The 101075-nt window shown below is 67.3% G+C and carries 90 protein-coding genes and 1 pseudogene (1 of these 91 only partly in view); 51 read left to right on the top strand and 40 right to left on the bottom strand.

The window, feature by feature from the left end; translation table 11 throughout:
* Positions 1–144: 144 nt before the first annotated feature.
* Together ABIB38_RS14665 and ABIB38_RS14660 are read left to right on the top strand one after the other, a co-directional pair.
* A pseudogene (locus ABIB38_RS14665) lies at positions 145–1104 on the top strand (PLP-dependent transferase); the annotation flags it as partial.
* A gap of 1 nt (position 1105) precedes the next feature.
* Positions 1106–1930: an alpha/beta fold hydrolase gene (locus ABIB38_RS14660; RefSeq protein WP_429204914.1), complete on the top strand. Its 825-nt coding sequence runs from the start codon at positions 1106–1108 to the stop codon at positions 1928–1930.
* 55 nt (positions 1931–1985) lie between these two features.
* Here the strand turns inward: ABIB38_RS14660 and ABIB38_RS14655 are convergent, their stop codons facing one another.
* Entirely contained in the window at positions 1986–3383 is a 1398-nt protein-coding gene (locus ABIB38_RS14655) for a YihY family inner membrane protein (RefSeq protein WP_429204913.1), read from the bottom strand.
* A gap of 71 nt (positions 3384–3454) precedes the next feature.
* Between ABIB38_RS14655 and wrbA the strand changes: the two genes are divergently transcribed.
* From wrbA to ABIB38_RS14595, 12 genes are all read left to right on the top strand, one after another.
* Entirely contained in the window at positions 3455–4066 is a 612-nt protein-coding gene (gene wrbA, locus ABIB38_RS14650) for an NAD(P)H:quinone oxidoreductase (RefSeq protein ID WP_429204912.1), read from the top strand.
* On the top strand, positions 4066–4467 hold the full coding sequence (locus ABIB38_RS14645; RefSeq protein WP_429204911.1) for a DUF2069 domain-containing protein: 402 nt from the start codon (positions 4066–4068) through the stop codon (positions 4465–4467). The genes wrbA and ABIB38_RS14645 overlap by 1 nt, the downstream gene beginning before the upstream one ends.
* Complete coding sequence (locus tag ABIB38_RS14640; protein WP_429204910.1) at positions 4460–5881, top strand: FAD-binding oxidoreductase; 1422 nt, start codon at positions 4460–4462, stop codon at positions 5879–5881. Before ABIB38_RS14645 ends, ABIB38_RS14640 begins: the two co-directional genes overlap by 8 nt.
* A 13-nt stretch (positions 5882–5894) precedes the next feature.
* A complete protein-coding gene (locus ABIB38_RS14635) occupies positions 5895–6323 on the top strand; it encodes a DUF4124 domain-containing protein (RefSeq protein WP_429204909.1) in 429 nt (142 codons plus the stop codon).
* Positions 6311–8860 carry an FtsX-like permease family protein gene (locus ABIB38_RS14630; protein ID WP_429204907.1) on the top strand — a complete coding sequence of 850 codons (2550 nt, stop codon included), beginning with the start codon at positions 6311–6313 and terminating at the stop codon, positions 8858–8860. The genes ABIB38_RS14635 and ABIB38_RS14630 overlap by 13 nt, the downstream gene beginning before the upstream one ends.
* Positions 8860–9948 (top strand): lipocalin-like domain-containing protein, encoded by a 1089-nt coding sequence (locus ABIB38_RS14625; RefSeq protein ID WP_429204906.1) that lies wholly within the window; start codon positions 8860–8862, stop codon positions 9946–9948. Before ABIB38_RS14630 ends, ABIB38_RS14625 begins: the two co-directional genes overlap by 1 nt.
* A gap of 55 nt (positions 9949–10003) precedes the next feature.
* The gene (locus ABIB38_RS14620; protein ID WP_429204904.1) at positions 10004–11881 is read left to right on the top strand and encodes an ABC transporter transmembrane domain-containing protein; all 1878 of its coding nucleotides are present in this window, start codon (positions 10004–10006) and stop codon (positions 11879–11881) included.
* Positions 11882–12038: 157 nt separating this feature from the next.
* Positions 12039–14060, top strand: a complete 2022-nt coding sequence (locus tag ABIB38_RS14615) for a methyl-accepting chemotaxis protein (RefSeq protein ID WP_429204902.1) — start codon at positions 12039–12041, stop codon at positions 14058–14060.
* Between the two features lie 85 nt (positions 14061–14145).
* On the top strand, positions 14146–15261 hold the full coding sequence (locus ABIB38_RS14610) for a threonine aldolase family protein (RefSeq protein WP_429204900.1): 1116 nt from the start codon (positions 14146–14148) through the stop codon (positions 15259–15261).
* A gap of 29 nt (positions 15262–15290) precedes the next feature.
* Entirely contained in the window at positions 15291–16085 is a 795-nt protein-coding gene (locus ABIB38_RS14605; RefSeq protein ID WP_429204899.1) for a thymidylate synthase, read from the top strand.
* Positions 16082–16582 (top strand): dihydrofolate reductase, encoded by a 501-nt coding sequence (locus ABIB38_RS14600; RefSeq protein ID WP_429204898.1) that lies wholly within the window; start codon positions 16082–16084, stop codon positions 16580–16582. The genes ABIB38_RS14605 and ABIB38_RS14600 overlap by 4 nt, the downstream gene beginning before the upstream one ends.
* Before the next feature lie 238 nt (positions 16583–16820).
* Positions 16821–19079: an Orn/Lys/Arg decarboxylase N-terminal domain-containing protein gene (locus ABIB38_RS14595; RefSeq protein ID WP_429204896.1), complete on the top strand. Its 2259-nt coding sequence runs from the start codon at positions 16821–16823 to the stop codon at positions 19077–19079.
* A 151-nt stretch (positions 19080–19230) separates the two neighbouring features.
* Here the strand turns inward: ABIB38_RS14595 and dcd are convergent, their stop codons facing one another.
* A complete protein-coding gene (dcd, locus tag ABIB38_RS14590) occupies positions 19231–19797 on the bottom strand; it encodes a dCTP deaminase (protein WP_429204894.1) in 567 nt (188 codons plus the stop codon).
* Positions 19798–19943: 146 nt separating this feature from the next.
* Between dcd and ABIB38_RS14585 the strand changes: the two genes are divergently transcribed.
* Positions 19944–20198, top strand: a complete 255-nt coding sequence (locus ABIB38_RS14585) for a hypothetical protein (protein ID WP_429204893.1) — start codon at positions 19944–19946, stop codon at positions 20196–20198.
* A gap of 174 nt (positions 20199–20372) precedes the next feature.
* Here ABIB38_RS14585 and ABIB38_RS14580 read toward each other — a convergent pair whose 3' ends face one another.
* Positions 20373–21179 (bottom strand): alpha/beta fold hydrolase, encoded by an 807-nt coding sequence (locus tag ABIB38_RS14580; protein WP_429204891.1) that lies wholly within the window; start codon positions 21177–21179, stop codon positions 20373–20375.
* A gap of 66 nt (positions 21180–21245) precedes the next feature.
* Positions 21246–21410 (bottom strand): hypothetical protein, encoded by a 165-nt coding sequence (locus ABIB38_RS14575; RefSeq protein WP_429204890.1) that lies wholly within the window; start codon positions 21408–21410, stop codon positions 21246–21248.
* A gap of 81 nt (positions 21411–21491) precedes the next feature.
* On the opposite strand from ABIB38_RS14575, the gene ABIB38_RS14570 reads away from it, so the two are divergent.
* The gene (locus tag ABIB38_RS14570) at positions 21492–22178 is read left to right on the top strand and encodes a response regulator (RefSeq protein ID WP_429204889.1); all 687 of its coding nucleotides are present in this window, start codon (positions 21492–21494) and stop codon (positions 22176–22178) included.
* A 1-nt stretch (position 22179) separates the two neighbouring features.
* Positions 22180–23577: an ATP-binding protein gene (locus ABIB38_RS14565; protein ID WP_429204888.1), complete on the top strand. Its 1398-nt coding sequence runs from the start codon at positions 22180–22182 to the stop codon at positions 23575–23577.
* Positions 23578–23589: 12 nt separating this feature from the next.
* On the opposite strand, the gene ABIB38_RS14560 is transcribed toward ABIB38_RS14565, so the two are convergent.
* The 9 genes from ABIB38_RS14560 to ABIB38_RS14520 form a co-directional block, all read right to left on the bottom strand.
* Positions 23590–25941 carry a DNA internalization-related competence protein ComEC/Rec2 gene (locus ABIB38_RS14560; protein WP_429204887.1) on the bottom strand — a complete coding sequence of 784 codons (2352 nt, stop codon included), beginning with the start codon at positions 25939–25941 and terminating at the stop codon, positions 23590–23592.
* Positions 25942–25954: 13 nt separating this feature from the next.
* On the bottom strand, positions 25955–27085 hold the full coding sequence (locus ABIB38_RS14555) for a T6SS immunity protein Tli4 family protein (RefSeq protein WP_429204885.1): 1131 nt from the start codon (positions 27083–27085) through the stop codon (positions 25955–25957).
* 160 nt (positions 27086–27245) lie between these two features.
* The gene (locus ABIB38_RS14550) at positions 27246–28874 is read right to left on the bottom strand and encodes a T6SS immunity protein Tli4 family protein (RefSeq protein WP_429204884.1); all 1629 of its coding nucleotides are present in this window, start codon (positions 28872–28874) and stop codon (positions 27246–27248) included.
* Between the two features lie 92 nt (positions 28875–28966).
* Positions 28967–30670, bottom strand: a complete 1704-nt coding sequence (locus ABIB38_RS14545) for a lipase/acyltransferase domain-containing protein (RefSeq protein ID WP_429204883.1) — start codon at positions 30668–30670, stop codon at positions 28967–28969.
* Complete coding sequence (locus ABIB38_RS14540) at positions 30667–33495, bottom strand: type VI secretion system Vgr family protein (RefSeq protein ID WP_429204881.1); 2829 nt, start codon at positions 33493–33495, stop codon at positions 30667–30669. The genes ABIB38_RS14545 and ABIB38_RS14540 overlap by 4 nt, the downstream gene beginning before the upstream one ends.
* Before the next feature lie 128 nt (positions 33496–33623).
* Complete coding sequence (locus ABIB38_RS14535; RefSeq protein WP_429204879.1) at positions 33624–34430, bottom strand: TatD family hydrolase; 807 nt, start codon at positions 34428–34430, stop codon at positions 33624–33626.
* Between the two features lie 3 nt (positions 34431–34433).
* Positions 34434–35135, bottom strand: a complete 702-nt coding sequence (lolD, locus tag ABIB38_RS14530; protein ID WP_429204877.1) for a lipoprotein-releasing ABC transporter ATP-binding protein LolD — start codon at positions 35133–35135, stop codon at positions 34434–34436.
* On the bottom strand, positions 35128–36405 hold the full coding sequence (locus tag ABIB38_RS14525; RefSeq protein ID WP_429204876.1) for a lipoprotein-releasing ABC transporter permease subunit: 1278 nt from the start codon (positions 36403–36405) through the stop codon (positions 35128–35130). The genes lolD and ABIB38_RS14525 overlap by 8 nt, the downstream gene beginning before the upstream one ends.
* Before the next feature lie 38 nt (positions 36406–36443).
* Entirely contained in the window at positions 36444–37727 is a 1284-nt protein-coding gene (locus ABIB38_RS14520) for a lipoprotein-releasing ABC transporter permease subunit (protein ID WP_429204874.1), read from the bottom strand.
* A gap of 159 nt (positions 37728–37886) precedes the next feature.
* On the opposite strand from ABIB38_RS14520, the gene ABIB38_RS14515 reads away from it, so the two are divergent.
* Together ABIB38_RS14515 and recJ are read left to right on the top strand one after the other, a co-directional pair.
* Positions 37887–38909 (top strand): hypothetical protein, encoded by a 1023-nt coding sequence (locus ABIB38_RS14515; RefSeq protein WP_429204872.1) that lies wholly within the window; start codon positions 37887–37889, stop codon positions 38907–38909.
* A 19-nt stretch (positions 38910–38928) separates the two neighbouring features.
* Positions 38929–40632: a single-stranded-DNA-specific exonuclease RecJ gene (gene recJ, locus ABIB38_RS14510; protein WP_429204871.1), complete on the top strand. Its 1704-nt coding sequence runs from the start codon at positions 38929–38931 to the stop codon at positions 40630–40632.
* Here the strand turns inward: recJ and ABIB38_RS14505 are convergent.
* Entirely contained in the window at positions 40629–41396 is a 768-nt protein-coding gene (locus ABIB38_RS14505; RefSeq protein ID WP_429204869.1) for a YdcF family protein, read from the bottom strand. The genes recJ and ABIB38_RS14505 overlap by 4 nt on opposite strands.
* Before the next feature lie 143 nt (positions 41397–41539).
* On the opposite strand from ABIB38_RS14505, the gene ABIB38_RS14500 reads away from it, so the two are divergent.
* Positions 41540–42652 (top strand): metallophosphoesterase, encoded by a 1113-nt coding sequence (locus tag ABIB38_RS14500; RefSeq protein WP_429204867.1) that lies wholly within the window; start codon positions 41540–41542, stop codon positions 42650–42652.
* Positions 42653–42655: 3 nt separating this feature from the next.
* On the opposite strand, the gene ABIB38_RS14495 is transcribed toward ABIB38_RS14500, so the two are convergent.
* Positions 42656–43744, bottom strand: coding sequence for an MBL fold metallo-hydrolase (locus tag ABIB38_RS14495; RefSeq protein WP_429204866.1), 1089 nt, complete (start codon positions 43742–43744; stop codon positions 42656–42658).
* Between the two features lie 329 nt (positions 43745–44073).
* Between ABIB38_RS14495 and ABIB38_RS14490 the strand changes: the two genes are divergently transcribed.
* The 3 genes from ABIB38_RS14490 to ABIB38_RS14480 are packed head-to-tail and all read left to right on the top strand — an operon-like array spanning position 44074 to position 46770.
* On the top strand, positions 44074–45237 hold the full coding sequence (locus ABIB38_RS14490; RefSeq protein ID WP_429204865.1) for a sialidase family protein: 1164 nt from the start codon (positions 44074–44076) through the stop codon (positions 45235–45237).
* Positions 45237–45944, top strand: a complete 708-nt coding sequence (locus tag ABIB38_RS14485) for a hypothetical protein (RefSeq protein ID WP_429204864.1) — start codon at positions 45237–45239, stop codon at positions 45942–45944. Before ABIB38_RS14490 ends, ABIB38_RS14485 begins: the two co-directional genes overlap by 1 nt.
* A gap of 4 nt (positions 45945–45948) precedes the next feature.
* Positions 45949–46770, top strand: coding sequence for a hypothetical protein (locus ABIB38_RS14480; RefSeq protein WP_429204862.1), 822 nt, complete (start codon positions 45949–45951; stop codon positions 46768–46770).
* A 111-nt stretch (positions 46771–46881) separates the two neighbouring features.
* Here the strand turns inward: ABIB38_RS14480 and ABIB38_RS14475 are convergent, their stop codons facing one another.
* A complete protein-coding gene (locus tag ABIB38_RS14475; RefSeq protein WP_429204860.1) occupies positions 46882–47325 on the bottom strand; it encodes a YybH family protein in 444 nt (147 codons plus the stop codon).
* 126 nt (positions 47326–47451) lie between these two features.
* Between ABIB38_RS14475 and ABIB38_RS14470 the strand changes: the two genes are divergently transcribed.
* Genes ABIB38_RS14470 through ABIB38_RS14460 form a run of 3 tightly spaced genes read left to right on the top strand, consistent with a single transcriptional unit; the run spans position 47452 to position 48911 of the window.
* A complete protein-coding gene (locus ABIB38_RS14470; RefSeq protein ID WP_429204858.1) occupies positions 47452–47889 on the top strand; it encodes an antitoxin Xre-like helix-turn-helix domain-containing protein in 438 nt (145 codons plus the stop codon).
* 3 nt (positions 47890–47892) lie between these two features.
* Positions 47893–48579 carry an RES family NAD+ phosphorylase gene (locus ABIB38_RS14465; protein ID WP_429204857.1) on the top strand — a complete coding sequence of 229 codons (687 nt, stop codon included), beginning with the start codon at positions 47893–47895 and terminating at the stop codon, positions 48577–48579.
* An 11-nt stretch (positions 48580–48590) separates the two neighbouring features.
* Positions 48591–48911, top strand: coding sequence for a DUF2288 domain-containing protein (locus ABIB38_RS14460; protein ID WP_429204856.1), 321 nt, complete (start codon positions 48591–48593; stop codon positions 48909–48911).
* 141 nt (positions 48912–49052) lie between these two features.
* On the opposite strand, the gene ABIB38_RS14455 is transcribed toward ABIB38_RS14460, so the two are convergent.
* Positions 49053–51035: a bifunctional 2',3'-cyclic-nucleotide 2'-phosphodiesterase/3'-nucleotidase gene (locus ABIB38_RS14455; RefSeq protein WP_429204920.1), complete on the bottom strand. Its 1983-nt coding sequence runs from the start codon at positions 51033–51035 to the stop codon at positions 49053–49055.
* A gap of 81 nt (positions 51036–51116) precedes the next feature.
* On the opposite strand from ABIB38_RS14455, the gene ABIB38_RS14450 reads away from it, so the two are divergent.
* The 4 genes from ABIB38_RS14450 (at position 51117) to lysS (ending at position 54575) form a co-directional block, all read left to right on the top strand.
* Complete coding sequence (locus ABIB38_RS14450) at positions 51117–51308, top strand: hypothetical protein (protein ID WP_429204922.1); 192 nt, start codon at positions 51117–51119, stop codon at positions 51306–51308.
* Positions 51225–52329, top strand: a protein-coding gene (gene prfB, locus ABIB38_RS14445) for a peptide chain release factor 2 (RefSeq protein ID WP_429204854.1) whose coding sequence is annotated in 2 segments (ribosomal slippage) — positions 51225–51305 and positions 51307–52329 — 1104 coding nt in all. Because the reading frame shifts where the segments join, the coding sequence is not laid out codon by codon here. The genes ABIB38_RS14450 and prfB overlap by 84 nt, the downstream gene beginning before the upstream one ends.
* Before the next feature lie 14 nt (positions 52330–52343).
* Positions 52344–53009: an HAD family hydrolase gene (locus tag ABIB38_RS14440; RefSeq protein WP_429204852.1), complete on the top strand. Its 666-nt coding sequence runs from the start codon at positions 52344–52346 to the stop codon at positions 53007–53009.
* Between the two features lie 27 nt (positions 53010–53036).
* A complete protein-coding gene (gene lysS / locus ABIB38_RS14435) occupies positions 53037–54575 on the top strand; it encodes a lysine--tRNA ligase (protein ID WP_429204850.1) in 1539 nt (512 codons plus the stop codon).
* A 102-nt stretch (positions 54576–54677) separates the two neighbouring features.
* On the opposite strand, the gene ppnN is transcribed toward lysS, so the two are convergent.
* Complete coding sequence (gene ppnN / locus ABIB38_RS14430; protein WP_429204848.1) at positions 54678–56084, bottom strand: nucleotide 5'-monophosphate nucleosidase PpnN; 1407 nt, start codon at positions 56082–56084, stop codon at positions 54678–54680.
* Between the two features lie 264 nt (positions 56085–56348).
* Here ppnN and ABIB38_RS14425 point away from each other — a divergent pair, with 264 nt between their 5' ends.
* Complete coding sequence (locus ABIB38_RS14425; RefSeq protein WP_429204847.1) at positions 56349–57854, top strand: peptide MFS transporter; 1506 nt, start codon at positions 56349–56351, stop codon at positions 57852–57854.
* An 87-nt stretch (positions 57855–57941) separates the two neighbouring features.
* Here the strand turns inward: ABIB38_RS14425 and ABIB38_RS14420 are convergent, their stop codons facing one another.
* A complete protein-coding gene (locus ABIB38_RS14420) occupies positions 57942–58835 on the bottom strand; it encodes a LysR substrate-binding domain-containing protein (RefSeq protein ID WP_429204845.1) in 894 nt (297 codons plus the stop codon).
* A gap of 105 nt (positions 58836–58940) precedes the next feature.
* Between ABIB38_RS14420 and ABIB38_RS14415 the strand changes: the two genes are divergently transcribed.
* Entirely contained in the window at positions 58941–59852 is a 912-nt protein-coding gene (locus tag ABIB38_RS14415; RefSeq protein ID WP_429204843.1) for an NAD-dependent epimerase/dehydratase family protein, read from the top strand.
* A 64-nt stretch (positions 59853–59916) separates the two neighbouring features.
* Here ABIB38_RS14415 and ABIB38_RS14410 read toward each other — a convergent pair whose 3' ends face one another.
* Complete coding sequence (locus ABIB38_RS14410) at positions 59917–62187, bottom strand: OPT family oligopeptide transporter (RefSeq protein ID WP_429204842.1); 2271 nt, start codon at positions 62185–62187, stop codon at positions 59917–59919.
* A 209-nt stretch (positions 62188–62396) separates the two neighbouring features.
* Between ABIB38_RS14410 and ABIB38_RS14405 the strand changes: the two genes are divergently transcribed.
* The 14 genes from ABIB38_RS14405 to ABIB38_RS14340 all read left to right on the top strand — a co-directional run bounded on the left by ABIB38_RS14405 (position 62397) and on the right by ABIB38_RS14340 (position 78699).
* Positions 62397–64820, top strand: a complete 2424-nt coding sequence (locus ABIB38_RS14405) for a penicillin-binding protein 1A (protein ID WP_429204918.1) — start codon at positions 62397–62399, stop codon at positions 64818–64820.
* 261 nt (positions 64821–65081) lie between these two features.
* The gene (locus ABIB38_RS14400; protein WP_429204841.1) at positions 65082–65441 is read left to right on the top strand and encodes a DUF1428 domain-containing protein; all 360 of its coding nucleotides are present in this window, start codon (positions 65082–65084) and stop codon (positions 65439–65441) included.
* A gap of 133 nt (positions 65442–65574) precedes the next feature.
* Positions 65575–65967 carry a phosphonate transporter gene (locus ABIB38_RS14395; RefSeq protein ID WP_429204840.1) on the top strand — a complete coding sequence of 131 codons (393 nt, stop codon included), beginning with the start codon at positions 65575–65577 and terminating at the stop codon, positions 65965–65967.
* Between the two features lie 7 nt (positions 65968–65974).
* Entirely contained in the window at positions 65975–66793 is an 819-nt protein-coding gene (locus tag ABIB38_RS14390; RefSeq protein WP_429204839.1) for a PAS domain S-box protein, read from the top strand.
* Positions 66783–68546, top strand: a complete 1764-nt coding sequence (locus ABIB38_RS14385) for a putative bifunctional diguanylate cyclase/phosphodiesterase (protein ID WP_429204837.1) — start codon at positions 66783–66785, stop codon at positions 68544–68546. The genes ABIB38_RS14390 and ABIB38_RS14385 overlap by 11 nt, the downstream gene beginning before the upstream one ends.
* A 111-nt stretch (positions 68547–68657) precedes the next feature.
* Positions 68658–68918, top strand: a complete 261-nt coding sequence (locus ABIB38_RS14380; RefSeq protein WP_429204836.1) for a hypothetical protein — start codon at positions 68658–68660, stop codon at positions 68916–68918.
* Positions 68919–69120: 202 nt separating this feature from the next.
* Positions 69121–69387, top strand: a complete 267-nt coding sequence (locus tag ABIB38_RS14375; protein ID WP_429204834.1) for a hypothetical protein — start codon at positions 69121–69123, stop codon at positions 69385–69387.
* Between the two features lie 115 nt (positions 69388–69502).
* Positions 69503–70546 carry an HDOD domain-containing protein gene (locus ABIB38_RS14370; RefSeq protein WP_429204833.1) on the top strand — a complete coding sequence of 348 codons (1044 nt, stop codon included), beginning with the start codon at positions 69503–69505 and terminating at the stop codon, positions 70544–70546.
* Positions 70547–71533, top strand: coding sequence for a 5'-nucleotidase (locus tag ABIB38_RS14365; RefSeq protein WP_429204831.1), 987 nt, complete (start codon positions 70547–70549; stop codon positions 71531–71533).
* 94 nt (positions 71534–71627) lie between these two features.
* Positions 71628–75074, top strand: a complete 3447-nt coding sequence (gene mfd, locus ABIB38_RS14360; protein ID WP_429204829.1) for a transcription-repair coupling factor — start codon at positions 71628–71630, stop codon at positions 75072–75074.
* Between the two features lie 14 nt (positions 75075–75088).
* Positions 75089–75937: a phosphoserine phosphatase SerB gene (gene serB / locus ABIB38_RS14355; RefSeq protein WP_429204828.1), complete on the top strand. Its 849-nt coding sequence runs from the start codon at positions 75089–75091 to the stop codon at positions 75935–75937.
* A gap of 269 nt (positions 75938–76206) precedes the next feature.
* The gene (locus ABIB38_RS14350) at positions 76207–77526 is read left to right on the top strand and encodes an SGNH/GDSL hydrolase family protein (RefSeq protein WP_429204827.1); all 1320 of its coding nucleotides are present in this window, start codon (positions 76207–76209) and stop codon (positions 77524–77526) included.
* Positions 77527–77629: 103 nt separating this feature from the next.
* A complete protein-coding gene (locus ABIB38_RS14345) occupies positions 77630–78094 on the top strand; it encodes a hypothetical protein (protein ID WP_429204825.1) in 465 nt (154 codons plus the stop codon).
* Positions 78095–78462: 368 nt separating this feature from the next.
* Entirely contained in the window at positions 78463–78699 is a 237-nt protein-coding gene (locus tag ABIB38_RS14340) for a hypothetical protein (RefSeq protein ID WP_429204823.1), read from the top strand.
* Between the two features lie 169 nt (positions 78700–78868).
* Here ABIB38_RS14340 and ABIB38_RS14335 read toward each other — a convergent pair whose 3' ends face one another.
* The 4 genes from ABIB38_RS14335 to ABIB38_RS14320 form a co-directional block, all read right to left on the bottom strand.
* Entirely contained in the window at positions 78869–79255 is a 387-nt protein-coding gene (locus ABIB38_RS14335) for a cupin domain-containing protein (RefSeq protein ID WP_429204822.1), read from the bottom strand.
* A gap of 150 nt (positions 79256–79405) precedes the next feature.
* Entirely contained in the window at positions 79406–79795 is a 390-nt protein-coding gene (locus ABIB38_RS14330) for a hypothetical protein (protein WP_429204820.1), read from the bottom strand.
* Positions 79796–79861: 66 nt separating this feature from the next.
* A complete protein-coding gene (locus tag ABIB38_RS14325; RefSeq protein ID WP_429204818.1) occupies positions 79862–80680 on the bottom strand; it encodes a Mut7-C RNAse domain-containing protein in 819 nt (272 codons plus the stop codon).
* 41 nt (positions 80681–80721) lie between these two features.
* Positions 80722–81459, bottom strand: a complete 738-nt coding sequence (locus ABIB38_RS14320; RefSeq protein ID WP_429204816.1) for a DUF72 domain-containing protein — start codon at positions 81457–81459, stop codon at positions 80722–80724.
* Positions 81460–81591: 132 nt separating this feature from the next.
* On the opposite strand from ABIB38_RS14320, the gene trxC reads away from it, so the two are divergent.
* On the top strand, positions 81592–82029 hold the full coding sequence (gene trxC, locus ABIB38_RS14315; protein WP_429204815.1) for a thioredoxin TrxC: 438 nt from the start codon (positions 81592–81594) through the stop codon (positions 82027–82029).
* 99 nt (positions 82030–82128) lie between these two features.
* Complete coding sequence (locus ABIB38_RS14310) at positions 82129–82491, top strand: DUF4870 family protein (RefSeq protein WP_429204813.1); 363 nt, start codon at positions 82129–82131, stop codon at positions 82489–82491.
* 31 nt (positions 82492–82522) lie between these two features.
* Here ABIB38_RS14310 and ABIB38_RS14305 read toward each other — a convergent pair whose 3' ends face one another.
* From ABIB38_RS14305 to ABIB38_RS14280, 6 genes are all read right to left on the bottom strand, one after another.
* A complete protein-coding gene (locus tag ABIB38_RS14305) occupies positions 82523–83686 on the bottom strand; it encodes a cystathionine beta-lyase (RefSeq protein ID WP_429204812.1) in 1164 nt (387 codons plus the stop codon).
* A gap of 34 nt (positions 83687–83720) precedes the next feature.
* On the bottom strand, positions 83721–85109 hold the full coding sequence (rimO, locus tag ABIB38_RS14300) for a 30S ribosomal protein S12 methylthiotransferase RimO (protein ID WP_429204917.1): 1389 nt from the start codon (positions 85107–85109) through the stop codon (positions 83721–83723).
* A gap of 209 nt (positions 85110–85318) precedes the next feature.
* Complete coding sequence (gene phaR / locus ABIB38_RS14295) at positions 85319–85882, bottom strand: polyhydroxyalkanoate synthesis repressor PhaR (protein ID WP_429204810.1); 564 nt, start codon at positions 85880–85882, stop codon at positions 85319–85321.
* Positions 85883–86082: 200 nt separating this feature from the next.
* The gene (gene phaC, locus ABIB38_RS14290) at positions 86083–87849 is read right to left on the bottom strand and encodes a class I poly(R)-hydroxyalkanoic acid synthase (protein ID WP_429204808.1); all 1767 of its coding nucleotides are present in this window, start codon (positions 87847–87849) and stop codon (positions 86083–86085) included.
* A 329-nt stretch (positions 87850–88178) separates the two neighbouring features.
* Complete coding sequence (gene pgeF / locus ABIB38_RS14285; RefSeq protein WP_429204806.1) at positions 88179–88985, bottom strand: peptidoglycan editing factor PgeF; 807 nt, start codon at positions 88983–88985, stop codon at positions 88179–88181.
* A complete protein-coding gene (locus ABIB38_RS14280; RefSeq protein ID WP_429204804.1) occupies positions 88982–90076 on the bottom strand; it encodes an RluA family pseudouridine synthase in 1095 nt (364 codons plus the stop codon). Before ABIB38_RS14280 ends, pgeF begins: the two co-directional genes overlap by 4 nt.
* A gap of 64 nt (positions 90077–90140) precedes the next feature.
* Between ABIB38_RS14280 and ABIB38_RS14275 the strand changes: the two genes are divergently transcribed.
* Entirely contained in the window at positions 90141–90980 is an 840-nt protein-coding gene (locus ABIB38_RS14275; protein WP_429204803.1) for an outer membrane protein assembly factor BamD, read from the top strand.
* Between the two features lie 41 nt (positions 90981–91021).
* On the opposite strand, the gene yaaA is transcribed toward ABIB38_RS14275, so the two are convergent.
* A complete protein-coding gene (gene yaaA / locus ABIB38_RS14270; RefSeq protein ID WP_429204801.1) occupies positions 91022–91792 on the bottom strand; it encodes a peroxide stress protein YaaA in 771 nt (256 codons plus the stop codon).
* Positions 91793–91828: 36 nt separating this feature from the next.
* On the opposite strand from yaaA, the gene ABIB38_RS14265 reads away from it, so the two are divergent.
* Together ABIB38_RS14265 and ABIB38_RS14260 are read left to right on the top strand one after the other, a co-directional pair.
* On the top strand, positions 91829–92299 hold the full coding sequence (locus ABIB38_RS14265) for a putative toxin-antitoxin system toxin component, PIN family (RefSeq protein WP_429204799.1): 471 nt from the start codon (positions 91829–91831) through the stop codon (positions 92297–92299).
* A gap of 31 nt (positions 92300–92330) precedes the next feature.
* Positions 92331–93488 (top strand): pyridoxal phosphate-dependent aminotransferase, encoded by a 1158-nt coding sequence (locus ABIB38_RS14260; RefSeq protein ID WP_429204797.1) that lies wholly within the window; start codon positions 92331–92333, stop codon positions 93486–93488.
* A gap of 3 nt (positions 93489–93491) precedes the next feature.
* Here ABIB38_RS14260 and ABIB38_RS14255 read toward each other — a convergent pair whose 3' ends face one another.
* From ABIB38_RS14255 to mshL, 9 genes are all read right to left on the bottom strand, one after another.
* Positions 93492–93968 (bottom strand): hypothetical protein, encoded by a 477-nt coding sequence (locus ABIB38_RS14255; RefSeq protein ID WP_429204795.1) that lies wholly within the window; start codon positions 93966–93968, stop codon positions 93492–93494.
* Positions 93969–94099: 131 nt separating this feature from the next.
* Entirely contained in the window at positions 94100–95431 is a 1332-nt protein-coding gene (locus ABIB38_RS14250; protein ID WP_429204793.1) for a hemolysin family protein, read from the bottom strand.
* A 176-nt stretch (positions 95432–95607) separates the two neighbouring features.
* Complete coding sequence (locus tag ABIB38_RS14245; RefSeq protein ID WP_429204792.1) at positions 95608–95964, bottom strand: translation initiation factor Sui1; 357 nt, start codon at positions 95962–95964, stop codon at positions 95608–95610.
* Positions 95954–96151 carry a hypothetical protein gene (locus ABIB38_RS14240; RefSeq protein WP_429204790.1) on the bottom strand — a complete coding sequence of 66 codons (198 nt, stop codon included), beginning with the start codon at positions 96149–96151 and terminating at the stop codon, positions 95954–95956. The genes ABIB38_RS14245 and ABIB38_RS14240 overlap by 11 nt, the downstream gene beginning before the upstream one ends.
* A 12-nt stretch (positions 96152–96163) precedes the next feature.
* Entirely contained in the window at positions 96164–96418 is a 255-nt protein-coding gene (locus tag ABIB38_RS14235) for a hypothetical protein (RefSeq protein ID WP_429204788.1), read from the bottom strand.
* 57 nt (positions 96419–96475) lie between these two features.
* Positions 96476–97864, bottom strand: a complete 1389-nt coding sequence (locus ABIB38_RS14230) for a TonB C-terminal domain-containing protein (RefSeq protein ID WP_429204786.1) — start codon at positions 97862–97864, stop codon at positions 96476–96478.
* 127 nt (positions 97865–97991) lie between these two features.
* Positions 97992–99023 carry a tetratricopeptide repeat protein gene (locus ABIB38_RS14225; RefSeq protein ID WP_429204785.1) on the bottom strand — a complete coding sequence of 344 codons (1032 nt, stop codon included), beginning with the start codon at positions 99021–99023 and terminating at the stop codon, positions 97992–97994.
* Positions 99020–99910 (bottom strand): ExeA family protein, encoded by an 891-nt coding sequence (locus ABIB38_RS14220; RefSeq protein WP_429204783.1) that lies wholly within the window; start codon positions 99908–99910, stop codon positions 99020–99022. Before ABIB38_RS14220 ends, ABIB38_RS14225 begins: the two co-directional genes overlap by 4 nt.
* Positions 99910–101075, bottom strand: the 3' portion of a protein-coding gene (mshL, locus tag ABIB38_RS14215; protein ID WP_429204782.1) for a pilus (MSHA type) biogenesis protein MshL. It continues 637 nt past the right edge of the window; 1166 of the gene's 1803 nt are visible here — the last part of the coding sequence; its start codon lies off the right edge, out of view; its stop codon occupies positions 99910–99912. The genes ABIB38_RS14220 and mshL overlap by 1 nt, the downstream gene beginning before the upstream one ends.

Here is a 101075-nt window from a genome sequence, read left to right as displayed (position 1 = left end):
GGGGGGGGGGGGGGGGGGGGGGGGGGGGGGGGGGGGGGGGGGGGGGGGGGGGGGGGGGGGGGGGGGGGGGGGGGGGGGGGGGCGGGGGGGGGGGCCCGGCCCGCGCCCCCCCCCCCCCCCCCCCCCCGCCCCCCCCCCCCCCGCGACCTGCTGGCCCATACCCTGCGCAGGTTCGGCGTCGAGACCACCTTCGTCGATCCGCGCGATCTCGCTGCCTGGCGCGCCGCGATCAGGCCTTCGACCCGGCTGCTGTTCGGCGCAGCGCTGGGCGGCCCCGGCATCGACGTGCTCGACATCCCGGCGATCGCCGAACTCGGTCACACGCACGACCTGCCGCTGATGATCGACGCGACCTTCGCCACACCCTACCTGCAGCGCCCCTTCGACCTTGGCGCCGACCTGCTGTTCCACTCGGCCACCGAATTCCTGTGCGGCCACGGCACCGCCATCGGCGGCCTGCTGGTCGATGGCGGCACCTTCGACTGGCAGGCGGCGCATGAACGCAGCAGCCGCTTCGCCACCCTGTGCGAGCCGGTTGAACGCCTGCATGGCATGGTGTTCAGCGAAGCGTCGACCGTCGGCGCCTTCGCGCTGCGCGCGCGGCGCGAAGGCCTGCGCGACTTCGGCGCCGCAATGAGCCCGCACAACGCCTTCGCGATCCTGCAGGGCATCGAGACGCTCGGCCTGCGCATGGAGCGCCACGTCGCCAACGCGCGCCGTGTGGCCGCCTTCCTGGCCGCGCAGCCGATGGTGGCGTCGGTCTCCTACCCGGAACTGGAATCGCACCCCGACCATGCGCTGGCGCGGCGCCTGCTGCCGAAAGGCTGCGGCGCCGTCCTCGCCTTCGAACTGAAGGGCGACCGCGCGGCGGGCCGCCGCTTCGCCGACGGCCTGCAGGTGTTCTCGCACCTGGCGCACGTGGGCGACGCCAGGTCGCTCGTCCTTCATCCGGCCTCGACCACCCATGCCCGCGTGCCGGCCGCGCAGCTGGCGGCGGGCGGCGTCACCGAAGGCCTGCTGCGCCTGTCGGTTGGGCTGGAAGACCCGGACGACCTGATCGACGACCTCAAGCGCGGCCTGAAGCTGGCCGCCAAGGGGGCCTGAGATGCTGCTCGACGTCCACGGCCTGCAGGCCTACTGCCACACCGGCGGCAAGGCATTCGACCCCAGCCTGCCGGCCGTCGTGCTGATCCACGGCGCGCAGAACGATCACTCCGTCTGGGCCTGGCAGAGCCGCGCCCTGGCCCATCGCGGCTACGCGGTGCTGGCGCCGGACCTGCCGGGACACGGCCGCAGCAGCGGCCCACCCTTGCCCACGGTCGAGACCATGACCGCCTGGGTGCTCGCCCTGCTCGACGCGGCCGGCGCCGGCCGCGCGCTGCTGGCCGGGCACAGCATGGGCGCGCTCATCGCGCTGGAGGCGGCCCACCGCGCGCCGCAGCGCGTGGGCGGCCTGGCGCTGCTGGGCGCCGCCTTTCCGATGCGGGTGTCGGACGCGCTGCTCGAAGCCGCGCGCACCGGGCAGGACGCGGCGATCGACATGGTCGCCGCCTGGTCGCATGCGGCCTGGCTGCCCGGCCCTTCCCGCGCCGGTCCGGGCGTTTCGGTGCACAACACCGCGCGGCGCCTGATGCAGCGCATGGCGGCGCGCGGCGCGCCGCAGCTGTTGCATACGGATTTCGCCGCCTGCAACGCCTACGCCAATGGCGAGGCGGCGGCCTCGGTGGCCTGCCCGACGCTGTTCGTGCAGGGCAGGAAAGACGTGATGACGCCGCCGCGCGCGGCGCAGTCGCTGACCGGCGCGGTCAAGCACGCCCGGGTCGTCGGGGTGGACGCCGGCCACGCGATGATGAGCGAAGCGCCGGACGCGGTCCTCGACGCCCTGCTGCGCTTGGCCGCAGATGCTCACCCGGTTCAGGCGACAGGCTGACGCTGCTGTTGCCACGGCAGGCGCAGGCCACGGCCGCGCATGCCGGCCGGCAGGCTCAGTGGCCGGCGCGCGCCTCGATGTCCGCCACCACGGCCACTTCGGGGTCGCCGAAGTGCGCCGCCAGCGTCCGTTCCAGCCCCGCCTCGACCGCGTCCTCGACCCGGCGCGCCAGGTCGCCGACGTCGAGCGCCAGCGCCGTGTCCGGTTCGCCGTCTTCGCGCTGCGCGCTTTCCGCCGCCGCCCAATCGAACACGAACAACCGGTAGACGTCGGCCAGGCGCAGGCTGGCCGGATCGGCCAGCAGCACCCAGTTCTCCTGGTTGCCGCGACGGTTGAAACGCCAGCCGGCCCGCGTCCGGGCGTCGTCCTGCACCCGGCCGACCCAGCCCGCGCCCACCATGCGGTCCAGCAGGCGACCCAGTTCGTCGTAGCCGATCCGGGTGTGATCGCGGATCGTGCTGCTGGCCACCAGCGCATTGCCGCTCAGCTTCGCGCTGCCGTACAACACCTTGAGCACCGACATCGCGTCGACGAAAGCGCCGCCCGGCGCCGGCTGATACCACCAGCGCTCGTGCTTGACCACCGGCAGCGCCGCCGTCAATACCGCGCCGACCAGCGTGATCATCCAGGTCACGTAGATCCACACCAGGAACAAGGGCAGCGCCGCCAGCGCGCCGTAGATGATGGCGTAGGTCGGGAACTGGCGGATGAACAGGCCGAAGCCGCGCTTGGCGATCTCGAAGGCGAGCGCCGCGGCCAGCGCGCCCCAGAAGGCGTCGCGCCACGCCACTTTGCAGTTCGGCACCATGACGTACAGCAGGGTATAGCCGGCGGTGGTCACCGCCACCGAGGCCACGGTGAAGAACAGGGTGCCGAGTACGGAGGCGTCCTGCTCCAGGCCGCCGGTCACGTCCACCAGTTGCGACGTAAAGCTGATCGACAGGCCGAACAACGCCGGCCCCAGCGTCAGCAATGCCCAGTAGACCAGCAGGCGCTGGGCCAGCGGACGCGGCAGGCGCACGCTCCAGATCTGGTTGAACACGCGCTCGATCAGGCTCATCGTGGCAGCCGTGGTGAACAGCAGCGCCACCCCGCCGAGCGCCGACAGGCCCTTGGCCTGGTCGGCGAAATGGGTCAGGTTGCCGCTGATGGTGCTGGCGATCGCCTTGGGCATCAGGTTCTGCACGAACCAGGCGTCGATCATCCCGCGCACCTGGCCGAAGGCCGGGAACATCGTAAAAATGGCCAGCACGATGGTGAGCAGAGGCACCAGGGCCAGCGTCGTGGTGAACGTCAGGCTGCCCGCCACTTGCGGCAGGCGCTCTTCGCGCAGGCGACGCGCGGCGAAGCGCACCAGGTCGCGCGCTTCAGGCCAGGTCAGGCCGCGCCCGGCGCCGCTCCCCGCGAACTCGGCGCCGGCATGCGGCGCCCGGTCAACCGTCTTGTTCAGCATGGTGTTGGATTCACCGTATTCGTCATCGTCGCCAGCATGTCATTTCAACAAAGCGCACTATAATACCAAGGATGAACATGACCCCACTGAGCATCCTCGTCCTCTATTATTCGCGCCATGGCGCCACGCGCAGGCTGGCCGAGCTGATCGCCCAGGGCGTCGACAGCGTGCCGGGGGCCGAGGCCCGGCTGCGCACCGTGCCGCCGGTGTCGTCGGTGGCCGAAGCGACCGCACCCGGGATTCCCGACCAGGGCTCGCCCTACGTCGACCATGACGACCTGCGCGAATGCGCCGGCCTGGCGCTGGGCTCGCCTACGCGCTTCGGCAATATGGCGGCGAGCATGAAATACTTCCTCGATGGCACCGCCACCGAATGGGTCAATGGTACGCTGTCCGGCAAGCCGGCGGCGGTCTTCGCGTCCACCGGCAGCCTGCACGGCGGCCAGGAGGCGACCCTGCTGTCGATGATGATCCCCTTGCTGCACCACGGGATGATGGTGCTGGGCCTGCCGTATACCCATCCCGAATTGATGAACACCGCCAGCGGCGGCAGCCCCTACGGCGCGACCCATTGGGCCGGCGTCGATGGCAAGCGCCCCGTCACCGAAGAAGAGCGTACGCTGGCGATTGCGCTCGGTCGCCGCCTGGCAGAGGCGGCCCTGAAACTGCAGGGAAGCCGCTGATGGGAACAGGGAAAAAAGTCTTTCACGTAGGGGCGATCGCCAGCCTGATCTGGCTGATCGGCTGGCTGGTCGCCTGGGAAGTCTTCGTGGCGCCGCTGCAGCCAGGCAGCTGGCTGCTGGCGCTGAAGGCCTTGCCCCTGTTGTTGCCGCTGCGCGGCGTCATCAAGCGCGACCTGTACACGCTGCAATGGTCGTCGATGCTGGTCCTGATCTATTTTGCCGAAGGCGTCGTGCGCGCCTGGGCCGACCAGAGTGCGACCTCGCGCCACATGGCCATCGGCGAGATCGTGCTGGTCGTGGTGTACTACTTCTGCGCCCTGCTCTACCTGCGTCCCTACAAGAAAGAGGCGCAGCGCCTGGCCAAGGAATTGCTGGACAAGGTCAAAGTACCGCATGGCTGAACCGCGAGTCGATGCGCTGCTGGCGCGCTGCCGCGCGATCGTCGGCGACGCTTACGTCGTGACCGACGCCGTGGCGATGGCGCCCTTCATGGCGGACTGGCGCGGCCGCTACAGCGGAAGCGGCCGGGCGGTGGTCCTGCCCTCTGACACCGCGCAAGTGGCCGCCATCGTCGCCGCCTGCGCCGCGGCGCGCGTGCCCCTGGTCCCGCAAGGCGGCCGCACCGGCCTCGTCATGGGGAGCGTTCCGGACACCTCGGGCCACGCCATCGTCCTGTCGCTGCGGCGCCTGAACCGCATCCGCGCCATCGATCCCCTGAACCGCACCATGACAGCCGAGGCCGGCTGCATCCTGGCCGACGTGCAGGCGGCGGCCAGCGCCGCCGGGATGCTGTTTCCGCTGTCGTTGGCGGCCGAAGGCAGCTGCACGATCGGCGGCAACCTGTCGACCAATGCCGGCGGCACCGCCGTCCTGCGCTACGGCAACGCCCGCGCGCTGTGCCTGGGCCTGGAAGTCGTCAACGCCCAGGGCGAGGTCTGGGATGGCTTGCGCGGCCTGCGCAAGGACAACACCGGCTACGCGCTGCGCGATCTCTTCATCGGCGCCGAGGGCACGCTGGGCGTGATCACGGCGGCGGTGCTGACGCTGTATCCGGCGCCGCGCGCCGCGCTCACGGCCCTGGTCGCCCTCGACTCGCCGCGCCAGGCCGTAGAGCTGCTCGGCCTGCTGCAGGCGCGCTGCGGGGCGTCGCTCACCGGCTTCGAGCTGATGTCCGCCTTTTGCCTGGGCCTGGTGGCGGCGCAATTTCCCGCGCTGCCGCGGCCGTTCGCGCAGCAGCATCCACAATATGCCCTGGTCGAACTATCGAGCAATGAATCCGACGCCCACGCCCAGGCGCTACTGGAGTCGAGCATCGGCGAGGCGCTCGAGTCCGGCGCGGCGCGCGACGCCGTGGTCGCGACCTCGCACCAGCAGGCAATGGATCTGTGGCGGCTGCGCGAACACATCCCGCCGGCGCAGGCGGCGGCCGGCAAGAACATCAAGCACGACATCTCGCTGGCGGTGTCGCGCATCCCCGACTTCATCGCGCGCGCCGACGCCGCGCTGCAACAGGCCTTTCCCGGCTGCCGGCCGGTCACCTTCGGCCACCTGGGCGACGGCAACCTGCACTACAACGTGGCCGCGCCAGCCGGGGAGGCGATTGACGCCTTCCTGGCGCACCAGGAAGCCGTCAACCGCATCGTGCACGACCTGGTTGCGCAGGTCGGCGGCTCGATCTCGGCCGAGCACGGCATCGGCATGCTCAAGCGCGAAGAACTGGTGCGCTACAAGTCGCCGGTCGAACTCGGCATGATGCGTGCCATCAAAGCCGCGCTCGACCCGCTCGGCATCATGAATCCCGGGAAGATTCTATGACCGGGAGCCGCGCATGTTACGCTTGCTTATCGTCGCCACGGCCTGCATCCTGTGCCCGGCGCACGCCGCCGGCGCCATCTACAAGTGTCTTGAGGGCGGCCGCGTGACCTACGCCGACCGCCCCTGCCCGCGCGCCGGCGCCGAGTTGCCGGTGCGCGCCGCGCAGCCGCCCGATCCCGAGACGCTGGCGCGCCTGGATCGTGCGCGCGACATGGCCCTCGAGATAGACAAGCAGCGCGCCGAGCGGGCGCTACTCGACGAGCGCGACGCCGAACGCGCCCGGCGCGCGGCGCTGGCCCTGCGCAAGCGCTGCGACAAGCTGCGCCTGCAGCGCCGGTGGCTGGAGGAAGACCTGGCGCGAACCGACGCGGCCGCCCGCGAGGCGGCGCGGATCAAGGCGCGGCGCCAGGCCGAGACGCTGGCGGTGGAATGCCCGGCCTGAACCGGCTGTCCCGCTGGCTGTTGCTCGGCGAGTGGCGCGCGCATCCGGTGCGGGCGCTGGTCGCCATCGCGGCGATCGCCGTTGGCGTGGCGATGGGCTTCGCCATCCACCTGATCAACGCCGCCGCCTTCAACGAATTCTCGGCCGCGGTCAAGAGCTTGTCGGGCCAGGCCGACATCCAGGTGCAAGGCCGCGAGCCGCTGTTCGACGAATCCGTCTATCCCTTCCTGGCCGAACATCCCGAGGTGGCGCTGGCCTCGCCCATCCTCGAGGTCCAGGCCGGCGTGCCGGGAGCCGAAGGGCCACTGCGCGTCATCGGCATCGATCCTTTCCGCGCCGGCGCGATCTCTCCCGACCTGCTCGGGGTGACGGGCGCCGGGCGCCGGCTCGACATCCTGGCCGACGACGCGCTGTTCCTGTCGCCGGCGGCCGAGGCCTGGCTGAACAAGCAGCGCGGCGACGCCCTGCTACTGCGCACCGGCACCGGGGTAGTGACCCTGCGCGTAGCCGGGCCGGTCCAGCGCGCGCGCGCCGGCCAGCGCCTGGCGGTGATGGACATCGGCGCCGCCCAGTGGCGGCTCAACCGGCTGGGCCAGCTGTCGCGGGTCGACCTCAAGTTGCGCGACGGCGTCGACCGCGCCGCCTTCCAGCGCGGCCTCGCCGCAGAACTCGAGCGCCGCTGGCCAGGCCGCTTCACGGTCGGCCAGCCGAACGACGCCGAACAGGAAAGCCGCACCGCCAACATGAGCCGCGCCTACCGCGTCAACCTCACCGTGCTGGCGCTGGTGGCACTGTTTACCGGCGCCTTCCTCGTGTTTTCGACCCAGGCGCTGTCGGTGATGCGGCGGCGCAGCCAGTTCGCGCTGCTGCGGGTGCTGGGCCTCGAACGCGGCCAGTTGCTGCGCCAGGTGCTGCTCGAAGGCGGCAGCCTGGGCGTGCTCGGCGCGCTGCTCGGCATCGGCGCCGGCTATGCGCTGGCCGCCGCCGCGCTGCATTTCTTCGGCGGCGACCTGGGCGCCGGCTACTTCCCCGGCATCCGCCCGCAGGTTGCGTTCACGCCCGGCGCCGCCTTTGTATTCTTCGGGCTGGGCCTGGGCGTGGCCCTGCTCGGCTGCCTGGCGCCGGCCTGGGAGGCGGCGCGCGCACGCCCGGCGGTGGCCATCAAGTCCGGCGCCGACGAGGCGCCGCTCACGCGCCTGGCGCGGGTCTGGCCCTCGCTCGCGTGCCTGGGGCTGGCCGCGCTGTTCGCCTTCGCGCCGCCGGTGTTCGAGCTGCCGCTGTTCGGCTACCTGGCGATCGCCCTGCTGCTGGTCGGCGGCATCGGCCTGATGCCGCGCTTCGCGGCGCTCACCTTCCGCGCGCTCGACGCCGCGCTCGCGCGGCGCAAGCGCAGCCCGGCGGTGCTGGCGCTGTCGCTCGCGCGCCTGGCCAACGCCCCGGGCCAGGCCTCGATTGCCCTGGGCGGCATCCTGGCCAGCTTCAGCCTGATGGTGGCGATGGGGATCATGGTGTCGAGCTTCCGGGTGTCGGTCGACGAGTGGATGGGCCACATCCTGCCGGCCGACCTGTACGTGCGCACGGTCGATGCCGGCGGCACCGGCTTCCTGAGCGGCGAGCAGCAGCAGGCCCTGGCGAACCTGCCCGGGGTCGAGAAAGTCCAGTTCCTGCGCACCCGGCGCGTGTCACTCTCGCCCGAACGGCCGCCGGTCGTCGTCATCGCCCGCGACATCGACGCCAGCGATCCCGCGCGCCTGCTGTACCTGGTCGGCGCCACCGCGGCGATCCCGGCAGGCGCCCGTCCGGCCTGGGTGTCGGAAGCGATGCTCGACCTGTACGGCGCCCGCGTCGGCCAGCGCCTGGCCCTGCCCCTGGGCGGCGCACAGGCCGAGTTCTTCGTCGCCGGCGTCTGGCGCGACTACGCCAACCAGGCCGGCTCGGTGGTGATCCAGCTGCACGACTACCGGCGCCTGACGGGCGAGCGCGACGTCACCGACGCCGCCCTGTGGGCCGCGCGCGGCGTGGACCCGGCGACGCTGGAGGGCAGCTTGCGCGCGCTGCCGTTCGGAGCATCCCTGAACCCGATGCGGCCCGGCGAGATCCGCGCCACGAGCCTCAGGATCTTCGACCGCAGCTTTGCCGTCACTTACCTGCTCGAAGCGATCGCGATCGCGATCGGCCTGTCGGGCATCGCGGCCAGTTTTTCGGCCCAGACTTTGGCAAGGGCGCGAGAATTCGGTATGCTGCGCCACGTCGGCGTCACCCGGCGCCAGATATTGCAGCTGCTCGCCTTCGAGGGTGGACTGCTGACAAGCCTCGGCGTCGTCGCCGGTTTCGCGCTCGGGCTGGTAATCAGCCTGATCCTGGTGTACGTGATCAACCCGCAGTCCTTTCACTGGACCATGGGTTTGCACCTGCCCTGGCCCCTGCTCGGCAGCGTGGCCGCGGTGCTGGTCGCGGCGTCATGTGCCACCGCGCTGGTCTCGGGACGCCAGGCATTGTCCGGCGGTCCGGTGCGCGCGGTCAGAGAGGATTGGTAATGCATCTTGTATCGAGTTTGTTGTTGCTGTTGTCGCTGTTGTCGCTGTCGGCCCATGCGCAGGGGCCGACCCAGTTGCCCGCTTATGCGCCGGTCACGCCCGGCGCCGGTCTGACGTTCCCGCGCGACTACGGGGCCCATCCGGAATTTCGCACCGAATGGTGGTACGTCACCGGCTGGGTCGAGACGCCCGACAAGCGTCCGCTTGGCTTTCAGGTCACGTTCTTTCGCACCCGCACCGGCGTTGATAACGCCAACCCGAGCCACTTCGCGCCGCGCCAGCTGGTGATCGGCCACGCGGCGCTGTCCGATCCCCAGGTCGGCCGCCTGGTGCACGACGAGCGCAGCGCGCGCGAGGGTTTCAGCATGGCCTGGGCCCGGCCCGGCAACACCGACCTGAAACTGGACGACTGGCGCATGGTCCGCGACGCAAGCGGCGTCTACCGCGTCACCATCCGCTCCAACCAGCTCACGCTCGAACTGCGCCTGCGCCCGACCCAGCCGGTGCTGGTGCAGGGCCAGGGCGGCTATTCGCGCAAGGGACCCAGCGCCCAACACGCGAGCTATTACTACAGCGAACCGCACCTGGAGGTGTCCGGCACGGTCGGGCGCGCGGGCATGGCAGCGACGCAAGTGACCGGCAGCGCATGGCTCGATCACGAATGGTCGAGCGAGGCGCTGCAGCCCGACGCCGTGGGCTGGGATTGGGTCGGCGCCAACCTCGACGACGGCGGGGCCCTGATGGCTTTCCAGATCCGTGACCGTCAAGGTGGTAAACTATGGGCGCACGCCACCCGGCGCGACAAGGCCGGCAAGGTGGTGCACTACGCGCCCGAGCAGATCACCTTCACGCCGCAAACGCACTGGAAGTCGCCGCGCACCGGCGCCACGTATCCGATCGCGACCACGATCACCACGGGCGGCCAGAGCTGGCAGGTGGTGCCGCTGCAGCAAGACCAGGAACTCGACTCGCGCCGCTCGACCGGCGCCGTGTACTGGGAGGGCGCGGTCACGATCCAGCAGAACGGCCGCCGGGTGGGCCGCGGCTACCTCGAGATGACCGGCTATGTGCAGCCCATGAAGCTTTGACCAGACATCGGCAACAAGAACAACCGACACAAAATGACCGACACGCCAGAACACGATGACCGTCCGTAACACCGGCAAGACCGACCCAGAGCCATCCAGCAAGAGCAGCCTGGCCACCCTCAGGGGCCTCGGCCCCTTCCTGCGTCCCTACCGCCGCCAGTTCCTGCTGGCCGGCGTCGCGCTGCTGTTCGCCGCCGGCGCCACCCTGGCGATCCCCGCGGCCTTCAAGCAAATGATCGACATGGGCTTCGGCGCGGCCGGCGCCGCATCTGGCACCAGCGCGGCCACCAGCGCGGCCGGCGCCGCGATCGAAGGCGGCAGCCTGGAACACATCAACGCCACCTTCCTGGCCCTGTTCGGCGTGGCCGCGGTGCTCGCGGTGGCCACCGCGGCGCGCTTCTACATGGTCTCCTGGCTGGGCGAGCGCGTCACCGCCGACATCAGGAGCAGCGTCTACGGCCACGTGGTGCGCCAGAGCCCCGAATTCTTCGAGACCACCCGCACCGGCGAAGTGCTGTCGCGCCTGACCACCGACACCACGCTGATCCAGACCGTGGTCGGCACCAGCATCTCGCTGGCGCTGCGCAACACCCTGCTGTTCTTTGGCGGCCTGGTGATGCTGTTCGTGACCAGCCCGCGCCTTTCCTCCATCATCCTGGGCCTCCTGGTGCTGGTGGTGCTGCCGATCGTGCTGTTCGGACGCCGCGTGCGCAAGCTCTCGCGCGATTCGCAGGACCGCATCGCCGACGCCTCGGCGGTGGCCGGCGAGATCCTGAACGCGATGCCGACCGTGCAGGCGTTTACCCGCGAAGCCCACGAATCGGGCCGCTTCTCGAGGGAAGTCGAAGGCGCCTTCGCCACCGCGATGCGGCGCATCCGCGCGCGCGCCACGCTGACCATGCTGGCCATTGTGCTGGTGTTCGGCGCCATCGTGTTCGTGCTCTGGCTCGGCGCCCACGCCGTGCTCGAAGGAACCATGACCGGCGGCGACCTGGGCCAGTTCATCCTGTACGCCGGCATCGTGGCCGGCTCGGTCGGCGCCCTGTCGGAAGTGATGGGCGACGCCCAGCGCGCCGCCGGCGCCACCGAACGCCTGCTCGAGCTGCTCGGCGCGCGCTCCGAGATCCAGGATCCGCTGCAGCCCAGGGCGCTGCCTGCACGTACCGAAGGCACGGACGGCGGCGCGCGCGTGACGCTCGACGACGTGACCTTCGCCTATCCGTCGCGCCTGGACGAAGCCGCCCTGTCGCACCTGACGCTCGACATCCGCCCCGGCGAGACGGTGGCCGTGGTCGGCCCTTCCGGCGCCGGCAAGACCACCCTGTTCCAGCTGCTGCTGCGCTTCTACGATCCGCAGGCGGGCAGCATCCGCCTCGATAGCGTCGACGTGCGCGACCTGGCGCTGCAGACGCTGCGCGGCGCGGTCGGCATCGTGCCGCAGGACACCGTGATCTTCTCGCTCGACGCCATGGAAAACATCCGCTATGGCCGCCCGGACGCCAGCGACGACGAGGTGATCGCGGCGGCGCGGATGGCCGCGGCCCACGATTTCATCGAGCGCCTGCCGCAGGGCTATGCGTCGTTCCTGGGCGAGCGCGGGGTGCGCCTGTCGGGCGGGCAGCGCCAGCGCATTGCGATCGCGCGCGCCCTGCTCAAGAACCCGCCGCTGCTGCTGCTGGACGAAGCCACCAGCGCGCTCGACGCCGAATCCGAACGCCTGGTGCAGCGCGCGCTCGAAGCCGCGATGGTCGGCCGCACCACCATCATCATCGCCCACCGCCTGGCGACGGTGCAACGGGCCGACCGCATCATCGTGCTGGACGAAGGGCGAATCGTCGAATCCGGCACCCACGCCGAGCTGATCGCGCTGCATGGCGTGTATGCCAACCTGGCCGCGCTGCAATTCCAGACCCACGCGCCGGTGGCCGCATGACACCCGCATAAGGCAATCCGTAGCAATACGTAGCAAGCCGACAAGCTGTTGTTACAGGGACACCCAAAGTCATTCCATAACTCACTAATTGTTGCGGTGCGAAAACTTAGCGGGGTATTATCGCGTCTAATATCTCTCTACTTTTTCCGCACATTCAATGAGCAACCGCAAATTTAGAACTGCCACCTGGAATGTTGGGACGCGCATCAGCGTCGTCACCTTTTTGCTTGCCGGCGCCATCATTGCCGCCCTGATCGCGACCATCACCGTCCTGACCTCCGGCATGCTCGAGCGGCGCGCCGTCGACAGCGTGAGGAACGAACTGCACGGGGTCGCCAGCACCGTCGACCTGTTCAACCGGACCGTCAGCAGCCAGGCGGTCAGCTTCGGTCGCATCTTCCACGCCGGCCTGCCGGGCGACTTCGCGCTGGACGAAGCGACCACCGTCGACATCGGCGGACGCCAGGTGCCGACCCTGAGCGTGGCCGGCAAACCGCTCAATCTCGACTTCAGCGCACCGGACGCGTTCACAGAACGCACCGGCGGCAACGCCACCATCTTCGCCGTCACCGGCGAGGACTTCGTGCGCGTGACGACGTCGGTCAAGAAGGAGAACGGCGAGCGCGCGGTGGGCACTGCCCTAGACAAGGCCTCGCCGGCCTATCAAGCGCTGCGCGCCGGGCGCAACTACGTGGGCCTGACCACGCTGTTCGGCAAGCAGTTCATTACCCAGTACGAGCCGGTGCGCGACGCGGCCGGCAAGGTCGTCGGCGCGCTCTACGTCGGGGTCGACATCACCCCCGACGTGGCCGCACTCAAGGAGCGCATCAGCGCCGTCAAGGTCGGCGAGACCGGCTACTTCTACGTGCTGTCGTCGGCGCCGAAGACCTATGGCGACCTGATCGTCCACCCGAGCAAGGAAGGCGAGAACATCCTCGACAGCCAGTCGGCCGACGGCCATCCCTTCATCAAGGAAATCCTCGAGAAGAAGGAAGGCACGATCAACTACGACTGGAAGAATCCGGGCGAGAACAGCGCGCGCGAAAAGTTCGCGGCCTATTCGGAGATGAAGGACTGGAACTGGGTCATCGCCGGCGGCACCTACCGCGACGAGATCACCGCCGCCGCCACCGAACTGCGCAACCGCTACATCCTGTTCGGCCTGCTGGCGCTGGCCGTGCTGGCCAGCGTGCTGTACTTCCTGGTGCGCGCCACCGTCACCCGTCCGCTGGCCGAGGTGCAGGCGGTCGCCACCCGCATCGCCGACGGCGACCTGACCGCCCAGGTCAAGGCGCGCCGCGACGACGAGATCGGCCGCCTTACCGGCGCCATCAACGAGATCGGCGCACGCCTGTCGAGCGTGGTCGGCCAGGTGCGCGACGGCGCCGAGCACATCGCCACCGCCTCGCAACAGATTTCGAGCGGCAACCTGGACCTGTGCAGCCGCACCGAGGAACAGGCGGCGAGCCTGGCCACCACCGCCTCGTCGATGGACCAGCTGACCACGACCGTGCGCCAGAACGCCGACAATGCGCGCCAGGCCGACCAGCTGGCCCGCAGCGCCTCCGAGGTCGCCCAGAAAGGCGGCAGCACGGTGTCGCAGGTGGTGGCGCGCATGGATTCGATTTCCCAGGCGTCGCGCAAGATCTCCGACATCACCAGCGTGATCGACGGCATCGCGTTCCAGACCAATATCCTGGCGCTGAACGCGGCCGTGGAAGCGGCCCGCGCCGGTGAACAGGGCCGCGGCTTCGCGGTCGTCGCCAGCGAAGTGCGCAACCTGGCCCAGCGCTCGGCGGCCGCCGCCAAGGAAATCAAGAGCTTGATCGAGGCGTCCAACAGCGAAGTCGATGCCGGCAGCCAGCTGGTCGGCCAGGCCGGCGTCACGATGCAGGAAGTGCTGGACAGCGTGCAGCGCGTGACCGACATCATGTCCGAGATCAGCAGCGCCAGCCAGGAGCAGACCCAAGGCATCGAGGAAATCAACCGCTCAGTGGTCGAGATGGACACCGTGACCCAGCAGAACGCGGCCCTGGTCGAAGAGGCCAGCGCCGCGGCCCAGGCCATGCACGAGCAGGCCGAAGCGCTGGCGCAGTCGGTGCGGCGCTTCCACCTGGCCGACGAGCGCGAGACCACCGCGCTGGCCGCGCCCGGTCGCCGCGCGCTGATCGAGAACTGATGTTCTTCTGAAAATCCGCCAGCCGGTCCTTGGAACCGCGCCGGCGGCGGTGTACAGTAACGGGCTCGCCTTCCAGGAGCCCGTCGTGCCCGACACCGACCTGCAGCGCCGCTGCCACACGATCTTTCCCGGCCATCGGCCGCAACGCCCGGCCGAGCTGTTCGCCGCCATGGCGGCCTGGTGCGACAAGCACGACGTCGCGCACGACGTCTACGGCAACGGCGAACTGCTCCAGGACTTCGAACGCAAGGTGGCTGCCCTGCTGGGCTTCGAGGCGGCCGTGTTCTGCATCAGCGGCACCATGGCCCAGGTCACGGCGCTGCGCCTCGGGGCGCACGAGTTCGCCGCCAATGGGGGCAGCCGCCTGGTGGCCCTGCATCCGACCTCGCACATCCTCGTGCACGAACGTTCCAACTACCAGTTGCTGGACCATTTCCAGGCGCTGTCCGTTGGCGAGCGTCATCGTCCCTGGCTTCATGCCGACCTGGCCGCGGTGCCGGACCGCCTCGGCGCCGTCGGCCTCGAAATACCGATGCGCGAGATCGGCGGCCAGCTGACTGACTGGGACGAGCTCGAGGCGATCAAGCGCCACTGCCGCACCCGCGGCATCCACCTGCACATGGACGGCGCGCGCCTGTGGGAGGCGGCGGCCGGTTATGGCCGCGGCGTGGCCACGATCGCGGCCGGCTTCGATTCCGTGTACGTGTCGCTGTACAAGGGCATCGGCGGGCTCGGCGGGGCCATGCTGCTCGGCAGCCGCTCCTTCGTGGACTGCTGCGCCGAGTGGTTGCGGCGCCAGGGTGGCAACGTCATCCACCGCTCGCCCTATGTCGTGGCGGCGGCCATGCAGTTCGACGCGCGGCTGGCGGCGATGCCCGCGTATTTCGAGCGCACCCGCTTCCTGTACCAGGCCTTGCGCGCGCATCCCGCACTGCGCGTCAACCCCGCCGCGCCGCAGGCGAACATGCTGCATATCCACCTGCCGGTGGAGCGCGAACGCGCGCTGGCGGTGCGCGACGCGCTGGCGCGCGAACACGGCATCTGGATGTTCAACCGCGCCGTGCACGGCGCGCTGCCGGCGTCCTCTGTCATCGAGATCTACGTCGGCGACAACCTGCTGTCGATGCCCGACGCCGCGGTGCATGACGCGCTGCGGCGGTTCGCCGCGGCACTGGCGGACAGCGCTCCCGCCGAATGCTAGAATGACGGATTGTCCAGTCCCATAATGCAATGCGCCAATATCTCGAATTCATGCGCCATGTGAAAGAGCATGGCGCCATCAAGACCGACCGCACCGGTACCGGCACCCGCTCGGTGTTCGGCTACCAGATGCGCTTCGACCTGCAGCAAGGCTTCCCGCTCCTGACCACCAAGAAGGTGCACCTGAAGTCGATCATCCATGAACTGATCTGGTTCCTGCAGGGCTCGACCAATATCGGCTACCTGAAGGACAACGGCGTGACCATCTGGGACGAATGGGCCGATGCCGAGGGCAACCTCGGTCCGGTCTATGGCTATCAGTGGCGCAGCTGGCCGACGCCGTCCGGCGCGCACATCGACCAGATCACGCAGGTGCTCGACCAGATCCGCACCACGCCCGACTCGCGCCGGATGATCGTCTCGGCCTGGAACGTGGCCGACGTGCCGGCCATGAAACTCCCGCCCTGCCACGCCCTGTTCCAGTTCTACGTGGCCGACGGCAAGCTGTCCTGCCAGCTGTACCAGCGCAGCGCCGACATCTTCCTGGGCGTGCCCTTCAACATCGCCTCGTATGCGATCCTGACCCACATGATGGCCCAGCAGGCGGGCCTGGAAGTGGGCGACTTCGTCTGGACCGGCGGCGACTGCCACCTGTATTCGAACCACATGGAACAGGTCGAGCTGCAGCTGTCGCGCGAGACCCGCGCGCTGCCGCGCCTCGAGATCAAGCGCCGGCCGGACTCGCTGTTCGACTATCGCTTCGAGGACTTCGAGATCACGGGCTACGATCCGCATCCCGCGATCAAGGCGCCGGTGGCCGTATGAACAGCGCACCCCACCTGACCCTCGTGGTCGCGGTCGACGCCAACAACGGCATCGGCCTGGACAACCAGCTGCCCTGGCACCTGCCGGCCGACCTGGCGCACTTCAAGCGCGTCACCCTGGGCAAACCGATCATCATGGGCCGCAAGACCTTCGACTCGATCGGGCGCCCGCTGCCCAAGCGCCGCAACATCGTGGTCACCCGCAATGCCGGCTGGTCGCACGAAGGCGTCGACAGCGCGGCCTCGCTCGACGCCGCCATCGCGCTGCTGGACGGCGAGCCGGCCAGCATCATCGGCGGGGCCCAGGTATTCATTGAGGCGATGGAGGTCGCCGACGCCATGATCGTCACCCACATCGACCACGCCTTCCGCTGCGATACCTTCTTCCCGCCGATCGACCCGGACGTGTGGGTCGAGACCGCGCGCGAAACCCACCGCGCCGACGAGCAGGGTTTCGACTATGCCTTCGTGACCTACGAACGCAAGGGCGCCCGGTGAGCGCAGCGGCGACGCTGCTCACCAAGGGCATCCGGCGCGCCGGACGCCGGCTCGGCTAGAGTGCGCCACCCTTGCGGGACAGTGGCTAACCTAGCAAAAAAAACTTGCACCGGGAGCCGTGTTTTCTGCGAAAATCCGCTTCTCATTTTTCTACGGTGCCGTGCGCGGCGGCCAGCTCCTGTCGGAACCATCCGCCGAGGACCTGCCGCTTCCACGGCGCTTCGTTTTGGAGCTGTCCATGAAATTTCGTTTCCCTATCGTCATCATCGATGAGGACTTCCGCTCGGAGAACACCTCCGGTCTCGGCATTCGCGCCCTGGCGGCCGCAATGGAACAGGAAGGCATGGAGGTGGTCGGCGTGACCAGCTACGGCGACCTGTCCCAGTTCGCCCAGCAGCAATCGCGCGCATCGGCCTTCGTCCTGTCGATCGACGACGAGGAATTCGGCGGCGGCTCGCTCGAAGAGACCGATTTCGCGCTGACGGGCCTGCGCGCCTTCGTGAAGGAAATCCGTCACAAGAACGCCAACATCCCGATCTATATCTATGGCGAGACGCGCACCAGCCGCCACATTCCGAACGACGTCCTGAAGGAGCTGCACGGCTTCATCCACATGTTCGAGGACACCCCGGAATTCGTGGCGCGCCACATCATCCGCGAGGCCAAGGCCTACCTGGACAGCCTGGCGCCGCCGTTCTTCCGGGCGCTGGTCAACTACGCCTACGACGGCTCCTATTCGTGGCACTGCCCGGGCCACTCGGGCGGCGTGGCGTTCCTGAAGTCGCCGATCGGCCAGATGTTCCACCAGTTCTTCGGCGAGAACATGCTGCGCGCCGACGTCTGCAACGCGGTCGAGGAACTGGGCCAGCTGCTCGACCATACCGGCCCGGTGGCCAAGTCCGAGCGCAACGCCGCGCGCATCTACAGCGCCGACCACTGCTACTTCGTGACCAATGGCACCTCCACCTCGAACAAGATGGTGTGGCACTCGACCGTGGCGCCAGGCGACATCGTCGTCGTGGACCGCAACTGCCACAAGTCGATCCTGCACTCGATCATCATGTGCGGCGCGATCCCGGTGTTCCTGATGCCGACCCGGAACCACCTGGGCATCATCGGCCCGATCCCGCTCGAAGAGTTCACGCCCGAATCGATCGCCCGCAAGATCGAGGCGAATCCGTTCGCGCGCGACGCCGTCAACAAGAAACCGCGCATCCTCACCATCACCCAGTCGACCTACGACGGCGTGGTGTACAACGTCGAGACCCTGCGCGAAATGCTGGACGGGAAGATCGACACCCTCCACTTCGACGAAGCCTGGCTGCCGCACGCGACCTTCCACGACTTCTACAAGAACATGCACGCGATCGGCCAGAACCGTCCGCGCGCCAAGGAGTCGATGATCTTCTCGACCCAGTCGACGCACAAGCTGCTGGCCGGCCTGTCGCAGGCGTCGCAGGTGCTGGTGCGCGAATCCGAATCGGTCAAGCTCGATCAGGATGCCTTCAACGAGGCCTACCTGATGCACACCTCGACCTCGCCGCAGTATTCGATCATCGCTTCGTGCGACGTCGCCGCGGCCATGATGGAAGCGCCAGGCGGTACCGCCCTGGTCGAGGAATCGATCCTGGAAGCGCTGGACTTCCGCCGCGCGATGAAGAAGGTCGACGAGGACTTCGGAGACGACTGGTGGTTCCAGGTCTGGGGCCCGGATAAATTCTCGGAAGAAGGCATCGGCACCCAGGACGACTGGATGATCCGCGCCGAAGAAAACTGGCACGGTTTCGGCAACCTGGCGCCGGGCTTCAACATGCTCGACCCGATCAAGGCCACCATCGTGACCCCGGGCCTGGACCTGTCGGGCCACTTCGGCGAGACCGGCATCCCGGCCTCGATCGTCACCAAGTACCTGGCCGAGCACGGCGTCATCATCGAGAAGTGCGGCCTGTACTCGTTCTTCATCATGTTCACCATCGGCATCACCAAGGGCCGCTGGAACACGCTGGTGACGGCGCTGCAGCAGTTCAAGGACGACTACGACCGCAACCAGCCGATGTGGCGCGCGATGCCGCAGTTCGCCTCGGCCAACCCGCGCTACGAGACCCGCGGCCTGCGCGACCTGTGCACCGAGATTCACGGCTTCTACAAGTCGCGCGACGTGGCGCGCCTGACCACCGAGATGTACCTGTCGGACATGATCCCGGCCATGAAGCCGTCGGACGCCTTCGCCAACATGGCGCACCGCAAGATCGAGCGCGTGGCGATCGACGAGCTGGAAGGCCGCATCACCGCGATCCTGCTGACGCCCTACCCGCCGGGCATCCCGCTCCTGATCCCGGGCGAGCGCTTCAACAAGACCATCGTCGACTACCTGCGCTTCGCGCGCGACTTCAATGAACGCTTCCCGGGCTTCGAGACCGACGTCCACGGCCTGGTCAAGCGCGAGGTCGACGGCAAGCGCGGCTACTTCGTCGATTGCGTGATGCAGGACGCCTGACGGCGTCCGTAGCGGCGCGGGCCGCTACCCGCCGCGAAAGGCCCGGAGCGATACCGGGCCTTTTTCTTTGCGTCTCGTCGCAGCATGCACACCAGCGACGCCGACGCCGCGACACCTGGCGCGCGGCGCGCCAGGAATGCCAGAACAACGATCAGGTCTTCGGCAGGGTCACGCCGCGCTGGCCCTGGTACTTGCCGCCACGGTCCTTGTACGAGGTCTCGCAGACTTCGTCGCTTTCGAAGAACAGCACCTGGGCGCAGCCTTCGCCGGCGTAGATCTTGGCCGGCAGCGGGGTCGTGTTCGAGAACTCGAGGGTCACGTAGCCTTCCCACTCCGGCTCGAACGGCGTCACGTTGACGATGATGCCGCAGCGCGCGTAGGTCGACTTGCCGAGGCAAACGGTCAGCACGTTGCGCGGGATGCGGAAGTACTCGATGGTGCGCGCCAGCGCGAACGAGTTCGGCGGGATGATGCAGACGTCGCTCTTGACGTCGACGAAGGAGTTCGAATCGAAGTTCTTCGGGTCGACGATGGTGCTGTTGATGTTGGTGAACACCTTGAATTCGTCGGCGCAGCGGATGTCGTAGCCGTACGAGGAGGTGCCGAACGAGATGATGCGGCGGCCGTCCTGCTCCCGTACCTGCTGCGGCTCGAACGGTTCGATCATGCCGGTGCTTTCCGCCATGCGGCGGATCCATTTGTCGCTCTTGATAGTCATTGTCGGTTTCCAGCAGGGAGAAAATCCCGCGATTTTACGCGAAATGGCAACGCCGGTGATGGTCCCCGATGGCCGGCCTGTCAATATAGATTGCGGACGAGCGAAATTGTGAATACCATCAGTTACCCACTTCGATGGAGATCCCCATGCAACACCTGACCAGGGCCGTGATCGGCGTGTTTGTCCTGACCCTCGCCGCATGCACGACCGCGCCGACCACCGAACAGCCGACGCCGCCGGCCGCAGCGGCGCCCGCCATCGCGGCCAGGGTCGACGATGAATCCCTGACCGGCTCGCGCATCCCGAAAAAAGGCGGCGGCGACCGCACGGTCAAGACCGTCGGCGCGCGCGACGCGCGCGACGCGTTCGACAACCAGGCCAAGCCCCTCGACCGCCAGTAGGCTAAGTACTCAACCGGAAATAAATGTGAATTTTGGCAAACAGAACCGGAGGTGCGGCTTGCCGATGCGGTCCAAGGCGGGAACTGCGCCGCAGTGCGAGCACTGCAAGCTGGAGCCAACGCAGCAACGCGCCGGTTCTGGCAGCCAAAAACACATTTATTGACGGGTGAGTACTTAGGGCCGCGAAGGCGCGGCCAGCAGGCGCCCGATCATCGCGTGCGCCAGGCGCGCCGTCTCCTGCGGCTTCTCCAGCGGATACAGGTGGCCGCCTTCGATCATCACCAGGTTCTCGCCCACCAGCTTGCGGGTGGCGGCCATGCCGGCCTGGCGCATCTCTTCCGAGCGGGTGCCGGCGACAAAGCCGACCGGCACCGGGAACGGTTCGCGGATCACGGCGTCCATGTGATGCGGGAGCGTCTGGTAGATGGCCGACTCGACGTCGCGCCGGAAGCGCAGGGTCACCCCTTGCGGATGCGGCGCCAGGCCGTGCTCCAGGTAGTCGTCCAATGCGCCCGGGGCCCATGCCTGGAAGATCGGCTTGGCGCTGAAATGCGCGTAGGCGGCGTCGCGGCTGGGCCACAGCTCGCGGCGCTTGCGCGCGAAGCGCGCCGGCGACAGCCGTTCGCCCCAGCCGGCCAGCTTCGCCAGACGCCAGCCGAGCGCGCGCCAGCCCGCCACCACGGGCGAATCGAGCATCACCACGCAGCGCGCCAGGTCGGGGCGGCGCTTGGCCGCCAGCATGCACAGCATCCCGCCCAGCGAATGGCCGACCAGGATCGCCGGCCGGCCGTAGCCTTCCAGGTGCTCGACCAGTTCGTCGACCAGCGCGCCCCAGCCGTCGGCGACCGGATGGCGCGGATCGTGGCCGTGCATGTCAAGGGTGCGCACGTCGTAGTGCTCGCGCAGCTGCGCCAGCAGGCGGTTGTAGGTGCCGGCCGGGTAGCTGTTGCCGTGGGCGAAATGAAGGAGGGGTCTGGACATGGTGCGGGCGCGATCGAATGCAGGAGCGCCCCATTGTAATGTCCAGTGCCGCCAGGCGGTCCGCCTTTAGAAGGAAACGCCTACAAGCGGCCCGGCGGTATGGCCCTTGGCCGCATTGCCTGTTACGCTCGCCATCTGCAGCGCCGTGCCGTCGCCAAAGAACTCGCCGCTGGCGTCACCGATACGCGCCAGGTGGTGCACGCTGCCGGCGTGGTGTGGCGGGTGGTGCAAGACCGCCCCAAGGAGGTAAATCCGGGTAAAGCCGCGCCATGCGCAAGAGACCGCGGCGCGCGACTGCGCTATCCTGTCGCCATGAACCAAGTATTGCTGATCGACGACGACGTCGAACTCGTCGGCATGTTCGCCGAATACCTCGAACGGGAAGGTTTCAGGGTCGCCTGCGTCCACAACGGCGAGGATGGCGCGCGCGAAGCGCTCAGCGGCCGCCACGCCATCGCCATCCTCGACGTCATGATGCCCGGCGCCAGCGGCATCGATGCGCTGCGCCGGATCCGCGCCGAAAGCCGCATCCCGGTATTGATGCTGACCGCGCGCGGCGACGACGCCGACCGCATCCTCGGCCTCGAACTGGGCGCCGACGACTACGTGGCCAAGCCATGCACGCCGCGCGAACTGACGGCGCGGGTGCGCGCCATCCTGCGCCGCACCCAGGCGCAGCCCGAGAGCAGCCCGGGCGCTGCCCTCACGGTGGGCAAGCTGACCATGCATCCCGAGGGGCGGCGCGCCACCTGGGACGGCCAGCCACTGGACCTGACCAGCACCGAGTTCAACCTGCTGGAAGTACTGGCCCGCAATGCCGGAAAGCCGGTGAGCAAAAGCGACCTGTCGGAACAGGGCCTGGGTCGGCCGCTGGCGCGCTTCGACCGCAATATCGACGTCCACCTGAGCAGCCTGCGCCACAAGCTCGGACCGCTGGCGGACGGCCGCTCGTGCCTGCAGACCATCTACCGCCAGGGCTACCAGTTGATCCGGGACTAGCATGGGGCGGCTGTTCTGGAAGTTCTTCCTTTGCATTCTACTGGCGCAGCTGACCGCCACCATTGCCATCGGCGGCGCCTTCTGGCTGCGCGACCAGGCGCGCCAGAAGGCCAGCTCGAGCCTCGATTCCGGCCCACCGGCCGCAGTCGCCCTCGACGCGGCCGCCGCCACCCTGCGCTACGGCGGCGAAGCGGCGCTGCGCGGCCTGCTGGCCGACCTGCGGCGCCCGCAGCTGTACGTGCTGGACGCGGGGCGCCGCGACCTGCTCGGGCGCGCGGCGCCGGCCGAGCTGCTCAAGGAAGCCGAGCGCCAGCTCGGCAACGGCGAACAGCGCGGCGCGCGGCGCCTGGTCGGCCCCGACGGCGCGCAATACCTCGCGTTCGTGCCGCGCCGGTACGGGCGGCCGGAACGAGCGCGGGGCGGACCGCCCGATCCGTTGACGCCGGCGCTCGACCCCGGCGCGCGCCGCCGCATCGGGCAGACCGTCGTGATCGGCGCCGCGGTCGTGGCCAGCCTGCTGTTCGCGGCCCTGCTGGCCTGGTATTTCTCGCGCCCCATCCGCGCCCTGCGCAGCGCCTTCGAGGCCGCCGCCGCCGGTGACCTGGCGCCGCGCTTCGGGCGCGCCACCAAGGGCGGCGACGAGCTGAGCGACCTGGGACGCGATTTCGACCGCATGAGCGGCCGCCTGCGTGCCCTGATGGACGGCCAGCGCCGCCTGCTGCACGACGTTTCGCACGAGCTGCGCTCGCCGCTGGCGCGCATGCAGGCCGCGGTCGGGCTGGCGCACCAGCAGCCGGACAAGTTCGCGAGCACGCTCGAACGCATCGAGCGCGAGAGCAACCGCATGGACAAGCTGATCGGCGAGCTGTTGACGCTGTCGCGCCTGGAAGCCCTGCCCGACGCGCTGCGGCGCGAGCCGGTCGACCTGGCCGAGCTGGCGGACGGCATCGTGGCCGACGCCCGCTTCGAGGCTGCGCAGCAGGAGGCGGGCGATGGGCCGACAACCAGCATCGCCATGCGCTTCCTGGTCGAGGCCGAAAGCAGCGTCGGCGTGACCGGCGACCCCGACCTGCTGTGGAGCGCCCTGGAAAACGTGGTGCGCAACGCCGCCAAGCACGGCGCCGGCGGAGGCGCCGTGACCGTCGCGGTGAGCGCCGGCGACGGCCTGGCGCGCATCGACGTGTTCGATCGGGGGCCGGGCATCCCGCCGGCGGACCTGGGGGCGGTATTCCAGCCCTTCTTTCGCGCCGGCGCAGCGCGCGCCGGCGCCAGCACCGATGGCCACGGCCTGGGGCTCGCGATCGCCCAGCGCGTGGTGCAGGCCCATGGCGGCGCGATCGTGGCGCGCAACCGCGAGGGTGGCGGACTGCGGGTGACGATCACGTTGCCGCAGGCGTGAGCCCACAAGACGTCAGCGGCCGTGCCAATAACGCGCGTGCGTCTCGCGATGGGTCTCGACCTGCAGTGCGGCGCCGAAGCGCAGCGTGACGGCGCCGCGCTCGTCGGTGCGCAGGCGCCGTATCCCGTGCTCGGCGTAGCGCGCGTAGACCTCTTTCTTGGGATGCCGGTAGCGATTGCGATGGCCGACCTGGAAGATGCCCAGCGACGGCCCGACCGCCTGCAGGAAGGATGCGGTCGACGAGGTGCCGCTGCCGTGGTGCGGCGCCAGCAGCACGTCGGCCCGCAACTGCGGCGCGCCCAGGCGCAGCAGCGCTGCCTCTTGCGCTGCCTCGATGTCGCCCGCCAGCAGGATCGCCTTGCCGCCGGCGCTCACCCGTAACACGCAGCTGCGCGCGTTGGCCTTCAGGCGCGCATTGGCGTAGCTGGCGGCGTCGGGCGCGAGCATCTCGAAGCGCACGCCATCCCACTCCCAGCCCTGGCCGGCCAGGCAGCGCTGCCGGTGCGGCGCCAGGCGCAGCAACGGGTGCGCGGGCGGCAGCGACGACTTGACCTCCCCCACCTCCAGCGTCTGCAGCACGGCGTCGGCGCCGCCGACGTGATCGAGGTCGCTGTGCGACACCACCAGGGTGTCGAGCCGCCCGATGCCGCGCCCGCGCAGGTAAGGCAGGATGACGCGGGTGGCGCCGCTGGCGCCCGGCGCGTACTGCGGGCCGGTGTCGTACAGCAGCCGGTGGCGGTGGGTTTCGACCAGCAGCGCCATGCCCTGGCCGACGTCGAAGGCGGTGACGGTGAACGCGCCGGGCGGCGGCGCCGTCGGCAGTTGCGTCAGCAGCGGCGTCCAGGCCGCGAAGCCGGCCCAGCGCTGCGGCCAGCCGCGCGGCGCCAGCATCCATGCCGTGCCGATGAGCGCCAGCCCGAGGATCCAGGGCGCCGGCGCCGGCGCCGTCCATACAGCCAGCGCGGGCGCGGCCAGCCGCTGCAGGGGCCACGCCAGCAACTCGATGCCCAGGTGGGCCGTGCCCAGGACCAGGCCAGCCAGCGGCGACGGCAGGATGCTGCCGACCAGCGCCAGCGGCGTCACGAACTGGCTGATGACGGGGATCGCCACCGCATTTGCCAATGGGCTGACCAGGGACACCTGGCCGAACAGCAGCAGTGTCAGCGGCGCCAGGCCAATGGTGACGGCCCATTGGGTGCGCGCCGCCACCAGCAGCCCCGCGCGCCAGCCGCGCGTTCGTTCGCCGAGCCGCCCGCTGCAGGCATACAGGATGGCGGCCACCGCGCCGAAGGACAACCAGAAACCGGGCCACAGCATGGCCCAGGGATCGAGCAGCACGACGATGCCGAGCGCCAGGCACAGGACGTGCGAACTGGAAGCGATGCGGCCGCACCATACGGCGCTCGCGACCACGGCCAGCATGTAGAAAGTGCGCTGGGCCGGCACGCCGAAGCCGGCCAGCAGCACGTACATCAGCGCCACCGTCGCCCCGGCCAGAACGGCCGCCTTCTGGGCCGGCAGGATGAGCGGCAGCTGGGCGTCGGTCCAGAACGAGCGGCGCCACAGGCTGGCGACGATCCACGCCGCGAGCCCCGCCACCATCGTGATGTGCAGGCCGGAGATCGACACCAGATGGCTGATGCCTGTGCGGTTGAAGACGTCCCAGTCGTCCTGGTCGATGCCGCGCTGGTCGCCGATGACGAGGGCCACGATCACGCCCGCATACGGTTGGCCGTCGAGGACGGCCAGGATGCGCGCGCGCAGGTAGCCGCGCGCGCGTTCGATCGCGTAGCCGACGCCAGGGGACCAGTCGGCGAGACGTTGGTTCCGGCTGCCTGCGGGACGCACATAGCCGGTGGCGCGCACGCCCTGCTCCAGCAGCCAGGCTTCGTAGTCGAATCCGTGGGGGTTGGCGTTGCCGTGGGGGCGCTGCAGGCGAACCACCAGGCGCCAGCGTTCGCCGGGATGGACGAAGGCGGGATCGGCGGCGGCGGCGCCGTACCAGGACAGGACGATCCTGGGCGGGACGGTGGCGTCGCGGGTCTCGGTGCGCGCGACGTCGAACTGGAAGCGCACGCCGCCGTCGAAGCGGTGCGGCAGGCTGGCGACGATGCCGGTGACGGTGATGTCGCGGCCTTCGTCGTGGTGCGGCAAGGCGTCGTGCAGGGCCAGGTGGGCGCAGGAGGCGGCCCAGAAGAAGCCGAGCAGGAGGCCGGACGTGATTGCGCGGGGCAGGCCGCGCAGCAGAAGGCATGTGGCGATTGTCGTGATTGCGCCAGCCAGCATGATGCTCGCCGGCGGCAGCGCGGGCTGAAGTTGAAGTGCGGCGGCGCCGGTGGCGAACGCGAGGATCGCGCTTCGCATGGACTGGGCCGCGTTATGATTCGGTGCGCCGCATGCCAGGGTGGCTCTTGGCGCGTGGCTCAGGGGACAAGGGCTCTGCAGTCTCCGGACGACGCACTCTTATACTGCTCACGATGCGCTCCCACAGATCGAGCATGGCTGCCTGCGAGAGGGTCGATTGAACGGGACGGCCACCAGCGACCGGATTCACCCCGGACTCGAGCTCGATCAACAGTAGTGGAGCGTACAAATCATTCTTTTTGCCTGCCATTTCCCATTGAAATGAATATCCGGTCGTCAAGTTCGATTCGCGGATTCGCATGGCGAGCTCTTCGCCAGTCAAACCGTTGATGGTACGAGGACGCTGACGAAGATATTCGAAGCCAAGCCGCATGAGCACAGGATGGCGCGCCCTGTTTCTATCATGCCGCTCAAGCAAGCCCGGCGCAGGATCGGTCCCTGCGATGGATGACAGTACGATATTGACGTCGCGGTGACCAGGCAAGCTGGCAACGAGCACAACGCTCTCATTGCCTCTATGTTCGAATGGATCGCGTACGATCGCTCGATTGATACAAAAGCCCTCCTCTGAGGGAATTTCTCCTGAATTCAAGGCGCGAACTCGTCCAAACGTCTGCTCAAGCCGCGCCCCCACATCCAGGGGCCGATGGGTCGCACTTGCCGTTACACTCAGTCCGTCGATACGGAGAACACCTGTCACGCTGACGTCTTCGATATCCGCGAGGCGACCGTCTTCTACGGTCTGTCCTCGTCGCCTGTCATATACAGCGACCTTTCCTCGTGCGTCGCCTACGCCGAATGCCTTGGCTGTCTCGAGATGTGGTGGCTGCTCTCCGACACCGACGGCGACTATTTGCGATTCCAGCGCATTGAGCCGGGTATCGAATTCCTCTTCAGTTTCATTGGCAGAACTCTCTATATTGAACCCTCCAACGAAACCCGGGCGTACATCTATGTTCGCATCGGCAGGCAAGTCAATCAGGAAGCGGCCCACGCACACGGCATGCATGTTCTCCGTGAGCCGTAAGATCGCGCTGCGGTCCCTATCGTTCTGCAACGCCCGGTGCGTCCCGAACACCAGGACTGTCGAGAGTACCGCCATCAAGCAAATCCATCCAATCCTGCGTCGAGTGATCCATTTCATGTGCATTTCTCGCTGTGACATGGCCGCTAGCCGCTCACCTTATCCATGTCGGCACCCTTGGTGCACAGGAATTAGTTACCGGCTGCCAGGAACTGCGGTAACAAATGACTGCAGGTACGGCCATAGCAGCTCGTGAATGGCCATTCTCAGCCGCCAATCTTTACACTGTTGAGTCGCCACCTGTACCTTGTGGTTTCGACTCGTCCGGTGTGATTTCCGGGAATGGATTGGCATCGACATGACGTACCAGTTGCCAAGCACTGCGCCGATGAATCAGTTCGGAGTGCCCGCCACCCCGGCCACCGAACTGCGCGCGAAAAGTCGCGGCGGGAAGCAAGCTCCCGGCTGCAAACCAGCGGGTACCATCGAGCGCATGGCTATCTTCACATCGCCACCATCCGCTGGCTGGACAGGCGGCACCTGTCTTCACAACACTACCAATCGGCGCCTCAAAACTTCCAGTAGGGTGTCCTCCCGCCGCGAGGACGAGAAACTCTGGAGACGCCAGCGCCTGTTCGAGCCCGCTATGATGCAAGACTCGAGTACTTCGCCGCCTGTCGACCAGCGCCCACAGCGTCGAGTTCTTGCTCTCATAACTTGGTTGTACACCCCGTAACCGCTGCCACATCGTCTGCTGCGGTAGAAGCAGTGCCTGCGGCATGAACTGGCCCTGTTTGATGAATTGACGTTGGCCACCGAGGACTGTGACTCCAGTGCCGCCGTCGGCACATTGCCACCAACCAGTCTGAGGACAGACTTCTCCCGCCAGAGCACTTGCTCCCAACGCGACGCGAGGCTCCTCGGCCACGGCCCCCGTCCGCTCCACGTAAGGCCGCAAACGGATACTGTTGACGATGCTCTCCCAGAGTTCGAACATGGCCTCTTCGGACAGCGTCGACTGGAGAGGCTTTCCACCGGCAACTGGATTCACCCCGGACTCAAGCTCCAGCTTTAACGTCGGTGTGTAGACATCATCCGGCCTTCCTGTCGCCTCCCACTGGAATGAGTAGCCTGTGGTAAAACTTGGCTCACGTATGCGCATCACCAGTTCTTCTCCATCAAGCCCATTGATGGCGCGCTTATGCTCACGTAAGTTGCTGAACGCCAGTCGCATAAAAAGGGGCTCGCGCGCCGCTGCCTTTGCATTTCGTTCGAGCAGCCCTGGCGCGGGGCGCGTGCCCGCCATGGAAGAGAGAACGATGTTCACATCCGGATGGCCCGGCAACCCAGCGAACATGACCGCGCTTTCGCGATTGTTGTGCTCGTAAGGATCCAGGACAATTGCGTGTCCAACGCAGAAACCGCTCTCACGAGGAATCTCTCCTTCTCCGAGCGGTCGAATAAAGTTCAGGATGCTTGTTATTCTCGGAATATTACGGGGTGCCACCCATTCGATTTCACCAGTAATGCTCAGGTTTGGAAATCGCAGCAAGCTGAGGAGAGCGACATTTTCGCTGAAGGCGAATCCATGATCTTCCAGCACCTTCGTTCGCCGACGGTTGTATATAAAAGTTTTTCCCTGGCCGGCGTTTACTGCGATTTCCTTGCTGGATTCCAAGCTGGGGCGCCCCTCCCTATTGATAGCTTCTGCCATTTCGATTTCGGTCTGACGCAACCGGGATGCGAACTCTTCATCCGACTCGACGGTGGTACTTTCGATATCCAAGCCACCAACAGATCCGTATCTAATTTTCACCGGCGCATCAGCAGGTAGATCTATCAAAAAACGGCCGACGCAAACTGTTCTCATTTTTTCCGTCATTTTTGCCACCTTCTGCTTGTCATGCACCGTTTGCACCGAATTCGCAAGGAACGATGTCAGGGCCAGCGCGACTGCCGTGAGCCCACATACCCAACGGACACGCCGACCGCGACTCCGCTTCATTGGACGTCCTGTACGATCTTGACGATGAGATGCCGTATCAGGAGGCGCATTGTCTCGGGCTGGAGGGTATCTTGATGACGCAGTCCTGCCGGCGCGAACATCTGCCGTATATGTGCAGCGGGGCCGGCACCGGATTGCACCGGTACGGTTTCGTCTCCATATGCATCTTCGGGCCAAACCGAAAAGCGCAACTGCAAGTCCTGACCGATGTACACCTCGCGGGAGCCTTGCTCAGTGATTGACTTGAGGTTTCCCTTGCGAATACTTGATGGCGTAAGCGCTGCAGGACTCACCGAGGGTTCCCGGGCAACCCATCGAATCTGTCCATATGCCTTCAGAGACTTGTCTGCACCGTAAAAGGCATAGGTATTCGGGTGATAGTAAGGTGTCTGCGCCTTATTACCGTCCTGTGAAGTCAGTAGTTCGGTATGAAAATATTCAGCTTCTCGAATGGCATCCGATATGCCATCAACGACACTACGCTCGGAATCTTCGAAACGTCTGGCCGGATCCGCGAGATCGGGGTCGATCATGCGGTACCAGGACTTCATGTCGCGATAGAGGTCGTATGGATTGCCATCCGGGAGTGAAAGCAAATCACGCACATCGTCGCGCCGATTTACCGATCGAATCGTCTTAATGACGAGCCAAGGCTTGGGATAGAGGTGGTTTGGCAACAACTGAAGCACCCCTGGCGAGAGAGCCATCACAGGAGTCGTATCTGCTGCGCTTTCACCTGCAATGTCCGCCACGGCTCCTGCCTTGAGATTGTCCCCAAGCCCATTGGTATAGCGCCCACCTTCCGTGCCGCATGCAATGCGCCGATAGGTGACAGGAGCGCCGAGCGCGGGCATGGCTGCATGGATAATTCCCGCGATATCGGGCGCGCTACCGTCACCAGGCGAACTCAGTCGCGCACAGGCCCGCGCGACCAGCCCCCCCATGGAGTGCGTTATCAGGATCACCTTCCCGCATTCGTGTTTTCGCTCGGTCCAAAATTTCTTGATTTGATCAATACGTGTACGCAATCGGCGCGCCGATTTCTCGCATGATTCAAGCCAGTTGTAGCCGAAGGCATAAACTGGATACTGATAGGCTGCATATTTTTCGAGTTCTGCTTCGGTCACTTTCTCGATACTGCGCACACCCCAAGATCCCGCTTGGGACTGCATGACCCGAAGCCAGAAATGACGAATCTCCCGCTCGCCACGCGGAGATACCTGAAATGTCTTGTCAAGGTGCCTCTGCAGGTCGATCAGGAGGGCGCCGTAGGAGCCGGCATGCACCTCTCCCCATCCCCGCTCCCGTAGCATCCGAGGGTCGACATTGCTAGGGCCAAAGGCCAACTCGCCATCCGGATCGACTTCAAGGATGCTGGCATCGAGAATGCGCTGCCGTTCGGAAGGGGAGCGCTCCGCCCACTTTCGTGCCTCCCAAAAACCTTCAACGACGCCGTTCGGTGGTCTCCAGGCCGGCTCGCCGGGTGCGAGAATATCGTCCTTCCGGACTCTCATGTTGGCACGGGCTCGAAGATTGGATCCCATGATGCCGGGTACAAGGATCACCGGAATCACCTTGCGCGACCCAATCGTGACCCTGGCCCTCACCTTGAAGGCCGTCGGCGTCGCGACGGTATGTGCCACCAGGCTTCCATCGCGGTCGACAGTTGGCTGGGGAATTGGTCGGGTCGGCTCCTTCATGCCCGGCCCGCACCGGGTTCGCTCGGTTCGTCATCGGGCAACAGACGGATTTCGATATCGCCCATGGCGTAGCTGCTCAGGATGCTGGTGCGTCCCTCGTCGTCGGTGACGCCCTCGATGCGCGTGCCGTCTTCGTGGCGCGCGATGTAGCGCTTGCCCCGTGCCGGCAGATTGGTCTGGCGGTCGATCACGACCACCCGCTCGTCCGTTTCCAGTTCGGTCGCCGGCAGGCGCAGGCCGGCGGGCGTGCCTGTGCCCGGCGACAGATGCTCCACCGAGGCCGCCCTGACCACGTGCTTGCCGCTGCTCTGGTGGGTGATGGTGCCGCCGTCCCAGTCGGTCTGGGTGCCCTGCGACACCACCTTCACCGATGGCGCTTCCAGCTCGATGCCGGTGGCGGCGATCAGGCGGATACGGTTCGAGGACTTGATCTCGATGTCGCCACGGTGGGTCTCCACCACGATGTCGCCACGGGCGGCGATCAGCTTCATGCCCAGTTCATAGGCGAACATGCTGAGCGCGCGCGAGGCGCGCAAAAAGAGGCTGCGGCCGGTCGCCAGTTCGGCGTCGCCGGTCGAGACGATGTCGACCTTGGTCTGGGCGCCGAGGGCGATGCTGTCGTCGCTCGCGACCACCACCCCGGCCGGGGCGCTTACCGCCACCATCGGCGCGCCGCCCGCGCCCGCATCGGCGCCCGGCGCGACGTTCGAGCCGTCGTGCCAGTGGCGCAGCCGTTCGGCCAGCGCATCCAGGCGCGGCCTGGCTTCTTCGTTCTCGCCATGGTCGCCCGCCAGTCGTCCCAGCGTGTCCAGCACGCCGTGCATCGCCTCCGCGATCCCGACCAGGCTGGCGCGTTCGAGCTGGGCGCCGGCATCGTCCTGCTTGCCCCCGGCGCTGAGCAGGATGCCTTCGCCGCCGCGCAGCGCCACCGCCTTGTCGCTGCGCAGCTCGGCGCCCTCGCCGCGCGCGCCGCCCTGGCCATTCGACCTTGGCTCAGTCAACCAGCCGAGGTTCAGTTCGGAGCCCGCGTGCTCGCTGGCGATCTGCACTCCGATCTGGCCCGGCGTATCGTCGAACAGCAGCTGGCCGCCGCGCGCCCCGCCGATCTCGCGGCTGCGCATCCCCGACAGATAGCGGTTGCCCGGCAAGTCCCCCGCCCGGCTCAGCGCCGGCGGCTGCGCGCGCTGGTTGTACAGCTGCGACAGGATCACCGGCCGGTCGGGGTCGCCGCCCATGAAGGCCACCAGCACCTCGGTGCCGACGCGCGGCAGGCCGAGCGTGCCGGCCTGCTGCTGGCTGCCCGGTCCGGCGCCGGCCCAGTTGGACGCCACACGCACCCAGGCCGAATCGGCCGGCGTGTCGGATGCGCCGGCGCCGTGCGCATGGCGGTGGTCGCTGGTCCGCATGCCGGGAAAGCGGATCTTGACCCGGCCCAGCGCGTCGCAATGCACCTCTTCGCCGGGCGGGCCGGTGACGATCGCGCTTTGCAGCTGCGGATGCGGCAAGTCGACCCGCGGGTCGAAGCTGGGCACCAGCGGGATGCCGCGCCGGACCGCGTCGAAGCTCACGCGCACCCGCACCGTATCCAGCGATGGCGCGGCGTCCGGGAAGGCGTCGGCGTCGGCCCAGGCGCCCATCAGGCGCCGCACGCGCGCCGAGACGTCAGCCGGGAGGTTGTTCTCGGCCTCGACGTGCAGCGCGGTGATGGTGAAGTCGCGCTCGGCCGCCGGGTGGGTGTCGATCTCCGGGTGGCCGCTCAGGGTGAACCATTCGCCGGCGCGCAGGTCGCGCACATTGCCCTCGCCGTGGAAGCACTTGGTTTCGAATTCGTGGCGGTTCATGCGCACCTGGCCGAGGCGCCAGTGGTCTTCGACGTCGTTGCCCGCATGCGGCATCTCGACCTGGTAGTCGTCGAGGCTGGCGGCGAGCTGGTTGCCGCTGCGGCCCTGGTCGGCCATGCTGCGCGCGGTGGAGGTCATGAACTGGGTGCCGAGCGGATTGCGGTAGTCCCAGCTGTGGCGCGTGGTGCTGCCCGCCTGCAGGCGGCGCGCGGCGCTCCAGGACGCGATGGTGTCGCGCTCTTCGCTGGCCCCGCCGCGGTGGTAGCGCACGGTGCCGGCGCCGTTGCGCGGCAGCGAGTCGGCATCGGCGAACAGCACCAGCGTGTGCACCGGCGAAGTGTCGCGTTCGACCTCGAGCGTCCGGGTGCGCGCATGGCCGGGGCGGAAGGTCCAGGCCACGCCGCGCCGGCGCAACAGGCGGCGCACGAAAGCGGCGTCGGATTCGTTGTATTGCATTGTCTGTTCGCGCGGCGGGAACTGGCGCATGTCGAACAGCGGATCGAGTTCGTATTCGAAAGCGCTGGCCAGCACGCCGTTCGACTGGCGCCATTCGTCGAACAACACCCGCACGATCTCGAGTTCGTTCTGGTAGCGGAACACGCGGCTGTTGACGCGCTTTTCCATGATCGCCAGCGCGTCGCGGATCACCAGCTGGTAGACGCCCAGGCCGCCGTCGTAATCGCCGGCCCTGGCCTCGGCCACGATGCCGCAGGCGCCGCGCAGCTGGCCGCGGTCGGTGACGAACTGGATTTCGGCCGGCAGCGCGATCAGTTCCTTGAGCGGCAGGCGCGGGGTCGAGGCGACGCAGGTGACGACGTATTCGAGGCTGCCGCAGACGGATTCGCTGCCGCTCACCCGCTGCGGCAGCAGGACTTCATCGGCGAGGTGGTCGGCGTGGCCCAGGCGCAGCCGGATCGGCCGGTGCGCCGTCGTCAGCGATTTCTCGTGCTGCAGCATGCGCAGGAATTCGCTCGCGCTGTCCAAGTGTGTCTCCCGTCCGGTATTTATTCATGAGGAAGCACATCTTGTCACAGCGGGCAACTACGGGATTTGGGGCGTGTCAGCAACTGTCGAGTGAGATCGGCTGAACTTCCCGGAACGCTGACGGTCGTCTATATGACGCCACACAGCCCGGAAAGACGGGGGATTGCGGCGATCGATGCCTGAAACGCTGCCTGGCGCACCTCCTCCACCCCGATCCCTCGCAGCTCGGCCAGGGTGGCGCCGATGCCCGGAAGTTGATCGGGGCTGTTGCGTCCCGGATGAATCCAGCTCGGCGCGATGTCGGGCGAGTCGGTCTCGAGCACGATGGACGCCAGGGGCAGCTCGGCCGCCAGGCGCCGGATCTGCAGCGCGCGCGTGAAGGTCATGTTGCCGCCGAATCCCAGGTGGAACCCGAGCTCAATGAAATTCTGCGCCTGCTGGAAACTGCCGTTGAACGCATGGGCGATTCCCGATGGCGGGCGAATCTGGCGCAGGTGCTTGAGCACCTGGTCTTGCGAGCGCCGCACGTGCGTCAAGACCGGCAGGCCGAAGTCGCGCGCGATGCGCAGCTGCTCGCGGAAGAACCGCTCCTGCTTGTCGCGCATGGCCGGCGCGGTCAGCTCCGGGATGAAGAAATCCAGGCCGATCTCGCCGATGCCCACGAAGCGCGGGTCGCTCATCGCCTGCTCCACCCGGGTGCGCAGATGGGCCAGGTCGTCGTCCTGCGCCTGCGGCACGCAGATCGGGTGGATGCCGAGCGCATAGCAGGCGTTCGGGCTGGCGTGCGCCAGGCCGGCCACGGCGTCGAAGTTGCCCCGCTCGACCGCCACGATCACGATCATCGACACGCCGCTTTCCTGCGCCTTGCGCGCGACCCCCGCACCGTCGCCGCCGTATTCGCGCGCGTCCAGGTGAACGTGGGTGTCGATCCACATCGCTCAGCCCTGGGCCGGCTGCAGGCCGTGCTCGGTCATGCGCAGCACGCGGTCGCAGCGGCGCGCCAGCTCCATGTCGTGGGTGACGATCACGAAGGCGGTGCCGAGGGTGCGCGACAGTTCGAGCATCAGGTCGAAGATGATCTGCGCCGTGGTGTGATCGAGGTTGCCGGTCGGTTCGTCGGCCAGCACGCATGCGGGCTGGGTGACCAGCGCGCGCGCCAGCGCCACCCGCTGGCGCTCGCCGCCCGACAGTTCGCCCGGACGGTGCGCCACGCGCCGGCCCAGGCCCACGCGTTCCAGGATCGCCTGCGCACGCTCCATGGCCACCGGGCGCCGTTCGCGCCGGATCAAGAGCGGCATCATGACGTTGTCGAGCGCCGTAAACTCGGGCAGCAGGTGGTGGAACTGGTAGACGAAGCCCAATGCCGTGTTGCGTAGTTCGCCGCGGCGCGCCTCGGACAGGTTGGCGAAATCCTCGCCGTGCAGGGTCACCGAGCCGCTGCTCGGCGTATCCAGGCCGCCCAGCAGGTGCAGCAGCGTCGATTTGCCGGAACCGGAGGCGCCGACGATGGCGACCCGCTCGCCGCGGTGGACGGCGAAATCGATGCCGTCGATGACGCGCACGTCGGCGTCGCCCTGCCTGAAGGTTTTACCGAGGCCGCGGCAGGCGAGCACCGGCGCGCCGTTGAATGCATCACTCATAGCGAAGCGCCTCCGCCGGTTTCACACGCGATGCGGCCCAGCTCGGATAAACGGTGGCGGCAAACGCCAGCAGCACCGAGATGACGCCGATGACGGCGACGTCCGGCCCATGCAGGTCGGATGGCACGGTACTGATCAAATATATATCTTTGGACAAGAACTCCACTCCCAGCAAACGTTCGATGAACGGAACGATGACATCGATGTTCAGGCTCACCGCTACCCCCATGCCGACGCCGGCAAGCGTGCCCAGCACGCCGATCACGCCGCCCTGCACCATGAAGATCTTCATGATCGACCGCGGCGACGAGCCCAGCGTGCGCAGGATCGCGATGTCGGCCTGCTTCTCGGTCACCGTCATCACCAGGCTCGAGACCAGGTTGAAGGCGGCCACCGCGATGATCAGGGTGAGGATGATGAACATCATCTTTTTTTCGGTCTGTACGGCAGCGTACCAGTTGGCGTTGAGCTTGGGCCAGTCGCGCACCGTGAGCGTCCCCTCCTTCGCGCCGCTCATCTGGTTCCTTAACTGCTCGGCCACTTCAGGCGCCTCGCGCACGTTGGCGATGCGCAGGCGCAGGCCCGACGGCGCCGGCAGCCGCTCCAGGCGCTGGGCGTCTTCCACGTGGATGAAGGACAGCGCGGCGTCGAAATCGAAGTGGCCGGCCTCGAAGATGCCGGCGACGGTGAAGCTGCGGGTGCGCGGCACCATGCCGGCGGGCGTGACCTGGCCCTGGGCCAGCACCATGGTGACCTTGTCGCCCAGCCCGACGCCGAGCGAACGCGCCAGCGCATAGCCCAGCACGATGTTGAAACTGCCGGGCTTCAAGGCGTCGAAACTGCCGGCGCGCACCTGGCGCGCCACGGTCGAGACCTTGTCTTCCTCGCCCGGCAGCACGCCGCGCACGATCGACGGGCGCATCACGCCGTCGCGCACCAAGAGGCCCTGGGTCTCGACGAACGGCGCCGCGCCCAGCACGGCGGGGTTACGCAGCGCCTCCTGCGCCGACGCGCGCCAGTCGGGCAGGCTGCCGGAAGCGTCGAATACCTCGATATGGGCCAGCACCGACAGCATGCGGTCGGTGACCTGCTTTTGAAAGCCGTTCATCACCGACAGCACGATGATCAGGGCCGCGACGCCGAGGGCGATGCCGGCCACCGAGATCAGCGAAATGAAGGAGATGAAGCTGCTGCGCCCGCTGCGCTTGCCGGCCCGCGTGTAGCGCAGGCCGACCTGCCACTCATACGGCAGTTTGTGGATGATGCTCATGTGTTCCCATGATCGGATTGGTGATGACGGAGTCGGCGTTATTCATACCTGAGCGCCTCGGCCGGCTTGACGCGCGACGCGGCCCAGCTCGGGTAGATCGTGGCCAGGAACGCCAGCACCACGGCCACGCCCCCGATCCAGCCGACGTCGCGCCATAGCAGCTCGGACGGCATTTCGCTGATCAGGTAGACCTCTTGCGACAGGAAGTGCACGCCGAGCACGCGCTCGATGGCCGGCACGATCACGTCGACGTTCAGCGCCACCAAAACGCCAAGGCCCACGCCGAGCAGGCCGCCCAGCATGCCCACCAGCGTGCCCTGCACGATGAAGATCTTCATGATGCCGCGCGGCGAAGCGCCCAGGGTGCGCAGGATGGCGATGTCGGCCTGCTTGTCCTTGACCGTCATGACCAGGGTCGAGACCAGGTTGAAGGCGGCCACCGCCACGATCATCGTCAGGATAATGAACATCATGTTCTTTTGCGACTGCACGGCGGCGAACCACACGGTGTTCACCTTGGTCCAGTCGCGCATGATCAGGTCGCCCGCCATCGACTGCTGCAGCTCGTAGGCCACGCGCGGCGCCTGCTGCAGGTCGGCCAGGCGCAGGCGCAGGCCGAGCGGCGCCGTGGCCCCGGTCGCGGTCTCGGCGTCACGGATGTTCACCAGCGCCAGCGTGGAATCGAATTCGAAGTGACCGGCCTCGAAGATGCCCGACACGGTCAACGCGCGCGAGCGCGGCAGGGCGTTTTCGCCGGGCGCGCTGGCGCCGCCCAGTATGCCGCTGCTGGCCACCAGCAGCGAGACGCGGTCGCCCATTTCGACCCCAAGCGAGCTGGCCAGCGCGCGGCCCAGCACCACGTTATAGGACCCGGGACGCAGCGATTCGATACTGCCTTCCTTCATCTGCTGCGCGACGTCGGACACGTTGGCGTCTTGCGCCGGCTCGACGCCGCGCAACAGGGCCGGCTTCATGACCCCACCGGCCAGCAGCATCGATTGCGCATCGAGGAAAGGGGCGGCGGCGCGCACCTCGGGGTGGCCAAGCGCCGCGCTGCTGGCGGCGCGCCAGTCCGGCATCGCGCCGCGCGCATCGAAGATCTCGACATGGGCCAGCATCGACAGCATGCGGCTGGTGACTTCCTTCTGGAAGCCGTTCATCACCGACAGCACCACGATCAGGGCGGCCACGCCGAGGGCGATGCCGGCCACCGACGCCATCGAGATGAACGAGATAAAGCTGTTGCGGCCGCTGCGCTTGCCGGCGCGGGTGTAGCGCAGGCCGATCTGCCATTCGTACGGAAGTTTGTGGGTGATGCTCATACAATCCTGTCGGTTCTTGTTCTTTTGGCTGCGCCAACCCGGCAGTTTGCCAGACAAACCACTTTTGTGGCGCCAATTATCAAAAACCCATGTGCAAACACCTGGCGGCAAGCCGAGATCGAACCCGCCGACCGGCCGGTTTTGGCCTAAAATAGCGGGATGGCTCATATTACGCTTGTCCTGCCGTTCGCCCTCCCGCTCCCCGAATTCGCCCCCGACCTGGTCCGCGCCCTGCAGGCGCCGGCATTGGCCGCGCTGCTGTCGCGCACCTCGAGCGCCCGGCGCGCCCCCGGAGCCGACGCCGCCCACGCCCTGCCGCACGAAACCTGGCTGGCGCGCCAACTCGGCCTGGCCGACGATGGCCCCACCCCGTTCGCCGGCGCCGCCATGCGCGGCTTCGGGTTCGAACCCGGTCCCGGCCGCTGGCATATCGTCACGCCGGCCCACATCCAGATCGCGCGCAGCCACCTGATGATGGCCGACGCGCGCCAGGTGAGCCTGGACGACGAGGATGGCCGCGCGCTGTTCGAGGCCGCCCGGGTCTTGTGCGAAGAGACCGGCCACGCACTGCGCTATGGCGATGCCCATACCTGGTTCCTGCGCGCCGACGACTGGACCGGCTTCGACACCGCCAGCCCGGACACCGTCGCCAATATGGACCTGACCGACTTCATGCCCAAGGGCGCCCGGGCGCAAGCGTTCCGGCGCCTGCAGAACGAGGTGCAGATGGCCTGGCATGCCCACCCGGTGAACGCCGCGCGCGAGGCGCGCCGGCTGCCGGTGGTGAACGCCTTCTGGGTCTGGGGCGCGAGTGTGCAGGGGCAGCCGCCCTCGACGAAGATGACCACCTACACATACGCCGTCCCCGGCTGGCTGGCCGCCCTGGGCCAGCAGCGCCTGGCGTCGCTCGACGACCTGGACGGCGTCCTGGCGCAGGGCGGCCTGCTGGTCGCCGGCAACCTGGGCCAGGCCGCGCTGGCCGCCGACTGGAGCGACTGGCTGCAGGGCATGCAGCACCTCGAAGACGCACTGTTCGCGCCGCTGCTGGCGGCGCTCAAGGATGGCCGGGTGCGCGAACTGCGCCTGGTCCTGAGCAGCCGCGAGGCGCTCGCCGACTACACGACGAGCGCGCTGGCGCAGCGCAAGTTCTGGCGCCGCCCTACATTGGACTCACTCATCTGACCGCATGGTTGACCGCATCTTGACTACCTCGACCCGCATCTCCACCCGCCCCTGCCCGTTCCGCATTTCGGAACTGCTGCGCCAGGATGGCGTCCACCCGGTGCTGGCGCGCATCTATGCCGCGCGCGGCCTGGAGCACGTGCGCGAACTCTCGAGCGAGCTGACGGCGCTGGCGCCGCCTTCGGGCCTGAAGCACATCGACGCGGCCGCCGCGTTCCTGGCCGACGCCATCGGGGCCGGCAAGCGCATGACCATCGTCGCCGACTACGACTGCGACGGCGCCACCGCCTGCGCGGTCGCCCTGCGCGGCCTGCGCGCGATGGGCGCCCAGGTCGACTACTTCGTGCCCAACCGCGTGGTGCACGGCTATGGCCTCACGCCCGGCATCGTCGAGATCATGGCGCGCGAAAAGAACCCCGACATCATCGTCACGGTCGATAACGGCATCGCCAGCATGGAAGGCGTGCTCGAGGCCAACCGGCTCGGCATCGAGGTCGTCGTCACCGACCACCACCTGCCGGGCGACGCCCTGCCGCCGGCGCGCGTGATCGTCAACCCGAACCAGCCCGAATGCGGCTTTCCGAGCAAGCACCTGGCCGGCGTCGGCGTGGTGTTCTACGTGCTGCTGGCGCTACGCGCCGAACTGCGCCGGCGCGGCGTGTTCGACGCCCAGACCCAGCCGAAACTGGACAGCCTGCTCGACCTGGTCGCGCTGGGCACCGTCGCCGACGTGGTCAAGCTGGACGCCAACAACCGCATCCTGGTCGCGCAAGGCTTGAAGCGCATGCGCGCCGGCCGCATGCATGCGGGCGTGGCCGCCCTGTTCCGCGTGGCCGGCCGCGAAGCGCGCTGCGCCTCGCCGTTCGACCTGGGCTTTGCCGTCGGCCCGCGCCTGAACGCCGCCGGCCGGCTGGAAGACATGGCGCTCGGCATCGAGTGCCTGACCACCGACGACGAGGGTCGCGCCTGGGCCATCGCCCAGCAGCTCAACGAGATCAACCTCAAACGGCGCGAGATCGAGGCCGAGATGCAGGACACCGCCCTGCTGCACCTGGACAGCTTCGAGCCCACCAGCGCCAGCACCATCGCCGTGTTCGACGAAGGCTGGCACCAGGGCGTGATCGGCATCGTCGCTTCGCGCCTGAAGGAAAAATTCTACCGGCCGACGATCACCTTCGCCCCGGCCGGCGACGGCTGGATCAAGGGCTCGGGCCGCTCGATCCCGGGCTTTCACCTGCGCGACGCGCTCGACCTGGTGTCCAAGCGCGTGCCTGGCCTGATCGACAAGTTCGGCGGCCACGCGATGGCGGCCGGCCTGTCGATCCGCCTGGATGCTTTCGATCATTTTTGCCAGGCGTTCGAGGCGGTCGGCCAGGCCTGGCTGACCGAAGCCCAGCTCGAGCGCATCGTCGAGACCGACGGCCCGCTCGAAGACGAGTTCTATTCGACCCAGTTCATCGCGCTGATGGACGACCAGGTATGGGGCCAGGGCTTCGCGCCGCCGGTGTTCTGCGACGAGTTCCGCGTGGTCAGCCAGCGCATCCTCAAGGAGCGCCACCTGAAACTCCAGCTCGAGAAGAATGGCCGCCGATATGACGCGATCTGGTTCGGGCACGCCGACAGCCTGCCCGAGCGCGCGCGGGTCGCGTTCCGGCTCGACGCCAATGAATACAATGGGGTGACCAAGGTGCAGCTGCTGGTGGAGCACGCCGAAGCCGCTTAGGATGCCCCGCTCGATCTGAGCCAGTACCAGGCATTCCCGATCAGCTCATACGTGGCGTACCACGAGCGGCGCATGCCCTCGGCGCTCGGCACCCAGGCGAGCGCGCCGCGCGCCTGGTCGCCGAAGAACATGGTGGGCGCATCCGTCACCCGCAGCCCGGCGCGCTGGAACACGGTGCGGGCGCGTTCCATGTGCATCGCATCGGTCACCAGCAGCACCCGCTCCACTTTGTCAAGGCGCAGCAGCGCGGCGCTGAAGGCGGCATTCTCGGCCGTATTGCGCGAACGCCCCTCGACCCAGCGCACCGGCACCCCGAAATCCTCGCGCAGCGCGCTGGCCATCGCATCGGCCAGGCTCGTGCTGCCCGCGCGTGGCGCGCCGCCGCTGACCAGGATCGGCAGCCCGGTGCGCCGATGCAGGTGCGCCGCGTAGCGCAGGCGCGCCAGCGCGACATGGTCGGGGATGTCGCGGCCGTCGTATTCCGGCGCCGCCCGCAGGCGGCCGGCAGCCAGCACCACGATCGCCTGCGCCCCGGCCTTTTCCGGCTCGCGCAGCGGGGTCGCCATCGCCTCCAGCGGCCGGACCAAAAAGCCCGCGCCGGCGCTGCTCGACAGGAGGACCAGCAGCGCCAGGGAAAAACCGGCGACGATGCCCCCGGCGCGCCGCCAGCGGCGCCGCAGCAGCAGGCCGAGCGCGGTCAAGAGGAGCAGGCTGGCGGGCGGAAGAATCAGGTTGCGCGCGACCGCGTTGAACAGTTCTGTCACTGGGCGATGGGGGATGACGGGGGCGACGCAGTATACACCCCACATGACTTCAGGAAAATTCCTGGCGACATGCAAATTGCATTCCCGCTATGATTGCCCGGTTCCGGACTCCCCCTCGCCGGCCCGAACCGGCGTCAGTACACATGTTTTCACTCATCCTCAACGGCATCGGCACGCTGATGCATTTCTATGTGGCGCATCGCCTGTATGCGCTCGCTCCCGTCCGCACGCGCGTCAAGGCGCGCTGGTGGTGGCTGGGCGCGCTGGTGGTCTGGGCCGTCTACCTGCTCGGCGTGCGCCTGGGCGACGCCGCCCTCGACTGGCGCTGGTGGCCGGGCCAGTTCGCCATGACCTGGCTCGGCATCCTGTTCGTCATGACCCAATACCTGCTGCTGGCCGACCTGGCGACCGGCTTCGGACTGTGGCTGCGCAAATGGGCGCCGAAGATTTTGGCGGCCGGCGCCATCGCCGGCGTGTCGGTCAGCGCCTTCGCCGTCTTCCAGGCGCTGCGCGCACCAGGCATCGTCGAGCACGAATTGACGCTGGCCGGCCTGCCGCAGGCGCTCGACGGCACGACCCTGGTCGCGATCAGCGACACCCACCTCGGCGCCCAGCGCCGCGCCGCCTGGCTCGGCAAGCGGGTCGACCAGATCAATGCGTTGGAACCGGCCGCGGTCGTGATGCTGGGCGACCAGGTCGAGGACGAGCCGATCAACGACGACCAGCTGGCGCCGGTGCTGCGCCGCCTGCGCGCGCCGCTGGGCGTGTGGGCGGTGACGGGCAACCACGAATACTACGGCGACGCCGGCGGCACGATCGCGGAATTCGCTGCCGGCGGCGTGAGATGGCTGCGCGACGAGCGGGTCGAGATCGCGCCCGGGCTGCACCTGGCGGGCCTGGACGACATCGGCCGCGCCCTGCGCAGAGGCGGCGACATCCATGCCGGCCTGGCCACGACGATCCCGAGCCGCGCCCAGGGCGCGACGATCCTGCTGGCGCACATCCCGGCGCCCGCCCTGGTCGAGCGCGCGGCGCGCGAAGGGGTGAGCCTGATGCTGTCCGGGCACACCCACGGCGGCCAGATCTGGCCCTTCAGCTACCTGGTCAAGCGCGAATTCCCGCACCTGGTCGGACTGCACCGCGAAGGCGACATGCAGCTCTTGATCAGCCGCGGCGCCGGCGGCTGGGGCCCACGCATGCGGCTGTGGCAGCCGGGCGAGATCCTCAAGCTCACCCTGCGCGCGCCGCCAGCGTAGCGGTCAGCGCGGGGCGGACGCGCGGTAGGTTTCCCCGATCTTCATCACGAAGAATTCGTCATCGGCCACGCCCTGCGCTCGGCGCGCGGTGGCCAGGTCGATCGCGGCCTGGTCCAGCCGCTCCTGCCCCATCGGATACGTCCCCCAGTGCATGCCGACGCTGCGCCTGACGCCCAGCTCGCGGTGGATGCGCACCGCTTCTTCCGGGCTGACGTGGGAATTGCGGTACCAGATCGGCTGGTAGGCGCCGATACCGATCGCCGCCAGGTCGAAGCCGCCGAAGCGCGCCGCGATGTCCTGGATGTCCTTCGAGTACCCCAGGTCGCCCGAGAAGAAGAAGGAATGACCCGGCCGCGTCACCGCGAAGCCGCCCCACAGGGTCGCGTTGCGGTCCCACGGCGAGCGCGCCGACCAGTGGTGCACCGGCAGCAGGTGCAGTTCGAGCCCCTGGTAGAAGGTCGTGTCCCACCAGTCCAGCTTGACGATGCGCGAACGGTCGCCACCGGTGACGTTCTTCTCCAGCCACCGGTCCACGCCCAGCGGGGCGACCAGCAGCGGCGGGCCGCCGGCCTGGCGGTACAGCCGGCGCAGCGAGTCGCGCGACAGGTGGTCGTAGTGCGAGTGGCTGATCAGGATGACGTCGATGCGCGGCAAGTCGGCAAGCGCCACGCCCGGCGGCTGCTGCCGCTTGGGACCGGCAAACGACAGCGGCGAGGCGCGCTCGTCGAACACCGGATCGAACAGGAGGTTCACGCCCGTCCCGGTCTGGAACAGAAAGGTCGCATGGCCGATCCAGGTCAGCGCCGGCGTGTCCCGGTTGGCATGGATGAAAGCCAGGTCCGGCGCCACCGCCGGGATCGGCGCGCTCGGCGCCCGCGCGGATTCGTCCTCGGTCCAGTTCTTGATGCGCGCCGTCCAGCCCTCGAAGAAGCCGAGTTCCGGCCGCCGGTAGGCGGGGTTGTTCGGATAGTTATTGGCAAAGCCTTCGGGCCGGTGGTGCGGCTTGGCTGAGTCGAAATACGGATTATGGTTCGCACATCCGGCCCCGAGCAGGACAAGGGTCAGGATGAGTAGTACGGGTAAAGTACGCATGCGGCAGAGTCCGGCTGTCAAAAAGCGCAAGTGTACGCGGAGATGGGAGCGGAGATGCGGGCTTACTATCGAGAAATTGCCGATAACTTAGCAAGCTTGCCATGATCTGCTCTTGATCGGCGGCATCCAGCGTGTCCTGCCGGCTGATCGGGTCGCGATTTCGGCCGATATCGCCCCTGCCTGATGTGCTTTCGCCGGCTTTCCGGTACGATAGCGCCTTTTGCTGGTCGGTTATTTAGCGCCAGCAATCCCGCAGCGACATGTCGCATCCGGGACGATCACTGTCAGAGCCCAGGTCGCAACTGCTGGGTTCCCTCTACTGGAAGCGAATGGAGAGTCCCCAGATCCCTCAGCCGCGCCCCCGCAATCTCGTCTTGCTCGGCTGCGTGCTCCTCGTGCTGCTCATGATCGGCGCCGAGGGCCTGCGCTGGAGCCGCGGCGCCCAGGCCGCCGCCCAGCCGAGCCTGGCCGATGCCGTGCGCGGCGGCCCGGTCACGCTCACCGAACTGTCGAGCACCCATATTCCGGCGCCGCTCGGCATGCCGTCGGCCCACGCCAGCTCGATGACGCCGCTGCCGGGCAACCGCATGCTGGCCTTCTGGTGGGCCGGCAGCCGCGAGAGCGGCCCCGACGTCAAGGTATATGCCTCGACCTGGGCCAATGGCGCCTGGAGCGCGCCGTGGATGGTCGCCAGCCGCGAGTCGCTTGGCGCCGCGCTCGGTTTCGGCGTGCGCCGCATCGGCAATCCGGTCGCCTGGACCGACCGCGACGGCAAGATCCACCTGTACGTCGTCGCCACCGGCCTCGGCGGCTGGGCGGCGTCGCGCATCGCCCACATCGTCTCGAACGACCAGGGCGCCAGCTTCCGCGTACGTCGCGTGCTGCCGACCTCGCCGCTATTCAATACCAGCGCGCTGGTGCGCACCTCGCCGCTGGCGCTCAGCGACGGCGGCTGGTGGCTGCCGGTGTATTTCGAGATCGGCAACAAATATCCGATGCTGATGGCGTTCGACCCCGAGGGTAACCCGACCTCGCTGGCGCGCATCGGCACAAGCACCTCGACCCTGCAGCCGGCCATCGTGGCGGTGTCGAAGACCGAGGTGCGCGCGCTGCTGCGCGACAATAGCGAAGCGCGTCGCATGCAGCATGCGGCCAGCATCGATGGCGGCGCCAGCTGGCGCGACCTGCCGGCGCTCGACCTGCCCAATCACAATACCTCGATGGCTGCGATCCGCCTGTCCAGCGGCCAGTTCCTGATGCTGCACAACCACGCCGCCGACGACGCGACCGCGCGGAGCAGACTGCGCCTGTCGATTTCCGACGACATGCGCAGCTGGCGCACGGTGGCCGATATCGCCATGGGCAAGGCCGGCGACGAGTTTTCGTATCCGACCCTGCAGCAGGTCGGCGACGAACTGCACGTCACCTATACCTGGCAGCGCCAGGCGATCGCCCACCACCGCTACCGCATCGATGCAGAAGGGACGATTTGATGGACCTGCCGGATCTCTCGACGCAAATCCTGTACGGGCGCCTGGGCTGGGCGATCGTCCTCGCCACCCTGGTGTGTGCGCTGTGGCGCCGGTCGGCGCCGATGTCGCGCGTGGCGCTGGCCGCGGTGCTGGCGCTCGCGCTGGCGGCGATGGCCCTGCCGGGCGCGCTGTCGCCGGCGTGGTGGCTGGGCCTGGCCTTCCAGTATCCGAGCGGACTGCTGGTCGGCTGCTGCCTGCTGCGCCTGGCCGAGCGCTGGCGCGGCATCCGCCGCAGCCAGGTCATGCCGCAGGCGCTGGCCGGCGTGCTGGCCGTCGGCGGCGCGCTGCTGTATCTCGACGCCGTCGGTTTGTTGGCGCGCGGCTTCTACTATGCCGGCTTTGGCCAGGGCGCCGCGCCGCTGTTCGGCATCGTCGCCGCCATCGCCTGCGTGCTGGCCATCGTGCGCGGCCACGCGCGCGCTCCGGCGGCGAGCCTGCTGGGCGCGCTCGCCCTCTTCGCGCTGCTGCGTCTGCCGACCGGCAACCTGTGGGATGCCCTGGTCGACCCGCTGCTGTGGGCCTGGGCCGTGGCCGCCCTGCTGGCCGCCGCGCTGCGTCGCGCCGGCCGCCGCGCCGCCGACCGCCTGCCGGAATCCGAACCCGATCCGGCCCCGACGCGCGCGCTGCAGCCGCTGGCGGCCGAACATTTTTCGTCTTTGAAGGAGTAATTGAGTGGTAGATAACAAATGGTACAAGCATCCGGTCATCATCTCGGCCTCGATCATCAACGCGTTCTGCCTGCTGCTGGCCCTGATCTGGGCCAACAATCCGCATGAGCTGTCGCGCCTGCTGGTGGAAGACGGCATCGTCGAATGGATGCAGTTCCTGGCATTTTCGCTGACCTCGGGCCTCCTGGGCTATGTCGCGCTCGCGCGCTGGAAGAGCGGGGGATTCGATCTCGGCGTGCTGGCGCTGGCGGGCCTGACCGGCCTGGTGGCCCTGGCCGCGCTGGAAGAAGTCAGCTGGTTCCAGCGCATCCTGAACATCCAGTCGCCGGAATGGTTCCTGCAAAATAACCGCCAGGCCGAAACCAATCTGCACAACCTGGGCTTCGGCGAGGAAAGCCTGCACAAGGCCGTGCTGCTCAAGGTCATCGTCATCACCGGCCTGATCCACAATCTGTTCCTGCCGCTGCTCGCGCTCAAGCGTCCGGCGATCCGCGCCTTCGTCGAGCGCTTCGGCCTGTACCTGCCGCCGCTGGCCGCCTCGGTGCCTTACCTGATCCTGGTGATCCTGTCGCACCTGCTGGTCGACCATCCGCGCAAGGGCGAGCTGGGCGAGACCTTCGGCGCGGTGCACTACATGGCCACCGTGTTCGGCGCCTATTTCGTCGGCGTCGCCTACGGCAACAAGCCGCTGTTCGAGGGCATCAGCGCGCGCCGCGTGTCGGTGCTCTTCACGCTGCTGATGTTCTACCTCCTGATGATGGGCTGGATGCTCAGCGCCGGCGCCGGCGCCGATGCGGCCATCGCCACGGGCCTGGGCGCGGACTAAGACGCCGAACGCGAGCGGGGCGGCGCCGGGGTCGCCCCGCCTGCCGCCCCGCTTTTCTTCCCTCTTTTCTCTCCGCTTTTCTCCCCGCTTCTCCCCGCTACTCTCCCGTGCCTACTCGGTGCAGTCGCACCCGCGATCGAACACGACCGCCCATCTTCCCGGCGCCTCCAGCCGCCACACCGTGTTGAAGCTGCCGATACGGCGGCCCGCCGCATCGCGCACCGGCCCGGTGCTGTAGGCCATCGTGCCCGACTCGACCACTTCCACCTGCCCGGGCTCCCATGAGAACGGCGGCTGCCGGCCGTCATAGTAGCGGCGCCAGGCGTTCAGCACCGCCTCCTTGCCGCGCTGGGTGCTGCTCCCGGTCATGAACACGGCCTCACGCGCCAGATAACGGCCAAAGCCCTCGAAGTCGCGCGCCGCCATGGTGGCGGCGAACGCGCGCTCGTGCTCCACCACCTGGCGCCGCAGGTCTTCGTGGGTCACACGCGCACGGCCGGTGGCGACGGCGGCCACGAGGCAGACGACGATCAATGATAGGGAACGGAGGCGCATTTGGCGAAAGTACAAAACTTTGCTATTTGGCAATTGAATGATTCTGTCACGGGACGGCTCGCTTGACAACCGTCCCTTGCACGCTATCCTGAAACGGAGTATAAATACTCCTATATCGGAGGAATCATGAGCGTGGCCTATGCCTATCCCAAGAGCCGGTTCGAGCCGGCGACCCTGGTCGATCTCCATTCGCGGGCCGAGCGCGAACGGCTGTCGCCATCGGCGCTGAAAGGTTTTTTCCGGCTGGCGGCGGCCTGGAACCTGCGCGACGACGATGCGCGCGAACTGCTCGGCGGCCTGTCATCCTCGGCGTTCTATGACTGGAAAAAGCACCCGGACCGGGTGCTGGAAGTCGACCGCATCACCCGCATCTCCTACCTGCTCGGCATCTATAAAAGCCTGCACATCCTGTATGGCGACAAGCTGGCCGACGAATGGGTCCAGCTGCCCAACACCAATCCCATCTTCGCCGGCCGCACGCCGCTCGCCTTCATGCTCGCTGGCGGCCTGCTCGCGATGCAGGGCGTGCGCCGCCTGCTCGACGCCCGGCGCGGCGGCCTGTGATCGATGGCCAAGCTGAGTCCGCGCCTGACCCTGCTGCGCCAGAACGATACCTGCCGCCTGATCCCCTCGCGCTTCGCCGACATGGAAAACTCGGTGCTGGCGCCGCTGGCCGAGGACGACGACGTGCTGCGCGACCTGTTCGACCTCGATAACGCCACCAACGACCGCCTGCGCGGCGAGTCCGGGCTGTTGCCGGGCATCGGCATGGACGAGCTGGTGTTCGGCGTGCCGAACTTCCGCATCGTCAACGCCGCCTTTACCTATGCCCGCCCCGAGGGCAGCCGCTTCAACGACGGCGAACGCGGGGCCTGGTATTGCGGCTTCGATGCCGCGACCTCGCTGGCCGAGGTAGTCTTTCACAAGACGGTGGAATACGCCGAGATCGGCCGCTTCGACGACAGCGTCTCCTACCAGTGCCTGCTGGCCGATTTCAGCGCCACCTTCCATGACCTGCGCGGCATCGCCGCCTACGAGGATTGTCTCGATCCAGGCAGCTACGTCGCTTCGCAGGCCCTGGCGCACGACTTGCTCGACGGCGGATCGATGGGCGTCATCTACCCCAGCGTGCGGCATCCGGCCGGCACCTGCCTGGCCTGCTTCCGGCCGGCGCTGGTCGGCAATGTGCGCAAGGCGCAGACCTATCGGTTAACATGGGCGGGTTCGCCGCATCCTGCGGTCGAGATTCTTTGAACAGATTCACGATGAAAACCAAACCCGAGAAAGACACCGAACTGCACGACAAGATCAACCGCGAGACCGGCCGCGTCAAATGGAGCGAGCTGCAGCGCCACTTCGCCAGCGGGTCGGTCATCTGGGTCAGCGAAGCGCTGGACCTGATCGAGGTCGCCCTGCGCATCGCCCACGACGACCGCGACAGCGTGACGCGCTGGATGACCGACGGCAGCGTGGCCAAGGTCAGCGACGCGCAGGCGCAGGGCTGGCTGGAGGCGGATGAAATCTTGTGGGCGTCGGTGGTGAGCCCGTTCGTGCTGGTGCAGGCCGAGAAGAAGCAGCTGCATTGAACGTCGTCGCGACATTCAATACGTCGTCCCCGCGAAGGCGGGGACCCAAGTGTGCCTGCTTATCGGATCTTCAAGCGCAGTCTCAACGCTAACGACTTGGGTCCCCGCCTGCGCGGGGACGACGGTTCATGGGGTAACGAATTACTTCGACAGGTCCACCGCATACAGCGCCGTGCCCTTGCCGCTGCCATCGTCGGCCTTCAACTGGCTGACGTTGTCGATTCCCGCCTCGCGCGCCAGCCCGACCAGCTCCGGCGCCGAGCGGAACACCACCGGCCCGGCCGTTTCTACCCGGGCGAAACGCCAGCTGCGCGCCGCGCCGTGGGCCTTGCGGCCCAGTTCCTTCGCACCGCGGATGTATTCGATCAGGATGTCGCGGTTGTTGTCGGGCGAGGCCAGCACCACATTGCCGCCGTCCAGGCCCGGGAAGCCGCCGCCACCGCTGGCGCGGTAATTATTGGTCGCCACCAGGAATTGCTGCGTCGGCGCGACCGGCTTGCCCTGGTAGGTCAGCTTGCGGATGCGCTCGCCCGGCGCGCGCGTCACGTCGATCTCGTAGCGCACGTCGGGCGAGGTGATGGTGTCGAAGTTAAAGCTCGGGAAGCGGCTGTTGACCAGCTCCTGCGCCTCTGGCTTCGCAGGGTCGATGGTGTTGAAGCGCCCCGCCGCCGTTTCCAGCCACGCCTTCAGGCCCGCGCCGTCGACCTTGACCGCGTACAGCGAGTTCGGGAACAGGTACAGGTCGGCCGCGTTGTTCAGGGCGAGATCACCGGCCGGCACGTCGGTGTAGTCGGCCACGGTCGGAAAGCCGGCCTTGAACGGCGCCGTCACCGACAGCACCGGCAGGCTGGCGTATTGCGGCAGGTTGGCCTGGACGTACTTGCGGACATAGTCGGCCTGCGCGCGGTTGACCACTTCCAGCGCCGACGGATCGCCCACGTCGGCGAAATAGGTCGTCATGCGGAAAGCCGACCTGCCCACCGGCGTCCTGACGTAGGCGATGGTCGCCTCGTGCTCGGCGCGCACCAGCGCCGTCACTTCGGGATCGGGCTCGACGAAGGTTTTAGGAGCGGTCTGGGTCGAACGCGCTTCGACCACGGTCTTGTCCTTTTCCACCGTCCAGCGCTTGCCGTCCGACTTCAGATGGAGTCGAACCACGCCCAGATGCTTGCCCCACTGGCTCGGCATCACGGCCGGCACGCCGTGCACCAGGCCGCGCGCCTTGTCCACGCCCGGCAGGTTGAACTGGGGCACGCTGCTGTCCTTGTTCGGGAACAGCTGGTGCGAATGGCCCATCAGCACCACGTCCACGCCCGGCGCCTTGGCCAGGTGCCAGTTGGTGTGTTCCATCTTCGGTGAATAGGCGGCGTCATCGAGGCCCGAATGGCCCAGCACCACCACCAGTTCGGCGCCCTTCGCGCGCATTTCGGGGATGTAGCGCTCGGCGCTGGCCTTGATGTCGACCGGCTCGACGCGGCCCGCGAGCCAGCGCTTGTCCCAGGCCATGATCTCGGGCGGCGTGAAGCCGATGATGCCGACCTTGACGGTGCTCTCGACCTGTTTGCCGTCCTTGCCGGTCGCGACGATCTTCTTGTCGATGATCTTGTAGGGCGCGAACAGCGGCTGGTTCGTCTGCAGGCTGTGGATGTTGGCCAGCACGATCGGGAAGTTCGGCCCGGCGCAGGGCCTGGCCTGCGGCGCGACGTCCTTGACCTGGAAGCTGCTGCCCGTGACTTGGTTCAGGAACGGCAAGCCGTAGTTGAACTCGTGGTTGCCTACGGTAGCCCCCTCGTAGCCGAGCGCGTTCATGATCCTGTAGATGCCCAGCACCTGGTCGCAGCCCGGCGGTTTCACGAGCGCCTGGTAGTCGGCGAAGGCCGTGCCCTGGATCGTGTCGCCATTGTCGAGCAGCAGCGTGTTGGCGAATTCCTTGCGCGCCTGCCGGATCAGCGTGGCGGTGCGGTCCAGGCCGATCGAGGCGTCCGGCGCCAGCTTGTAATAGTCGTAGCCGACCACGTTCGCATGCAGGTCGGACGTCTCGAGCACGGCCAGCACGGCGGTCGAACCGCTCGGGGCCTGGGCGGCGTGGACGGGAAGGATGAGCAGCAGCGGCGCGCAGGCCATGCCAATTTGGTAACGCAGGGAGCGGTTCATGAGCAGTTCTGGATACAGGACGGGGCCGATGATACGGCAGCAGCCACGGCCGTGGCAATCCATACGGCGTCGTCGGCGCAGTGGTCAGCGCAGGCATTGGCGCCGTCGTCGGGTATAATCCCCGGTTCGATTCAACCAACCAATGAGACTGCCGAGACCATGGAAGCCGAACGCATCAACGCCATTTCCGCCCTGCTGAACGACCTGACCGGTCGCGAGGCCGAACTTCGGAGGTATCTTTGACTTCGATAAGAAGTCGGAGAAACTAGAACAGGTCAACCAGGAGATGGAAGACCCCTCCATCTGGAACGACCCGAAGAAAGCCCAGGAAATGGGCAAAGAGAAGAAGGCGCTGGAAGGCGTCGTCCTCGTGCTCGAGAAGGCCAAGGCCGACCTGGCCGACGCCAGGGACCTGTTCGACATGGCGCGCGAGGAAGGCGACGACGACACCATGGAAGCGGTGTCCGGCGACCTGGACGAAGTGCAGAAGATCATCGAGGCGATGGAGTTCCGCCGCATGTTCAGCAATCCGATGGACCATGCGAACTGCTTCATCGACATCCAGGCCGGCGCCGGCGGCACCGAAGCCCAGGACTGGGCCTCGATGCTGCTGCGTCAATACCTGCGCTACTGCGAACGCAAGGGCTTCAAGGCCGAGATCCTCGAACAGTCCGACGGCGAGGTCGCGGGCATCAAGACCGCCACCATCAAGGTCGACGGCGAGTATGCCTATGGCCACCTGCGCACCGAGACCGGCGTGCACCGCCTGGTGCGCAAGTCGCCGTTCGACTCGGCCAACGGCCGCCATACCTCGTTTACCTCGCTGTTCGTGTATCCGGAAGTGGACGACTCGATCGAGATCGAGATCAACCCGGCCGACGTGCGCATCGACACCTACCGCGCATCGGGCGCGGGCGGCCAGCACATCAACAAGACCGATTCCGCGGTGCGCCTGACGCACGGCCCATCGGGCATTGTGGTCCAGTGCCAGAACGACCGTTCGCAGCACCGCAACAAGGCCGAGGCCTGGGACATGCTGCGGGCGAAGCTGTACGAACTCGAACTGCGCAACCGCATGAGCGAGCAGCAGAAGCTCGAAGACTCCAAGACCGACGTCGGCTGGGGCCACCAGATCCGCTCCTATGTGCTCGACCAGTCGCGCATCAAGGACTTGCGCACCGGCTTCGAAACGGGCAACACCAAGAACGTGCTCGACGGCGACCTGGACGACTTCATCTCCGCATCCCTCAAGCAGAACGTCTGACGAGGCAGAACCCGATGACCGCACCCGAGCGCGCGCTGATCTTCGACATGGATGGCACCATCGTCGACAACATGGACTTCCACACCCAGGCGTGGATCACCTTCTTCGCGCGGCGCGGGCAGGTCATCGAGCCGGACGCTTTTTTTCGCGACACGGCCGGGCGCCAGGGCAAGGAAATCCTGCGCCATTACATCCGCGACGATCTCGCCGACGACGAACTGGCAACGCTCAACCACGAGAAGGAAGCGCTGTACCGCGAGCTGTACGGCCCGCACCGCCGCACGATTGCCGGATTCGACGCCTTCATCGAGGCCGGCCGCGCGCGCGGCTGGAAACTGGCGGTGGCCACGTCGGCGTCGCCCGGCAGTGCGCGCTTCATCCTGGACGAGATGGACTTGAGGCCCCGCTTCGACGCGGTGGTGGTCGGCACGGTCGACGTCCCGCGCGGCAAGCCGCATCCTGACGTCTTCCTCAAGGCGGCCGACCGCTGCGAGACGATGCCGGCCGGGTGCATCGTGTTCGAGGACGCGCCGCTGGGCGTGGAAGCGGCGCGCCGCGCCGGCATGCGCGCGGTGGTGCTCACCACCACCCTGCCGCCTGATGCCTTCGCCGAGTTCGACAACGTCATCGCCGTCGTCAACGATTTCACGCAGCTGGACGTTGAGACCCTGCTGGCCTGAACCAACCAACACCAGAATCACACAATAATGAATATCGAAAACCAAGAACAGGCTCCGCTTCCGGCGCTTGACGAAAACAAGATCATGGCCGAGCGCCGCGCCAAGCTGGGTGCGATCCGCGAGAAAGGCGTCGCCTTCCCGAACGACTTCGTCCCGCAGCACAAGGCCGCCGACCTCGTGGAAACCTACGGCGGCAGGACCCGCGAAGAGCTGGAAGCCGAACCGGTTCCGGTGGTGCTGGCCGGCCGCATGATGCTGCGCCGCGAAGCAGGCAAGAAGGCCGCCTTCGCCACCCTGCAGGACAGTTCCGGCCCGGCCGCGGCGGGCCGCATCCAGGTCTACATCGCCCTCGACAACGCCGGCGAGGAAGCCATGGAAGCGCTGCGCAGCTACGACCTGGGCGACATCCTGGGCGTCGAGGGTGTGCTCTTCAAGACCAAGACCGACGAGCTGACCGTCAAGGTGACCACGCTGCGCCTGATCACCAAGGCGATCCGCCCGCTGCCGGACAAGTTCCACGGCCTGGCCGACCAGGAGACCAAGTACCGCCAGCGCTACGTCGACCTGATCATGAACGAAGAGACGCGCCGCACCTTCAAGGCGCGCACCGCCGCGATGTCGTCGATGCGCCGCTTCATGGAAAAGAACGGCTTCATGGAAGTCGAGACCCCGATGCTGCACCCGATCCCGGGCGGCGCCGCGGCCAAGCCGTTCATCACCCACCACAATGCGCTGGACATGGAAATGTACCTGCGCATCGCGCCGGAACTGTACCTGAAGCGCCTGGTGGTGGGCGGCTTCGACCGCGTGTTCGAGATCAACCGCAACTTCCGCAACGAAGGCGTGTCGGTCCGCCACAACCCGGAATTCACGATGATGGAATTCTATGCGGCCTACACCGACTACAAGTGGATCATGGACTTCACCGAGCAGGTGATCCGCCAGGCCGCGATCGACGCCCAGGGCAGCGCCGTGCTGAGCTACGGCGGCCGCGAGCTGGACCTGTCGAAGCCGTTCCAGCGCCTGACCATCGTCGAGGCGATCGACAAGTACGCGCCGGGCTACACCCCCGAGCAGCTGAACGACGCCGAGTTCATCAAGACCGAGCTGAAGACCAGGTTTGGCGTCAAGCCGTTCGCCACCGCCGGCCTGGGCGCGCTGCAGCTGGCGCTGTTCGAAGAGACCGCCGAGGCCCTGCTGTGGGAACCAACCTTCATCGTCGACTACCCGGCCGAGGTCTCGCCGCTGGCGCGCGCCTCGGACACCCGTGAAGGCGTGACCGAGCGTTTCGAGCTGTTCATGGTGGGCCGCGAGATCGCCAACGGCTTCTCGGAGCTGAACGACCCCGAAGACCAGGCCGCGCGCTTCCTGGCCCAGGTGGCCGCCAAGGATGCGGGCGACGACGAGGCGATGTTCTACGACGCCGACTACATCCGCGCGCTGGAATACGGCATGCCGCCGGCCGGCGGCTGCGGCATCGGCATCGACCGCCTGATGATGCTGATCACCGACTCGCCGAACATCCGCGACGTGCTGCTGTTCCCGCACTTGCGCAAGGAAGACTGACGCAAGGAAGTTTGACGCAAAAAAGCCGCCGATAGGCGGCTTTTTTCATGCGCACATGCGCAGCCTACTTCACCCGCACGCCGTATTAGGGCAGCGGGCCGTTTATTGCACGATGGTATAACAAGGCGTATACGCCTTGCCCGGCAATTTCATGCGGCTCTGCTCGACGAACGACGCCAGCAGCGCATCCATCGGCCCCATGATCTCGGACTCTCCGTGGATCTCGTACTTGCCGTACTGCTCGATCGCGCGGATCCCCTCTTCCTTCACATTGCCCGCCACCACGCCGGAGAATGCGCGGCGCAGGTTCGCCGCCAGCAGGTGCGTGGGAATGCCGCGGTGCAGGTCGAGGTTGCGCATGTTCTCGTGCGTCGGCTTGAACGGCTTCTGGAATTCATGGTCGATCTTGAGCCGCCAGTTGTAATAATAGGCGTCGCTGTGCGCCTTGCGGAAGGCGCGCACCTCTTGCACGCCGGCCTGCATGGCGCGCGCCACCCCGTCCGGGTCGTCGATGATGATCTGGTAGCGCCGCTGCGCCTGTTCGCCCAGGGTCACGCCCAGGAAAGCGTCGATCTGGGTGAAGTAGTCGCGGCTTGACGCCGGCCCCGTGAACACCAGCGGGAACGGGATCTCGGCATTGTCCGGGTGGAGCAGGATGCCCAGGATGTACAGGATCTCTTCGGCGGTGCCGGCGCCGCCCGGGAACACGACGATGCCGTGGCCGGTGCGCACGAACGCCTCCAGGCGTTTTTCGATGTCCGGCATGATCACCAGGTCGTTGACGATCGGGTTCGGCGATTCGGCCGCGATGATGCCAGGTTCGGAGATACCCAGGTAACGCCCGTTGCCGAGGCGCTGCTTGGAGTGGCCGATGGTGGCGCCCTTCATCGGGCCTTTCATGGCGCCCGGTCCGCAGCCGGTGCAGATATCCATCTCGCGCAGGCCCAGCGCATAGCCGACCTTCTTGGTGTAGTTGTACTCGATGCGGCTGATCGAATGGCCGCCCCAGCACACCACCAGGTTGGGATTCCTGTGCGGCTGCAGCACGTTGGCGTTGCGCAGGATATGGAAGACGGCGTCGGTGATGCCCTCGCTGCGGGTCAGGTCGAATTTGGGGTTGTCGGTGACGTCGAAATTCACGAACACGATGTCGCGCAGCACCGAGAACAGGTGCTCGTGGATGCCGCGGATCATCTTGCCATCGACGAAAGCATTGCCCGGCGCGTTGCGGATGTCGAGCTTGATGCCGCGCTCGCGCTGCAGGATGCTGATGTCGAAGGACGCATAGCGCTCCAGCAGCTCCTTGCCGTCGTCGATGTCGCTGCCGGTATTGAGCACGGCGAGCGCGCACTTGCGAAATACGTCGTACAGGCCGGCCTTGCCGGTTTCCAGCAGCTTGGCCACTTCGGCCTTCGACAGCACTTCGAGCCGGCCTTGCGGCGAAATCAGGGTGTCGACCAGTTGCAGGCTTTCGGGTGAAACGAGTGTATCGACTACGTCGTGGGTCATGGTCCTGTTTTCCTCTTCTCTCTAAGTAACGTTACGGCCTTTACAGCAATATACGCCAAACCGCGGCAGTTTGCGCCTGATCCGTGCCCCACAAATGTGAGTCTAGCGGGGTGCAGTGCACCATCTTCGACCCGTCATAACACACGGGGAAAAAACTTTCTTGTGATGAAGAATATGCACTAGAATGCCTGCCTATTGGAATGTTCGGCCTACGAACTAGTCCATTCTCTATTACTCTGTCACTACATTTTCGGGAGGAACCGCATGAGCGGTGCAGCTACTACACCCGCCAGCCGACCTCTTCCAGAATTCAAGCAGATCATGGGCCACCCAGCACCGCTGTGGATGCTGTTCATGACCGAATTCTGGGAGCGCTTCGCTTTCTACGGCATTCGTTGGGCACTCGTCCTTTACATCGTTGCCCAGTTCTACGGCGGTGACGCGGCCGGCCAGGCCGACGCCAACCTGACCTACGGTTCCTATCTCGCGCTGGTGTATGCCGGCGCCGTCTTCGGCGGCTATGTCGCCGACCGCATCATCGGCTACCAGCGTTCGATCCTGGTCGGCGCCATCTTCATGGCCGCCGGCCTGTTCATGATTTCGGTCCCGAACCACGACGTCTTCAAGCTGGGCCTCGCGACCATCATCGTCGGCAACGGCCTGTTCAAACCGAACATCTCGACCATGGTCGGCCAGCTGTATGCGCTGAACGACACCCGCCGCGATTCCGGCTTCACCATCTTCTACATGGGCATCAACGTCGGCGCCTTCTTCGCGCCGATCCTGACCCAGATCCTGGCCGAGAAGGTGTTCGGCACCCAGGCCATGCCGTCGTACAAGATCGTGTTCCTGGCCTCGGGCATCGGCATGCTGATCTCGCTGTTCTGGTTCTACGTCGGCCGCAAGTCCCTGAAGGGCATCGGCGCGCCGATCGGCGACCTGGCCAATCCGAAGCGCCTGGTCTTCACGGTCGTCGGCGCGCTCCTGGTGATCCCGGTCATGTACCTGCTGCTGCAGGCGGGCGCCAACAACCTGCAGATCCTGTTGACCATCCTGTTCATCGGCCTGGCCGCAATGCTGGTCATGGAAGGCATCCGCGAGGGCAAGGTCGCGCGCGACAAGACCTGGGCCATGATGATCATCTTCTTCTTCAACATCCTGTTCTGGTGCTTCTTCGAGCAGGCCGGCAGCTCGTTCACCTTCCTGGCCGACAACATCGTCGACCGCGACTTCGGCGGCTGGACCTTCCCGGTCGCCTGGTTCCAGTCGGTGAACTCGGTCGCGATCATCGTGTTCGCGCCGATCATCGCCGCGATCTGGGTGTGGCTGGGCAGGCGCAACGCGAATCCGTCGATCCCGCGCAAGTTCGGCCTGGGCCTGGTGTTCAACGCGCTGGCCTTCGGCCTCCTGATGTACGCGCTGTCGCAGCTGATCAACGACAACGGCAAGATCCCGTTCTGGACCCTGTTCGCGGTCTACGTGATCCAGTCGATCGGTGAGCTGTGCCTGTCGCCGATCGGCCTGTCGATGGTGACCAAGCTGGCGCCGACCCGCCTGGTGGGCCTGGGGATGGGCGGCTGGTTCCTGTCGACCGGCATCGGCAACAACCTGTCGGGCATCTTCGCTTCGCACGTCTCGGGCGATTCGGGCATGTCGGTGGCGTCGGCACTGGGCGGCTACAGCTTCGGCTTCTGGTCGCTGCTGGGCGGCGGCGTGCTGCTGCTGCTGCTGGCGCCGGTGATCCAGAAACTGATGCACGGCGTAAAGTAAGCGCGTCCTGCTCCAACGCAAACGGCGGCCCGCGGGCCGCCGTTTGTCGTTCCGGCGCGCGGATCGGCCAGCACGGATCGGCAAGCACTAATCGAGATGCGCGCGCATGGCCGCCATCTCGGCCACCATCCACTCGCGAAAGCGCCGCACCTTGAGCATGTGCTCCTTGTGCGGGTTGGCGAGAAAACGGTAGCCGTTCGCGAACGGCATGCTGCGGCAGGGGATCAGGCGCAGCGCGCCGGAAGCGATGTCCTGGTACGCGATCCCGTACGGCACCAGGGCCACGCCCTGCCCCGCCACCGCGGCCTGCACCAGCACGCCCCAGTGGCTGTAGGCGCGCGAGAAATCGTATTCGCCCCTGAGTGCGCGGTTCTCGTTGAGCAGTTGCAGCCAGGCCTCGGGCGAGTGCACGATCAACAGGCGGTGCCGGTCCAGATCGGCCAGGGTCAGCGCCGCCTGGCCCGGCGCCAGCAGGTCCGGGCTGTAGGCCGGCACCAGCCGCTCGCGAAACAGCACCGCCGGATCGGCATCCAGAACGGGGCCATAGCGGATCGCGACGTCGGTGCTGTCGGCCTGCAGGTCGACCGGCGCGTCGTTCGAATCGAGCCGGATGTCGAGTTCCGGATACAGTTTCGTGAAACGGTGCATGCGCGGCACCAGCCACTTGATCGCGAACGAGTGGGTAGTGGCGATGCGCAGCACCGCTTCTTCGTCGCCGCTCTGCAGCGCGCTGACCTTGGCGCGCAATTCGCCCAGCATGCGGGCGGTGGCGATCGCCAGCTCCTGGCCCTTTTCGGTCAGCGCGATGTGGCGCGGATGCCGCACGAATAGCGCGAACCCGATGGTTTCTTCCAGCTGTTTTACCTGAAGGCTCACGGCCGCCGGCGTCTTGTGCAGCTCGTGCGCGGCCAGCTTGAAACTGCCCCAGCGCGCGGCGCACTCGAAGTCGATCAGGCCGGACAGGCTGCGCAAGGCCTTCACCGCAACCTCATGGATAAGTTTTTCTTAGTCATTGGTGTGATTTTTTCTCGGTTGATGAATTGTACTGCTCCGAGGAAAATAATAATGATCACACAAGGAAGCACCATGCCCAAGAATATTCTCGTGATCGGCGGAACCCGGTTTTTCGGCAAGCTGCTGGTGCAGCGCCTGGTCCGGGCCGGCCACCACGTCACCATCGCCACCCGCGGCTACGCGCCGGATCCTTTCGGCGCGCGCATCGCGCGCGTCAGGGTCGACCGCCGCAACGAGCACGCCATGCGCGCCGCCTTCGGCGGCGTGAAGTTCGACATCGTCTACGACCAGATGTGCTACTCGCCGCTCGACGCGGCCATCTCGAGCCGCGTTTTCGGCGGCAACGTCAAGCGCTACGTCATGACCTCGACCATCGATGTCTACCGCGCGCTGGAGCCGCAGTCGCAGGCCTTCGACGAGGATGCGCTCCACGTCGACGCCCAGCCGATCGATGCCTCCTATCCATGGCACGACCCGGCGCACGCGGTCGACAGCTACGTCGCCGGCAAGGTGCAGGCCGAGGCTTACCTGTACCGCGCCGGCAGCATGCCGGTGGTGACCGCGCGCCTGGGCCACGTGCTGGGCGGCCCGGACGACTTCACCGGCCGCCTGGCCCATTACGTCGACCTGGTGCGCCAGGGCGCCGCCCTGCCGTACACCAGCGCGAAGGCGCGCACCTCCTTCCTCGAGGCGCGCGAGGCAGCCGACTTCCTGGTCTGGGCCGGCGCCCAGGACTTCACGGGACCAGTGAACGCGGCATCCGACGGCGCGCTCTCGGCCAGCGAACTGCATGGCCGCGTGGCGGCGGCGCTGGGCGTCGCGGCGCGCACGCGCAAGGTCGCCGCGGGCAGTCCGTCGCCGTTCGACCTGCTCACGCCGCTGATGCTCGACACCGGCCGCGCGCGCGAACTCGGCTACCGCTTCAGCCATGCCGACGACTGGATCGACAGCACGATCCGCCAGCACGACCTGGCCTACGTCTAGTCCCCATCCCTTTAAAGCGACGACGCCGGCTCCCAGCCGGCGTCGTCGCTTGCGCCTGGCGCTGTTACGCCTTCCCGGTCTTCTCGCGCGCCACCCAGTACAGCAGCAGCACGATGGCGCCATACGGAATCATGCTGAGCCAGTTCGCGCTCGCGCCCGCGAAGAACGGGTTCGAGGCCTGGGCCCAGGCGCCGACCGCGGCGTCGAAATCGGTGAACACGCCGGCCGTGATGGCGATGATGATGCCCGCCAGCGCGCCGCCGGCGATATAGCCCGAGGCCAGCAGCACGCCCGCGCTGCGGTCGCCCGCCGCCTGGCGCTCTTCGTCGTTGAAATGGGCGTTGTGCGGCAGCTTGTTGTTGCGGCGATCGGCCAGCCAGCGCACGGTGCCGCCGATCGCGATCGGCAGCGTTGCCACCAGCGGCAGGTAGACGCCGACCGAGAACGCCAGCGAGGCGATCCCCGCCATCTTCAGCACGATCGCGATCATCACGCCAAACAGCACCAGGGTCCACGGCAGTTCCTGGTCCAGGATGCCCTTGATGATGTACGACATCAGGACCGCCTTCGGCGCATCGTATTTCTTGACTTCGGTGCCGTCCGGACGCGTATTGTGGTGGCCGTTGATGCCTGGGTCGACCAGGTACACCACCTTGCCCGCGGCGTCGACGAAGTACTTGCCGGCCGGGCCGCCCACGGTGTCCGTCTTGTGCCAGACCTTATAGGTGTTCGGGTCATCCTTGGCCTGCGGGCCCTGCAGCTGCGCGGTGTCGGTCAAGGTCGCGGCGTCGACCGTGAGGCCGGGCGCCACCTGCGCCGCCGGCACGTAGACGGTGCCGGCTTCGTTCAGCTTGAGCAGGATCGGGCCCAGGATCAGGGCCGAGGCGAAGGCGCCGCACAGGATCGCATACTGCTGCATGCGCGGGGTGGAGCCGACCAGGTAGCCGGTCTTGAGGTCTTGCGAGGTGGTGCCGGCATTGCTGGCGGCGATGCAGACGATGGCCCCGACCGACAGCGCGGTCACGTAGTACTGGCCGCCGGTCCAGCCCATCACCAGGAAGATCAGGCAGGTGAACAGCAGGGTCGCCACCGCCATGCCCGAGATCGGGTTCGACGACGAGCCGATCTCGCCCGTCAGGCGCGACGAGACGGTGGCGAACAGGAAGCCGAACACCAGGATCAGCACCGCCCCCAGCACGTTCATGTGCAGCGGCGCGGCCAGCGAGATGATGGCGATGATGGCCAGGCAGCCGATCACCACCCACTTCATCGGGATGTCGCGGTCGGTGCGCAGCGACACGTCGCCCTTCGACCCCTGCCGGACGCCGGCCAGGCCGCCGCGCAGGCCGTTCCAGATCGTCGGCAGCGAGCGCGCCAGCGAGATCAGGCCGCCGGCCGCCACCGCGCCGGCGCCGATATACAGGATGTACGAGGCGCGGATGTCGTCGCCCGTCATGTCGCGGATCGGGATCGTGGCCGGCGCCAGCGGCGCGCTCGCCAGCTCGCCGAAGAACTTGATCATCGGGACCAGGAGGAGCGAAGCCAGCACGCCGCCGGCGGCCATCGTGTAGGCGATGCGCGGGCCGATGATGTAGCCGACGCCCACCAGTTCGGGCGACACCTCGGCGCCGATGCTGCCGGTCTTGAGCGGCGCGCCGAACTCGAAGTTGATGGTGTCGCGCCAGCCCTTGAACGACACGCTCAGGGTCTTGTACAGGATGCCGATGCCGAAGCCGCCGAAGATCAGCATCGCGCGCCGTTTCGCCGTCTTGATGGCGTCGCTGCCTTCCGCGCTCGCCGCGTCGCGCACTTCGCCGGCAGCCTCGCGCGAGACGTCGGTGGCGGCGGCCTTGAGCACCTCGGCGCAGGCCGTGCCTTCCGGGTATTTCAGTTCGCGGTGCTGGTCGACGATCAGCGTGCGGCGCAGCGGGATCATCATCAGGATGCCGAGCAGGCCGCCCAGCACCCCGACCAGCATCACGCGCGAGATCTCGAGGTCGAAACCGAGGATCATGATGGCCGGCATGGTCACGCCCAGGCCGAAGGCCAGCGATTCGCCGGCCGAGCCGGCGGTCTGGGCCACGCTGTTCTCGAGGATCGTCGATTCGCGCGCGCCGAGCTTCTTCGCCATGCCGAACAGGGTGATCGCGATCACCGCCACCGGGATCGAGGCGCTGACCGTCAGGCCCACCTTCAGCACCAGGTAGAGCGAGGACGCGCCAAAGATCATGCCCAGGATGACGCCCATGATCAGGGCGCGCGGGGTCATCTCGGGCAGCTGGGCGCTCGCCGGGATATAGGGCTTGAAGCCGGCCGGTTTCGAATCGAATGGCATGGATTTCCTTCGTGGCTGACGCGGCCCGCCGCGCCGCGGACGGGTCCAAGGCGAGAATATCGCACATGCGCGAACGGAAGGAAAGTGCAGACGCGGTGCGCCGCGCAAAGCGGATTATAATCGGCCGCTCCTGGCCCACAGCGCGGCCGCACCGCGAAAGTCCAGCAGTGAGCGATACCAACAAGCAGTCCAGCAACACCCTGTTCGGCATGAAGCGCCTGCACGCCTTCATGCTCATCGCACTGACCGCGATCATGCTGCCGATCGCCGGCGCCGCCGTCTACGTGATGACGGCGATCCTGCCCAAGGTGCCGCCGATCGACGCCGTCCTTGATTACCGTCCCAAGATCCCGCTGCGGATCTACACGGCCGACAATGTGCTGATCGGCCAGTTCGGCGTCGAGCACCGCGACTTCGTGCCGATCGCGAAGATCCCTCCGACGATGAAGGCCGCCGTGCTGGCGATCGAGGACACGCGGTTCTATGACCACGGCGGCATCGACTTCATCCGCGCGCTGGGCGCGGCGCGCGCCAACCTGCGCGGAGGATTCCGGCAAGGCGCGTCGACCATCACGATGCAGGTGGCGCGCAACTTCTTCCTTACCAACGAGAAGACCGTCACGCGCAAGCTCACCGAGATCGCGCTGGCCTACAAGATCGAGGACAACCTCACGAAGGACCAGATCCTCGAGCTGTACATGAACCAGATCTTCCTCGGCCAGCGCTCCTATGGCTTCTCGAGCGCCGCGCGCAGCTATTTCGGCAAGACCCTCGAACAGCTCACGCTGGCCGAGACCGCGATGCTGGCCGGCCTGCCGCAGAACCCGGCGCGCACCAATCCGGTGTCCAATCCCAAGCGCGCGCAGGCGCGCCAGCACGCCATCCTCAAGCGCCTGCTGGAACTGGGCGAGATCAACGAGTCCCAGTACCGCCAGGCCCTGGCCGAACCGCTGCGCGTCAAGCGCGATGCCGGGCAAAGCTTCGACACCCGCGCCGAGTACGTGGCCGAGCTGGCGCGCCAGGTCGTCTACCAGCAGTTCGGCGAAGAGGCGTACACGCGTGGGATCACCGTGACCACCACCATCCTGGCGGCCGAGCAGAACGCGGCCTACGATTCGGTGCGGCGCAACGTGCTGGCGTACGACCAGCGCCATGGCTATCGCGGCCCGGAGGCGCGCATCGAGTTGCCGCAGCAAGCGGAGGAGCGCGAGGAAGCGATCGTCGAGGCGCTGCAGAAGCGCCGCGCCAGCGACGGCCTGCTGGCGGCGGTCGTGCTCGCGGCAAGCCCGCAGGAAGTGCTGGTCGCCACGCTCTCGGGCGACGACGTCGCCATCCGCGGCGCCGGACTCAGGTTCGCAGCCGCCGCACTGTCGCCCAAGGCGCGCGAGAGCGTCAGGATCACGCCGGGCGCCGTGGTCCGCATCAGCAAGCGCACGGACCCGGGCGCGGACGGCGCGTGGGCCATCACCCAGGTGCCACAGGTGGCCGCGGCCTTCGTCGCGATCGACGCCGACACCGGGGCCTACCACGCGCTGGTGGGCGGCTTCGACTACAACCTGCAGAAATTCAACCACGTGACCCAGGCCTGGCGCCAGCCGGGATCGAGCATCAAGCCTTTCGTGTACTCGGCGGCGCTGGAAAAAGGCTACTCGCCCACCACCCGCATCCTGGACCAGCCGATCGAACTGCCCGGCGCCACGCTGGAGACGCCCTGGACGCCGCAGAACGACGACGGCGTGTTCGACGGCGAGGTGTCGCTGCGCCAGGCGCTGGTGAAATCGAAGAACGTGCCGACGGTGCGCGTGCTGCGCGCCGTGTCGGTCGACTTCGCCCACCAGTACCTGGAGCACTTCGGCTTCGACCTGGCGCGCCATCCGAAGAACTACACGATGGCCCTGGGCACCGGCGCCGTCACGCCGCTGCAACTGGCCGGCGCCTACGCGGTGTTCGCCAATGGCGGCTACCGCGTCCAGCCCTACCTGATCTCGCGCATCCAGGACGGCAACGGCGCCGTCATCCTGGAGACCAGGCCGCCGCAGGCGAAAAACGAAGCCAACCGCGCGGTCACCGCGCGCAACGCCTTCGTGGTCGACAGCATGCTGCGCGACGTGGCCCGCATGGGCACCGCTGCCGGAGCCACCAGGCAATTGGGGCGTCAAGATCTGGCCGGCAAGACCGGCACCACCAACGACGCCGTCGACGGCTGGTTCGCCGGCTATGCGGGCAACGTGGTGGCGGTGTCGTGGATGGGCTACGACGAACCGCGTTCGCTGGGCGGGCGCGAGTTCGGCTCGACGCTCGCCATGCCGATCTGGATCGACTACATGCGGGCGGCCCTGGCCAAGGCGCCGTCGGTGCAGCGCACCCCACCCGAGGACGTGGTGCACGACGGCGCGGACTGGATCTACCCGGAATTCATCGATGCGGGCGAAACGCGCACGATCGACATCGCGCGCGCGCCGCTGGAAGCGCCGCTGGAGCTGCCGTCGGACATCCCGCCAGGCAGCCAGGAAGTGCCGCCGGACGCCTCGCCGTTCGACGAACGGCCGGCGATCGAGGCCTTGCCGCCGGTCGAGCCGGCCCCTGCGCCGGCACCGCCTCCTCCGCTTCCCGTGTACAACCCCTTGTGGTAAGCCGTATGGTAATCTCACCAGCCGGGCGCCACGCCGCTCGGCGGCAAGCTTGATCTGCGGCGCCTTTCGCGCGTGCTGAGCGGCCGCGGGAAGGAAACTTGATGGCGGTGTGCCGGTCAGAATGGGGGCAGTCCGCGCGTTTCTCAGCAATACTTCTCAGCAATACTTCTCAGCAATATGTTTCTGCAATAATTCTCAGCAATAATTTTCAGCAACACCCTACGCATCACTTCATGCATCACCTCATTCCAGGAGATCATCATGGCGTATGTCGACGGTTTTGTCCTTCCCCTTCCCAAGTCGAAGCTCGACGAATACAAGGTCCAGGCCGAGCTTGCGGGCCGCGTCTGGCGCGACCACGGCGCGCTCGAATACCGCGAGTGGATCGCGGACGACGTCAAGCCGGGCGAACACACCTCGTTCCCACAGAGCGTCAAACTGGAAGACGGCGAGACCGTCATCCTGGCCTGGGCAGTGTATGAGTCGCGCAGCCACCGCGACGCCGTGCTGGAGAAAGTGATGAAAGACCCGCGCATGGCCGAGATGATGAAACCGGGCGGCGTGCCCTTCGACGGCAAGCGCATGTTCTTTGGCGGATTCGAGAATCTGGTTGACTTGTAGTCTCCGGGTGTGTCGGAAAAACACGTAAACGAGAAAATGTTGTGTGAAAAGGCGCGCACGATTGACACTGCGCCTTTTCACATGCCAACATATATTTCCAAAATTCAATAATCTCGCTCCGGCATCCGACACCATGACCGTTACGCCCCTCTCCTTCGACGCGCCCGACCTCGCTGCCCGCCTCGACCAATGCACACCGGAACAGCTCGACGCGCTCGACTTTGGCGTCATCGGCTTCGGCGCCGACACCAACGTCTCCCTCTACAACGCCTTCGAATCGCAGGCGGCCGGCCTGTCGCCCCAGCGGGTGCTGGACCAGCCCCTGTTCACGAACGTCGCGCCCTGCATGAACAATTTCATGGTGGCCCAGCGCTTCGAAGACGCCCACGAGGCTGACAGCGCGCTGGACGACACCATCGACTACGTCCTGACCCTGCGCATGCGCCCGGTCAAGGTCGCGCTGCGCCTGCTGTCGAACCCGGGCGCGAGCCAGCGCTACGTGCTGGTCCAGCGCCAGCCGCGGTAAGCCCTGCATGAGCCGGGATCCCAATGAATTCGGCGCCGAGTACGAGGCGCTGATCCAGTTCCTGTACCTGGCCCCGGTGGGCCTGGTGCAGGCGAACGTCCAGGGCGACGTCACCATGATGAACCCGGTCGCCGCCCAGCTCCTGATGCCGCTGTCACACGACGGCGGCCTGGACAACCTGTTCACGGCCCTGGCCGGGGTCGCGCCCGAGCTGCGCGAGCGCACCGCCCGGCACGGCGCGCCTTACGGCAAGGTCTGCGACGGCTTGCATGTCTACCTGGAAGCCGGCGCCGGCGCCAAGCGCACGCCGCAGATCCTCGCGCTGACCCTGCTCAAGCTCGATCCCGAACGCGTCATGGCGGTGATCCACGACGTCACCGACCAGGTGCGGCGCGAGCGCCGGCTGCGCCAGAACGACGCCTGGCTCAATGCCATCCTGGCCGGGGTCCAGGACTACGCCCTGGTGAGCCTGGACCTGCAGGGCCGGATTTGCGACTGGAACCCGAGCATCGGGCGCGTCACCGGTTTCGGTCCCGACGCCGTGGGCCGGCCGTTCACGATCTTCTACCCGACGGACGCGATCGCGCTCGAGTACCGCCAGGACCGCCTGCGCGAAGCCGACGCCAACGGCTGGTCGCTCGACGAGGGCCGGCGCCTGCGCGCCGACGGCGGCGTGTTCTGGGGCAGCACGCTGGTCGCGCCGCTGCCGGAGCGCGATCCGCTGCCCGGCGAAGCCGACGGCGCCGCCTACTGCCTGATCCTGCGCGATCTCGGCCAACCACAGGAGGCGGCCACCCGCTTCCAGGAGAACGCCCATGCAGCATGAACCAGTCGATGCCTATGAAACGCTGGTGCAGTTCCTGTACCGGGCCCCGATCGGCCTGGCGCAGACCACGCTCGACGGGTCGGTCGAGATGCTCAATCCGATGGCCTCGAACCTTCTGATGCCGCTCGCCACCGACGCCGGCCTGGACAACCTGTTCGACGTGCTGGCGCCGGTCGCGCCGCAGCTGCCGGCCATGGTCGAGGCCTTCATCGAGCCTTCCGGCATGATCTGCGAGGGCCTGCGCCTGCCGATCGGCGTGCACCACGCCGCCAGCGGCTCGCTGCAGGTGCTGTCGCTGAACCTGACGAAGCTCGATCCCGAGCGCCTGATGGCCACCGTGGCCGACGCCACCTTCGAAGTCCAGCGCGAGCAAGAGATGCTGTCGCGCCGCCTGCGCAGCGCCGCCCGCACCGACAGCCTGACCCGCATGCCCAACCGCGCGGCGGTGCACGACGAGCTGCAGCGCCTGCTGGCGCAACCGCAGGACGGGCACGGCTTCGCGATCCTGACCCTGAACTTCGACCGCTTCCGCCAGCTCAACGACAGCCTGGGCCAGGCCGGCGGCGACCAGCTGCTGATGCACGTGGCCGACCGCCTGCGCGGCGCCCTGCGTCCGCCCCCCACCATGACCGAGCCGGCCGCCCGCAGCGGCCAGCTGGCGGCGCGCGTCGGCGGCGACGAATTCGTCGTGCTGCTCGAGGGCCTGCGCGCGCGCCTTGATGCCGAGCGGGTCGCGCTGCGCCTGCTGGAAGCCCTCGCCCATCCCTATGTGATCGGCGGCCTCGAGATCGTGTGCAGCGCCAGCCTGGGGCTGGCCTGGGGCCCGGATGCGGCGGCCCTCGGCGAACACGATCCCGACAGCCTGCTGCGCGACGCCGGCATCGCGATGGTCGAGGCCAAGCGCGCCGGCGGCAATCGCCACGCGGTGTTCGAGGCCAGCATGCGCGAGCGCGCCGCGCGCCGCGCCGACATCGAGGCCGACCTGCGCCAGGCCCTGGCCGAGGAACAGCTGTTCGTGGTCTACCAGCCGGTGGTGCGCCTGCTGCCGGACGGCGGCGTCGACCGCGCGGCCGGGGTCGAGGCGCTGGTGCGCTGGCGTCATCCGCAGCGCGGCGTCGTGCCTCCGGTCGAGTTCATCCAGGTGGCCGAAGAATGCGGCCTGATCGGCGCGCTGGGCGACTTCGTGCTGGCGCGCGCCTGCCGCGACTTCATGGACTGGCAGGCGCGTCTCGGCGACGCCGCGCCGCGCCTGATGGCGGTCAACCTGTCGCGCGCGCAGCTCGGCCAGGCCGGCTGGGTCGCCAGCGTCGCCGCCGTGCTGCGCACGACCGGCATGCCGCCCGCCAGCCTGCAGCTCGAAGTCACCGAGAGCCTCGCGGCCCAGGACCAGGATACGCAGGTGCGCCTGCACGAGCTCAAGGCGCTTGGCGTCAAGCTCGCGCTGGACGATTTCGGCACCGGCTATTCGTCGCTGTCGAGCCTGCACCTGCTGCCGGTGGACACGGTCAAGATCGACCGCTCCTTCGTGTGCCTGGCCGACACCAGCTTCCACCACCGGGTCTTGATCGAAGCGACCGTCAAGGTGGCCCAGAGCCTGGGCATGACGACCGTGGCCGAAGGCATCGAGACCCGCGCGCAGCTCGACGTGGTGCGCGAACAGCGCTGCGACAAGGTGCAGGGCTATTATTTCAGCCGGCCATTGCCGGCGCTCGAGCTGCTCGACTGGCTGGCGCAGGAGACGATCGCAGCTTGACACCCGAGCCCGCACACGGTGGATTCCTACACGGGTAACCGACGTGTTCCTATTCTCGCGCGCCCATGCCGTTGCGAAAATGAAAACACTCAAGTACTCAAGGAGACCACCATGAAACGCACCGTTCAAAGCGCAGTTCTCGCTGGCATGATGGCTTTCGGCCTGGCTGCCTGCAACACGACCGACACCACCACCGGTTCGATGAGCGGCTCGAGCGCCACCGACTCGACCATCGGCAGCGGCGTGCAAACGCCCAGCACCACCGGCGGCGCCAACAGCTGGCCCTCGGGCGCCAACGGCGCCAGCGGCGTAAATGCCGCATCCGGCACCACCAGCAACAACGAAACCACCGACAGGCCAGTCAGCCGCTGACCTGCCCGGCGCATGCGGGATGCCGGGACTGCCCCAGGCTCTCCGCATGCCTTTCCCGCCGATACGCAGGAGCGCGCTCGCGTTGGCCCTCGCCGCGCACTATCTGTGAGTGCGGTCCTACACGTATTGACGTCCTGTTCCTATTTCATGCGTAAGGCTGACCTCGCATGATGACCTCACTCACCAATCAAGGAGAAACGCGATGAAGACATTCCAGACCGTTCTACTGGGCGGCATGATGGCCTTTGCCCTGGCCGCCTGCAACACCACGGACACCAATGGCGCCACCAGCGGCTCGTCCACGATGGGCGCGACCCAAGCCGGTTCGACCGGCAATCCGACCGTCGACGCACAGATGGGTATCAGCACGAACGGCGCGCAGAACACCGGCCCGGCGAACGCCACCGGCAACGCCTCCACCCCGACCAATACCGGTCATACCACCACCGGCTCGAACAACGGCCAGTAAGCGTGAAGCAGCCAAAGGCCCGGCGCCGCGCGAGCGGCGGCCGGGCCGTTTGCATTGAAGCCAGACGTTCACGATAGAATGGACGCATGTCCTCTTTCCTGAACCTCGCACGCCCATGAAATGCTGGCTCGCCCGCCTGTTCGGCACGCGCGAAGCGGACCATCCGGCCGCCGCCGATTCTGCCACCAAGTCTGCGGCCGGTTCTGTCACCGTCCCTGCCGCCGTCCCTGCCGCCGTCCCATCCGGCATCGACGGTGACCGTCCGGCCCTGGATTCCGGGTTGGCCGAGCCCAGCCTCGACCTCGACCTTGCCTTTTTCCACTGGCTGGCCGGGCCGCACGTTTCCGGGCAGCCCGCCCCCGACGGCCCCGTACTCGACGAGCTGGCGCGGCTGTCCCGCGATCCGCACGGCGCGGCGGCGCTGGTGCCACGCGTGCCCGCCGTGATTCCGCAACTGCTGCGCAGCCTGCGCGAAGACGATGCCGGCGCCGGCGCGCTGGCGCGCCAGCTGGCCCGAGACCCGGTGCTGGTCGCCGAGGTGATCCGCGAGGTGAACAGCCCCTATTACCAGCCCGCGTCCCCGATCCGCAGCCTCGAAGGGGCCGTGCTGCTGCTCGGCCGCAACGGCCTGCGCATGCTGCTGGCGCGGGTCGCCTTCCGTCCGATCATCAGTCACCAGACCGGCCCGCTGACGCGGCTGCTTGCGCCGACGCTATGGCGCCAGTCCGAACTCTGCGCCCAGGCCGCGGGCCTGCTGGCGCCGCGCCACGGCGCCGACCCCTTCGAGGCGTATCTGGCGGGCCTGATGCACAACGTCGGGCTGATGGTGGCCTTCCGCGTGGTCGAGCAACTGCTGCCGCCGGGCGCCCTGCCCGACGGCGACGCCTTCGGCACGCGCCTGGTGGCGGCGGCGCGCCTGATCTCGGCCCGTATCGCCGACGGCTGGGAGCTGCCGCCGGCGATCGGCCACGCGATCGCGCACCTGGGCGACGCCGGCGCCCTGCCGTCCGTGCTGTTCGATGCCGACCGGCTGGCCAAGCTGCACCTGCTGGCCGGCGGCGGCCAACCCCTGTTCGTGCGCGCCGTGCTCGCGCTGCCGCCGGAGGCGCGGTACGTCTACGATCACCTTCTCGCACAAACCGAGCGACAGGACGCCTGAATGCCATTTCCCATCGAAGAAAAACTCGTGATCGGCGTCGCCTCCAGCGCGCTCTTCGACCTGTCCGAATCGCACCAGGTCTATCTCGAACATGGACCCGACGAATACCGCGCGTACCAGGAGCGCCAGCGCGACGTCGTGCTCGCGCGCGGCGTGGCCTTTCCGTTCATCCGGCGCTTCCTCGGCATCAACAAGTGTTTTCCACGGCAGGCGCCCGTCGAAGTCGTCCTGTTCTCGCGCAACTCGCCCGAGACGGGGCTGCGCGTAATGCGCTCGATCGCGCACTACGGGCTCGACATCACGCGCGCGGTGTTCATGACCGGCAAGTCGCCCTACCCCTACCTGCCGGCCTTCAACGCCGCGCTGTTCCTGAGCGCGAACGAGGAAGACGTCAAGCGCGCGATCGACGTCGATTATCCGGCCGGCCTGGTGCTGCCTTCCCGCATCGCCGACGAGGACGACGACGTCGAGCTGCGGGTGGCCTTCGACTTCGACGGCGTGCTGGCCGACGACGAATCCGAGACGGTCTTCAAGCGCGACGGCCTGGGCGAATTCCACGCCCACGAGACGCTGCATATGGCGCGCCCGCATCAGCCCGGTCCGCTGGCCGGCATGTTCCGCAAGCTGGCCATGCTGCAGCAGCTCGAAAAGGACGCCGAGCGCGACGACCCGGACTACCGCCGTATCGTGCGCATCGCCATCATCACGGCGCGCAGCGCGCCCGCGCACGAGCGCGTGGTCACCACCCTGGGCAGCTGGGGCGTCTCGGCCGACGAGACCTTCTTCCTGGGCGGGATGGACAAGAGCCGCGTGCTGTCGGTGTTCAAGCCTCACATCTTCTTCGACGACCAGCTGGCCCACCTGAACGCCGGCCCAGGAGGCACGATCCCGATGGTGCACGTGCCGTTCGGGGTCGCGAACCGGCGCGCGGCCGATGCGCGGCCCGACGCCGTGCCCGGAACATCCCCCTACCCAAGCGGCCGATAACGTCGAGCCCGGCCACGGCGCGCGCGAAGGCGGTGCAGTGCGCCTTCGACTATAATTGACGCCTACTTTTGACGCGAACGTAACAGCACGCTGCATGCCTTTCGATCTCAAGAAACACCTTCCCACGCCAGGCCACCGTTTCGTCCTGCCGCCGGCGCACGGCTCGTCCGACGCCTACGCCCTGGCCACCGCCGCGCTGGCCCTGAAGGCCAGCGGCCAGATGCTCACCGTCGTCGTCGCCAATGCGAGCGACGGCCAGCGCCTGCTCGACGAGATCCCATGGTTTGCGGACGGCAAGCTGTCCTGCCACCTGTTGCCGGACTGGGAAACGCTGCCCTATGACGCGTTTTCGCCGCACCAGGACCTGGTGTCGGAGCGCCTGGCCACCCTGCACGAGATCCGCAACGGCCAGTGCGACGTGCTGGTGGTGCCGGCCACCACGGCGCTGGTGCGCCTGGCGCCGCCATCGTTCCTGGCCGCCTACACCTTCTTCTTCCGCCAGGGCGAACGCCTGGACGAAGCCAGGCTCAAGGCCCAGCTGACCCTTGCCGGCTACACGCACGTCTCGCAAGTGATGTCGCCCGGCGAATACTCGGTGCGCGGCGGCCTGATCGACCTGTTCCCGATGGGGTCCGCGCTGCCCTACCGGCTCGACCTGTTCGGCGACGACATCGAATCGATCCGCACCTTCGACGCCGACACCCAGCGCTCGCTGTACCCGGTCAGGGAAGTGCGCCTGCTGCCGGGCCGCGAATTTCCGATGGACGACGCCGCCCGCACCGCCTTTCGCGGGCGCTGGCGCGAGCGCTTCGAGGGCGACCCGACCCGTTCGCCGATCTATCGCGACATCGGCAGCGGCATTGCCTCGGCCGGCATCGAATACTACCTGCCGCTGTTCTTCGAACAGACGGCCACCCTGTTCGACTACCTGCCGCCTGACGCGCCGCTGGCCCTGGTGGGCGACATCGACGCGGCGATCAAGCGCTTCTGGCTCGACACCGAGTCGCGCTACCGCTTCCTGAAGAGCGACCGCGAACGGCCGGTCCTGGAGCCGCACGAGCTGTTCCTCGGCGCCGAGCAGTTCTTCACCTGCATCAAGCCCCACGGCCGCTGGAATATCGCGCGCGACCCGGCCGCGCCAGGCTCGGAGCTGTCGGCGCCGATCCCGGACATCGCCGTCAACCGGCGCCTGGACGACCCGCTGACCAATCTGCGCGCGTACCTGGAGCGCCGCGATACGCGCGTGATGATCTGCGCCGATTCGGCCGGCCGCCGCGAGACGCTGCAGCAGTATTTCGGCGAATACAAGCTGGCGCTGGCGCCGGTGGAGGGCTTCGAGGGCTTTCGCCAGAGCGACGCCAGGCTCGCGCTGGGCGTGGCGCCGCTGCAGGCCGGCTTCGAGCTGTTCGATGCCGAATCCGGTCATCTGGTGTTCATCACCGAGACCGAACTGTATGCGGGTTCGGGCCGGCGCGGCGGCAAGAAGAAGCAGGAAGCGACGAGCCAGGTCGAGTCGATGGTGCGCGACCTGTCGGAGCTCAAGATCGGCGATCCGGTGGTCCACATCAACCACGGCATCGGCCGCTACATGGGCCTGACCAGCATGGACCTGGGCGAAGGCGAGACCGAATTCCTGCACCTGGAATACGCCAAGGACACGAAGCTCTACGTGCCGGTCTCGCAGCTGCACGTGATCTCGCGCTATTCCGGCGCCTCGCCCGAGGATGCGCCGCTGCACACGCTCGGCTCGGGCCAGTGGGAAAAGGCCAAGCGCAAGGCCGCCGAGCAGGTGCGCGACACCGCCGCCGAGCTCCTGAACCTGTACGCGCGGCGCGCCGCGCGCCAGGGCCACGCGTTCGAATACTCGAGCATCGATTACGAGAACTTCGCCCAGAGCTTCGGTTTCGACGAGACGCCGGACCAGGCCGAAGCCATCCTCAATGTCATCAAGGACATGACCTCGGGCCGGCCGATGGACCGCCTGGTGTGCGGCGACGTCGGCTTCGGCAAGACCGAGGTCGCGCTGCGCGCCGCCTTCATCGCCGTCATGGGCGGCAAGCAGGTCGCGATCCTGGCCCCGACCACCCTGCTGGCCGAACAGCACGCCCAGACCTTCGCCGACCGCTTCGCCGACTGGCCGGTGAAGATCGCCGAGCTGTCGCGCTTTCGCACCGGCAAGGAGATCAACAACGCGATCAAGGGCATGGCCGACGGCACGCTCGACATCGTGATCGGCACCCACAAGCTGCTGTCGCCGGACGTGAAGTTCACGCGCCTGGGCCTGGTGATCATCGACGAGGAACACCGCTTCGGCGTGCGCCAGAAAGAGGCGCTCAAAGCCCTGCGCGCCGAGGTCGACGTGCTGACCCTGACCGCGACCCCGATCCCGCGCACCCTGGGCATGGCGCTGGAAGGCTTGCGCGATTTCTCGATCATCGCCACCGCGCCGCAAAAGCGCCTGGCGATCAAGACGTTTGTCCGCAGCGAGGACGGTTCGATCATCCGCGAAGCCTGCCTGCGCGAACTCAAGCGCGGCGGCCAGATCTACTTCCTGCACAACGAGGTCGACACCATCGAGAACCGCCGCGCGATGCTGCAAGAGCTGCTGCCGGAGGCGCGCATCGGCGTGGCCCACGGCCAGATGCACGAGCGCGACCTCGAGAAGGTCATGCGCGACTTCGTGGCCCAGCGCTTCAACATCCTGCTGTGCACGACCATCATCGAGACCGGCATCGACGTGCCGACCGCGAACACGATCATCATGCACCGCGCCGACAAGTTCGGCCTGGCCCAGTTGCACCAGCTGCGCGGCCGCGTCGGCCGTTCGCACCACCAGGCGTATGCCTACCTCCTGGTCAGCGATGTGTCGAACCTGACCAAGCAGTCGCAGCGCCGCCTGGACGCGATCCAGCAGATGGAAGAACTGGGCAGCGGCTTCTATCTGGCCATGCACGACCTCGAGATCCGCGGCGCCGGCGAGGTGCTGGGCGAGAACCAGTCCGGCGAGATGCTCGAAGTGGGCTTCCAGCTGTATTCCGACATGCTCAATGAGGCGGTGCGCGCGCTCAAGGCCGGCAAGGAGCCGGACCTGGCGGCGCCCCTGTCGTCGACCACCGAGATCAACCTGCACGTGCCGGCACTGCTGCCCGCCGACTACTGCGGCGACGTGCACGAGCGCCTGTCGATCTACAAGCGCCTGGCCAACTGCGAAAGCCAGGACCGCATCGATGCGATGCAGGAGGAATTGATCGACCGCTTCGGCAAGATGCCGGACGCCGTCAAGGCGCTGGTGGAAACGCACCGCCTGCGCATCGCGGCCAGGAGCGTGGGCATCGTCAAGATCGACGCCCATGGAGAGGCCGCCAGCCTGCAGTTCATGGAGCAGCCGCCGATCGACCCGATCAGGATCATCACGCTGATCCAGAAGAACCGCCACGTCAAGCTGGCCGGCCAGGACAAGCTGCGCATCACGGCCAGCATGCCCGACCTGGCGGCGCGCGTGAACCAGATCAAACAGACCATCAAACAACTGCTCGCCTGACGAGAACGACATTCATGACCACGAACCTGGTGCTGCAAGGACCGCAGGCTGACCAAGAGACCCTCGAGCGCCTGGCGCGCCTGGCCGAGCCGCAACGATTGACCGCGCTCGGCGCCCACGCACTGCGCGCCGAAGGCGTGCGCCACGACGGCGCGCTCGCGCAGGAAGTCGCCGCCGCCGCCTTCGAGGCCGGCGTCGACGCCACCTTCATCGCAGCCGGCCGCAAACTGGCCGACTTCAGGCTGGTGGCGATGGACATGGACTCGACCCTGATCACCATCGAGTGCATCGACGAGATCGCCGACATGCAGGGCCTCAAGCCGCAGGTGGCGGCGATCACCGAAGCCGCGATGCGCGGCGAACTCGATTTCGCCGAGAGCCTGACGCGGCGCGTGGCCCTGCTCGAGGGCCTCGAAGCGGGCGCGCTGCAGCGCGTCTACGACGAGCGCCTGCGCATCTCGATGGGCGGCGAAGCGATGCTGCAGGCGGTGCGGGCGGCCGGCCTCAAGACCCTGCTGGTGTCGGGCGGCTTCACCTTCTTCACCGACCGCCTCAAGCCGCGCCTGGGCCTGGACCACACCCACGCCAACGTGCTGGAAGTCATCGATGGCCGGCTGAGCGGCCGGGTGCTTGGCGCCATCGTCGACGCCGAGGAAAAGAAGCGCACCGTGGAGCGGATCTGCGCGCAAATGGGCATCGCGCCATCGCAGGCCATCGTCATGGGCGACGGCGCCAACGACCTCAGGATGATGAGCGTCGCCGGCCTGTCGGTGGCCTTCCGCGCCAAGCCGGTGGTGCGCGAGCAGGCCGACGTCGCGCTCAATTTTTCGGGCCTGGACGGCCTGCTGGCCATCCTCGCCTGACCTTCCCACATGCCTGCCCGGCGCCGCAGACGGCGCCGGGACCACCGGCTTGCCGCTCGTCGGCCATGTCCGTGCGGCGCTTGCCGCACCGCTGTTCCTGGGCATCTGCTGATTTTTAGAATTGGCAATCCTTCCCATCAGAAATCCGCACGACACAGCGCAAACTATGTACGCGACCGGACACGCGCGGCGCGCGCTCTGCGCTATCGTGAATGCGCGCTCGCACCGCGATCGCACGTTCCGTCCAGGATCTTCTTCAGGAGCCCGCCATGTCCCTTCCGGATTCCAGTGCCTCCGATTCTCCCCCCACCCCTTCCGCATCGCACTTCAAGGGCGACCATGGCGTCGACCGCAACCGACGACGCATTCTGCTCGGCGCGCCGGTCCTGGCCGGCGCGCTGGCCGCGCCGATCGCCGACGTACGGGCCCAGGCGGGCCAACCCGAGCGCTGGAGCGCGGGCTGGGGCTGCGCGCCGGCCGGCCCGCCGCCGTCCGCCTCGATGCTGACCTTCACCGACCAGACCTTGCGCCTGATCGTGCGCACCAGCCTCGGCGGCGACCGCGTGCGCATCCGGCTCTCGAACGAGATGGGCGATACCGCGTTGCGCCTGGCCAGCGCCCATGTCGGCCTGCGCGCCGGCGGCGCCGTCGTCACCGCCGGCACCAGCCGCCAGCTCACCTTCGCCGGGCGCACCGCCGTCGTGATTCCGGCCGGCGCGCCGGTATTGTCCGATCCCGTCTCGCTGCCGGTGGCGCCGCTGGCCGACCTCGCGATCAGCCTGTATTTCCCCGGCACGGTCCAGGCGAGCACGATCCATAATGCCGCCTACCAGGCCAGCTACGCCTCGACCACGGGCAACTTCGGTGCCCAGGCCTCGTTCCCGGTCCAGCGCGCGTTCGCCTCCTGGCCCTTCCTCACCGAGGTCGACGTCGACCGCGTGGCGCCGGTGCTGGTGGCGGTGGGCGATTCCGTCACCGACGGCGTGGGCAGCACCTCGAACGGCAACCGGCGCTGGCCCGATTTCCTGGCGCGCCGCATCCAGGTCGAACTCGGCAGCAACCGGATCGGCGTCGTCAACCGCGGCATCGCGGCCAACCGCCTGCTGGCCGACACGCCCACCACCTTGTTGGCCGGCAAGGACTTGCTGGAACGTTTCGACCGCGACGTGCTGTCCACGGCCGGCGTACGCGGGCTGGCGGTGCTGATCGGCATCAACGACATCGTCTACAGCCCTTCATCGGCGCCGATCCCGGTCGACGACCTGATTGCCGGCTACCTGCAACTGGTGGCGCGCGCCCACCTGCACGGCATCCCGGTGCTCGGCGCGACCCTGCCGCCCTTCCTCGGCTTCGTCTACTACACCCCGGCGCGCGAGGCGGTGCGGCAGGCGGTCAACGCCTGGATGCGCAGCGCGCTGCCGTTCGACCTGCTGGCCGACGTCGACCTGGCGCTGCGCGATCCCGACGTCCCGCAGCGGCTGCGCGCCGCGTACGACAGCGGCGACCGCCTGCATCCGAACGATGTCGGTTACGAGGCGCTAGCAGCGACTGTGCCACTGCCGGCGCTGTCCGCGCTGATGGGTGCGTGACGGGGGGGCCTGGCGCGGCGCGGCGCGGCGCCGTGTAACAGGGTGTAATTCCCCAGCACAGTGGCCCAGCAGCCCGTATGATGGCAGTATCAGGAGGGCTGTCATGAAAAATATTGCCATCATTCTCGGGTCGCTCGGCCTGCTGGCCGGCTGCGCCGCGCCCGGCCCGACTTATACCTATACGCAACCATCCGCCCCCAGCCAGTGGCGGGTCGTGTCCGTCACCCCGGTACCGGTCGGCACCGGCGCCCAGGTAGCGGCCTCCGGCCAGGGCGGAGTCGTGACCTCGACGCCGATCGCGACTGCGCCCCCCGGTTCGGGCTGGACGACGACGTCGGTGACGCCGGTGTATCGCAACCAGCAGCCGGTGATCGCGCAGCAGCAACCGGGGTGGGTGCAGCAGCAGCCGGTCTACGTGCCGCAGCCGGTGGTCGTTCAGCAGCCGCGCTACTGGTATCCGCCGATCTCGATCGGCCTGGGCTTCGACTTCGGCCGCAGCAGCTGGCATGGTCACCGCCATCGCGGCTGGGGTGCGCATATCGGGACGCGCTGGCCTTACGGCTGGTAACGGCTGCCTGACGGCTGGTCAGAAACAAAGCCGGCTGACGCCGGCTTTGTTTCTTATCCTCGCCTGATGAAGCACCGTGTTGCCACGAGGCAGCTGAGCCACTCCAGCCCCAAGGCCCTTGCTCACCGGACAGCTAACTGGCGGTCGGGATACTCGGGCGGCGGGACCCGCCGCGAGGACCAATGCGGCATCAGATCGGCACAAGTGCATCTTGGTTAAATTCCAACTGAGACATTTTGTCTCGATGTATGGAGTTTGCTTTCCAGTAGTATGCATCCCTGCGTCGGCTTCTGCGCCGACATGGAAAAGCGCCTGGGGCCACGTACCTCAAGATAGTCTCAAGTCATAGCCTGGAAGTACTCAACATCATGGAATGGATCCCTGTCGTCTTCGTCATCTTCAAGGCGCTCGTGTTAGGCGCGGGTATGTTCTATGCCATCAAATGGCATTACGACCAGGGACGAAAAGGGAAGATCGAGGAAAGGCGCGCGGTGCTGCGCGCGGCCGGCAAGGTGGCGGCCATTTTCTTGCTGTCGCTGCTGGCCCTGGCGATCATCACCTACCTGATCGTCACCAGGCTCAGCCTGAACCTGGGCCTATCCTGATGGCGACGCATCGTCAACCCGTGTGAGGCATTTCCAGCACTGACTCTCGCTGGCGACGCGGTGGCCGGCGTGATGCCGGAACGCCCCGGACCGCGCCAGGCCCGAACGGCGATGCCACGAGCGCCGGGAGCGCCACGCTGCCTCCCGGCCAATCGCCGTCCACCGGCAATCAATGCCCGTGCTGGCGCTCGTATTCGTCCGCTTCGGCCTTGTTGGCGTGGACGATGCCGTCCGGATGCTCCGGCGGGGTGTACAAGGTGTACAGGCGCATCGGCTCGGTCTTCGAGGTATTGATGACGTTGTGCTCGGTGCCGGCCGGGATCACCACCGCGACGCCGTCTTCCAGCTTGTGTTCTTCGCCGTCCAGCAACGCCACGCCCTCGCCCGCTTCGACGCGGATGAACTGGTCGTGGCCATCATGGTGCTCGAGCCCGATCTCCTCGCCCGGCTGCAGGGTCATGATGACCAGCTGACTGCGCTTGGTGGTGTAGAGCACTTCGCGGAAGTTGTTTCCTGCAAGCGTTTTTTCTTCGATATTGATGCTATAGCCCGACATGGGATTCTCCAGGATGCCGCGCGCGGGACCACACTGCGCGCGGTGGTTCAAGGGCGGCTGATGCCGCTCTGTCATCGATTGTATAAGAGCCGGACGGTTCGTGTACAGGCAACGGCCCGTGCTCCGCGCCCGCTCCCCATGCATTCCGTTTCAGCCTGCGCCGAACAAGTCGTGAGCGTCGAGGATCGCCCAGGCGATCTCGGGCCGCTCGGCCAGGCGCCGCCGCACCGCCGCCGGCACCGACTGGCGGATCTTCTTGCACAGTCCGGGACGCTCCTCGAGCACCACCAGGATGCCACGCACCGTGCGCACTTCGTTGGGGCCGGGCGCGATGCGCAGCTCGCTGCCGATGTTGTTGCGAACCAAGTTCTGCACGTGGCGCAGGTCGGCGTAGCTGTCGACGCGCCCGATGCGCTCGATCAGTTTCAACTCCTGCTGGCGCGTGATCATAAGGGGCCGCTGGTCGGCCGCCGGGTCGGCCAGCACCCTTTCGCGCGCACACACGCAGGCGCCCGGCGGGCAGCCGACCCGCAGGGGCATGCCGGCGGCAAACGCCGGGGAATCGGATGTTGCTGGGGCAGACGTAGTTACGCTCACTAGTCACGCTCAAAGATGAAAGTCGGTTTCCTCGGGAGATTCTACATCGGCAAGGTCGTCCAGGGCGCCTTTCTCGCGCTGGCCCAGCGCCGCCAGCAGCGCCGCCATGCGCTCGTAGTGCGAGCCTTTCCAGTAGACCCGCAGGCAGTTGTCGCACGTGGTAAAGCTGTCGTGCAGCGCGCGCACCGACGCCGGCAGGCGCGCGAGCACGCTGGCCTTCGCGACCGCGCGCAGCGGCAGGTTACAGTGCAGGCACAGGGAGAATGGACGCGCGCCGCCGGCAAGGTCGAGCCGCTCGAACAGCTCCCGCAGTTGCCGCGGCGGATCGAGGGCATGGACGTAGCAGCCATGCACGATCGCGCGCCGCTTGAGCAGCGCGCGATCGCGCGTCAGGACGATGCGGTCGTCATTGGCGGCCAGGTCCTCGATCTCGTCGTCACGGTAATGGTTGTCGTACAGCGTATCGTAGCCGGCCATGCGCAACAGGCGCGCCAGGCCGCCCAGGTGCGCGTCGGCGACGAAGCGCATGCGCGCGCGCGCTCGCTCACGCAGCCAGTCCAGTCCCGGGCCGCCATGCGGGCCGGCCGCAGGCAGCGCGAAGCGCGCATACACGGCAACGTGGTCGCCCTCTTGCAGCATGCGGTCGAAGCCGCTTGGTTCGCCATTGACCAGCACCATCTCGACCTCGGTATGCGGTACGCCGAGCGCCTCGATCATGTGCTTGGCGGTCGACCGCCGCGCGCAATCGGCGGCGAAGGCGCGGCCGCGCCGCTCGCGCGGCAGGAATGCGCCTAGTTCCTGATAAAAACGAAAAGTCGCGGTCACCATGATGGCGGCAGTATCGCAAGATCGTGACCTGCCTGCACCAATTATCGGTGCATCAGTTCCAGGGCATTCGGGACGGAAGCGCCCTCCGCCGTATTATCGAAGATACACCACACCTGGCGTCCCTGGGCGACCAGCGCGTCGAATTCGGCGCGCCAGCGTGCGATCTCTTGTTGCGGATAGCGCGAGTAGTAGATGCGCGGCACGCCATGCAGGCGCACGTAGGCCGCGCGCTCGCTGGTGGGCTCGTGCGGTCCCGGCTGGCCGGCGGCCGGATCGGCGATCACGCGGATCACGCCGCTTTCGCGCAGCAAGGCAGTGGCCGGCTGCGAGAACCAGCTGGCGTGGCGCGCCTCGAAGGCGATGCTGCAGCCGAAGCGCTCGCGCAAGCCGTCGAAAAAAGCCTGCGCCGGCGCGTCGGTGAAGCCGAAGCGCGGCGGCAGCTGCACCAGCAGGCAGCCGAGCTTGTGGCCCAGCATGCCAGCCTCGCGCTGGAAGCGGTCGAGCTGCTCGTCGACCCCGACCAGGCGCGCCTCGTGCGTCATGGCGCGCGGCACTTTGACGGCAAAGCGAAAATCGTCCGGCACGCTCGCGGCCCAGCGCGCGTAGGTCTCCGGCTTGTGCGGCTTGTAGAAAGAGGAATTGATTTCCACCGTGGAAAAGACGGCGGCATAGCGCTCCAGCTGGCTTCCCTCGAGGGGGAAAGCGTCGGCGCAGGGTTTTGGCAGGCTCCAGCCGGCGCAGCCGACGAGCAGGCGCCCGGGCGATTCGGATTGAGGCATCGGACTTTCGCGATCATGTTGTTTCCCCAATTCTATGCAGGTCGGGCCGGGCGCGGCGCATGGCAGGGGCGGCGACGGAAATGCGCGGTGCCGCTTACAATACCGCGATCGTTCCACATGAAGGAGAACACCATGAGCGACCAGCTCCACATCGTCTGCCCGCACTGCGATGCGGTCAACCGCATGCCGCAAGCGCGGCTGCAGGACGCACCTACTTGCGGCAAATGTTCGCGAGCCATTTTTACTGGCCAGCCGCTGGACGTCGACAGCGCCCGCTTCGAGCGCCACATGGGCCGCAACGATATCCCGGTGCTGGTCGACTTCTGGGCCGAATGGTGCGGCCCTTGCAAGATGATGGCGCCGGCGTATGCCCAGGCCGCCCAGCGCCTGGAACCGCAGGTGCGCCTGCTCAAGGTCGATACCGAGCGTTCGCAGGATTTGTCCGGACGCTTCGCGATCCGCAGCATCCCGACCCTCGCGTTGTTCCGCGGCGGACGCGAGATCGCGCGCCAGTCGGGCGCGATGGATGCGGGGCGCCTGGTGGCGTGGGTGCAGCAACATGTAAGCTGAATCCTTGGCCATTCCGGCCGACAAGATCCGGCGCCTTGCGGTCGACGCTGCTACAATGACAACGAACGGGACCGATCCCGTCCTTCATGAGGAGCCACTATGTCGCAAGAACTGGTTTTGGAGCGGGGCGTCGAGGACAACAAGCAGTGGGCGCGCATCCTGTACGTCATCCACGCGCTGACCTTCTTCTTTTCGCTCGGGATGCTGTCGATCATTCCGGTGATCATCAACTACATCAAGCGGCCGGAAACCGTGGGCACGATGGTCCACAGCCATCACACCTGGATGATCCGCTCGTTCTGGTGGTACGTGGCCTGGATGGCGGTCGGCGGCGTGCTGTTCATCACCGTCATCGGCATTCCGATCGCCTACTTGCTGTGGTTCGTGGTCTGGGTCTGGAAGGCCTACCGCCTGGTGCGCGGTTTCCTCGACCTGAACAGCAACCGGGCGATGCCGGTATAAAACGAATGGGGCCGACAAGGCCCCATTTTATTTATAGCTGTCCGAAGGCCCGTTCCAGATCGGCGATCAGGTCGTTCGGGTCTTCCAGGCCGACATTGAAGCGCACCAGCACGCCGGGATCGATCCACTTGTCGCGCAGGCTCTTGATCCGGTATGGCATCACCAGGCTGTTCGGCCCACCCCAGCTGTAGCCGATGCCGAACAGGCGCAAGGCATCGACCATGCGATCGACCCGGGCCTCGTCATGACGGGGATCGAACACGACCGAGAACAGTCCACCGGCGCCGGTAAAATCCCGTTTCCAGAACGCGTGGCCGGGGCAATCCTCGAACGCCGGATGCAGCACCTTGCTCACCTCTGGCCGCGCCTTGAACCAGGCGGCCAGCGTCCGCGCGCTCGCGTCGTGGCGCTCGAAGCGCAGCTTCATCGTCGGCAGGCCGCGCTGCACCAGGTAGGCGTCGTCCGGGCTCACGCCCATGCCCAGCCGCATATGCGCCTGCGCGATGCGGTCGTTGAGCGCCTTGTCACGGGTAATCACGGCGCCCATCAACAAATCCGCTCCGCCCGACTGGTACTTGGTCAGCGCATGCATGACGATGTCGGCGCCGTGGTCGAAGCCGCGCAGCGCCAGCCCGGCCGCCCACGTGTTGTCCAGCGCGACGATCACGCCGCGCGCGTGGGCTGCCTGGCACAGGGCCGGCAGGTCCGGCACCTCCATCGACACCGATCCCGGCGCCTCCGTCCACAGCAGCCTGGTGTTCGGCTGGATCAGCTCGGCGATGCCGGCCCCGATCATGGGATCGTAGTAGCGCGCCGACACGCCGAAATCCTGGGTCAGCCAGCGCCCCAGCTCCCGGTTTGGGTTGTAAACGTTTTCCGGCAGCAAGACGTCATCGCCGCTCTTGAGCAAGGCGAAGTCGACCATCGCGATCGCCGCCAGGCCCGATGGCGTCAACAGGCAATGCGCGCCGCCTTCGATCTCGGCCAGCTTGGCCTCGAGGGTGAACGTGGTCGGCGTGCCGTGCAGGCCGTAGGTATAAGCCTGCTTGTCGCGCCACTCGGTCGAGCGCATCGCCGCGGTGTTCGGAAACAGCACCGTGGAGGCGCGATGGATGCCGGGAGGGAAGGCATCGAAGCCGCTCGGCGCGACGTAGTCGCTATGGATCAGGGTGGTCTGGATCGACTTCTCGTTCATAGGACTCGCAGGCGCCGGGGTGGGTGTCAGTGCGTCAGAGCGGGTTGGCCCACAGGTCGTGGGCGTCGGCGCGGGTAATGACCACGTCGGCGAACTGGCCGACCGCCAGCTTCTGCTTGCCCGGCACCAGCGGCCGCTTGATGTGGACCACGCCGTCGATTTCGGGCGCATCCGCGCTCGATCGACCGATGGCTTCGCGCGGGCCGACCTCATCGATCAGCACGCGCAGGGTCTTGCCGACCTTGGCCTGCAGACGCTTGGCCGAGATCTCCTCTTGCAGCAGCATCACGCGCGCGCGGCGTTCTTCGCGCACCGCTTCCGGCACCGGATTGGCCAGCTCGTTGGCCGTCGCGCCTTCGACCGGCGAATAGGCGAAGCAACCCAGGCGGTCGATCTGCGCTTCTTTCAGGAAGTCCAGAAGGTACTCGAACTCGGCCTCGGTCTCGCCCGGGAAGCCGGCGATGAACGTCGAGCGGATCGTCAGGTCCGGGTTCATGCTGCGCCACTTGAGGATGCGCTCGAGGTTCTTCTCGCCGCTGGCCGGGCGCTTCATGCGCTTGAGGACGTCCGGGTGCGCGTGCTGCATCGGGATGTCGAGGTAAGGCAGCACGTGGCCGTCGCCCATGAACGGGATCGCGTGGTCGACGTGCGGGTAAGGATAGACGTAGTGCAGGCGCATCCACGCATCGTACTGGCGCGCCAGCTGGCCCAGCGCTTCGACCAGCTGCGTCATGTGGGTCTTGATCGGACGGCCGTTCCAGAAGCCGGTGCGGAACTTGACGTCGACGCCGTAGGCCGACGTGTCCTGCGAAATCACCAGCAATTCCTTGACGCCGGCCTTGAACAGGTTCTCGGCTTCGATCAGGACTTCGTCGATACGGCGCGACACCAGATCGCCGCGCATCGACGGGATGATGCAGAAGCTGCAGCGGTGGTTGCAGCCTTCGGAAATCTTCAGGTAGGCGTAGTGCCTGGGGGTGAGCTTGACGCCATGGTCCGGCACCAGGTCGATGAACGGGTCGTGCGGTTTCGGCAGGTGCAGGTGCACCGATTCCATCACCTCGGTCACGGCGTGCGGGCCGGTCACGGCCAGCACCTTCGGGTGCACCTTGGTGATGATGTCGTCGCCCGCGGCGTCCTTCTTGGCGCCCAGGCAGCCGGTGACGATCACCTTGCCGTTCTCGGCCAGCGCCTCGCCGATCGCGTCGAGCGACTCCTGCACCGCGGCGTCGATGAAGCCGCAGGTATTGACGATCACCAGGTCGGCGCCGTCATAGGAGTTGGCGGTCTGGTAGCCTTCGGCGCGCAGCTGGGTCAGGATCTGCTCGGAATCGACCAGCGCCTTCGGGCAGCCGAGCGAGACGAAGCCGACCTTCGGCGCCGCATTGGCGCTTGACCCCGCACCCGCGGCCGGCGTCGGCATGACGATGGCCGGGGCCTTGGCGGCGGCTGCGGGGCTGGCGCTGGCGCTAGGGTTGGCAGAAGGATTACGACGAAGTTCGGGCATGGGCGGACGACAAATGATTTGGGCAATCCGCGATTGTACCTGAACCCGGCCCCCTGTTGTTGCCGGGGGCGGGAATGCCGGCATCCGAACGGGCCGGCGAGTGTCGCGTCAAACCGACGCGACGGTTATTTCTTGTCCGGCGGCGGCGTCATCCCCGGGAAAGGGAACGCGCCAAACATCGCCTTGCTCTGGTTCTGCATCTGCTCCTGCATCTGCAGGAACAGGTTCTTGCTCTGGTCGATATAGTTGTTCATCATGCCCTGCATCATCGGACCCTGGACGTTCATGAACTGGGTCCACATCTCGGGACTGAACGGCTTGCCTTCAAGGGCGCCGGCGGCATTGCTGGTGAACTTGTTCTGGATGTCGGTAAACGCCTGGACGTTCTTTTCCAGGTAAGAACCCATCATGCCCTGCATCGCGTGGCCGTAGTAGCGGATGATCTGGGCCAGGACCGAGCTCGAGAACATCGGGACGCCGTTGGCTTCCTCTTCCAGGATGATCTGCAGCAGGATGCTGCGGGTCAGGTCTTCATTGCTTTTGGCATCGACCACGGTGAACTCGTCGGCATCGAGCACGAGCTGTTTGACGTCGGAAAGCGTAATGTATGAACTGGTCTGCGTGTCGTACAAGCGACGGTTCGGGTATTTCTTGATCAGGCGTTCCGTACTTTTCTTCACACTGCTCATTTCTCGTTCCATAGGTTGCGTCGCGGCTTCGTGAGCCTCGTACTTAGAATTGTGTGCGCCGGCATGACCGGTTCGTCTCCTGTCCATCCGCTGCCAGGTCGGCAATGGGCGGACAGCAGACACCATACCATGCAATTGACGCAGGTGCAGCAATTACAAGTTTAATCACTGTATTGGCTTTTCTGTCAACGATCCGGCGTTCAATCGGCACGCGCCTTGACGTAGCGTCCGGGCGCCGGTTCCAGCGGCGTGTATTGCGCATTGCCGGGCGCCTCAGGCGCGCTCACCTCGGCGCCGCCATGTTGCGCCAAAAATTTCGCCCATTCCGGCCACCAGCTGCCCTTGTGCTCGACCGCGCCGTCGAACCAGGCGGCGTCGTCCAGGGGCGACGGGTTGCCCGCCGTTTTGCCGGCCGCCTTGCCGCCATCGTCGTTGACCCAGTAGCTGCGCTTGTTCTTCGCCGCCGGGTTGATGACGCCGGCGATGTGGCCCGAGGCGCCCAGCACGAAACGGTTCGCCTTCGGGTTCCCGGGATTGAGCAGCCCCATCGAGACATAGGCCGCCTGCCACGGCACGATATGGTCTTCCTTCGAGCCGTACATGAATACCGGCGCCTCGATCTTGCCCAAGTCGACCGGCACGCCGCACACGGTCAGCGCGCCCGGGGTCTTGAGCTTGTTTTCGAGATAGGTGTTGCGCAGGTACCAGCAGAACATCGGCCCCGGCAAATTGGTGCTGTCGGCATTCCAGTACAGCAGATCGAAGGCCGGCGGTTCCTTGCCCTTCAAGTAGTTTTGCTGGACATAGTTCCATACCAGGTCGTTTGGACGCAGGGCCGAGAACGTCGTCGCCAGGTCGCGCCCCGCCATCAGCCCGCCGCCGCTCAGGGTCTGCTCGCGCAGCGCCACCTGGGCTTCGTCGACGAACACTTCCAGCAAGCCGGCGTCGGAAAAGTCGAGCAGGGTCGTGAGCAGCGTCAGGCTGGCCGCCGGCTGGTGGCCGCGCGCAGCCAGCACCGCCAGCGCGGTGGCGGCGATCGTGCCGCCGACGCAGAAGCCGAACACGTGGGCCTTCTCTTGCCCGGTGATCTCGCGCACGACGTCGAGTGCGCGCAGGGCGCCCGTTTCGACGTAATCGTCCCAGCGCAGGTGCGCCTGGCTACGGTCCGGATTACGCCAGGACATCATGAATACCGTATTGCCCTGCTCCACCGCGTAGCGTACCAGCGAATTCTCGGGCTGCAGGTCGAGGATGTAGAACTTGTTGATGCACGGCGGGATCATCAGCAGCGGCACGCTGTGCACGGTCGGCGTGGCAGGGGTGTACTGGATCAGCTGAAACAGCTCGTTCTCGAACACCACCTGGCCCGGCGTGTTGCCGACGTTGCGGCCGACCTCGAAGGCGGATTCGTCCGATTGCGAGATGCGACCCTTCTGCAGGTCGGCCAGCATATTCGCCAGGCCCTTGGTGAGACTCTCCCCCTTGGTGTCGAGCAGCTTCTTCTGCGCTTCCGGATTCGTTGCAAAGAAATTGGCGGGCGACATGGCGTCGACCATCTGCTGCACCGCGAAGCGGATCTTCTGGCGCTCGCGCGGGCCGGTCTCGACCGCATCGACCAGCGCCAGCATGCATTCGGAATTGAGCAGATAGGAGGCGGCCGCGAACGCCGACAGCGGATTCGCCGTCCATTCGGACGCCGAGAAACGCCTGTCATGCAGCTCGGGCGTCTTGCCCGAGACGAAGTCTTGCCACAGCTGGGCGCCCTTCTTGAGATAATCGTCGCGGATCGATTCGAGCTTGAGCTGGTCGACGCCGGCCCCGGCGTCTGTCAGGAACCCGGCCAGCGGATGGGCCGCTGCCGGTGTCGTCGTCAAGGACGCCATCTTGGTCCAGCCTTCCCAGGCCTTGGGATCGGTGAACTGGGACAACCAGGTGGCGGCAAAAGCTTGCGGGTCGGGCATGTTCATGTGGGCATCCGTTGTTAGAATCTCGTCTCTTCAACCAGGAAACAGAACATCATGTGGATCGTGGCCATCGCGTGGATATACGTTGTCGTACTCATGGCGGCGACCGAACCGACCGTGGTCGGCGGGATCATGACGTTCGTATTCTATTGCGCAGTGCCATTATCCATTCTTTTCTATCTGACTGGCGCAAGGCGGCGTCGGCGGCGCGGCCGAACGGCGGTGCAAGGCCGGCGCACACCCGGGGAGAACGGTGGAAATGAGGATGCCGCCGGCCCATCCGGGGCGGATGGCGACGGCGACTGAACAGTATCAGGCAGATCGCCGCTCTGTCACTTGATCCAGATCAAGCTGGCTTGCCGCCCGGTGACCCCGTCGCGGCGGTAGGAATAAAAGCGCTCCGGTGCGCTGGCGGTGCACAGTCCACCCCCATGGACGCGTTCGACGCCGTCGCGCGCCAGCATCAGGCGCGCCAGGGTGAACATATCGGCCAGGTATTTACCCGGACGGCCCGGATAGTCACGGAAGCACGCGCGCGTTGCCTGCCGCGGGATGGCCGCCACGAAAGCGTCCGCCACGTCCTGCCCCACCTCGAAGGCGCCGGGACCGATGGCCGGTCCCATCCAGGCGGTGATCTCGCCGGCGCCGGCCGCGCGCATGGCGCTCACGGTCGCGCCCAGCACCCCACCCGCCAGGCCGCGCCAGCCGGCGTGGGCCGCGCCCACCACCTTGCCGCCCAGGTCGGCGAACAGCACCGGCAGGCAATCGGCGGTGAGAATGGCGCACACGACGCCGGACGCGGTGGCGATGCTGGCGTCGCCTACGCGCATGTCGCCCGTACAAACCGGCCGGTCCGGCCCCACGCTCGCGGCGTCGACCACGTCGGCGCCATGCACCTGGGCGATCCAGGCCGGACGGCCCGGCAGCCAGGCTTGGAGGCGGTCGCGGTTGGCGCGCACGGCCTCGGGGTCGTCGTTGACGTGCAGCCCCAAGTTCAGGCCGCCGCCGCCCTTGCCGTCGTCATACGGCGCGGCGCTGACGCCGCCGTCGCGGCCGGTGGCCAGCGCGCCGACCGAGGCGGGCAGATCCGGCCATTCGGGCCACACCAGGTCGGCCCCGGCAAGCGCTCGGTGCGTCATACGCGGTAGGTGACGACGCCGCCGTCGTCATCCTCGTCGTCGATTTCCCTGCCGACGTCGCCATCTTGCGGCTCTTCGATGCCGGCCTGGGCGATCAGCGCGGCGAAATCGTCGGCCAGCGGCACCGTCCATTCGCACGGTTCGCCGGTGCCTGGATGCACCAGGCCGAGACGGCGCGCCTGCAGCGCCTGGCGGTGGAAGACGGGCGTCAGGTGACGCTTGCCATAGACCGCGTCGCCCACCAGCGCGAAGCCCAGCGACTGCATGTGGACGCGGATCTGGTGGGTGCGGCCGGTCTCCAGCCGGCAGCGCACCAGCGACACCGGACGCCGATCGAGTTCGCCCGTGACGACGCGCTCGTAATGGGTGATCGCCGGCTTGGCGAACGGGCTGTTCGAGACCGCCATCTTGACACGGTCCTTGGCGTCGCGGCCCATCGGGCTGTCGATGGTGCCGGAGGCGCGCGGCGTGCCCCACACCAGCGCGAAGTATTCGCGCTTGACGGTGCGCGCCTGCAGCTGGCGCACCAGGTCGGTCTGGGAGGCCAGGGTCTTGCCGACCACCATCAGGCCGCTGGTATCCTTGTCCAGGCGGTGCACGATGCCGGCGCGCGGCACGCCCACCAGCTGCGGGCAGTGGTGCAGCAGGCCGTTGAGCAGCGTGCCGTTCCAGTTGCCCGAGCCGGGATGCACGACCAGGCCGGCCGGCTTGTTGACGACGATGATGTCGTCGTCCTCGTGGACGATGTTCAGCGCCATCGGCTCCGGCGCGAACGCCGTGTCCTCGGGCGCGGCCTGCGGTTCGACGACGATCGTTTCGTCGCCGTACGCGGTGTCCTTGCCGCGCGCCGGCTTGCCGTCGACCATGATGTGGCCGCTGTCGAACCATTGCTGCAGGCGGCTGCGCGAAAACTGGGGCACGAGGCCGGCCACCACCTTGTCGAGGCGCTGGCCGCAGTGTTCCTCGTGCAGCGCGAGCGTGATCGGCGACAGGTCGATGCCGGGCGCGGGGGCGAACCCGACCTCCAGTTCATCGTCAAAATCAGGGTCAATAGGTAAATCCGCCGAATCCGGCGCAGGAGTTAATATCACGTCAGTCCCATCGGCTATAATCAGCCGTTCGTTGAATCTAGGTAAAACTTCTCTGCAAAAAGCTATGCAAAAAAAATTGTCTGTGTTGGTCGCAACTTGCGCCCTCGTCGGCCTCTCGGCATGCAGTGTTCTGCCGAAGGCTGCCGACGAATCCAAAAACTGGTCGGCGGAGAAATTATACGCTGAGGCGCGCGAGGAGATGGCCGGCGGGCACTACGAAGCCGCGATTCCGCTGTTCCAGCGGCTCGAAACCAACTTCCCATTCGGCGTCTATGCAACGCAGGCGCAGATGGAGATCGCCTACGCCCACTACAAGGCGGGCGACCAGGCCGAGGCGCTGGCCGCCGTCGAGCGCTTCATCAAGCTGCACCCGAACCACGCCCAGGTCGACTACATGTATTACCTGCGCGGCCTGGTCAATTTCAACGACCAGCTCGGCTTCTTCAGCTTCGTCTATGAGCAAGACCCGACCGAACGCGATCCGCGCGCAACCCGCGAAGCGTTCGCCGCCTTCAAGGCCCTGGTCGACAAGTTCCCGAACAGCAAATATGCGGCGGACTCGATCGAGCGCATGAGCTACCTGATCAACGCGATGGCGCAGTACGAAGTGCACGTGGCGAATTACTATTATCGCCGTGGCGCCTACCTGGCGGCGCTCAACCGCGCCCAGGATGCGGTGACCAACTACAGCGACGCGCCGGCGCGCGAAGAAGCGCTGTTCATCATGATCCGCAGCTACGACAAGCTCGGCATGCCGCTGCTGCGCGACGATACCCAGCGCGTGTTCCTGCTCAACTATCCGAACAGCCAGTTCCTCAATCCGAATGCGCGCGGCGAAGCGCCGTGGTGGAAGTTCTGGGCCAAGAGCGGGCCGAAGCCGTCGCCGAAGGACGCGGTCGAATGATCGCAGCGCCGGCGCCTACGGGCGCCGGCGTTCCTTCCGGCTCAGGCGTCGATACGCCGGCGGAACACCCAGGCGCGCTCTTTGGAAGCGCCCGCTTCGTAGGCATAGCCGTCGACGTCGAATTCCTTGAGCTGCTCCGGATCCGTGATGCCGCGCTCGGCCGCGTAGCGCGCCATCATGCCGCGGGCGCGCTTGGCAAAGAATGAAATGATCTTGTACTGGCCGTTTTTCCAGTCCTGGAACACCGGCTCGATCACCGGCGCATCGAGCAGCTTCGGCTTGACCGACTTGAAGTACTCGGTCGAGGCCAGGTTGACCAGCGCCGTGGACCCGGTCTCGGCCAGCTGGCGGTTCAGCGCCCCGGTAATGGTCTCGCCCCAGAACGCATACAAATCCTTGCCGCGCGGCGTCGCCAGCCTGGTGCCCATCTCGAGGCGGTAGGGATGCATCCGGTCCAGCGGACGCAGCAGGCCGTACAGGCCGGACAGGATGCGCACGTGGCGCTGCGCATACGCCAGCCCTGGCGCATCCAGGCTGGGGGCGTCGAGGCCGGCATACACGTCGCCGTTGAAGGACATGATGGCCGGGCGCGCCTCGGCATGGTCGACCTGCCAGTGGGCATAGCGGCCGACGTTGAGCATCGACAAGGCATCCGACAGATCCATCAGCTCGCTGATCCGGGCCGGCGAATAGTCGCGCAGCACATCGATCAGTTCCGCGGCCTGCGGGATGAAGTCGGGCGTGGTATGTTGCTTGGTGGTCAGGGGCGATTCGAGATCGAGCGACTTGGCGGGGGACAGGACAATCAGCATGAACGAACAGAAAATTTCCGCAAATAAACAAGCTACATGATAACCGCTCCAGCCGATTCCATCGTCAACAACACCATCGTCATCGACACCAACGTCCTGCTCGACCTGTTCGTGTTCCACGATCCGCGCTGGGCCGAGCTGCTGGCCGCCATCGAAGCGAATGAGGTCGATGCGGTCACGCGCGCCGAATGCCGCGCCGAATACCTCGCCGTGCTGCGCTACCCGCACCTGCCGCTGGACGAGGCCGGGCGCGAACAGGCCGCGGCCCGCTTCGACGCCCTGCTGCGCCTTGTTGCGCCGGACGCGAAACCGGTCCGCCTGCCGGTGTGCACCGACCGCGACGACCAGAAATTCATGGAACTGGCGCGCGACGCCGGCGCCGCGGTCCTGATCAGCAAGGACAAGGCCTTGCTCAAGCTGGGCCGCAAGACGGCGCAGGCCGGCCTGTTTCGCATCATGCTGCCCGAAGCCTGGCTCAAGGCCAGGGCCGAAGGCACGCTAGAATAAGCCAACATCCTCTTCACGATCCGCCTACGTCATGAGCCTTCCTCCCTTGGTTTCCCGCCTGCCCCAAGTGGGCACCACCGTATTCACCCGGATGTCGCAGCTGGCGCTCGAGCATGACGCCGTCAACCTCGGCCAGGGCTTCCCCGACTTCGCCTGCGACCCGAAGCTGGTCGACCTGGTGGCCGGGGCGATGCGCGCCGGCCATAACCAGTACGCGCCCATGACCGGCATGCCGGTGCTGCGCCGGGCGATCGCCGCCAAGATCGAGGCGACCTATGGCCGCCGCTACGACCCCGACACCGAAATCACCATCACGGTCGGCGCCAGCCAGGCGATCCACACGGCGATCCTCGCCGTCGTGCATCCGGGCGACGAAGTGATCGTCATCGAGCCGGCCTACGACTGCTACGCGCCGGCCATCGCACTGGCCGGCGGCGTGGTGGTGCCGGTGGCGATGCGCTTTAACGACGCCGGCTTCGGCGTGCCATGGGAACAGGTGGCTGCCGCGGTCACGCCGCGCACGCGCATGATCGTGGTGAACACGCCGCACAACCCGACCGGGACCATCCTGCGCCAGGCCGACCTCGACGCGCTGGCGGCGGTCGTCGACGGCACGTCGATCCTGGTGCTGTCCGACGAGGTCTACGAGCACATGGTGTACGACGGCGCGCCGCATGCGTCGGCGTCGCGCCACCCGGTGCTGGCCGAACGCGCCTTCGTGGTGTCGAGCTTCGGCAAGGCCTTCCACGTCACCGGCTGGAAGATCGGCCACGTGGCGGCGCCTGCCGCCTTGATGACCGAATTTCGCAAGGTCCACCAGTACAACGTGTTCTGCGTCACGGCGCCGATGCAGCATGCGATCGCGGCCTACCTGGAAGACCCGGCGCCATGGCGCGACCTGCCCGCCTTCTACCAGGCCAAGCGCGACCTGTTCCGCGCAGGCCTTTCCGGCTCGCGCTTTACCCTGCTGCCGTCGGATGGGACGTATTTCCAGTGCGTGCGCTATGACGCCGTCTCCGACCTGCCCGAGGCCGATTTCGCAAGCTGGCTCACCACCGAGATCAAGGTGGCGGCGATTCCGGTATCGGCCTTCTACAGCCAGCCGAAGGAATCGCGGGTGGTGCGGTTCTGCTTCGCGAAGAAGGACGAGACGCTGCAACTGGCCCTGGAGCGCCTCGGCCGCCTGTAAGCGTCAGCGGCCGCGCTGCGGCCTGGTGGCCAGCGCCACGATCGCCGCGCCGGCGGCCACGATCAGCGCGTCCTCGATCAAGCCGCTCCTGGTCTGGCCGATGCGCGCCATCGCCCGCTTGCGGCCGGCCAGGGTCAGGTAGGCCAGCGGCACGGCGGTGGCCACCGCGGCCGCGGCCCCCGCCTTTTCCCTGCCCTTGGGCGCCAGCGCCGCGCCGGCGATCCCGGCGCTCATCACGCGCGCCAGCAGGCCCGGAAAGACGGTGCGGTCGGGCGCGCTCTTCATCTTGTCGCCGAGCAGCTCGCCGACGCCCATCGCCAGCGCGCCGTATTTGAAGGCCGGACGGTCGAGCAGGAACAGTTCGCCGGAGGTGCCGCGGCCGGCCAGGCGCGCGGTGGCGATGGTGGCCATGGGCGTCATCGAACGCGCGCTGGCGACGGCGCCGATCAGGATTGAAGAAAGCAGGCTGCGCAAGGACATGGATGGGGCTCCTGTAGGTGGATGGCGGCGCGCCTCCACGTGCGCGCCGGACCAGCCCAGCCTACCAAAGCGCGCGAACTATCGACGCACGGCTCAGCCGTGACGGCGGCGCCGGCACGCCATCCGCCCGGCTAGTCGGTCAGCGAACTCAGCGCCGACGCCGAGCTGTCCGCGCGCTCCAGACGCTTGACCAGCAACTGGTCGATCCGGTAGTGGTCGACGTCGACCACCTCGAAGCGCATGCCCTCGTACTCGACGCTGTCGGTCGGCTTGGGCACCTTGCGCAGCATGTACATCATGAAGCCGGCTGCCGTTTCATAGCGATCTTCCTCCGGCAGCGACTGCAGGTCGAGCACGCGCTTCATGTCGGCCACCGGCGTGCTGCCGTCGATCAGCCACGAGCCGTCGTCGCGCTGCAAGGTCTGCTGGTCGGCCTCGAGCGGACTGCCCCAGCGGCCCATGACGGTGACCATGATGTCGCTCAGCGTGATCACGCCGACCACGAACGCGTATTCGTTGATGACGAGCGCGAAGGTTTCCTTGCTCGAGCGGAAGCGGTCGAGCATCTCGGACAGGGTCAGGCTGTCCGGGATGATCAGGACCGTGCGGATGGTCAGTTCGCTCAGCTGGAACTTGGCCTGCTTGCTCAGCAGGCGCACCAGGATGTCGCGCGTGTCGACATAGCCGACCACGCGGTCGATCACGCCGTCGCACACCGGGAACTTCGACAGCGAATGGTTGGCGATCTTCTGGCGGATGCTTTCTTCGGGCTCGGTCAGGTCGAAGAACACCACGTTCTCGCGGGTCGTCATGGTCGACGTGACCGTGCGCGACTCGAGCTCGAACACGTTCTCGATGAAGTGCTGCTCCTGCTTCTGCAACACGCCGGCCTGGGCGCCGGCTTCGACCACGGCCGAGATCTCATCAAAGGTGATGCGGTCTTCGCGCGTCATGTCGACCCCGAACAGGCGGAACAGCATATTGGCAATCTTGTTCAGCGCCCAAGAGAATGGCCTGAACAGGCGGATCACGAACAGCACGGGACGGATCACGGCCATCGCCGTCACCTCGGGCGCGATCAGCGCCAGGCGCTTGGGCATCAGGTCTGAGAACAGCACGAACAGGGTCGTGACGAACACGAAAGAGAGGGCAAAGGCCACGTTGTCGCGGCCCGGGCCGCTGTAGAACAGCGACAGCCATTCCAGGAAAAACGGCCGCAAGGCGCCCTCGCCCAGGATGCCGCCGAGGATGGCGATGGCGTTCAGCCCCAGTTGCGAGGCGGCGAAGAAGTCGGCCGACTGCGCCTGCAGCGCCATGACCTTGCGGGCGCGCTCGTCGCCCGCCTCGGCCAGCAGCTTCAGCTTGATCTTGCGTGCACCGGCGAGCGCGATCTCGGTCAGCGACAGGAAGCCGGCCGCCAGCACCAGCAGCGCCAGCAGCGCCAAATGTTCGAACAGATTCATGGGACACCCGGGGTTTATTTTTAGGTCGCTTAGACCGGGGCAATACGCGTCGCCTCGTCCACCGTGCACGGAGCGAGGCGCGCTGGCTGCGTCCGCAACCAGCAATCATGTCACTTTAGCACATGGCCGCCTTCCTGGCTGCCCTTTCGCGGTGCACGGGTCGCGCCCTGCGGCGTTCAGCCGCCAGCCCGTTTCGGCGCGTGGCCCAGTCTGGCCAGCGTGTCCATCACCAGGTCGCAATGGTCGCCCTGCACTTCGATCACGCCATCCTTGACGGTGCCGCCCGCACCGCACGCCGTGCGCAGCTGCTTGCCCAGGAGCGCCAGCGCGACCGGATCGAGCGCCGCGCCTTTGACCAGCGTCACCGTCTTGCCGCCCCGCCCCTTCGACTGGCGCGATACCCGCACCACGCCGTCGCCGACGCTCTTCGCGCCGGCCGCGCAGGCGCAGGCCGCGACCGGCTGGCGGCATTCGGGGCACATGCGCCCGCTTTCGGTGGAATAGACGAGGCCACCGTTCGAACTACGTTTCATCTTCCGCTCCGCCATGTCTGGTCGTCGTTTCCCGGACCTTCACGCCGCGCCGGGCCAGGCTCTCGCGCAGCAGGAATTCGATCTGCGCGTTCACGCTGCGCAGGTCGCGCGCCGCGAGGCGCTGCAGCTCCTCCCACAGGGCTGGATCAATCCGCAGGGGGAACGCTTTTTTTCCCGGGCTTGCCATGCTGTTTCGCCGCTAGTTATACAGGGTGCCGGTGTTGACGATCGGCTGGGTTTCCTTGTCCGAGCACAGCACGACGAGCAGATTGCTGACCATCGCCGCCTTGCGCTCGCCATCGAGCGCGACGATGATGGCCTCGGCCTGCTGGCGGCGCAGCACGACCTGGGCGATCCCGGCGCCGGCCACCAGGCAGCCATTGGCCGACGAGAACGCCGACTCGCGGCGCGTATGGGCTGCATTCAGGGTAAATCTCCCACAGGTCGGCGGCATCAAAGTGATATCACGTTAGGATCACTCGGTGTTCTTGTCAAGAAACTTCGATGACACTTACTGCAAGCGCACGGCGACGTCGAACAGCCAGGTGCGACGGATCTCGACCACGTCGTACTGGCGCGCCAGCGCCGGCGGGAATGGGCCGTAGGGCGCCTGGCTCGCGATGATCCTGCGGATGCCGTCATCGATCGCCGCCACCCCGCTCGAGGTCTCGAAGGTGATCTTTTCCACCGAACCGTCGGCGCGCACCGCCACCGTCACGACCGGCTGGACATGCGGCTGCTTCACCGCGTCGCGCAGCATGTCGAGCGTCCCGTTCAACTCGATCTTGCGGCCCATGGCTTGCGCATACAGGACCAGGTCCTGATTGGGGTCGGCGCGACCGAACAGCCAGCCGCGGCGCTGGCCACTGACCGTGGGCTGCGGCATGCCCGGCACACCCGGCGCACCGACCGCGGGGTCGCGCCCGGCGCCCTCACGGGCGAGTTGCTCGGCGATCGCGCGCAGCCGTTCGGCGCGCGGCGCCAGTTGCGCGGGCGGGCCCCGGTCGGTCGGCCCCTGTTGCACCGCCGCCTGGCTGGCCTGCGCCTGGCTTGCCCGTTCGCGTTCGCGCTGCGCTTGTTCCAGCCTTGCCTGCTCCTGACGGGCGTGTTCCTGGCGGGCCTGCTCCTGCCGCGCCAACTCCTGCCGCGCCAGCTCCCGCTGGATTGCCTCCTCGCGCCGCGCCGCTGCTTCTTGGTCCTGCCGCTCCTGCCGCTCCTGCCGCTCCTGCTGCTCCTGCTGCTCCTGCTGCTCCTGCTGCAAGGCAGCGAGACGGTCGGCTTCGAGACGCGCCGCCGCGGCCCGCTCCTCCTCCTGCTGCCGGGCCAGCGCATCGAGCCTGGCCTGCTCCTGCCGCGCCTCCGCCACCTCGCGCTCGCGCGCCTCTGCCACCGCGCGCGCGCGCGCCTCCTCCCGTCGCTGCGCCGCGATCCGCCCGGCCTCCACGCGCGCGCTCGCCTCGCGTTCGGCCTGCGCCCGTGCGAGCGCGATCAGCTCGACCTCGCGCGCCTGCTGCGCAGCCTGCCGATCGGGCGCGGATTCGGGCTGGGATTCAAGCTCGGATTCGGGCTCGGGCGCGACTTCGGCCCTGGCGACGGCATCGCTCCGGGATACGGCCGGGGCGGCGGCCCTGGCTGGCGCCTGCATGGGCGCGTCGACTCGCGGGACAACGGCGGCCGGCCTGGGCGGGGCGGGAGCGGATGCGGCGGCAGATACGGGCGAGGATGCGGATGCGGGCGCCGCCGCGGCGGGTATGGCGGGCGTCAGCACGATCTGCAGGTCGCTCGCCGCCAGGCGCCGTTCTTCCCACGGGAAGCGCAGGCCCGACAGCCCGAAGACATCGCCCTGCATGGGAATGCTCAATAACAGCACGTGAAGCAGCACGGACAGCGCTAACGCCATGCGCATGCGCCATGGCGCCGCTAAGGGGACGGACTGCGTCGATGTGGCCACGTGTGTTGTGCGAAAAGATGCCGGGGATGAAACGAACCCGGCGATGCTATCACAACAACAGGAATTGCCGGCCGCGCTAGCGCTCGAGCTGTCCCAGGCGGCGCTCGACGAAGGCCGTCAGTTCGGCGGGCGCCAGCGTCCCGCTGGCAAGCGCCTGCCGGAACGCCGCCACCGCCTCGGCATCGCGCTTCTCGGCCTGCAGCGAGATGCCCAGGCCCATCCACCATACGCCGTTGCCCGGCGCGGTGCGCAGCGCGGCCTGGTAGTGCCCGGCCGCTTCGCGATGACGGCCTTCGCGCTGCAGCACGCCGGCCAGGAAGGCGTGGTATTCGCCATTGCCTGCCGCATGCGGCAGGGTGCGCATCAGGGTGTCGAGCGCCGGACCGCCCCGCTCCAGTTGCAGGCGCGCCAGCAGCATCGCCAGCGACGGCTGGCGCGCGTCGAGGGCGAGCGCCGCGTGCAGCTGGCGCATCGCTTCTTCCGGCCGTCCGGCCTCGATCAGCAGACCCACCAGGGTTTGCCGCGACGGCTCATGGCGCGGATCGATCGTCAAGGCGGCCTGCAGGGTCGCGACGGCCTCGGTGACGCGGCCATCCTCCAGCGCCAGCAGGGCGCGCCGGTAGGCGTTCTCGGTGCGCTGCGCCGCCGTCTCGCTGTGGCCGCCCACGGCGGCGCTCGCCGTCGGCGGGCGTGGCGCGGGTGCGACCCGGGCGCCCCCCCGCGCGGCGTCCTTGCGCGGCGCCGATGGGGCCGGCGCGGGCTCGGGTTCCAGCTCCGGTTCGGGCTCCGGCTCCGGCTCCGGCGGCGGCGGCGGCGGTGCAACATCGACCACCGGCACCGGCGCGGCCACCGGCAGCGCGAGCGCTACCGGCTGCGCAGGCGCCGCTACCGCCGCAACCTGCGGCGCCGGCGGCTCGCCCATCGCGCGCCAGCCGATCAATCCGGCCGCGGCGACGGCGATCAGCGCCCCACCCGCCAGCGCGCCGCGCAGCCACGGCGCGCGCGCTTCGCGCGGCGGCGCCAGGCGCACGTCGGCGGGCAACGGCGCGGCGCCGGGCTGGCCGGCGCGCGCGTCGAGGTCCTGCAGCATCTTGTTAATCAGGCTCATGGCGCCAGCGTCCATGCCAGGGCCGCCGCCGCGCCGGCGACGAGCGCGCCCCCGGCAAGCCAGGTCCGGATCGTGCGCGTCACGCCCACCGTGTCGCGCGCGGCGATGGCCACGTGGCTGCCGGCCACCTGCTGCTTGCCCTGCCCGTAGCTGAGCATCAGCGCCTTGTGCGCCATGATGTTGACCAGGCGCGGCACGCCGCCGCTCGCCTTGTACAGGCCGCGGATCGCGGCGCCCGTGAACAGGCGCGCGCCGCCGAAGCCGGCCACGCGCAGGCGGTGCGCCACGTAGAAATCGAGGTCGTCGCGGCTCAGGGGGCCGAGGTGATAATGAAAGGTGATGCGCTGGGCCAACTGGCGGATCGCGTCGAGTTCGAGCTTGCGGTTCAGCTCCGGCTGGCCGAACAGCACGATCTGCAGCAACTTGCGCTTCTCGGTCTCGAGATTGGTCAAGAGGCGCAGCGCTTCCAGGCTTTCGACCGGGATCGCCTGCGCCTCGTCGAGACACAGCACCACACGCAAGTCCTGGCCGGCCAGCTCGAGCAGGCGCAGATTGATCGCCTTGAGCAACTGGTGCTGATCGACGTCGCGCGCGAGCGGGATCGCCAGTTCGTCGGCCAGCGCCAGCATCAGCGTGCGCGGCTCCAGATAGGGATTCGGGATGTAGGCGGTGACGAAGCCCTCGCCCAGCGTGGCCATGAACTTGCGGCACAGCAGCGTCTTGCCGGTGCCGACTTCGCCGGTGATCTTGATGAAGCCTTCGCCGCCGCGCGTGGCCACCAGCAGCGTATTCAGCGCTTCCTGCGAGCGCGGGCTGCCGAAGAAGAAGCTGGTGTCGGGCGTGATCCCGAACGGCAGCTCGCGCAGGCCGAAGTGCGTCGCGTACATCAGTCCGCGCCCAGGGTGCGACCGCGGCTGCGCGGGTCGAGCTGTTCGATGCGGCGGCCGGCGTCGAGCATGTCCTGGCTCCAGTCGCTCGCCCCTTCGACGATGGTCGGCTTGATCAGCACCACCAGCTCGCGCTTCTGGCTCATGCGGTTCTTGTTGCGGAACAGCTGGCCCAGCAGCGGGATCCTGTCGGCGCCCGGCAGCTGGTCGGTGTCGCCGCTCGCGGCCTGGCGCATCAGGCCGCCGATCGCGACCACCTGGCCGTCGCGACCGCGCACGATGCTGTCCAGCTCCGAGGTGCTCGACGCCGCCAGCGGCAGGCGCAGGGTGCCGCCCGAACCCAGGTCGACGTCCTTGTTGACGGTCGTGACCTGGCTCACCGACGGGTGAACATGCAGCAGAATATTCCCTTTGTCGTCGATCTGCGGCGTCACGTCCAGCACCACGCCCGAGAAGAACGGCTGCACCGTGACGCTCGGGCTGACGATGGTGGTGTTGTTGCTGGTGCTGATGTTGTTGGTGATGCCGGTGACGAAGAATTCATCGGTGCCGATCTTGAGCACGGCCTTCTGGTTGTTGACCGCCGCGATGCGGGGGCTGGACAGCACGTGCACGCTGCCCTGCGACTCCAGGAAGGTGATCAGGGCCGCGAAATTATTGGTCTGGAAGGCGAAGCCGAACAGCGAGCCGGCCGCGTTGGCCGCGTTCGACAGCGAGAAGCCGGTGCTGGCCGACAGGCCCGAGCCGTTGTTGATCGGGGCCGGCTGGCCGCCGTCGAACGGCAGCGGCGCCAGGTTCGCGCCGGGCGAGATCATGCCGCTCGAGACGCGGTTCGCGGTGCCGCCGCGGAACGAGGCGAACGAGGCCCAGTTGATGCCGCTCTGGTAGCTGTCGGAGAGCTCCACCTCGAGGATCTTCGCTTCAAGGATCACCTGGCGGTCCACCGACAGCTGGGTCGCCTTCAGGTAGGCGTCGACATTGCGCAGTTCGTCGGGCATGGCGCGGATCACCAGCACGCCGGACTGCGGGCTGACCACCACGCTGCGCCCGCCCTCGAGCGTGCCGACGATGGCGGCGATCGATTCCTTCAGGTCCTTCCAGAAGTCGTTGTCGGAGCTGGTCTGGACGTCGGTGCTGTTGAGCTGGCGCTGGCCATTCTGGCCGT

The sequence above is a fragment of the Massilia sp. UYP11 genome, from assembly GCF_050434805.1.
GTDB lineage: Bacteria > Pseudomonadota > Gammaproteobacteria > Burkholderiales > Burkholderiaceae_D > Telluria.
This window is presented reverse-complemented; position numbering and strand designations above follow the sequence as displayed.

What these genes read in the sequence shown, in the direction of transcription:
- ABIB38_RS14660 (WP_429204914.1), top strand. Translation starts at nt 1,106, where the DNA reads ATGCTGCTCGACGTCCACGGCCTGCAGGCCTACTGCCACACCGGCGGC.
- ABIB38_RS14655 (WP_429204913.1), bottom strand. Translation starts at nt 3,383, where the DNA reads ATGCTGAACAAGACGGTTGACCGGGCGCCGCATGCCGGCGCCGAGTTC.
- wrbA (WP_429204912.1), top strand. Translation starts at nt 3,455, where the DNA reads ATGAACATGACCCCACTGAGCATCCTCGTCCTCTATTATTCGCGCCAT.
- ABIB38_RS14645 (WP_429204911.1), top strand. Translation starts at nt 4,066, where the DNA reads ATGGGAACAGGGAAAAAAGTCTTTCACGTAGGGGCGATCGCCAGCCTG.
- ABIB38_RS14640 (WP_429204910.1), top strand. Translation starts at nt 4,460, where the DNA reads ATGGCTGAACCGCGAGTCGATGCGCTGCTGGCGCGCTGCCGCGCGATC.
- ABIB38_RS14635 (WP_429204909.1), top strand. Translation starts at nt 5,895, where the DNA reads ATGTTACGCTTGCTTATCGTCGCCACGGCCTGCATCCTGTGCCCGGCG.
- ABIB38_RS14630 (WP_429204907.1), top strand. Translation starts at nt 6,311, where the DNA reads ATGCCCGGCCTGAACCGGCTGTCCCGCTGGCTGTTGCTCGGCGAGTGG.
- ABIB38_RS14625 (WP_429204906.1), top strand. Translation starts at nt 8,860, where the DNA reads ATGCATCTTGTATCGAGTTTGTTGTTGCTGTTGTCGCTGTTGTCGCTG.
- ABIB38_RS14620 (WP_429204904.1), top strand. Translation starts at nt 10,004, where the DNA reads ATGACCGTCCGTAACACCGGCAAGACCGACCCAGAGCCATCCAGCAAG.
- ABIB38_RS14615 (WP_429204902.1), top strand. Translation starts at nt 12,039, where the DNA reads ATGAGCAACCGCAAATTTAGAACTGCCACCTGGAATGTTGGGACGCGC.
- ABIB38_RS14605 (WP_429204899.1), top strand. Translation starts at nt 15,291, where the DNA reads ATGCGCCAATATCTCGAATTCATGCGCCATGTGAAAGAGCATGGCGCC.
- ABIB38_RS14600 (WP_429204898.1), top strand. Translation starts at nt 16,082, where the DNA reads ATGAACAGCGCACCCCACCTGACCCTCGTGGTCGCGGTCGACGCCAAC.
- ABIB38_RS14595 (WP_429204896.1), top strand. Translation starts at nt 16,821, where the DNA reads ATGAAATTTCGTTTCCCTATCGTCATCATCGATGAGGACTTCCGCTCG.
- dcd (WP_429204894.1), bottom strand. Translation starts at nt 19,797, where the DNA reads ATGACTATCAAGAGCGACAAATGGATCCGCCGCATGGCGGAAAGCACC.
- ABIB38_RS14585 (WP_429204893.1), top strand. Translation starts at nt 19,944, where the DNA reads ATGCAACACCTGACCAGGGCCGTGATCGGCGTGTTTGTCCTGACCCTC.
- ABIB38_RS14580 (WP_429204891.1), bottom strand. Translation starts at nt 21,179, where the DNA reads ATGTCCAGACCCCTCCTTCATTTCGCCCACGGCAACAGCTACCCGGCC.
- ABIB38_RS14570 (WP_429204889.1), top strand. Translation starts at nt 21,492, where the DNA reads ATGAACCAAGTATTGCTGATCGACGACGACGTCGAACTCGTCGGCATG.
- ABIB38_RS14565 (WP_429204888.1), top strand. Translation starts at nt 22,180, where the DNA reads ATGGGGCGGCTGTTCTGGAAGTTCTTCCTTTGCATTCTACTGGCGCAG.
- ABIB38_RS14560 (WP_429204887.1), bottom strand. Translation starts at nt 25,941, where the DNA reads ATGCGAAGCGCGATCCTCGCGTTCGCCACCGGCGCCGCCGCACTTCAA.
- ABIB38_RS14555 (WP_429204885.1), bottom strand. Translation starts at nt 27,085, where the DNA reads ATGAAATGGATCACTCGACGCAGGATTGGATGGATTTGCTTGATGGCG.
- ABIB38_RS14545 (WP_429204883.1), bottom strand. Translation starts at nt 30,670, where the DNA reads ATGAAGGAGCCGACCCGACCAATTCCCCAGCCAACTGTCGACCGCGAT.
- ABIB38_RS14535 (WP_429204879.1), bottom strand. Translation starts at nt 34,430, where the DNA reads ATGTGGATCGACACCCACGTTCACCTGGACGCGCGCGAATACGGCGGC.
- lolD (WP_429204877.1), bottom strand. Translation starts at nt 35,135, where the DNA reads ATGAGTGATGCATTCAACGGCGCGCCGGTGCTCGCCTGCCGCGGCCTC.
- ABIB38_RS14525 (WP_429204876.1), bottom strand. Translation starts at nt 36,405, where the DNA reads ATGAGCATCATCCACAAACTGCCGTATGAGTGGCAGGTCGGCCTGCGC.
- ABIB38_RS14520 (WP_429204874.1), bottom strand. Translation starts at nt 37,727, where the DNA reads ATGAGCATCACCCACAAACTTCCGTACGAATGGCAGATCGGCCTGCGC.
- ABIB38_RS14515 (WP_429204872.1), top strand. Translation starts at nt 37,887, where the DNA reads ATGGCTCATATTACGCTTGTCCTGCCGTTCGCCCTCCCGCTCCCCGAA.
- ABIB38_RS14500 (WP_429204867.1), top strand. Translation starts at nt 41,540, where the DNA reads ATGTTTTCACTCATCCTCAACGGCATCGGCACGCTGATGCATTTCTAT.
- ABIB38_RS14495 (WP_429204866.1), bottom strand. Translation starts at nt 43,744, where the DNA reads ATGCGTACTTTACCCGTACTACTCATCCTGACCCTTGTCCTGCTCGGG.
- ABIB38_RS14490 (WP_429204865.1), top strand. Translation starts at nt 44,074, where the DNA reads ATGGAGAGTCCCCAGATCCCTCAGCCGCGCCCCCGCAATCTCGTCTTG.
- ABIB38_RS14485 (WP_429204864.1), top strand. Translation starts at nt 45,237, where the DNA reads ATGGACCTGCCGGATCTCTCGACGCAAATCCTGTACGGGCGCCTGGGC.
- ABIB38_RS14475 (WP_429204860.1), bottom strand. Translation starts at nt 47,325, where the DNA reads ATGCGCCTCCGTTCCCTATCATTGATCGTCGTCTGCCTCGTGGCCGCC.
- ABIB38_RS14470 (WP_429204858.1), top strand. Translation starts at nt 47,452, where the DNA reads ATGAGCGTGGCCTATGCCTATCCCAAGAGCCGGTTCGAGCCGGCGACC.
- ABIB38_RS14465 (WP_429204857.1), top strand. Translation starts at nt 47,893, where the DNA reads ATGGCCAAGCTGAGTCCGCGCCTGACCCTGCTGCGCCAGAACGATACC.
- ABIB38_RS14460 (WP_429204856.1), top strand. Translation starts at nt 48,591, where the DNA reads ATGAAAACCAAACCCGAGAAAGACACCGAACTGCACGACAAGATCAAC.
- ABIB38_RS14455 (WP_429204920.1), bottom strand. Translation starts at nt 51,035, where the DNA reads ATGGCCTGCGCGCCGCTGCTGCTCATCCTTCCCGTCCACGCCGCCCAG.
- ABIB38_RS14440 (WP_429204852.1), top strand. Translation starts at nt 52,344, where the DNA reads ATGACCGCACCCGAGCGCGCGCTGATCTTCGACATGGATGGCACCATC.
- lysS (WP_429204850.1), top strand. Translation starts at nt 53,037, where the DNA reads ATGAATATCGAAAACCAAGAACAGGCTCCGCTTCCGGCGCTTGACGAA.
- ppnN (WP_429204848.1), bottom strand. Translation starts at nt 56,084, where the DNA reads ATGACCCACGACGTAGTCGATACACTCGTTTCACCCGAAAGCCTGCAA.
- ABIB38_RS14425 (WP_429204847.1), top strand. Translation starts at nt 56,349, where the DNA reads ATGAGCGGTGCAGCTACTACACCCGCCAGCCGACCTCTTCCAGAATTC.
- ABIB38_RS14415 (WP_429204843.1), top strand. Translation starts at nt 58,941, where the DNA reads ATGCCCAAGAATATTCTCGTGATCGGCGGAACCCGGTTTTTCGGCAAG.
- ABIB38_RS14410 (WP_429204842.1), bottom strand. Translation starts at nt 62,187, where the DNA reads ATGCCATTCGATTCGAAACCGGCCGGCTTCAAGCCCTATATCCCGGCG.
- ABIB38_RS14405 (WP_429204918.1), top strand. Translation starts at nt 62,397, where the DNA reads ATGAAGCGCCTGCACGCCTTCATGCTCATCGCACTGACCGCGATCATG.
- ABIB38_RS14400 (WP_429204841.1), top strand. Translation starts at nt 65,082, where the DNA reads ATGGCGTATGTCGACGGTTTTGTCCTTCCCCTTCCCAAGTCGAAGCTC.
- ABIB38_RS14395 (WP_429204840.1), top strand. Translation starts at nt 65,575, where the DNA reads ATGACCGTTACGCCCCTCTCCTTCGACGCGCCCGACCTCGCTGCCCGC.
- ABIB38_RS14390 (WP_429204839.1), top strand. Translation starts at nt 65,975, where the DNA reads ATGAGCCGGGATCCCAATGAATTCGGCGCCGAGTACGAGGCGCTGATC.
- ABIB38_RS14385 (WP_429204837.1), top strand. Translation starts at nt 66,783, where the DNA reads ATGCAGCATGAACCAGTCGATGCCTATGAAACGCTGGTGCAGTTCCTG.
- ABIB38_RS14380 (WP_429204836.1), top strand. Translation starts at nt 68,658, where the DNA reads ATGAAACGCACCGTTCAAAGCGCAGTTCTCGCTGGCATGATGGCTTTC.
- ABIB38_RS14375 (WP_429204834.1), top strand. Translation starts at nt 69,121, where the DNA reads ATGAAGACATTCCAGACCGTTCTACTGGGCGGCATGATGGCCTTTGCC.
- ABIB38_RS14370 (WP_429204833.1), top strand. Translation starts at nt 69,503, where the DNA reads ATGAAATGCTGGCTCGCCCGCCTGTTCGGCACGCGCGAAGCGGACCAT.
- ABIB38_RS14365 (WP_429204831.1), top strand. Translation starts at nt 70,547, where the DNA reads ATGCCATTTCCCATCGAAGAAAAACTCGTGATCGGCGTCGCCTCCAGC.
- mfd (WP_429204829.1), top strand. Translation starts at nt 71,628, where the DNA reads ATGCCTTTCGATCTCAAGAAACACCTTCCCACGCCAGGCCACCGTTTC.
- serB (WP_429204828.1), top strand. Translation starts at nt 75,089, where the DNA reads ATGACCACGAACCTGGTGCTGCAAGGACCGCAGGCTGACCAAGAGACC.
- ABIB38_RS14350 (WP_429204827.1), top strand. Translation starts at nt 76,207, where the DNA reads ATGTCCCTTCCGGATTCCAGTGCCTCCGATTCTCCCCCCACCCCTTCC.
- ABIB38_RS14345 (WP_429204825.1), top strand. Translation starts at nt 77,630, where the DNA reads ATGAAAAATATTGCCATCATTCTCGGGTCGCTCGGCCTGCTGGCCGGC.
- ABIB38_RS14340 (WP_429204823.1), top strand. Translation starts at nt 78,463, where the DNA reads ATGGAATGGATCCCTGTCGTCTTCGTCATCTTCAAGGCGCTCGTGTTA.
- ABIB38_RS14335 (WP_429204822.1), bottom strand. Translation starts at nt 79,255, where the DNA reads ATGTCGGGCTATAGCATCAATATCGAAGAAAAAACGCTTGCAGGAAAC.
- ABIB38_RS14330 (WP_429204820.1), bottom strand. Translation starts at nt 79,795, where the DNA reads ATGCCCCTGCGGGTCGGCTGCCCGCCGGGCGCCTGCGTGTGTGCGCGC.
- ABIB38_RS14325 (WP_429204818.1), bottom strand. Translation starts at nt 80,680, where the DNA reads ATGGTGACCGCGACTTTTCGTTTTTATCAGGAACTAGGCGCATTCCTG.
- ABIB38_RS14320 (WP_429204816.1), bottom strand. Translation starts at nt 81,459, where the DNA reads ATGCCTCAATCCGAATCGCCCGGGCGCCTGCTCGTCGGCTGCGCCGGC.
- trxC (WP_429204815.1), top strand. Translation starts at nt 81,592, where the DNA reads ATGAGCGACCAGCTCCACATCGTCTGCCCGCACTGCGATGCGGTCAAC.
- ABIB38_RS14310 (WP_429204813.1), top strand. Translation starts at nt 82,129, where the DNA reads ATGTCGCAAGAACTGGTTTTGGAGCGGGGCGTCGAGGACAACAAGCAG.
- ABIB38_RS14305 (WP_429204812.1), bottom strand. Translation starts at nt 83,686, where the DNA reads ATGAACGAGAAGTCGATCCAGACCACCCTGATCCATAGCGACTACGTC.
- rimO (WP_429204917.1), bottom strand. Translation starts at nt 85,109, where the DNA reads ATGCCGACGCCGGCCGCGGGTGCGGGGTCAAGCGCCAATGCGGCGCCG.
- phaR (WP_429204810.1), bottom strand. Translation starts at nt 85,882, where the DNA reads ATGAGCAGTGTGAAGAAAAGTACGGAACGCCTGATCAAGAAATACCCG.
- phaC (WP_429204808.1), bottom strand. Translation starts at nt 87,849, where the DNA reads ATGAACATGCCCGACCCGCAAGCTTTTGCCGCCACCTGGTTGTCCCAG.
- pgeF (WP_429204806.1), bottom strand. Translation starts at nt 88,985, where the DNA reads ATGACGCACCGAGCGCTTGCCGGGGCCGACCTGGTGTGGCCCGAATGG.
- ABIB38_RS14275 (WP_429204803.1), top strand. Translation starts at nt 90,141, where the DNA reads ATGCAAAAAAAATTGTCTGTGTTGGTCGCAACTTGCGCCCTCGTCGGC.
- yaaA (WP_429204801.1), bottom strand. Translation starts at nt 91,792, where the DNA reads ATGCTGATTGTCCTGTCCCCCGCCAAGTCGCTCGATCTCGAATCGCCC.
- ABIB38_RS14265 (WP_429204799.1), top strand. Translation starts at nt 91,829, where the DNA reads ATGATAACCGCTCCAGCCGATTCCATCGTCAACAACACCATCGTCATC.
- ABIB38_RS14260 (WP_429204797.1), top strand. Translation starts at nt 92,331, where the DNA reads ATGAGCCTTCCTCCCTTGGTTTCCCGCCTGCCCCAAGTGGGCACCACC.
- ABIB38_RS14255 (WP_429204795.1), bottom strand. Translation starts at nt 93,968, where the DNA reads ATGTCCTTGCGCAGCCTGCTTTCTTCAATCCTGATCGGCGCCGTCGCC.
- ABIB38_RS14250 (WP_429204793.1), bottom strand. Translation starts at nt 95,431, where the DNA reads ATGAATCTGTTCGAACATTTGGCGCTGCTGGCGCTGCTGGTGCTGGCG.
- ABIB38_RS14245 (WP_429204792.1), bottom strand. Translation starts at nt 95,964, where the DNA reads ATGAAACGTAGTTCGAACGGTGGCCTCGTCTATTCCACCGAAAGCGGG.
- ABIB38_RS14240 (WP_429204790.1), bottom strand. Translation starts at nt 96,151, where the DNA reads ATGGCAAGCCCGGGAAAAAAAGCGTTCCCCCTGCGGATTGATCCAGCC.
- ABIB38_RS14235 (WP_429204788.1), bottom strand. Translation starts at nt 96,418, where the DNA reads ATGCCGCCGACCTGTGGGAGATTTACCCTGAATGCAGCCCATACGCGC.
- ABIB38_RS14230 (WP_429204786.1), bottom strand. Translation starts at nt 97,864, where the DNA reads ATGGCGTTAGCGCTGTCCGTGCTGCTTCACGTGCTGTTATTGAGCATT.
- ABIB38_RS14225 (WP_429204785.1), bottom strand. Translation starts at nt 99,023, where the DNA reads ATGAGCCTGATTAACAAGATGCTGCAGGACCTCGACGCGCGCGCCGGC.
- ABIB38_RS14220 (WP_429204783.1), bottom strand. Translation starts at nt 99,910, where the DNA reads ATGTACGCGACGCACTTCGGCCTGCGCGAGCTGCCGTTCGGGATCACG.